74 protein-coding genes and 2 pseudogenes (1 of these 76 running past the window's edge) are annotated in these 115,343 nt (G+C 40.8%); 27 read left to right on the plus strand and 49 right to left on the minus strand.

Translation table 11 applies throughout. The features are described 5' to 3' along the window. Positions 1 to 986 precede the first annotated feature (986 nt). Positions 987 to 1,230, minus strand: a pseudogene (locus J8L98_RS24880) (hypothetical protein); the annotation flags it as partial. Positions 1,231 to 1,909: 679 nt separating this feature from the next. Here J8L98_RS24880 and J8L98_RS14280 point away from each other — a divergent pair. Next, a pseudogene (locus J8L98_RS14280) lies at positions 1,910 to 3,063 on the plus strand (IS110 family transposase). A 453-nt stretch (positions 3,064 to 3,516) separates the two neighbouring features. Here J8L98_RS14280 and J8L98_RS14285 read toward each other — a convergent pair. After that, the gene (locus tag J8L98_RS14285; RefSeq protein WP_210996947.1) at positions 3,517 to 4,149 is read right to left on the minus strand and encodes an NAD(P)H-dependent oxidoreductase; all 633 of its coding nucleotides are present in this window, start codon (positions 4,147 to 4,149) and stop codon (positions 3,517 to 3,519) included. Positions 4,150 to 4,486: 337 nt separating this feature from the next. Here J8L98_RS14285 and J8L98_RS14290 point away from each other — a divergent pair, with 337 nt between their 5' ends. After that, entirely contained in the window at positions 4,487 to 5,437 is a 951-nt protein-coding gene (locus J8L98_RS14290) for an IS110 family transposase (RefSeq protein ID WP_210996948.1), read from the plus strand. Between the two features lie 39 nt (positions 5,438 to 5,476). Here the strand turns inward: J8L98_RS14290 and J8L98_RS14295 are convergent, their stop codons facing one another. From J8L98_RS14295 to J8L98_RS14365, 15 genes are all read right to left on the minus strand, one after another. Then, a complete protein-coding gene (locus J8L98_RS14295; RefSeq protein ID WP_210996949.1) occupies positions 5,477 to 5,764 on the minus strand; it encodes a hypothetical protein in 288 nt (95 codons plus the stop codon). Positions 5,765 to 5,876: 112 nt separating this feature from the next. Continuing rightward, positions 5,877 to 6,722, minus strand: a complete 846-nt coding sequence (locus J8L98_RS14300) for a DUF5677 domain-containing protein (protein WP_210996950.1) — start codon at positions 6,720 to 6,722, stop codon at positions 5,877 to 5,879. A 456-nt stretch (positions 6,723 to 7,178) separates the two neighbouring features. Beyond that, on the minus strand, positions 7,179 to 7,628 hold the full coding sequence (locus tag J8L98_RS14305) for a pyridoxamine 5'-phosphate oxidase family protein (protein WP_210996951.1): 450 nt from the start codon (positions 7,626 to 7,628) through the stop codon (positions 7,179 to 7,181). 233 nt (positions 7,629 to 7,861) lie between these two features. After that, complete coding sequence (locus J8L98_RS14310; RefSeq protein WP_210996952.1) at positions 7,862 to 9,055, minus strand: prohibitin family protein; 1,194 nt, start codon at positions 9,053 to 9,055, stop codon at positions 7,862 to 7,864. Then, positions 9,052 to 10,710 (minus strand): cyclic peptide export ABC transporter, encoded by a 1,659-nt coding sequence (locus tag J8L98_RS14315; RefSeq protein WP_210996953.1) that lies wholly within the window; start codon positions 10,708 to 10,710, stop codon positions 9,052 to 9,054. The genes J8L98_RS14310 and J8L98_RS14315 overlap by 4 nt, the downstream gene beginning before the upstream one ends. A gap of 182 nt (positions 10,711 to 10,892) precedes the next feature. Continuing rightward, complete coding sequence (locus J8L98_RS14320; RefSeq protein WP_192507129.1) at positions 10,893 to 11,066, minus strand: hypothetical protein; 174 nt, start codon at positions 11,064 to 11,066, stop codon at positions 10,893 to 10,895. A 73-nt stretch (positions 11,067 to 11,139) separates the two neighbouring features. After that, on the minus strand, positions 11,140 to 11,694 hold the full coding sequence (locus tag J8L98_RS14325; RefSeq protein WP_192507128.1) for a DUF697 domain-containing protein: 555 nt from the start codon (positions 11,692 to 11,694) through the stop codon (positions 11,140 to 11,142). Between the two features lie 239 nt (positions 11,695 to 11,933). Next, entirely contained in the window at positions 11,934 to 13,301 is a 1,368-nt protein-coding gene (locus J8L98_RS14330) for a serine hydrolase domain-containing protein (RefSeq protein ID WP_192507127.1), read from the minus strand. A gap of 139 nt (positions 13,302 to 13,440) precedes the next feature. Continuing rightward, on the minus strand, positions 13,441 to 14,394 hold the full coding sequence (locus J8L98_RS14335) for a TauD/TfdA family dioxygenase (RefSeq protein ID WP_210996954.1): 954 nt from the start codon (positions 14,392 to 14,394) through the stop codon (positions 13,441 to 13,443). Between the two features lie 55 nt (positions 14,395 to 14,449). Further along, positions 14,450 to 26,845 (minus strand): non-ribosomal peptide synthetase, encoded by a 12,396-nt coding sequence (locus tag J8L98_RS14340; protein WP_210996955.1) that lies wholly within the window; start codon positions 26,843 to 26,845, stop codon positions 14,450 to 14,452. After that, entirely contained in the window at positions 26,845 to 36,912 is a 10,068-nt protein-coding gene (locus J8L98_RS14345) for a non-ribosomal peptide synthetase (RefSeq protein WP_210996956.1), read from the minus strand. The genes J8L98_RS14340 and J8L98_RS14345 overlap by 1 nt, the downstream gene beginning before the upstream one ends. 2 nt (positions 36,913 to 36,914) lie before the next feature. Further along, on the minus strand, positions 36,915 to 47,186 hold the full coding sequence (locus tag J8L98_RS14350; RefSeq protein WP_210996957.1) for a non-ribosomal peptide synthetase/type I polyketide synthase: 10,272 nt from the start codon (positions 47,184 to 47,186) through the stop codon (positions 36,915 to 36,917). A gap of 1,300 nt (positions 47,187 to 48,486) precedes the next feature. Beyond that, positions 48,487 to 49,002, minus strand: a complete 516-nt coding sequence (locus tag J8L98_RS14355) for a hypothetical protein (protein WP_210996958.1) — start codon at positions 49,000 to 49,002, stop codon at positions 48,487 to 48,489. 316 nt (positions 49,003 to 49,318) lie between these two features. Continuing rightward, positions 49,319 to 49,972, minus strand: a complete 654-nt coding sequence (locus tag J8L98_RS14360) for a DUF2987 domain-containing protein (protein WP_210996959.1) — start codon at positions 49,970 to 49,972, stop codon at positions 49,319 to 49,321. Next, positions 49,962 to 50,783: a glucosaminidase domain-containing protein gene (locus tag J8L98_RS14365; protein WP_192507120.1), complete on the minus strand. Its 822-nt coding sequence runs from the start codon at positions 50,781 to 50,783 to the stop codon at positions 49,962 to 49,964. Before J8L98_RS14365 ends, J8L98_RS14360 begins: the two co-directional genes overlap by 11 nt. A 226-nt stretch (positions 50,784 to 51,009) precedes the next feature. Here J8L98_RS14365 and J8L98_RS14370 point away from each other — a divergent pair, with 226 nt between their 5' ends. Next, the gene (locus J8L98_RS14370) at positions 51,010 to 52,299 is read left to right on the plus strand and encodes an anti-phage deoxyguanosine triphosphatase (RefSeq protein ID WP_210996960.1); all 1,290 of its coding nucleotides are present in this window, start codon (positions 51,010 to 51,012) and stop codon (positions 52,297 to 52,299) included. 63 nt (positions 52,300 to 52,362) lie between these two features. On the opposite strand, the gene J8L98_RS14375 is transcribed toward J8L98_RS14370, so the two are convergent. Then, a complete protein-coding gene (locus J8L98_RS14375; protein ID WP_247671015.1) occupies positions 52,363 to 52,797 on the minus strand; it encodes an exonuclease III in 435 nt (144 codons plus the stop codon). A gap of 261 nt (positions 52,798 to 53,058) precedes the next feature. On the opposite strand from J8L98_RS14375, the gene xthA reads away from it, so the two are divergent. Genes xthA through rlmA form a run of 3 tightly spaced genes read left to right on the plus strand, consistent with a single transcriptional unit; the run spans position 53,059 to position 55,304 of the window. Then, complete coding sequence (gene xthA / locus J8L98_RS14380) at positions 53,059 to 53,868, plus strand: exodeoxyribonuclease III (RefSeq protein ID WP_192508527.1); 810 nt, start codon at positions 53,059 to 53,061, stop codon at positions 53,866 to 53,868. Between the two features lie 3 nt (positions 53,869 to 53,871). Then, complete coding sequence (locus J8L98_RS14385) at positions 53,872 to 54,498, plus strand: energy-coupling factor ABC transporter permease (RefSeq protein WP_210996962.1); 627 nt, start codon at positions 53,872 to 53,874, stop codon at positions 54,496 to 54,498. Further along, entirely contained in the window at positions 54,495 to 55,304 is an 810-nt protein-coding gene (rlmA, locus tag J8L98_RS14390; protein ID WP_210996963.1) for a 23S rRNA (guanine(745)-N(1))-methyltransferase, read from the plus strand. Before J8L98_RS14385 ends, rlmA begins: the two co-directional genes overlap by 4 nt. Before the next feature lie 48 nt (positions 55,305 to 55,352). Here rlmA and yfbV read toward each other — a convergent pair whose 3' ends face one another. Then, positions 55,353 to 55,799 (minus strand): terminus macrodomain insulation protein YfbV, encoded by a 447-nt coding sequence (gene yfbV / locus J8L98_RS14395; RefSeq protein ID WP_210997013.1) that lies wholly within the window; start codon positions 55,797 to 55,799, stop codon positions 55,353 to 55,355. Positions 55,800 to 55,952: 153 nt separating this feature from the next. Between yfbV and J8L98_RS14400 the strand changes: the two genes are divergently transcribed. From J8L98_RS14400 to J8L98_RS14430, 7 genes are all read left to right on the plus strand, one after another. Continuing rightward, positions 55,953 to 57,149: an acetate kinase gene (locus J8L98_RS14400; protein WP_210996964.1), complete on the plus strand. Its 1,197-nt coding sequence runs from the start codon at positions 55,953 to 55,955 to the stop codon at positions 57,147 to 57,149. Between the two features lies 1 nt (position 57,150). Then, positions 57,151 to 59,313: a phosphate acetyltransferase gene (gene pta / locus J8L98_RS14405; RefSeq protein ID WP_210996965.1), complete on the plus strand. Its 2,163-nt coding sequence runs from the start codon at positions 57,151 to 57,153 to the stop codon at positions 59,311 to 59,313. 86 nt (positions 59,314 to 59,399) lie between these two features. Further along, positions 59,400 to 59,780, plus strand: a complete 381-nt coding sequence (locus J8L98_RS14410) for an ACT domain-containing protein (protein ID WP_210996966.1) — start codon at positions 59,400 to 59,402, stop codon at positions 59,778 to 59,780. Continuing rightward, positions 59,781 to 60,281, plus strand: a complete 501-nt coding sequence (locus J8L98_RS14415; RefSeq protein WP_210996967.1) for a PTS glucose transporter subunit IIA — start codon at positions 59,781 to 59,783, stop codon at positions 60,279 to 60,281. Between the two features lie 24 nt (positions 60,282 to 60,305). Then, positions 60,306 to 60,650, plus strand: a complete 345-nt coding sequence (locus tag J8L98_RS14420) for an ArsC family reductase (protein WP_210996968.1) — start codon at positions 60,306 to 60,308, stop codon at positions 60,648 to 60,650. Next, positions 60,650 to 61,792 (plus strand): succinyl-diaminopimelate desuccinylase, encoded by a 1,143-nt coding sequence (gene dapE / locus J8L98_RS14425; RefSeq protein WP_210996969.1) that lies wholly within the window; start codon positions 60,650 to 60,652, stop codon positions 61,790 to 61,792. The genes J8L98_RS14420 and dapE overlap by 1 nt, the downstream gene beginning before the upstream one ends. Next, positions 61,792 to 62,472: a M15 family metallopeptidase gene (locus tag J8L98_RS14430; RefSeq protein ID WP_210996970.1), complete on the plus strand. Its 681-nt coding sequence runs from the start codon at positions 61,792 to 61,794 to the stop codon at positions 62,470 to 62,472. Before dapE ends, J8L98_RS14430 begins: the two co-directional genes overlap by 1 nt. Here the strand turns inward: J8L98_RS14430 and J8L98_RS14435 are convergent. The 3 genes from J8L98_RS14435 to J8L98_RS14445 form a co-directional block, all read right to left on the minus strand. Continuing rightward, positions 62,464 to 63,315: a DMT family transporter gene (locus J8L98_RS14435; protein WP_210996971.1), complete on the minus strand. Its 852-nt coding sequence runs from the start codon at positions 63,313 to 63,315 to the stop codon at positions 62,464 to 62,466. The genes J8L98_RS14430 and J8L98_RS14435 overlap by 9 nt on opposite strands. A 121-nt stretch (positions 63,316 to 63,436) precedes the next feature. Beyond that, on the minus strand, positions 63,437 to 64,654 hold the full coding sequence (locus J8L98_RS14440; protein ID WP_210996972.1) for a pyridoxal phosphate-dependent aminotransferase: 1,218 nt from the start codon (positions 64,652 to 64,654) through the stop codon (positions 63,437 to 63,439). Between the two features lie 93 nt (positions 64,655 to 64,747). Then, complete coding sequence (locus J8L98_RS14445) at positions 64,748 to 65,098, minus strand: Hpt domain-containing protein (RefSeq protein WP_192508525.1); 351 nt, start codon at positions 65,096 to 65,098, stop codon at positions 64,748 to 64,750. A 115-nt stretch (positions 65,099 to 65,213) separates the two neighbouring features. Here J8L98_RS14445 and J8L98_RS14450 point away from each other — a divergent pair, with 115 nt between their 5' ends. Together J8L98_RS14450 and J8L98_RS14455 are read left to right on the plus strand one after the other, a co-directional pair. After that, positions 65,214 to 65,807: a tRNA-uridine aminocarboxypropyltransferase gene (locus J8L98_RS14450; RefSeq protein WP_192507107.1), complete on the plus strand. Its 594-nt coding sequence runs from the start codon at positions 65,214 to 65,216 to the stop codon at positions 65,805 to 65,807. After that, positions 65,807 to 66,589 carry a CLCA_X family protein gene (locus J8L98_RS14455; RefSeq protein ID WP_210997014.1) on the plus strand — a complete coding sequence of 261 codons (783 nt, stop codon included), beginning with the start codon at positions 65,807 to 65,809 and terminating at the stop codon, positions 66,587 to 66,589. Before J8L98_RS14450 ends, J8L98_RS14455 begins: the two co-directional genes overlap by 1 nt. Here J8L98_RS14455 and J8L98_RS14460 read toward each other — a convergent pair. From J8L98_RS14460 to J8L98_RS14470, 3 genes are all read right to left on the minus strand, one after another. Next, complete coding sequence (locus tag J8L98_RS14460; RefSeq protein WP_210996973.1) at positions 66,558 to 69,062, minus strand: EAL domain-containing protein; 2,505 nt, start codon at positions 69,060 to 69,062, stop codon at positions 66,558 to 66,560. The genes J8L98_RS14455 and J8L98_RS14460 overlap by 32 nt on opposite strands. A gap of 109 nt (positions 69,063 to 69,171) precedes the next feature. Continuing rightward, positions 69,172 to 69,762: a dCTP deaminase gene (gene dcd, locus J8L98_RS14465; RefSeq protein ID WP_210996974.1), complete on the minus strand. Its 591-nt coding sequence runs from the start codon at positions 69,760 to 69,762 to the stop codon at positions 69,172 to 69,174. A 3-nt stretch (positions 69,763 to 69,765) separates the two neighbouring features. Continuing rightward, positions 69,766 to 70,839: an Mrp/NBP35 family ATP-binding protein gene (locus J8L98_RS14470; protein ID WP_210997015.1), complete on the minus strand. Its 1,074-nt coding sequence runs from the start codon at positions 70,837 to 70,839 to the stop codon at positions 69,766 to 69,768. Between the two features lie 170 nt (positions 70,840 to 71,009). On the opposite strand from J8L98_RS14470, the gene metG reads away from it, so the two are divergent. Next, positions 71,010 to 73,037 (plus strand): methionine--tRNA ligase, encoded by a 2,028-nt coding sequence (gene metG, locus J8L98_RS14475; protein WP_210996975.1) that lies wholly within the window; start codon positions 71,010 to 71,012, stop codon positions 73,035 to 73,037. A 26-nt stretch (positions 73,038 to 73,063) separates the two neighbouring features. Here the strand turns inward: metG and J8L98_RS14480 are convergent, their stop codons facing one another. The 15 genes from J8L98_RS14480 to yceD all read right to left on the minus strand — a co-directional run bounded on the left by J8L98_RS14480 (position 73,064) and on the right by yceD (position 88,403). Continuing rightward, a complete protein-coding gene (locus tag J8L98_RS14480) occupies positions 73,064 to 76,711 on the minus strand; it encodes a two-component regulator propeller domain-containing protein (protein ID WP_210996976.1) in 3,648 nt (1,215 codons plus the stop codon). A 63-nt stretch (positions 76,712 to 76,774) separates the two neighbouring features. Beyond that, positions 76,775 to 78,637, minus strand: a complete 1,863-nt coding sequence (locus J8L98_RS14485; RefSeq protein ID WP_210996977.1) for a metallophosphatase — start codon at positions 78,635 to 78,637, stop codon at positions 76,775 to 76,777. After that, on the minus strand, positions 78,630 to 79,415 hold the full coding sequence (locus J8L98_RS14490; RefSeq protein WP_210996978.1) for a YchF/TatD family DNA exonuclease: 786 nt from the start codon (positions 79,413 to 79,415) through the stop codon (positions 78,630 to 78,632). The genes J8L98_RS14485 and J8L98_RS14490 overlap by 8 nt, the downstream gene beginning before the upstream one ends. 8 nt (positions 79,416 to 79,423) lie before the next feature. Beyond that, positions 79,424 to 79,750 carry a PilZ domain-containing protein gene (locus J8L98_RS14495; RefSeq protein WP_210996979.1) on the minus strand — a complete coding sequence of 109 codons (327 nt, stop codon included), beginning with the start codon at positions 79,748 to 79,750 and terminating at the stop codon, positions 79,424 to 79,426. A gap of 11 nt (positions 79,751 to 79,761) precedes the next feature. Then, positions 79,762 to 80,661, minus strand: coding sequence for a DNA polymerase III subunit (locus J8L98_RS14500; protein WP_210996980.1), 900 nt, complete (start codon positions 80,659 to 80,661; stop codon positions 79,762 to 79,764). Position 80,662: 1 nt separating this feature from the next. Further along, positions 80,663 to 81,292 (minus strand): dTMP kinase, encoded by a 630-nt coding sequence (gene tmk / locus J8L98_RS14505; RefSeq protein WP_210996981.1) that lies wholly within the window; start codon positions 81,290 to 81,292, stop codon positions 80,663 to 80,665. Continuing rightward, entirely contained in the window at positions 81,282 to 82,244 is a 963-nt protein-coding gene (mltG, locus tag J8L98_RS14510; RefSeq protein ID WP_282098777.1) for an endolytic transglycosylase MltG, read from the minus strand. The genes tmk and mltG overlap by 11 nt, the downstream gene beginning before the upstream one ends. A gap of 26 nt (positions 82,245 to 82,270) precedes the next feature. Further along, the gene (pabC, locus tag J8L98_RS14515; RefSeq protein ID WP_210996983.1) at positions 82,271 to 83,053 is read right to left on the minus strand and encodes an aminodeoxychorismate lyase; all 783 of its coding nucleotides are present in this window, start codon (positions 83,051 to 83,053) and stop codon (positions 82,271 to 82,273) included. A 61-nt stretch (positions 83,054 to 83,114) separates the two neighbouring features. Beyond that, the gene (fabF, locus tag J8L98_RS14520) at positions 83,115 to 84,353 is read right to left on the minus strand and encodes a beta-ketoacyl-ACP synthase II (protein ID WP_192507095.1); all 1,239 of its coding nucleotides are present in this window, start codon (positions 84,351 to 84,353) and stop codon (positions 83,115 to 83,117) included. 85 nt (positions 84,354 to 84,438) lie between these two features. Then, a complete protein-coding gene (acpP, locus tag J8L98_RS14525) occupies positions 84,439 to 84,675 on the minus strand; it encodes an acyl carrier protein (protein ID WP_010364517.1) in 237 nt (78 codons plus the stop codon). 218 nt (positions 84,676 to 84,893) lie between these two features. Next, the gene (gene fabG, locus J8L98_RS14530) at positions 84,894 to 85,640 is read right to left on the minus strand and encodes a 3-oxoacyl-ACP reductase FabG (RefSeq protein ID WP_210996984.1); all 747 of its coding nucleotides are present in this window, start codon (positions 85,638 to 85,640) and stop codon (positions 84,894 to 84,896) included. A gap of 13 nt (positions 85,641 to 85,653) precedes the next feature. Next, complete coding sequence (gene fabD, locus J8L98_RS14535; RefSeq protein WP_210996985.1) at positions 85,654 to 86,580, minus strand: ACP S-malonyltransferase; 927 nt, start codon at positions 86,578 to 86,580, stop codon at positions 85,654 to 85,656. 53 nt (positions 86,581 to 86,633) lie between these two features. Further along, a complete protein-coding gene (gene plsX, locus J8L98_RS14540; protein WP_210996986.1) occupies positions 86,634 to 87,686 on the minus strand; it encodes a phosphate acyltransferase PlsX in 1,053 nt (350 codons plus the stop codon). 11 nt (positions 87,687 to 87,697) lie between these two features. Continuing rightward, positions 87,698 to 87,868, minus strand: coding sequence for a 50S ribosomal protein L32 (gene rpmF / locus J8L98_RS14545; protein ID WP_070985127.1), 171 nt, complete (start codon positions 87,866 to 87,868; stop codon positions 87,698 to 87,700). A 10-nt stretch (positions 87,869 to 87,878) separates the two neighbouring features. After that, positions 87,879 to 88,403, minus strand: a complete 525-nt coding sequence (yceD, locus tag J8L98_RS14550) for a 23S rRNA accumulation protein YceD (RefSeq protein ID WP_192507091.1) — start codon at positions 88,401 to 88,403, stop codon at positions 87,879 to 87,881. Between the two features lie 119 nt (positions 88,404 to 88,522). Between yceD and J8L98_RS14555 the strand changes: the two genes are divergently transcribed. Then, entirely contained in the window at positions 88,523 to 89,122 is a 600-nt protein-coding gene (locus J8L98_RS14555) for a Maf family protein (protein ID WP_210996987.1), read from the plus strand. Here the strand turns inward: J8L98_RS14555 and J8L98_RS14560 are convergent. Then, positions 89,099 to 89,743: an HAD-IA family hydrolase gene (locus J8L98_RS14560; protein WP_210996988.1), complete on the minus strand. Its 645-nt coding sequence runs from the start codon at positions 89,741 to 89,743 to the stop codon at positions 89,099 to 89,101. The genes J8L98_RS14555 and J8L98_RS14560 overlap by 24 nt on opposite strands. A gap of 4 nt (positions 89,744 to 89,747) precedes the next feature. Next, entirely contained in the window at positions 89,748 to 90,698 is a 951-nt protein-coding gene (gene rluC / locus J8L98_RS14565; RefSeq protein ID WP_210996989.1) for a 23S rRNA pseudouridine(955/2504/2580) synthase RluC, read from the minus strand. Positions 90,699 to 91,208: 510 nt separating this feature from the next. Here rluC and rne point away from each other — a divergent pair. Then, positions 91,209 to 94,460, plus strand: a complete 3,252-nt coding sequence (gene rne, locus J8L98_RS14570; protein ID WP_210996990.1) for a ribonuclease E — start codon at positions 91,209 to 91,211, stop codon at positions 94,458 to 94,460. A gap of 462 nt (positions 94,461 to 94,922) precedes the next feature. On the opposite strand, the gene J8L98_RS14575 is transcribed toward rne, so the two are convergent. Together J8L98_RS14575 and J8L98_RS14580 are read right to left on the minus strand one after the other, a co-directional pair. After that, complete coding sequence (locus tag J8L98_RS14575; protein WP_210996991.1) at positions 94,923 to 96,284, minus strand: transglycosylase SLT domain-containing protein; 1,362 nt, start codon at positions 96,282 to 96,284, stop codon at positions 94,923 to 94,925. A 74-nt stretch (positions 96,285 to 96,358) separates the two neighbouring features. Beyond that, entirely contained in the window at positions 96,359 to 96,937 is a 579-nt protein-coding gene (locus J8L98_RS14580) for an LPP20 family lipoprotein (protein ID WP_192507085.1), read from the minus strand. A 225-nt stretch (positions 96,938 to 97,162) separates the two neighbouring features. Here J8L98_RS14580 and J8L98_RS14585 point away from each other — a divergent pair, with 225 nt between their 5' ends. The 3 genes from J8L98_RS14585 to J8L98_RS14595 are packed head-to-tail and all read left to right on the plus strand — an operon-like array spanning position 97,163 to position 100,423. Further along, positions 97,163 to 98,830 (plus strand): hypothetical protein, encoded by a 1,668-nt coding sequence (locus J8L98_RS14585; protein ID WP_247682563.1) that lies wholly within the window; start codon positions 97,163 to 97,165, stop codon positions 98,828 to 98,830. A gap of 5 nt (positions 98,831 to 98,835) precedes the next feature. Beyond that, positions 98,836 to 99,450: a penicillin-binding protein activator LpoB gene (locus J8L98_RS14590; protein WP_247682564.1), complete on the plus strand. Its 615-nt coding sequence runs from the start codon at positions 98,836 to 98,838 to the stop codon at positions 99,448 to 99,450. Continuing rightward, a complete protein-coding gene (locus J8L98_RS14595) occupies positions 99,398 to 100,423 on the plus strand; it encodes a hypothetical protein (protein WP_247682565.1) in 1,026 nt (341 codons plus the stop codon). Before J8L98_RS14590 ends, J8L98_RS14595 begins: the two co-directional genes overlap by 53 nt. Positions 100,424 to 100,479: 56 nt before the next feature. Here J8L98_RS14595 and yejK read toward each other — a convergent pair whose 3' ends face one another. Further along, complete coding sequence (yejK, locus tag J8L98_RS14600) at positions 100,480 to 101,493, minus strand: nucleoid-associated protein YejK (protein ID WP_192507082.1); 1,014 nt, start codon at positions 101,491 to 101,493, stop codon at positions 100,480 to 100,482. 65 nt (positions 101,494 to 101,558) lie between these two features. On the opposite strand from yejK, the gene J8L98_RS14605 reads away from it, so the two are divergent. The 6 genes from J8L98_RS14605 (at position 101,559) to ygjK (ending at position 108,950) form a co-directional block, all read left to right on the plus strand. After that, positions 101,559 to 101,771 carry a DUF1414 domain-containing protein gene (locus tag J8L98_RS14605; protein ID WP_192507081.1) on the plus strand — a complete coding sequence of 71 codons (213 nt, stop codon included), beginning with the start codon at positions 101,559 to 101,561 and terminating at the stop codon, positions 101,769 to 101,771. Positions 101,772 to 101,775: 4 nt separating this feature from the next. Continuing rightward, complete coding sequence (locus tag J8L98_RS14610) at positions 101,776 to 103,269, plus strand: DUF3413 domain-containing protein (protein WP_210996993.1); 1,494 nt, start codon at positions 101,776 to 101,778, stop codon at positions 103,267 to 103,269. A 62-nt stretch (positions 103,270 to 103,331) separates the two neighbouring features. Further along, on the plus strand, positions 103,332 to 103,805 hold the full coding sequence (locus J8L98_RS14615; protein WP_192507079.1) for a DUF4124 domain-containing protein: 474 nt from the start codon (positions 103,332 to 103,334) through the stop codon (positions 103,803 to 103,805). Between the two features lie 77 nt (positions 103,806 to 103,882). Then, positions 103,883 to 105,631 (plus strand): bifunctional isocitrate dehydrogenase kinase/phosphatase, encoded by a 1,749-nt coding sequence (gene aceK / locus J8L98_RS14620; RefSeq protein WP_210996994.1) that lies wholly within the window; start codon positions 103,883 to 103,885, stop codon positions 105,629 to 105,631. Continuing rightward, complete coding sequence (locus J8L98_RS14625) at positions 105,618 to 106,556, plus strand: LysR family transcriptional regulator (protein ID WP_192507077.1); 939 nt, start codon at positions 105,618 to 105,620, stop codon at positions 106,554 to 106,556. The genes aceK and J8L98_RS14625 overlap by 14 nt, the downstream gene beginning before the upstream one ends. 114 nt (positions 106,557 to 106,670) lie before the next feature. Then, entirely contained in the window at positions 106,671 to 108,950 is a 2,280-nt protein-coding gene (ygjK, locus tag J8L98_RS14630; protein ID WP_210996995.1) for an alpha-glucosidase, read from the plus strand. A gap of 156 nt (positions 108,951 to 109,106) precedes the next feature. Here the strand turns inward: ygjK and hrpB are convergent, their stop codons facing one another. From hrpB to metH, 4 genes are all read right to left on the minus strand, one after another. Beyond that, a complete protein-coding gene (hrpB, locus tag J8L98_RS14635; RefSeq protein WP_210996996.1) occupies positions 109,107 to 111,533 on the minus strand; it encodes an ATP-dependent helicase HrpB in 2,427 nt (808 codons plus the stop codon). 108 nt (positions 111,534 to 111,641) lie between these two features. Next, on the minus strand, positions 111,642 to 113,486 hold the full coding sequence (locus J8L98_RS14640; RefSeq protein WP_210996997.1) for a GGDEF domain-containing protein: 1,845 nt from the start codon (positions 113,484 to 113,486) through the stop codon (positions 111,642 to 111,644). Beyond that, positions 113,483 to 114,364 (minus strand): hypothetical protein, encoded by an 882-nt coding sequence (locus tag J8L98_RS14645; RefSeq protein ID WP_210996998.1) that lies wholly within the window; start codon positions 114,362 to 114,364, stop codon positions 113,483 to 113,485. The genes J8L98_RS14640 and J8L98_RS14645 overlap by 4 nt, the downstream gene beginning before the upstream one ends. A 221-nt stretch (positions 114,365 to 114,585) precedes the next feature. After that, positions 114,586 to 115,343, minus strand: the 3' portion of a protein-coding gene (gene metH, locus J8L98_RS14650) for a methionine synthase (protein ID WP_210996999.1). The gene runs 1,873 nt beyond the window's last position; the window shows 758 of its 2,631 coding nt (coding positions 1,874-2,631); its start codon lies off the right edge, out of view; the stop codon is at positions 114,586 to 114,588.

Genomic DNA, 115,343 nt, shown 5'->3' on the forward strand with positions numbered 1-115,343 from the left:
CCATCGAGGAATTGCCTACCTTTCATACTAAATTTGAAAGATAGGCGATGAATGAAAAACAGTCAATTTTGGATGGGTGTCAGTTTAAATTGGTTCCGTGAGTTTAAATTGGTTCCTTAGCTATAATTGGTGAAGCACGAACCAAACTTTATTAGCCCATGCGTTAATACATTTGTTATATTTTGATTTTAAATACAAAATACCTGAATAATAAAGCTTGAATCAACGCTATAAAAGCCAACAGCCAAGGACCTTTAGTGAAATAACTAATACAAAGAAAGGAACTAGGTATAAATGCATAATAAAAGTAGCTTGTGCTTTTAAACTTGCAAACAAGGTAATGAATAGGAAAGCCTATCAATAACCAACCGATGAGTGAAATTAGCAAAAACACACCGAAGTAAAGCAAAAATGAAACTAACAAACCAAAGAAATCGGATAGCTCAAAGTCACTTGGCTCATAGGAATCAGTTAAAAAAGCGATAGGAATTAATAAGCTCGAGGTGACCAAGCTTTTAAATAGCGCACTATCCCAGTTACCCAAATTCAAATATTTCTCCTGAAAGCCTGACGAGCACGTAGAATTACTCGTTTTTAATTTATTTTATTGATGCCTCAACTTTAGCTGAGCTCCTATTTTGATTCAATTGTTTAGTGACTTTCTAGTTTGATCTTCATTATTTTTGAGCGACTTTTTTGAAGCCGTTTCTATTGCTTTATTTTGACGAAAAAGGCCCTTGTAGATTCAAGTGATCATCGCAACACCCTTTTCAATCATGTGTGATGATGTTTTAAATTTCAATGTTTTCCGAAATCTTTCATTTAATTATGTTGCAACAGCATTAAGCTTTTCTTGTGAATGAGTGAACAAATCTGTTTTTCTTGAAAAGTAAAAATAAAAGTAACAAAGGGCAAGCACATAACTATACGCTCACCATTACAACACAATTATGTAAGAAATTTGTGCCTGTCCTTTTTGAACTTGTTTGCTTATTTACTTTCACAACAAGATGGTAATGGTTGCTCATAATCGCATACGCCGCTATTTCTATTGCGAATACACTACTGAGTAACTTCATTCTCTCAACCAACCATTCCCTTCTGTAGTCAAAGTTCTTTCCTGAATGCTTATCTTCCCCACATAAAAAAGCACGGCGTACACACCGTGCTATTAAATTGGTAATAAGGCGTTACAGACAAATCAATTAAAGCATTCCTTGCTCTTGTCATTTTAATCACTCAAACAAACTGGATGTATAAACAGTAGTTAAACCACCCAATTATGCAAGAAATTTGTGACTATCCTTTTTTACTTCTGCTTTTTTACTTCATTGTTAGGTTTTCAGTACAACGAGTTTTTATAACCAGATGTATATCCATGTTCTGTATCTAAATCATTCGGCCATTTTTTAGTAAGAATACTATTTAAACTATCTGATATTGAAGCCCACTTTTCGGTATCTTTATACACTTGAACTCTTATCATTAAAGGCATTGGAATATGTTCAGGTGAACCACCAACTGTCCAAATCCTTTTGTCTGCATTTATCCACAAGCCATCTTTTGAACATAAGGAGACATTAAACATATTTAACGAATCGTTTCGCCTAATATCCTCAAAGAAACGGAGATCATTTTCGTTTGCAAAGTTTTTTAATGTAAGTCTTAACTCTTCCCAATCATATTTTTTGAGAAATCTCCGCCGTAGCATTCTTCAATATAGCCTTCAGGTGTTTTACGCCCTTCACCACAACTACATAGCAAAATTAGAAATAAAATTAGTATGCTGACTCTCATGAAAACCTAGACATAATGACTCCCACACGGTGCTAGCCTCCGCATTTTCGTGGGTTAGCTTAAAGCCAGAGCCATAATTAGTTTGTCAAATAACTAAATAGCAGAGGCTAGCATGACTAAACATAACATACTTTTCATTGGCTTAGATACTCATAAAGAGTTTAATGAAGTGGCTTATATTGAAGAGCAACGCGGCGCTCAACCTATCCATCACGGCCGAATTCCTTCTTCTAAAGTCACTATTAAAAAGCTTATCAGGCAATTTGAATCTAAATACCCTAATGCAACTCTGCACTTCGTTTATGAGGCTGGCCCTTGTGGTTACTGGATTTACCGTTTAATTACTTCTCTTGGGCATTGCTGTTACGTGGTTGCATCCTCTTTAATACCTAAAAAGCCGGGTGAACGTGTTAAAACTGACAAACGTGATGCACTAAAACTCGCAAAGCTTCTTAAATCTGAAGACTTAATCCCTATTTATGTCCCCGAGCCTGAAGATGAAGCTATTCGTGATTTGTCTCGTGCTCGAGAAGTCGCCATAAAGGATTTAAAAGATGCCAAATACCAACTAAAAGCGCTGTTACTTCATAATAATATTAACTATGCAGGCACAGCAAACTGGTCTCTCAAATACTTACGTTGGCTCACCGAACTGGTATTGCCACACCCTGCACAACAAATCGTTTTACAAGAGTTTATTCAAACTATAAACGAGCGAACTGCACGATTGGACCGACTCGACAACGAACTGTCTCATCATGTTTATCAATGGCGTTATTACCCCGTTGTGAAAGCCATTCAAGCCATGCACGGCGTTCGCTTGCTTGTCGCCGCTAGCGTTGTGGCTGAGCTTGGCGATTTAACCCGCTTGACCATCCGCGTAAACTCATGAGTTACCTTGGCCTTGTACCAAGTGAACACTCAAGCGGTGGTAAAAGGCATATTGGCGCAATTACTAAATGTGGGAATGGTCGTGCAAGACGGTTATTAGTCGAAGGCGCTCATAGTTATCGCCATGCTGCCAACATATCGACTGAACTACAAAAACGACAAGAAGGCTTGCCAAAGCGAATTGTTGATATCGCATGGAAAGCACAATTAAGACTCTGCAAACGTTATAAAAAGCTTATAAATAAAGGCAAGCATTACAACCTTGTTGTCACTGCTATTGCCAGAGAAATGATTGCGTATATCTGGGCAATTGCAAAAGAAGTGGTATTGATACCCGTTAATCCAAGATTACGTTTAGCACGAGTACCAGCTTAAAATGAACGAATTAGAGTTAATGCATTGGGTTAAGCATCGGGTGTGGCACAACCACCGACGGCGTTGCCTACATGGATGTAGGTAAGGGGCGTAAGCAGGAGCGGAAGCTTTAGGATGGCAATGCTGCAAACACAGCATTGAACCACGAACATAGACTGAAGACAGGTGCCACGTCGAACTAAGTAAGGTCTGCTCTGCTCACGAAAGTGAGTAACCAACGAATATCAGCATGAAAACCGACGAAATTACTTGTTTCATCCTATGTATTAACTCGCTCTAATTCGAGTTGAGAGATTATGGCTTAAAGTTAAGCAGGGATCAGTGTGTTTAACTTGACAGTGGGAGTCATACCAACGCCCCAATAAGGGGCTGATAATAGCTTGCTAAAATGTGAAGCGAAGCTGAACCTAACCAACTGTTTTTGTTCCGTTTGAAGTGCTTGTTATAAGTATTTTATTGACCGTAAGGATGCTCTTTTGATAGTACTACTAATTCATCTCTGACAGAAGCTAATTGGTTGGAATAGATAACTAAACTCTTTAAGCCAACCAATAAACGTGATTGCACCTGCGAATATCTATTTTCAAGTGTCGGTGTCCACGTTTGTTTTAGAAAATCATCTACGTTTTGAATGATTGCATGTAACGGTAACCAAGTGAGGTGACTGTTTTTTCCAGCATACCCTTTTAATAATGAAATAGGGTTACTGCCACCGCTAGAGGCTGAAACACCAATAGCAAATGCTGGTTTGTGACCTAAAGGCAAACCATTAGCGGAGCCGTTAGCAGACAAAAGTAATAAATTGACAAGTGCTGGTGGGATCATTCCTCCCCATTCAGGAACAATAAACACTACGGCATCACAGGAATACAATTGCCCTACCACTTCATCTTTGTTATTAGCTAATGAAATTAAATCATCTCTCCCAGTACCATAATGATCTAATAAAAAAGGATATCTAGATAAATCTAATATCGATGACTTAACGCCTTCCATGTCATTTAATATATTAGTTTGTAAAAATTTTGAGACATCTAAACTTTTAGAATTACCTCTTTGGCTACTACTTATGAGCAGAATATTCAAATACATCTCCAATACTTATAACGCCCATTTAAGGGACTGATAATAGTTTGCTAAAATGCATAGCGAAGCGAAACCGAGCAAACTGTTAGCAGTCCCGCTTTAAATTCTTGTATGGATAATAAACCCATTAAATTATTCTTTTAAACCGAGTTCGGGTAATGTGAGACCCAGGCTTTAGCTGCAACTAAAGCTCTCTTTTGTGGTAGTTCGATTGAGCGATGGCTCCTCTGTTGAGAGACCGATAACAAGAATGAACGCCACAAAAGACTCCAAGCATCACACTCGAATAGTCTACTGGGTCTCGAACCCGCATTATGCAAGCAAGAGTTAGCTTATTATGAAAACAAATACAGAGCAAAACATTAATGTCGGTGTCGATACCGGTAAATTCAAACTGGATATTTATATTCGCCCCTTAGGCCTCTATTTCACTGTTGATAATGACGAAAAAGGTATCAAAGAAGCCGTTAAAAAAATTAAGTTATATATTCCTAAACGGATTGTAATCGAAGCAACAGGTCGCCTTGAAATGCCCTTTATTATCGCATGTGCAAAGGCCAACTTACCCTTCGTCATTGCCAATCCAATACACATAAAACGCTTTGCTGGCGCCATTGGTCAACGCGCTAAAACTGATAAACTGGATGCACAATTAATCGCACATTATGGTGAAGCAATTAAACCCTCACTCTCCACCCTAAAGCCTGACATAATGCAGGCTATGAGCGATTTGGTTGCCAGACGAAATCAGCTATTAGTCATGCAAACGATGGAGAAAAATCGCCTGCAAATCTTACCAAAAGAACTGATTTCAACCATTAAACCTATTTTAACGGCCTTCAAAAATCAAATTGAGAAAATTGAAAATAAAATTATAAAACTCATTGAATCATGTCCTGAGTATTCAGCCAAAAACACGATCCTGCAAAGTATGAAAGGCATTGGCAAAATTGCTGCTGCATCCATCATCAGTAACTTACCTGAACTTGGCTATATGTCGAACAAAGAAGCTGGTTCTTTATTAGGTGTTGCACCAATGAATCGCGAAAGTGGACGGTATAAAGGGCTCCGTAAAATCCAAGGTGGTCGACATCAAGTGCGCACCGTTTTATACATGGCGATGATGTCAGCTATCCAATCTAACCCGGTTTTTAAATCAACCTATCAGCGATTAGTTGCTGCTGGGAAACCAAAAAAAGTAGCGCTTATTGCGTGTGTCAGGAAGATGATTGTGATCCTAAATTCGATGCTCAGAGACGGGGTTATGTGGGAAGCGCCAAAAACTTAAAATTAGCTATTGACGTCATAGTCTCTTGTTATATGCACCTTACTCCGATACAAAGTTAACAATACCTTTTGCGAAAGTCACACTACCAGAAAATAATATAAATTCCATACCCTTAGCCAATTTACCAATATGAGGTTCATGAGTAAGGAAACTAAGCTCACAATCTATGGTTTCACCCTGCTTGATTTCACGATCTTCTTCGAATGCCACAAGGCAACAATAATTTGAGGCCCCATAATTAATATTTGAACGAAAACCTGAAACATATTTTGCGTTCCAATTCTCATCATTAACTTCTAGAAAATTTATTCTGGCTAGAATATCCATACTCTCAACTTGCAGTGCATATAACGCCGCATTAAGCGGACTAAAATTGTGGGTTATACTGTGGAGCGAAGCGGAACGTAACCCACTGTTTTAGTTCCGTTTAAATGCCTTGTTAAATTTTCCGGCTTGCTCGCCTAGCCTCTTCTGCTAAACCAGACTCCTCTGAAGCGTTATTAAATACCAATTTAGATTCAAGGTATGATTCATTAACTTCAACACCATTTTCTTTAAGACAAAATAATAAAGTGCCTATTGCACCGCTTCCCATTAAATATAAAAAAGACAGTGTATTATATTTTTCTCTATCAAAATCACTTTTATCTTTTGGCCTAGCGCTAGGGTTATATAACCCGTAATGAAATAGTGCTCCATATAGAGTGCCGTGCAGAGCTTCAGACGCATCGCCATAGATCATTAGTACGTGCATTAGTAAATTTTTACCAGATTTTTTGTCCAAAAAATCTGCTCTCTTATCAATACTAAGCTTTGTCCATCTTGGTATTTCTCGACCTTTCGCACTCGTGAACCTATCTACAGCGTCTTTATAATCTTGGGGTAATTCATAAGCATCGTTTGAAAACTCTAGGCTTACTTTTTTTTGCCCCTCTATTTCAATTTTTCTAGAAAGGCTTCTAGCAGCTTTGTTCTTTGTATAATCCACAAATGAATTGTATTCATCGTCTGGCGCATAAAGTAAATAACTTAAATTGATTACTCTTTCTAATAACGCTCTTGAAATAATGTAACATTGATTAACGCGTGAATTAGTCGCTAATAAATCTAAAGAAATTGAATCCTCGATTATTGCGGAAAATAATGGATAAAGTTTTATAGCTCTTTTCGAATTGCTTTCTCTTACGAGCCTTTCACATTTTGCAAGTATATTAATATGATTCTGAAAACATTCTCTCCATAAAAGCATGCCTTCCTCTGTTTCCATATCTTTAAATTTGGACATCACACACCTCAGGAAATTTAACAGCTTTTTAGAAGGACACTGGCCTTATTTTCTAACGCTGAAATCAGGCAAATGTCCCGTTTAATTTCGTCAAAATAATATAAAATGAAAACAAATACAAACGCTTATTTTACGGGCTCACATTAGTCAGGAATAGACCCCCAATAAAACAGGCGTTATTAACATCTTGCTAAACTGTATTACTCAACCACTGTTTATTTGAGCGCCTATATAACCATGGCAAACTCACCCTTTCTCAATGCCCTATTGAATACCACGGTAAACTTACCGCATCTGGATTTAGCTATGAAATCGTTTTTTATAACTCGGGGAAAACGCATATTATCTCTGTTATTTCTATACAGTCGTGCCTCGCTCCCAATACATTCTATCTTTAGGCGTCACGCTCTTTGCATATCTTTGTCTTTGCACCCATTCTCTCTCACATAACACCTTTTAAACACCATACACTTTGCGCGCGCTGGCGATTTGCTGTTGCTCAGTAAGATCTGGCTGTAAGTAATAACTTGGGGCTACAATTGGTTTAACAGTGGTAATCTCAATATAAATGATGCCTTTGACTGGATATTGCTCTCCTGTGATTGGGTATATGTGTGTAAATAATTCCTCAAAATCAGGAGTGCTTTTGCGATGGTAAGTGGCAGTTCCAGTTAATTTAAAGCCCTTTTGTTTTAATACATGTACAAAGCTAACACACACATTGGCGTTACCTTGTATATTTTTAACACTGTTTGGAGAGGCAATATCCGCAATCAATATTGCGGCATTACCATGAGCTAAAAAAACTTCTTTGGGGGAGTTATTTGGCACGCCATCTATATCAACCGTTGCTAACCAGCACAACACACTTTCATTGATAGACGCTTTTACTGCTTCTGTTAGCACGACTCTACTCCTTGGTTAAAAAATCGTTATACCTATTCGTTTGTTATATGCAACCTCAACATCTACGTTAGATCAATATACCCTATCTACGCAGACATGCTAATCGTGTCCCTAAGCACTCAGAAACCACTCATTAAGTACTCATTAAACACAAGAGAATGTTTTAGCACCACCGCTACTAAAATGAGAACCTCAGCAGCGGCTTATTTACTTTCGACTAACCCTGCCATTAATTACTTTTTATTCAGCACCTCTCCTGCTTGGGTCGTCGATAAATGCCCATTGCTAAGGGGTTCACCCGCTTGTAAGTCCTGTTCTTTGTCATCGGTATTTACATATTCTCTTTCGGGCCGTTTTGGCGCGCTTTTGCTATGCGTTTTCTCTTTGCTTTGCCCGTGGGCTGCCTGAGGGCTAATAATGGGCCCTTGCGAACTTTCAGTATTTAAAATGAGGGGCAACCCATCTTTCCCACTGCCAATCACAACCACTTTAGCATTATTTGATTTAGCCAGTTCTACCGTAGCTTCTATGCCCCGCCATCTGAGGTAAGTTTCAGAAATTCCACCACTGACCATTTCTTGGAAATCTTTAATCCCTTTGGCTTCTTTCTTTTTGCGCATGGCTTCTTTATCTGCCACTTCTAGGCGCATTTCATACTCTTCATTTAAATACAGCTGGTTCACTTTAGAAATAATCGCGTTATGTACTTTCTCTGGTATATCAACACGTCTGATCAATACATCGTCTAAATTAATTAACGCATGGCCCCTCATTAAACTTTCAGAGTCTTCCTCTTGCTCTAAAATGGTTTGCTCTTGCAGCTTTAACTCTTTTAATACTTCATTCAGTAGTGCATTTTGCACTTCAGTACGTTGATGCCCATACACTTCTTCTGCGGTATAGCCTGAGACAATCATACGCACCGCAGAGTTCACCTCAGGTAACACTGTTTCGTTTAAATAATCAGGGCCAACCAATTTATGCAAATAGGGAATATGCTCAACCACTGGCCGATATCGCACGGTAATATCTAGGGTGATCCGCAAGCCTTGTGCTGTGATAGCAAATACCGTCTCATGGGCCGTTTGAAAGCGACTAGAGTAAATGGTCAGCGTATCCCATGGCATCACCAACACCGTTCCTTCATCAAACGGTTTGTGCATATATGTACCACCACCTAACCGCTTCCACAACACGCCCACTTCACCCGAGTCTATTTTAATAAACATCACGGGGATCAACACCACCGCTAAAAACATAAAAATGAGGAGTGTGATCCCTGCCCGAAAACGCCACGATAATATTTGCTTACGCACATTGGGTTTATATCGCTTAAGAATACGCATGCCAATATTGGTAACCAATAACGCAACACATAAACCCGCCAGTACGACCAATGTGGTATCAGGTGTAAATACAATATTCATGATAATACCCCGTCAGATTCAACTTCCTGGTGTGCCATTATTTGTCCTTCTACCATTTTTAAATGCACATCGGCCAGATGGAAATATGCATCATCATGGGTGATCGCTATCACAGTATTCCCTCTTGCTTTAAGTCTTGGTAGTACTTGCTCATAGAATTTACGTCTGAATATCGGGTCTTGATCCGCCGCCCATTCATCAAAAATATACACGGGTCTATTTTCTAATATGGTACTTAACAGCGCGAGACGCTTTCTTTGTCCCGACGATAAATCAATGGTACTGAACTCTCCATCTACCACGGCGACCTTGGTATTCATTTCTAAAAATGTCAACCATTCGTCTATTTCTTGCTGTGAGGTATTATGAATCCCATACAGCTGTTTAAATAAGTGAAAATCGGCAAATACAGCGGTAAATAAGCTGCGATATGCCGTTAATGATCGTTCGTTTAATGGCTGCCCATCCAGTATAAGTTGCCCTGCTTGCAGTTCATATAAACCGGTCAGCATTCTAATAAAGGTAGTTTTTCCGCTGCCATTACCTCCGGTAATAAACGTAACTTGTCCGCGTTTTAATTCAAAATCTACTGGGCCAACAAAGAAAGGCCTGTCGCCCGGTGTACGATTATGTTGGTAATACGCCCCCGCAAGGCGTATCTCGTTAAAGGAAGAGATTTGTGCTTGCTCGTCATTTTCACGGCTATACTGCGCTTGCTCCCGTTTAAGTTCCTTTTCTAATGCTAATACATTTTGCCCAGCTTCTGTTGCCGCGGTAAAAATGGGAATACCTCCCACAATACTCGTAATAGGTCCAATTAAAAATAGCGATGCCGTAGTTACTTTTATCACCACATCGGTATATACATTCGAAAATACCGGCACCACAAACACCATTGCCCCAGTGGCTGCAAAAAAGGTAATTTGCGACAATACAAAATCTGTTGCGAATAGCGTTTGCGTGGTGGTTTTTGAGCGTTTTGCCCGCGCTGAGTCCATGGCAAATTCATGCTCTAACTCTTGCGCTCTTGGCACACTCAACTTAACTTCTTTAAACCCCTCAAGTAAATCGGACAAACGCTGGATCAGCTTATTTTCACTTTCAAATGACAGTTGCATATTCTTTTGAATTTCATCCGCGCGCAAGCGGTGAATACTGCCGCCTAATAATATCAGTGCGGTGAGTACCACAAATGCAGTGACAGAATGATAAGCAATATATAAAGAGGTGAAAAATACCAAACTAATTGATTGCCCAATAATTACAAACAACTGCGCTGATTGAGAAATGGTTTGTAACTCTTTGCTTAAGGTATTAAAAATCTTTTCTTTACCAATCTTTTCCAAGGTTGATAATTCGGTATGACGCACGCATTCAAATAGTTCTACTCGCAAACCATCAATGGCTTTCTCAACCATTCTAGCCGCTTTGGTCATTAATCGTTGTTGGGTAAATCCGTATATCGCAATCGTTAAAGAGAACAATACTAAATAATACAAAATATTGTTTTCTTTATGAATATCAGAAATATTCTCTGCCACATTGTTTATTAATGCTAATACCAATGCATTGGCTAACCCTGAAATACAACCAAGTATTGCAAAGGTCCTTCTTTTAACTTTAATGTTTCGACTAATTAAATCGTATAATACCATTTTTATTGTCTTTTAATTGTTATTAATGGCTCGCAAATAACGCGCTATTGGCAATAGAGTAAAGCCAAAGTACCACATACTCCGCATTCCATTTTATATTTTCCGCAAGAAACTAGCAGCATCACCTTTGGCCATATCTAAGTATATAGTTTGCTAGAACTTATATTCCATATATCACGTGCTTATACTTCTTCGTTTTGCTCTGTGCCTTTTTTCTGTGCTAACAGTAACATCAATAAACTCACAAATGGGGTTAATAATAACGAAATTAGAAAAAATCCAACCGGTCCTGCAAAGGTATTCCTTCCCCAATATCCAGACAAAACACATAGTACTAAATACAATGTAACTATCATTTCAAATTCCTGCCATGTTGATAAATAAACCAACAGAAACCTGCTGGTTTATTTAGGATTTAGCTCATTCTACTTAAACTGCAGCTTTGCTAGGTTGAGCATCTACATCATCTTTGTTTTTTCGATACTTTGCTGCAATCTCAGAGATATCACCTTTAATACTGTTAAGATTAAGGTCAATCAATGTACCGCCTGTTTCAAAGTGTCGAATAAACGTCGTGCCCACTGCGTGTGACGATGCAGCCGATACAACAGGCATAAATGCCAGTGAACTTAAAGTACCAATAACCGGTATTGCTTTAAGGAAACTGCTTAGCCCTGCACCACCTAATGACTGTGGAAACGAACCACCAATCACTGCACTAATCGTACCGCGAAGTTTATTGTCACTATAAGATTGACCATAAACTTCGGCAATTTCGCCGATCATTTTGATTTGAATGCCTGTTAACGCAACCAAATCGACCGCAGGGATCGGGATTAGCCCGCTACCAAACGACCATTTACTATATTTATCAACGATTAACTGCGCTACGGCAGCTCGGTTTTCTACCTCAACGAGATTCGCATCTTGTTCTGGCGCCGCTGTACTCGCCTTTTCTTCCTTCGCTGTTTTTGCCGCTGTCATATTATTTCCTCTATGAATTAGATTAAAACAGTTGTTGAACCCACCAAGTTACCGATTTGAGAACACTCTAATCAGTAACCTGCCCTTTTCACTTTTCTCTTTATTGATAAACAAAAAAGTAAACTTGTATGAATTTCCAAAATCCAGATTGGACATCAACCATTCCTTGTACAGGCTTGGTTCCAACGTATTTCAGTCACCCAATTTCTATTTAATATGTATAAACCATTCTCTGCTGGCTATGCGTCATTTAATACGGTTTGGCACGCTTCAGTACGGTGTTTATCACTGTAGAAAATAATATTTCTGATCTCGCCCGCAATACAATCTGATTCAGTCCCTGTTTTCACATAGTTACTAAATACCATCACCGACTGATCTCGTTCAATTAAACGATTAAAGCTGGTCACCCATGAATAGGGGTAACTACCTGAGTACTGTATAAATTTCTCATATTTTCTGAGGTTTGCTTCAGTCGGATCTGCAGGGCAATCAGCAACTTTCCCATACTGGTTCGGGTCGATGTAAGTGACAAACCAACCATAACCGTAGTACTCACACTCTTTGGTGCTCCCCGTATTTGAATACGGAGCAAACGCCGCCAACTTTTGCGCTTCATTTAATATATTATCGGTGTAAAGCGCCTGATCCCATTTGTGCATGTCTTCCACTGTCGAGTACATATCTCCTGCAGAGTACAGTACCAATGGGTTACTATACGGATTCACTAAAATATTTTCATAAGGTGCGGGGCCACCCGTCAAAGGGGGACGACCATTTGCAAGAGGTAGATATTGATTTTGATTTGAGATATAGCCCGTCGTCATATTTTGGTAAATACCAATAGCACTGAACGCACCACTTTCAGTCATATTAACTGGATCTAAAATTTGCTCTTTGACAATATTTCTAAACCAAAACTGTCGGCTAATATCACCTTGGCTACCAGCTGCAAGTTGCTCGATAATATTACCCACTAAATAATAGTTACAGTTGCTGTATTCGTATTTTGAGCCAGGTGTAAATGACGGTTTGTTGTCTTGCTCAGTACACGTACAGAAACGGTTACTAAAGTCTTCCGGGCCATTTAGATTAAGAGTTTGATCATATAAATAAGGACGCCAACCATAATTGTCATAAACTTGCTCGTTATTGCTATAGTTATCAATCCCAGAAGACATGATCAGTAAGTCATGCAAAGATACATCTGCACACTGATTTTTCGGGAACCATGGCAAATAATCACCGACTTTTTCTTCTCGTAAATCTTTGCCTTCTAACATTCTTAATAGCACAGTCGATGCAAATGCTTTGGTATTCGAGCCAATACGATATTTCGACTCCTTGGTGTTAGCTACGTCATATTGAATATTCTGAGGCCCACAATTGGCTTCATATACGGTACTCTCTTCTGATGTAATATAAATAGTGCCGAAAAACACCATTTTATCGCAGTAATCTCTTACCGTTGTTTCAATCATTTCTAATTGGCTGGCAGTAATTTCGGTATTTTTTGCCACGCTCTTTTTTTGCAAACAAGATGCTAAGATTAAGCTTAAAAAGCACAAAATTAATATCTTCGTTTTTGAATACATAAGCCATTTCATTGTTCATATCCTCAAAAATTGCTAAGTGTCTTTGCCAGCAAAATTGCCACTAACAAAGCCCTACACTGTTTTTTCCGCACTCTTTCTATTTATGCATATGTCAAAAAACAGTGACTCGTCTTGGTGTCATTTTCTCTGGTTAAGCCATACCAACTAGTACTTTTCGTGTACCTTGATACGCCTCTCGTCCATGGGTGTACAACATATTATCCAACAATAAAATATCGTTTCGCTGCCACTGATATGAGAACGTCAATTGACGGTACACATCATTGATTTGTGCAATATCTTTTGGGTCAATGTCACTGCCATCGCCATAAAAGGCATTCCGTGGTAAGCGGTCTATGCCAATGCTATTACGCATTGCAGCTGACTCAGGGCCATCTATACTTGAATGGTGAAATAAATGCGCTTGGTTAAACCACACCTTTTCACCTGTTACAGGATGCACAGCCGCTGCAGGTCTGTGCTGACGCGTTTGCAAATGATCATCGCTTTTCCATTCAAATTCGATGTGGTTTTTTCGACAATACTCTTGCACTTCTACTTTGCTATTAGTTTGAAACACTTCCTGCCATGGCAAATCAATGTCGCCATAATTACGTACGTACATCACACCGAGTTGCTCAAACTTTTCTCTAATGTGAGACGGGATGTGTTTATAGACTTCGCGGCTGTCGGCTAACGGGGTGTTACCACCACTGCGCGCAGGTATGACACAAAAGAACCCCATTCGCATAGGCCAGCTATTTGAATACGCATTTTCATTGTGCTGCAGAATAACCTGATCGGCATGATATTCCGTCGTCGTATAAATATTGTTTCTCAACGCCGTACGTGGCGAAGAACGATAGATATACTGGCTCAAAGGTTCACCAAAGATAGTCTCTAATATGGTGCTAAATTGATTGGTACTGACGATGTTTAAGCCTCGTAACAAAGCAAAGCCGTCATTGTTTACCCATTGATTAATTTCACTCACATGTGATTTTACCCACGCCAAACCACTGAGCTTTTCTGCAGATAGATCATGGATCCGTCGATCTGTATTAACGGAGTCTAAATCCATGTCTATTGAGAGTAACTGATCCATTTAATTCCCTTCCTTTTTCGAGGTCGATTTTTAAGATACAACTTATAGTTTACATTTACTGATTGAGCACATATTTACTCTGTATTTGTTCAATCAATACCGTATTGTTAGGCTGTTGCAATATCGATAAGTGATCCCCTGCAGCTTCGTATGCTGTCAGGTTATGGCTCACCGCATACCATCCCATATCTTTCGGAACAGCCTTATTTTCAAATTCATTCGTATCTGTCGCTTTTATGACACTGATAAGCGTCTCCGTCAGCAGTGTGTCTATAGATACATGTGCCCTTAATTGCGCTTTAAATACCCCTTGAAAACGGGCTAACTGCAATGGCGTAAAGTGATAACCCGCATTGGCCAAACGCTTTGACAACCATTGCGTTCTTGGGCATTCATCTAACGATAAATAGTCTGTTTTATCGGCATTGGAAAAGCCCAGCTGAAAAAATTCATCTATATTTTGAAATACAAATTCAGTGGCTTGATGCTCACTTACAGGCTCAATAGGTCGCGTTGGCAAAGGCGTATCTAAAATGAGTAATGACGTAGGCTGCTGAGATACTTCCTGCAGCTGTTTGGCCATTTCATAAATAATGAAACTACCAAATGAATGCCCTACAAAGTGGACGTCCGCGTGAATATCTGCATCTGCTAGTGCACTCAAATAATGTGCCGCTGTGTGTGCAAGCGACCCAACAACATCTGGTTGCTCAGCAATTTCATCTGGCTGTAAGCCATAAATGGGAATGCGGTCATCTAGTTGCTGTACCAATGAAGAGAAGGCCATTAATAAGCCACCAGCACCAGCCACAAGTACAACTGGTGTGTAACCTTGCTCACCTTTTTGTAAACACAATACCGTACTGAGTTGTTTCGGTTTATGACTAAGCTGAAGTTGTTCAATCTCTCTCGCCAGAGCCACAATCGTGCTGTGTCGAAACAACATGTCGACGGGCACATCAACTTGTAATTGGTAGCTTAACTCCCCTACCAAACGCATTGCTAATAGCGAATGACCACCCAATGTAAAGAAGTCGTCCTCAATGCTCACTTGTGTTTGATTCAATAATGCTTTAAATCGTTCAACGAGTAAGGCTTGGATCGGATTAGTAGGCGCGACGCATATTGCGGTGTTAGCCGTATTGAGTTGCTCACTCATCACAACTAACTGATGACGGTCTATTTTGCCATTGTTGTTATGTGGCAGCGCTGCAACGCATTGAAACAATTGCGGCACCATATATTCAGGAAGTTGCTCAGCCAATTGCTGACGAAGATGTGCGATAGAAATGTCGTCATCACACGTTTCAATAAACGCCACCAGCTGCTCGCCTGCATTTTGACTTTGTCGTACCACCACCGCCGCAGCGGTGACTGATTCTATACGTTGCAAGTGACGCTCAATTTCACCCAGCTCGATACGATAACCTCGCACTTTCACCTGACTATCTAAGCGGCCTAAAAAGTAAATATCCTGGTTATTCTGACACCGAACCTTATCCCCAGTTTTATACAATCGAATCCCCGTATTCGGCTCTTCGATAAAGACACTCGCGGTTTTTTGAACATCATTTAAATAGCCTCGCGCTAATGCACACCCGCTAATATATAACTCACCTGCAACATAACTGGGGACTGGCCTCAGATACTTATCTAAAATATGAACATTCAACCCCGAAATAGGCTGGCCAATTGGTATGTGTGTACCGCTAAAGTGTGTAACCTCACACAGTGTGGCAGAAATTGTTGTTTCAGTCGGGCCATATGCATTAATCAACTTGATTTGCGTACCATATTGCTTCTGCCACTGCGTTAACGCACTCAGCTGCATTTGCTCTCCACCGATTGTAATGAGCCTCAGTTGACTATTGAGCGAAACATTCGATGCCGCCAATTGATGCCAATATGCTGTAGGAAGGCTCATTAAGGTCAATTTACTTTGTTGTGCCAAACTGGCCAATGCTGAAGTGTTTAATAGCTGGGTCTGCTCTGCCAGCACCAATGTGGCCCCACTGAGCAAGGTACAAAACACCTCTTCAGCAAATACATCAAAGCTACAACTGGCAAACTGTAAGTAGTTATCTGAGGAGGTTATGCCATAGCTGTGCTGTAAAAATGTCACGTAATTAAGCACACTTTGCTGCTCAACCATCACCCCTTTTGGTACACCAGTTGTACCTGACGTATATATCACATAGCAAATATCTTGAGGGGCAAACTCCTCCAATGAATACGCGTGTGCTTGACTACTTACTAATGGCCCAATGGCATCCAGTGCAATAACCGATGTTTCAGCTATGCAAGTAAGCTCACTCGAATCAATAGCACTTTGGGTCAGCACCATATCTACACTGGCATCTAAGAGCATAAACGTCTTTCGTTGCGCCGGTAAATTTGGCGCAATCGGCAAATACGCAGCCCCCATTTTGAGTATCGCAAGGATGGCAACAATTAAATCAGCACCGGCTGGTAAGCACACCGCAATGATGGGTTGTGCATTACGATTACCGGTGCTATCAAACTGTTTCGTAGATAGATAATTTGCGAGTTGATTAGCCGCCTTATCCAGTGCCTTATACGTCACTGTATATCCTGAGTGAGTTGCATTTTTAACTCGCTCAGCCAATGAACAACGACTCTTAGAACAATCTTCCAGTGCAATCAAATCACCAAAACGTGTTGCAACCTCTGAGAAACATTGCTGAATCGTCATCGGTGTTACAGGTAGGTCTTGAACTGGCCGACTTTCTTTTTCTATATCTTGCTCACTAGGTAATGTCTTTATTGCACTGTCAAAAGAAAACGTCGGGATTGATAATGCACTAGCGGATGAACTAGGCGCGACGCTGTGCTCTATTGCGTCTAAAGGTATTGATTTTAGAGCTTGATCTGGTGATTGCACAAATTCATTTAACAAGTGTGACAACATTGCTAAACAGTGTTCAGCGGTACCTTGGTTGAATAACCCAACTTGATAACACAAGGTTAAAGACAACTGTTCACCCTGCCCTATAACCAAAGTCATTGGGTAATGTGTTTCGTCTTTATGAGCGCTACGGATGACGTTGAAAGGAGCTTGTTCACTATCTGTCAGTGGATCATCCGGAAAGTTCTCAAATACATAAAGTGCGTCAAACATCATCGCGGCATTATCAATCGCACTCCACCCTTGTACCTGAGTCAAAGGTGAATGAGCATAATCTGACAGCGCTAAAGCACTGTGTTTAACGGCAGCTAAATAATGTAATATTGTTTGGTCACCTTGCGTATTGAGCAATACGGGTTGCGTATTAATATACAAGCCAATTCGTTGCTCTATATTTGCCAAGTCACTGGGTCGTCCTGACACAGTTTGGCCAAACAATGCATAGTCTTTATTGCAACACATACTGATCCAGTATGCCCAGGCACCTTGCAGTAAATGATTCAGAGTCAAGCCATGTTGGCGTGAGAATACCTGCATGGTACTGCACAACTGCACAGGTAAAGTGATGCTATGCTCAACGACCGAGCTATTTTTTTCAACCGCGCGTTCAGACGCTAATTCAACTGGGTTTTGTATCAACGCAATATTATTTGCCAATAAGGTCGTTTCATCGGCCTCATACAAATAAGTGTGCCAGAACTGCTGCTCGTCCAATGACGACTTCTGCTCTAAATAGTCAATATAATCTCTATAATTGTCATGCACTTTAGGCGAGGTAAAACCCGCTACACGCGCAGTGTATTGCGCCAGTAACTGAGAAAACAATATGGGTAGAGACCAACCATCCATAATCAGATGGTGGTAAGTCCAAATAAATCCTGTGCGCTTGTTCTCAAACAATACAACTTTTAAGCGCAGACATGGCGCTGCACGTAAATCGATTCCTTGTTGATACTCATCTGCGGCACTTTGCTCTATATATGCCTCATCATTGCATGATTGCAACGAAGGTATTTCAACGTGTAACGGCAATTCACAATCACTGATAACAACTTGCACAGGCCCGATTGGACTACTTACAAAAGCGGTACGCAAAATACTGTGTGACGCAACGACCTGCTCCCATGCGTATACAAACGCTTCAACGTCAAACTCCCCTTCAAGAAGCATACTTGATTGTTCAAGATAAGCATGATTTTGCTGGGCACTGTCACTGTATTGACTGTGAAACCACATACCTTGTTGTAACGCACTCATTGGGTAAATATCAGCAATGTGTTGCGACGGAAATTGGGCAATAATGTCTTGTAAATGTAAATTAGACACATCAGCTAGCAAGCTAAAATCACTCGGCGTATATCTATGTCTAATTAGGTCGTTACCACATGTACCTAAACTTGCAGAGTGTAATTGTTGGTTTATCTCGATACAATAGCTGGCCACGTCAATAAGGCTCTGCTGATAATATGCAACTAAGTTAGCGACAGTTTGCTTGGTTATACGTGTTTTGTCATATTCAAAAGTGAACGATAATTGCTCGTTAACCACCGCTGCTGTGATCTGTAACCCGTAATAAGCATGGTTTTGCTGCGCATGCAGTACCCCCGCTGATTCAGTCGCATCACCAATCACACCCGCAGTGTCAAATACCGCATCCAACTGGCCTAAATAATTAAAAAACACCTGGCTTTTAGTCTTTATTTCTAACGATTCGCGCACTGCTTCATCAGGGTGTGCATACCGCAATGCCCCAAACTGACTGGCCCTTCCTGCAGTAAATGCAAGTTGCTCTTTAACATTACAGATCACATCAGCCAAGTTATTGGTGTTGCTAAATAACCGCAGTGGATACATCGCAGTTAACCACCCCACAGTGCGCGTACTATCAAGGCTATTATTTAATAACTCTCGTCCATGGCCTTCTAATAACACTACCCAATCTTTCGTTTGATAATGTCGCATTGCACACCAGTGCAAAGCAGCTAATAACAAAGATTGTACCCCAGTGTTGTATGGTTGATTTGCCGTTGTCAGCAAGGAGCGAGTCACAGTCTCGGGAATACTGACTTTACAACTGTCAAGTTCAGAGTCGGTCGCTGGTTTTTGTGTGTTAAAGTTTAACAGCTGCGCTGAATTGGCGGCTTCAGTCAATGCTTGCCAATACGCCAAATCTTCTGTTTTATGACCTTGTTCTTCAAAAAATAGACTGATCGCGTGTAAATTTGCTGTACGCGGCGGTAACTGCAGTGGCCTCTCATGCTGCACAGCAATCAAGGCGTGATTAATGTCTTCCAGCAAAACCCGCCACGACACCCCATCAATCAATAAGTGATGCGCTATAATTTGTAAACGATTACGCGATTCACTATCCGGTGTTATAACGTGGCACACTTTAAATAAAGGCTGGCAATCAAAACTGAATGTGCTTTGGTTGTTATCCCGCGTATATGCAAACGCCTGTTGCCAATTATCGCCATGTTTGTGCGCATCAAATTGACTGCATACCGACACAATATCAATCTCCCCAATCACCGACAATTGATAAGCGCCCTGCTGATGATTAACCACTAGCCTTAATCCATCATGGTGTGCCATTACAGACGCTAGCGCTGCGCGTATTTGCTGAACTTCAAACACTTTATCAATGCTTATCAATAACGCTTGGTTCCAATGGTGGCTGTGCGTAAACTGTTGTTCAAAAAACCAACGTTGAATAGGGAGTAATGGTAATTCCCCAACAAATGGCGGGGCTTCTTTGACGAACACTTCTAACGTATTTGAGTGTGCTAAATGCGCTGCCAACAATGCCACAGTGTTGAAGTTAAATATATCTGCGACTGACACTGTGATTTGCAGTGCTCTCGCTCTGCTGGCAATTTGTATGCTAATGATTGAATCACCGCCTGCGGCAAAAAAGTCGTCGCTTGTTTGCAACTGTGCGTTATTCAAAACTTGTCGATATATCTCGAGTAAACGCGCCGACAATGAGTTATTGCCGTGCTGGTGTGTATTCGTATTAGCGTGTTGCTCGAATACCGTCTTAGCAGGACCTTCATAACCTGTTTCGTGTATCGTCGCGTCGTGTGCATTTAGTTGAGAGATGAGTGCTTTATGGTCCACTTTGCCATGTGGTGTTAATGGCAACTCTGACAATATCAAAACCTTATTTGGCACCATATATTCTGGCAATTGAGCACGTAATGAAGCCAAAGCCTGTTGCTCAAAAGCCTGTGTATTTTGAGTATGAGAAACGCCTTGCGCCGTTATAACAAACGCAACTAGTTGTTTAGGTCCTTCATGCACCTGCACCGCAAGTACTACACTTTCGGCTATATCAGGCAATGAGCGCAACTGATGTTCAATTTCAGCCAGCTCAATTCTATAGCCTCGGATCTTAACTTGAGCATCATTTCTACCTATATAGGCAATACGACCATTATTGCGCTGTCGTACCAAGTCGCCTGTCCGGTATGCTCTTACAAGTTCTCCTTCACTATTAAAGACACTAACAAATTTTTCTTGTGTGAGTTTAGGCCTATTTAAATACCCGCGCGCTAGGCCATTTCCCGTGATATACAACTCGCCAATCATGCCTTGTAAAACACGGTGCTGACGTTCATTAAGTATAAGCAGTTCAAAGTTGTCTATCGGCAAACCTATATCTGGTATGGTTGCACTGTTCATTGTCGATTGCTGTACTTCACCCGACGTCGCCACCACAGAGGCCTCTGTCGGACCGTAGTTATTAATGAGCTTGAACGGAAAAGACGCTGTACTCAACGCACTCAATTTGTCTCCGCCAACCAGTAAATACTCTAAGTGAGCCGGTTTAAAGCGACTGTCTGATAGCATAACTTCTGCAATAGGCGTTGCCAAAAAGCTATGACTTACATCATAGTCATTAAGTAACTTAGATAACCCTTGTGGATCATTAAGCGCATTGCGTGCCACCGCGATGGAACATGCTCCCACGCTCAGGTATGGCCATATTTCCCAAGTCGCCGCATCGAAGGCTATATTCGCGGTTTGGGTAGCAATACTGTTGCTGCCCACATCAAATGTGCGATTGTGCCAACGACAGAGATTCGCTAAACCGCTATGAGGGATCATGACCCCTTTAGGCTGACCTGTCGTACCTGAGGTGTATATGATATAGGCTAATTGGTCTGGCAATATCGTTGGCAACTTAATTCGTGCGAGGCTTGCTGCATTTGATTTTGTGACATTGCTCATATGAGTTAACACTTCATCAATACATATCACTTGATTGGCTGTCGTGTCGTTTTGACCTAGCCTTGCTTTAAACTGTTTAGTCGTTATGATCCGCTTCGCCCCGCAATCATTGATAATATAAATGATGCGAGAATCTGGATAATTAGGATCTACGGGAACATAGCACCCACCCGCTTTTAAAACCGCTAATAACGAAATGACAAACTCTGCCCCATTTAACATGCTAACAATAACAGGCTCTTCACTCTGTAACCCATTATTAATTAAATCTTTTGCTAACAATTCAGACTGTTCATGTAAATGTCGGTAACTCAGTGATTGAGCTGACTCGACCTCTATAATTGCCGTATTTTCGGCTGTGCAGCTTGCGCTGGCAATATCGACAATACGTTCAACAATGCTACGCTCGTATGCGTCAACATCACGTTTTCCGCGTAAAGCATGGAGGCCATTCACAGTGCCACTCGATTCTGCATTTAACGTGCGAGTACAGTGCAATTGAATGTCATCTATCAACTGAGTACTGTTATTTAATAATTGTTCTACGAGTTCAGTAAACGCCCCTGCCATTGTGACAATCGTTTGTGACTCAAATAAGGCGTTGTTATAACCCCAATTTAAACGCATTCCCGAGCTAAGCTGCGTACACGCCAGCTCAATGTCGAATTTTATCTGAGGTGCTTGTTCTTGTGTCGCCGCAACTCTCATTCCTTGTAACTTCAGCACCGAATTCACCTCTGGGTTCAGTGAAAATGTAAGCTGAAATACACTATGATGGTTTAGCCCTCTGGCAAGTTTTAAGCCATCAATGATTTGTTCAAATGGCATTACTTGATGTTCGTGTACATCGAGCATAACTTGCTGCTGGTACCGTACTAAATCAGAGAAAGTCATACCAGCCAACAGTTGTGTACGAATTGGCAGTGTATTAATAAAAAACCCAACCAATGGATCTAATTGTGAATGTGAACGGCCCGAAAATGGCGACCCGATAACAACGTCATCGCTGCCACTATATTTAGCAACCAATAAGGAATACGCGGTGTGTAACCACACAAAAGGTGTAACATCAAGCGCTGCACAGCTGTGCATCAATCGTGAAACTTGTGATGGACTCAACATTTCAATATGACTATCGCCTTGCAACTGAGCCTTGGTTGTTCGCGATTTGTCTAACGGTATGTGGTGTAATGGCGGCGCATCTTGTAAATGCGTTAACCAAAACTGTTTTGCGGCGCTCAATTGCAGATTCTGTAACTGTAACCGCTGCCAATGTGCGTAATCGGCATACTGAATGGCTAACGGTTTTTGTAACTTAACCGGTAACGGTGAACCAGTTGTAAACGCAGCATAAAATTGCTCTATTTCCTCAATCAAAATGGCCAAAGAATGTGCATCACCCGCAATATGATGTAGGTTCACCAGTAACTTATATTGATCGTCCTGACGTTTAAATAACCGCAGACGCAATGGTAAGTCTGTATTTAAATTAAATGCTTGTTGTTGATCATCTCGTATGACCTTCAGCCAACGACGTTGCTGCTGTTCATTGTTAAGCGCACAACCATCAATAACCTGCAATGGCAATTCAAACTGTTCATGTATGACCTGTATTGGTAAACCATCAGGCGTTTCTTTAAAAGTGGTTCTCAGTACTTCATGGCGCTGTATAATTGCCTGCCATGCTTGCTTGAAGTGTGTGACATTGAGCTCCCCAAATAGCACAAATGTTGCAGGCATATGATATTGCAAACTACCTTGGCGTATTTTATCAATACTCCACAGACGCTGCTGTGCAAATGACAAACTTAATGGCTTATCACGTGATATTAACGGTATTGAAAGGCACGAAGCGTCAATAACATATTTACTTTTTGCACGCTTTACTAATACTGCTGCGAGATCTTTCACCACAGGAAACTGAAACAAATCTCGCAGAGCAATAGATAGTTTTGCTTGTATGGTCAAATGCGCAACAAGTTGCGTCGCGAGCAAAGAATGTCCACCCAAAGCGAAAAAATGACCATTTCGACCTACTTTTTCGACTGCCAATATCGATTCGAAAGCACTGGCAATCGCCTCTTCTGTACTCGACTCTGGGCTCTCATATTGTTCTGCCGAAGTCTCAAACTTATCCTGTGCGATGAGTGCTTTTTTATCTATTTTTCCATTGAATGTTAGTGGCAATGTCGCCATCGCAATGACATTACTTGGCAGCATAAAATCAGGAAGTGTTGCCCGCAGAAACTGCTGCACTTGCTCGGTAAGCGCATTAAACTCAGCATCATCATTCAACACGACAAATGCAGAGATCCTTGGGTTATCTACCTGCTCTTTGTTCAGTAACACCACGACACTTGCAAGCCATGGGTGCATTCGAAGTTGGTTTTCTATTTCGCCCAACTCAATGCGGTAGCCTCGCACTTTAACTTGGTCATCCGCTCTATCAATGTATGTCAATTCACCCGTTGGTAAATATCGTACTAAATCACCAGTTCTATATAACCTTTGACTGGCCTGTGATGAAAATGGATCAGCAATGAAGCGCGAGTCATTTAGCTCCGGTCTTTGCCAATAGCCACGACAAACACCTGCGCCTCCCACATATAACTCACCGACCGCGCCCATGGGTAATAACTGTTGCTGTTTATCGAGCACATAACATGAGGTTGTTGCAATCGGTCGACCGATGTTACTCACCCCATTTGTTACATCATCTTGCGTCAAACGCTTAAATGTTACGTGCACCGTTGTCTCGGTGATGCCATACATATTAATCAATTGACAGTCAGTAAAACGCGTAGCCCATGGGACCAATTTCACCGGTTGTAACGCTTCACCACCAAAAATAACATATCGTAAGTGACTACCTTCACGGCGACTATTTGCCTCGTCTATGAAGGGGGTTTGCAAAGCATAAAACGCGCTGGGGGTTTGGTTTAGTACCGTGACTTTTTCATCAAACAGTAATTGTGCAAATGCAGGGCTATTTTTGCTTGTCTGCGATTCGACAACAACCAATTGGCCACCAAACAAGAGTGCGCCATACATTTCCCATACTGAAAAATCAAAGCAGAATGAGTGAAAGAGTGTCCATACGTCATGTTCATTAAAATCAAACTGATTCGGTTCAACACATAATAAGCGTACAACGTGGCGGTGCTCTATCTGTACACCTTTTGGTCGCCCGGTAGTGCCAGATGTATAAATCATGTAAGCCAAATCACTGGATTCAATCGCTAATTCAAGATTATGACGTTGGTCAATATCAGCGTACAGTGCTGCATCGTCAATATTAATAGCGACTAAATTGCGTTCATCCTGATTAAACAGCTCTAAACTTGCCGCATCACAGAGTACCCATTTGCTGCCAACATCATCAAGAATGTAATTGATCCTTTCCACTGGATAGTCGGGGTCAATCGGCACATAGGCAGCACCAACTTTAAGCACTGCCAGCAGAGTCACCACCAACTCAGCACGTCGAGTAATACTCACGGGTAACATGTCTTGCGCACGCACCCCTTTTGCACGTAATACCCACGCGAGTTGATTCGCTTGGTCATTTAGTTGCTGATATGTCAGTTCATTTTCACCATGCTTGATTGCTATTTTGTGGGAAAATTGCGCCGCTTTTTGTTCAAAAATATGCACTAAGCTTGCTGCTCTATCCCACTGCGCCAGTACACCACTTTGCTGCACGGCTAAGTCAATTTGCTGTTGCTGGTTAAGTAGTTCCAAACATTTAAAATTGCGCTGTGGACCCTCAACAATGTGCTCTAATAATACTTCAAAGCACGTTGCCCAATGCATTATTGTGTCTATTTCATACAGTGCTTTATCAAACTTCCAGGTGAGTAACAAGCCTTGTGTATTAACCGTTGCATTGAGTTCGATATCACATTTAACTGCTACCTGGTGTGCGCGCTCAGCACTGCGATATTCCTGAATATCAAGCTCTGGTAATTGAAAATCGGCTCTGTTATCCATCTCCAAAGTAAACAAAATCTGAACCAATGGATGGTGACTTAAATCTCGTGGACAGTTAAGTCCTTCAACGACCTTATCAAATGGCGTATCACGATACTCAAAAGCTTGCAATATATGGTCTTTTTGTTGTTGCAGCCAATCGTTAAATGACTGTTCTTTGGATAAATCAGCTCGAATAACTAAGGTGTTTACAAATAAGCCAATTAAGTTTTGTAACTGTGGGTGTTCCCGCCCTCTAACTGGGGTGCCCACGACAACTTGTTCACTCTGATTAATGCGTCCAATAAACAACATGAAACTGCTTAACAGCCACATAAAAGGGGTCACCGATTGCTGCGCTGCATGTGCCTGAATCTTAGATAACAACGGCATGGTTAGCTGTTGCCGATACACTAAACCTTGCTGCTGCTGTATTGCCGGTCTAGGCTTATCTGTCGGTAAAGATTGAATGGGGTCTAGCCCCGCTAAAGTTGTTTGCCAATACGTTAAATGCGTAGCTAGTCGCTGCTCAGATAGCATAGATTTTTGCCAATGAGCATAATCAACATACTGAATGGGAAGCGTTGATAGCGCAGAACTAGATGAGGGATATAGTAAATTACAATATGTACGTTGCAAGTCTTGAACGAGTATTTGTAATGATGCACCATCTGACACAATATGGTGCATATTAAAGGCTAAATAATGCTGAGAACCATCTGAGATTAAAAGGACACGCAGTAATATATCCTTCTCTAAATCAAATTTCTGTGATTGATGATCAGTAATAGAGTCAATGATTTTTTGATGGCGCTGTGCAACAGGAAACTCCGCCGCATTTATCCATTCAAACGGCGTATCAAATGACGTAGAAACCAGATGGTGCGGCTGGCCATTGTGCTCTACTTTTGAGCTGAAGCGGGTCCGTAATATTTCGTGCCGCTCTACTATCTGCTTGATAGACTCACGTAGTAATGGCACCTCTATTTTTCCCTGCAATTCAAACTCGGCGGGCATATAATATTGACGACTACCTTGTAGCTGCTCAATAAACCATAACCCTTGTTGTGCAAAAGTAAGAGGTAATCGCTGCGAACGTGATACGACAGGGATCAGCGCATTATCTGACGAGGCTTCTAACGATTTTCGTTGCTGAAAATACGCAATGATCTGCGCTTTATTGGCTATCACCCGTAACTTCAATGCTTCTGGAAAACCATTCGTTTGCTTAAATGCCAAGCTCCCTTGCTTTTCGTACAGAGTAACCCCCACACTTAAAGCTTCAGCAATAAGGTCTTCAATTACTAATAACTGTCCATTCATTACAAAAACATCTCTTCTGAAGTATCGCTTTCATTATCATTTGGCGCTGTGTTAGTCATCATTTTCTGAATGCTGTACCACTTAGAAAGTGCTTCTATGGTTGGCCGTTCAAACAAAACGCGTACGGGAATGTCTACATCTAAGGTTTCTTTCACCATTGCCATACACTGGGTGGCTAATAATGAATGCCCTCCCAATGCAAAAAAGTTATCTGTTATTCCCATACAATCAGCAGCTAATATCTTGGAAAAAATATCAATTAACGCGCGCTCAAAATCATTATTTGCGGCAATATTCTTACTTTCTACAGTAATTGAAGCACTTAGATTCAACAGCTGCTTAGAATCAACTTTGCCATTGTGGGTTAACGGTATGTGCTCCACGACCATCCATTTATGGGGGATCATATAGGTAGGTAAAAGCGCAGCTAAATGCTCTTTTAAAGCCCCTATGGCATTGTTGGATACGGGCTGAATGCGTTGCTGCTCTGAAAATTGATATTGCAACCCATACTGCTGTGAAATAATGAAGGCTTCAAGTTGTTCTGTCTCAGGGTTTAGCAGTACCTGCGCCTCATCGATATCACCATGACGTATTAATTGGTGAGCTATTTCGTTTAATTCAATACGATAGCCTCGCAGTTTAACTTGCTCATCTACTCTGCCGTAAAATAATAAGTATTCAGGGTGCATTTGTTCATTTATATGCCAACGAACCTTATCCCCAGTGCGGTAAAAGCGCCGTTCGGTGCCCTCAGGCCCCAATGGCAACATGTTAAAGCACTGATTTGTTAGGCTTGGTTGGTTTAAATAGCCTAAAGCGAGATTGTCTCCTGCAATGTATAGTTCACCAATTGCGCCCACTGGGGCCAACTGTTGCTCTGTATCGAGCACCACGAGTCGACTGTTTGCAATGGCGTTTCCAATGGGCACTTGCGTCAACTGCTGTTGTTCAAGCTCGGCTATACTTGCCGCATTACAACGATAAACACTAGTTCCGACGGTTGCTTCTGTTGGCCCATACTCGTTCACCCATTGAATGTTAGGGAAATACTCACTGAGTGATTGCAGTAAAGGTAATGGTAATTTTTCACCACCAATAATCACTTGATGGGCTGTGGGGATGATTGTTTGAGGCAATAAAGCCAATACCCCTTGCAGATGTGCGGGCGTGACTTTAAAAAATCCAGAGTGTTCGCTTTGCAAACGTTGCGACAGTTGGGTCAGCATTTGTGTATCATCAACGAGTATATCTAAACACATTCCCGTCAATAATGGCCCCCAAATTGACGTCACCGTCGCATCGAAAGCCAATGGCGTACTTACCACACTAATAGATTGATCGCCATCTAAGTAGGTATCCAACACATGATCAAGATACATCGATAAATTGCGATGCGTTATCTGCACCCCTTTCGGCATGCCCGTCGTACCCGATGTATAAATAATATAGGCCAGATCATCGATATCATAAGCGACAGGTGCAAGTTCACTCATCTCTTGCTGCCAATTATATTCATTTAACAATAAGCGACATGAGGCACTCGATTGCGTTAGCGTATTAAAATCGATATCTAACTGCGACGTAGTTATTAATAGTTCAGAGCCCGAATCGTCTAATATATACTGACGTCTTGATATTGGCTGCTTGGGATCTATGGGCACATAGGCCCCACCTATTTTGGTTACTGCGAGTATAGCGATAATCATCATACTCGATGCCGGTAAACAAATTGCAATCTTGCTGGCTTTACCGATCCCTTTATTTTGCAAGTACCCAGCGAGCTGATCGGTTTTTTTAACCAGGTCAGCGTAACTCATTACACGCCCATCAATATCTATCAATGCTCTAGACTGGTTAAAATGACCTTCATTCGAGCCCGTTTTGCTATGCCAATGTTTATTCAACCTAGACATGACGTGGCGAGTATGGGGTTCTGGGCTTAATCGCAGGTTATTTTCTACTGCTTCTTGGTCACTTAGTTCTTCAGCCAGTAATCGCTGCCTTGTATCCGCGCTCATTACGGATAATGATCCAATTTGCTGAGATGGTGCTGTGAGTAAAGCAGCAATCATCACCTCAAAGCTGAGAATTAGTTGTTCAATCCGCTGTTTTTTAAATAGTGATGTGTTGTAATTCCATTGAATATGAATACCATCACCTTGCTCAATCGCATTTACCTCTAAATCAAACTTCATTCGTACCGCGTGCGTTGAATGTTGTTCAATATGTAAATGCGGTAATGTAAAATCAGTGACTTCATTATTTTGTAGCGCAAACAAAATTTGAAACAAAGGTTGATGTGCCAAATTACGCTCTGGTTGTAACACTTCGACTAACTGCTCAAAAGGCACATGTTGATGTTTGAATGCATCAACAATAACCTGCTTTTGCTGAGCTAAAAGTTCAGTAAAGCATTGCTTGGACTGGGTCTGGCTTCGAATGACAAGCGTATTCACGAAGAAACCAATTAAATCACTCACTTGAGCCTGATCACGCCCCGCAACTGGCGAGCCAATTAGTACATCTTGAGATTGGCTGTATTTCATAACTAATACTGAAAATACCGTATGAAGCCACATATATAATGTTACACCGTGATCTGCACACTGCTGATGTATGGCTTTCGTTGTCGCGGCATTTAAATGGTGAATAACGCTCGCCCCGACAAGCTGTTGTTCTTGAGGGCGCGTAAAGTCCAAAGGCAACTCATGCACATGTGGTGCACCTTGTAATTGTGAGCACCAATAATCAAGCGATGTGTTCAATGCATTTTCGCTACACACTAAGCGCTGCCAGTATGCATAGTCAGCATACTGCACTGAGAGTGGTTCAGCCAAAGTTTGTGGTAATTGATACTCTTGCTCAGCAGTATGCGTGCGATAATAGGCAATAAACTCTCGTATTAAAATCGCCATAGACCAACCGTCACTGGCAATATGATGCATGTTAAAGTGCACAAGGCTGGTTTGTTCAGTCATTTTTGCCACTACAACACGCAGCATCACATCATCTGCTAAATCAAATGGTGCTGTACTTGCTTCGAATGCAATATGTGCCCACTGTTCGTCTTGTTCTTGCTGACTGAGCGCGGTTAAATCAAGACATTTTAGTGGTACTGAGAATGTTGAGTTAATCTTTTGCTCTGGTGCATCACTGCCATTTTGATTCACAATTATGGTGCGTAGCACTTCATGGCGCGCAATTAAGTCGTGTAATGCACTCGACACCGCTTCTAGATTCAACTTACCATTAAATGTAAAGCTCGCAGGCATATGGTATTGCGCACTGCTTTGCTGCACTTGGTCAATCAACCACAATCTTTGCTGTGCATAAGACAAGGGCAATGCCTGCTGTCTCGACACTTTTACAATCTCTTGAGCGTGTGTAATCTTTTGACAACTCTGCAACGCGTCCGTTAACGCTGCAACAGAAGGTGTTTTAAACAACTGGGGTAAAGTGATATCAAAATGTTTTTGCTCGCGAATTTGTCCAATCAGCCGAATAGCCAAGAGCGAGTGACCGCCTATATCAAAAAAGCTATCTTCTATACCAATATGCTCCAACAGCAACGTTTCACGGAATAGGTTTAATAAATAACTTTGTAGGGGTGTTAAATCTTTATCATTAACAACCGCTTTAGGCTCTAAATCACGTTGCTCAATACCTACTGTTAACGCCGTTTTGTCTACTTTGCCATTTTTTGTAACGGGTATGCCATCGTGCTCAAAAAATAACGACGGGACCATATAATGAGGTAACGTGTTTGCTAACTGTGACTTGAGAAGTCGAGAAACCATAGTATGACCTTGGCACATCACAATATGGGCGTGCAGCACCGCTTGTTCTACATCGACAGTGACCGCGCAATCCGATACTTCATTTAATGCACGTAATGTGTGCTCAATGGCGCAGATGTCTATTCTAAAGCCGCGCAACTTAACTTGTTCATCAATCCGTCCACTGTATCGCAAATAACTGGTTTCTGTTTTTTTATCAGATTGCCAAAATGCAATGTCCCCGGTCCGATAAAAGCGCTGTGTTCTTTTTTTGCCATTGCTTTGCATAAATGTCAGTGTGACAAAACGTTCATCATTAAGCCCAGCTAAATTCACATACCCTTGGCTAACAACAGGCCCACCAATCAACAATTCTCCCGGCATGTTCAATGGAGTCAATTGATTAAATCTATCAACCACTCGCACTATGACATTACTATTTGGTATACCAATAGGCACATCTTTATGCCCCTCATTTACATACTGAGTATACGGCGGCTCCTGAATACCATTGCTGAGCGTTGTTTGTGTATCATCAATGGTATACGTTGTTGAACCAACTGTGGTTTCTGTTGGACCATACTCATTGACCCAACGACAATATGGCAGTTTTTTGCGCAAAGCTGCCAATAAGTCAACTTCAAGCGCTTCACCACCAACCACCAATGTGTGGTTCATTAAAGTGTCACTTTTATCTTTCGATAGGCCAACAATGGCCCTCAAATGCGCGGGGGTTAGTTTGAATAACTTAGCATTCATACTAGAGAATATAACGTCGGTTAACTTAACCAACTGTTCTCCACCTTCAGGTATTATTTCAACGGTTCCACCATGCATTAAAGGCGGAAATAACGCGGTTACCGTAGCGTCAAAAGCCAATGGAGTACTCACAACCGACGACCAGATCACCCCATCTTTCGGTTTATAACAAGTCACAGCATGCTGTAAATATGCACTTAGATTATCATGACTGATCATGACCCCTTTTGGCTTACCTGTAGAGCCTGACGTATAAATGATATAGCATATATCTTCGCCTTTATGACAAGGCTCACCAGCGCGTTCAACCCCCTTTGGTGCTGCCGTATCATAGCCACAGAAATTTGAGTCTAAATCAAAAATATCATCTAACAATAAGAAGTCACTGCCACTGTCAACCAATGTATCGGTATCATCACTGTATGCCAAAATCATCATGAGCTCTGCGTCATCAACGATGTAGTTTAATGTTTGGCTGGGCGTGTTACTGTGAAGGGGAACATAAGTATGGCCTGCTCTCAAAATTGCGAGTATCGCCACAACCATTGCAGGGCCCGATGGTAATAAGATGGCGATGCGGCTTTGTGGTTCAAAGGTCATTTCGAGTAAACAATGTGCTAATTGATTGGCACACTGCTCTATCTTCTCATAAGAATAGGCTCGTCCATCATATAACAGCGCATCATAGTGCGGATACTGTCGTGCCATACTTGAAAAATGCGCTGAAAAAGTCGGTTGTTGTGCCACAGTTAAATCGAGCGATTCGGTGTCATATATAAACTGTGATTGTGCTTGGTCAGTCCATAGTTGTAACTTTGAAAGTGGGGTGTGAATGTCGTCAAGACATTGCTGTAACACATAGCAGTACTGCTCAAAAAACGCCTTAATGCTACACTCATTCCATAGTGCAGTATCGTAAAGCCACTCAATATCGATAGCGTCACCACTGTCAATTACCGATACTTCAAGATCTAATTTCGCACTACGTACGCCACTCTCAACCTGTTCAATTATCAACCCATCAAGTTGTAAAGTTTCATTCACGTCATTATTTGCTCTGAATACCACTTGCATTAATGGATGTATTGATAAACTTCGCTCAATATTCAAGGCATCAACAAGTGCTTCAAATGGTAATTGTTGATGTACCAATGCATCGCTCAATGTCACTTTAGTCATTCGCAGCATATGCGCTAGGTCAGTGTCAGATGATATTTGGCTTCTTAGCACTAAAGTATTAATGAAATTACCAATGATAGGCTCAAACTCGGCGAGTTCACGCCCCGCGACAGGGGTGCCAATTGCAATATCATACTGCTCAGAAATACGGCTAAACCATAATGTAAACACGCTTTTTAATGTTAAAAAGAGTGTTTGTGATGATGCTTTATTAAAGCGTCGCAATTGCTTAGTCAAACCCTTTGGTATTGCACCTTTAAATAGCCCACCTCCGCTAATCACATTATTTGAACGTGCACGATCAGTTGGTAGCGTATGCACTGTTGGTAAACCGTCGAGCTGAGAACGCCAATATTCACAGCTATCTTGCCATTGCTGCGAAGCTTTTTGTGTGCGCTGCCAGTACACATAATCGATATAATGATACGGCAGTGCCGTTTGGGCACAGTGCTCATTACCCACAACCAAATTGTTATAACTTTCTGACAGCTCTTTACACAAAATGGAAATCGACCAACCATCTGACACAATATGATGCATTGTGACAATAAGTTGATAACATTGAGTATCGAACTTAAGTAACGTTGCACGTAACAGTAGATCATCCGTCAAATCAAATGATGTGCTGTAATCATCCGCAATGAACGTCTGAGCCACTTGTTGCTGTGATGGGTTGTCGGAATCACATAAATCAATTTCAGCCAAGGTAAACGCTAATTGTGAATTTAAGCTCTGCGTTGCTTCTGCTGTCGCGCTGCTTTGATAATTAAAATGAAGTATTTTATGACGCGCAATAACTCGCTGAAATGCCTGTTGTAACGCCACTATATTCACGTTACCTTTTAAGGTATAAACACCTTGTAAATTGTACTGTTCACTGTGACCTTGCATTTGATCAACGAACCACAGCCTTTGTTGTGAGAACGACAATGGATGAACGCCTATTAAATCATGATGCTCAAGCGCAACTATCCCTTGTAAACCACTTTTTTCTGGCGTTTGACATAAATATGCTGCCAACTCAGCAACGCTTGAGTATGCAAATAACGCTTTAAGCGAGATATTCACATCTAACTGCTGACGTATCAAGTTCAATAATCGCATCGCTAACAGGGAGTGTCCACCAATAGCGAAAAAGTCATCCGTAACACTGACTTTTTCATGTCCTGTCAATTGAGAAAACAGCGCCACTAAAGTGTGCTCAATATCTGTTTGAGCAGCAACAAACGCACGTTTACTAACTTGAATTGGCTTATTTTGTAATTGCTTGCGATCTATTTTCCCATTTGCCAAATACGGTAATTGTGTTTCAATTTCCCATATTCGGGGGACCATTGGTTCTGGTAATAGCAACTTTAAAGCATTTACAATGTCTTGCTTCATTTTCGCGATATCTAAATCAACGCTCTCATTTGATAAGGTGCAATACCCTACTAGCGTGTCAAGTTCACCCAATTTTCGACACACCACTACAGCGCTGCTTATTATCGGCAGCGCGGTCGCTTTTGCTTCAATATCTAACAGGTCAACTCGATAGCCACTGATTTTTGGTTGATTATCTATGCGGCCTAAATACTCTATATCGCCTTGTGGCGTGAGTTTCACTTTATCGCCAGAGCGATAAAACAACTGTGCTACCCCATTACTTTCATGCTCAACAAAGCTGCCTGCGGTTTGTTCAGGTGCATTGATATAGCCCGTTGATAAACTCCTGCCCCCAATGTATAACTCTCCCGGCATACCCGGTGGTGTTGGCTGTTTTAGCTCATCCAAAATTAACGCTGCAGCATGAGAAAGCGGCTGACCAATTGGATACAAAGTACTCGTACATTGCTCGTTAGACGTAATCTGGTATGTCGTCACACCAATGCATGTTTCTGATGGCCCATAATGGTTTATTATGGAAGACGTTGGGTACACGCCCTGCAGTGTACTCACAAGTTGAGGCGTTAATGGTTCCCCACCTAACACCCAATATGAAATAGCGGGTATATGCTTGATATTCTGCGACATGACAGGCAGTAATTCGCTGGCAATACTCGGCGTTATTTTTAAGAAATTAACGTCTAGTTGATATAATGCGTCCACAATTAAGCTTGGATCAGCACCAATATCGTGACTGGCAAACGCTACGGTGCCCATACCGGCTAACACTGGATATATTCCTGTAAGGCATAAGTCAGTCGCCAACCCTGTGACCACACCAGCACGTATATTTTCATCAAATTGAATGCGCTCGCTGATCCCATTAACATAATGGGAGAGTGCCCCATGAGATATTTCAACGCCTTTGGGTTTACCTGTCGTGCCAGATGTAAATACCACATATGCAGAGTCACAATGTTGTACTTTTGGAAGGGCGAATTCTTTTTCTATATAAGGACTTATAAAGCCCTCAAATGGATGGATGCTGATTTCATGCTCATTCAATAGCTGCATGTCGGCCTCTACTAAGCTCTGCTTATCAACCGTGATCAGATATTGGCTTTTTGACTGACTTAGCATCTCCATGATACGACGTACCGGTGTATCGCGCTCAATCGGCAAATATGCTCTGCCCGCACGCATAATGCCAAACATTGCCAGTACTGAATAAGCAGAACGCGATACAAGTAACCCGATTGGGGCTAATTGTGACGTACTGCGCTGTTCTAACAAGGCTGTCATATGTTGAGCAAAATTAAAGCTGAGGCTGTTTAACTGTGCATAACTAATACAGCTTAATTCTTCTGTATGAACACTCGATTCAACTAACGCCGTTTTGTTTGGGTTACGGTCACTGTGCGCCATTACCTTATGTAATAGTAAATCCACATCGTCTTGTACTACGCTATTACTTGTTGTAAATGTATTCTCAGAACGTAAAATTGAAGGCAGGGCTACCTTCCCGATTGCTTGCTCTGGTGCAGAGCTCAATGCTGTTGTCAGCGCAATAAAATCATCACTCATTCGCGCTATTAACTGCGCGTCAAATAATGCAGTGCAGTAATCAATACTGCCAACTAACCCAGTATCTGACTCTGTGATATTCAGTGTGAAATCAAACTTCGCCGTATTGTTATCCAAAGGCGTCAGATCCGCTGATAACTCCGACGTTTGATGTGATTCAATGGTAATACCGTTATAGTTGAATAATATTTGAAACAAGGCTGAGTGTGCCGATGATTTTGCTAAACCAAGCGCTTCAATAATACTCTCAAGTGCAACATTTTGATTTTCTAACCCTTGCGCCACCGTGGCCTTTGTCGTACTTATCAAAGTATGAAATGATTGTTCTGTACTGAGCTTTTGACGCAGTGCTAACGTATTAACAAAACACCCAACCATTGCTTCAAATTCTGGCTGGTCTCGATTTAATACTGGTACACCCACAGTCACATCATTTTTCTGACTATACCGATGTAATAACACATAAAATACACTCAGTAACCCAACAAACTGTGTGACGCTATGTTGCTGACAGTAGTGCGTAAACGGCGCTATCATTGCTTTGGATATGTCAAAATGATGAGTCGCACCGTGATATGTTTTTTGACTTTTTCTCGGATAGCTGGTTGGTAATTCAAACAACTCAATGTCTTTTAACGAGGTTTGCCAATATTCAAGCTGATTAAGGTATACCGGTGTTTGCTTAAACTGCTTTTCCCAATGTACGTAGTCTAAATACTGTAATTGTGGCTGCTGCAACGAGCCAAGTTCAACCGGGCATTCCGCCAATATATCAACCAGTTGCTGTACTAATATTTGAACCGACCAGCCATCTGCAACAACATGATGCATCGCAATATACAGCCACTGCCCTCGGTTCTGCTGCGTTATCAAGGTCGCTCGAAATAACAGTTCATTTTCTAAATCAAAACAATGCTGCAGTTCATCATCAAGCAGCGCGATAATATCCGCTTTATTTGCATTAACACCGACTTCGATTGTGTCTAAATGAAGTTGTGCCTTTTCATTAATTCGTTGTACGACATTACCATCGACTGTAACAAAGTTACTTTTTAAAACTTGGTGACGTGTTAGTAAAGTGTTTAGCGCTTGCTCTACATCCGCCGTTAACACTGATGTTGAAAAATGCAGTAACCCGCACATGTTGTACGTCGCTGATAACGGCTCATATTGGTCAATAAACCAAATCCGATACTGAGCGCTTGATAACGGCCCCTGTTTTTGATGATGCTGTTGCATGTAAGCGATCAACGCTTGCTTACATGCTTTGATACGCGCAAGCTGTTCTGCCGGCACAGTGGTAAGTTGCGTCCGCAGCTTTAGGCGGTCTTCTTGCAAGTAAACAAATATACCTTGTTCATCTAACTCAGCTAAAAAAGCGGCAATTTCTGAATTTTCCATCGTTATAGGTCCATCTCTGTCATGGATTCATCATCCAAAGCGGCACTAATATCGCGTCCACTCACAATATCACTCACCATTTTTATATCTGGTGAGCTGTCTGAACATGTCGCCATTGCATTCATCAAATCATCTATTCGCACTGCCAGAAGTGCGATGCTTGAATGGTCAAAAACATCGCCAACAGTGATACGGATCCCGAATTGGGCATTGATTTTCGACACCAACTGCATCGCTAAAACAGAATTGCCACCACACTCAAAAAAACTTTCTTGAGTGCCTAAAATACTTGTATTAAGTAACGTCAAAAAGCAACGGTGAAGCGCTTCTTCAGTGGCGGTATTCGGCTCTACAGGTATTATGTTTCGCTGTTTTATACCCTCTGGTATGGGTAAAGCATTCGAGTCCAATTTTCCATTCGGCGTTAATGGCCACGCCAGCAACCAACACACAGATTCAGGTACCATATAGCTTGGTAAACGCAGGGCGAGTGCTTGGCGTATCTCGCTGTATGCCCATCGTGTTTGCAAGATGCCATCATCAATACAATACGCACATAAACTGGCTTGTTGTTCGGCATTTTGTTTTATGAATACACGCACATTCTTAGTTTCCAAAATTTGCCGTAAATGATGTTCGATATCACCTAGTTCAATTCTATGACCGTGCAGCTTTACTTGCTGATCAAGACGTCCTTGGAGCTCAATTTCACCATTTGGTAAACGTCTTGCTCTGTCCCCCGTCCGATATAAACGCTGAGTACATTGGTCATTAAAACGATGCTCTATAAATCGTTGAGCAGTTAATTGAGGCTGCTTAAAATAGCCATTTGCCAAACCTACACCACCAATACACAGCTCCCCCCATACACCAGTAGGTAGTGGCAACAATGCACCTTGCACATTGTCTGACATGATATACAAGCTGGTATTTGTAATACCGTCTCCGATAGATATGTGCTCGGCATCTGTGATGTGACTCAGTGAAGACCAAATTGTGGTTTCAGTCGGTCCATACATATTCCATAATTCAACGTCATTTTTCAAAAATGCCTTTGCCAACGACTTGCTAAGTGGCTCGCCGCCACACAGCACTTTTAACCCTTTGACACAGTGAGGCTGGTGATCTAACAACAACTGCCAAAGTGTTGGTGTCGCCTGCATTATAGATACAGGGTTTATATTTAGGAGCTCAACAATGGCCGCAGGGTCACTGCATGTTTGCTCACTTGCCAGCAGCACGTGAGCACCTACAAGCATTGGCGTAAAAAGCTCCAGCATTGCAATATCAAATGCAATGGTTGTCACTGATAACAACGTATCTGAACGCGATATTCCAGGCGCTTGTACCATTGCAGACAAAAAGTTAATTAGCGCTAAATGATTTATTTCAACACCTTTTGGCTGACCAGTAGATCCTGAGGTATAAATGACATAGGCAGGCTGTGTTGGCAATAACTCGATATTTAGGTTAGGCGCCTCGCTTGGATTTAAAGTGCTTGATAGTGAGTCAATATCTAACACTGTCATACTATGGCGACTATTTAATACACTGTCGTCGCATAGGCTATCACAAAGTAAGATGCACGCTTGTGCATCATTTAAAATGTAATTTATCCGCGCCTGTGGAAACGCCAAATCTAATGGTAAATATGCCGCACCTGTTTTCAAAACAGCCAATATACTCACCACCAACTCAACACGCCGAGGCAAAGCAATGGCGACTAAACTACCGACGCCAATATCGAGCGCTCGCAAGTGGTGTGCAAGTACGTTTACTCGCCTATTTAATTGCTCATACGTTAAAGTTTGTTCTTCACAACTCAATGCTTGATGCGTCGGGTACTGAGCAACGATTTGCTCAAACTGCTCAATATAGTTAGTTAATGCCGGCTGTGAGCTGTGCGAGTCAACGGGTAGTTGCTGTGCTTTATTGAACTGCTCTTCAAGTAACGTTTTTTGAGCTGATTCAGTTACAAACGAACAAGCTGGTGAGTGCAACGTATCTTGAGTGTTTCCTTTCTCAATGAACGCAACAAAACTTTGTATGAAACCATCAAATAGTTGGGTATCAAATTTGTGTTTATTAAACTCTATGTCTAACGACCATGACTCACCAACTTGGGTAACATTACAATTCAGTTCAAACTGACTATAGGTGGTTACCGAGGGCCCTGTATCAATACTCAGCTCAGCAAAAGCCGGTAATGACGGTACTTTATCCATATTGAACAAGGTAGAGGGTAAATGAATGTCTTCTTTTGTTAACGCAGAATATGGATAATGCTGATGTTCAAAGGCAGTCAGTAGTACAGACTGCACGTGCTTGATCAGCTCACCTAAATGAGTGCACGCCATAACATCAATATTAATTGGCAGAATATTAGTACAGTACCCCACTAACTGGCTATCTAAGATATCAGGCTCAAAAATATCCTCCGAACTTCCAACGATATCTCTGCGAGACAATAACTGTCGGTCTGAACATGGGATCCCTGCTGTGACAACCGATTGTTGCGTCAATTTACTTAACCATAAAAGGTACATTGACAACAAAGTAGCAAATTGCCCACAACCATTGCGTTTAGCAAGCTGCGATACATTCAGCATGGCCTCCTCTGTGAGATGTATACTCCGTGTTTCCACCTCAAAATGCATCTCCTCCTTTGCATCGATGTTTTCAACTAACGCAAACTTAGTTGGCAAGGCGAGCTCACAGCTGGTCGCCAAATGCGTTAACCAAAACGTCCTATCCTCTTCAAATTTTATTGTCTGTTGGTATTGCTTGAGCGCTTGAATATAGGCAAAAAAGTCTAGTTTTGAATTTGCGGGCTCTATCACTTCCTGATTATAATAAGCTGCAATCGCCTTCAAAATAATCTGTAGTGACACTCCGTCATACAGTATGTGATGTGCAACAAGGCTAAAATAACTGCAGCCTCGCTGATCTTCTACCAAATTAAAACGGCATAATACATCATTATCCAAGTCAAACGGGGCGTAACGCAAGGCGCTTAAATTTGCCGTCAGCTGAGCGTCTGTATCAATTGTCACAACCGGCATTAATATTTGATTAAAAGCACCTTTCCTATGACATAACGTATCGCTATCCACACCATAACTTAGCATTGGGTATTGCTTTATCACTTCCCTAATTGAACGCTCTAAACGTCGTTTATTCACTGCACCAGTTAACTTCACCGTCGCTTGTAACTGATAGGCTTTTGCACCTTGCTCAGACCGTAAAGCCAACGCCAGCAATTGCTGCTGAGCATCACTTAAGGGCACAGCGTCATTTTCACTGGCACCACTTATCTGTGATTCTAATGCTAAAGAATCGCCAAAATATCCGGCTTTTTTTATACTGAGTGCGCTGTCTTGTACGACTTGGATAATTGCCTCAACATCAGCATCCGTATGCGCTGCTGATAAGAAGCAATTTCGCCCCTCCCAAATAAACACGCCACGATTGAGCATTTCATAAAAAAACACATCCAAGTTTTGTGTAAATTTAAATCTAAATAGTGATGTAAAGGCTTCAAGGCTAATTGGGATCTGCTCTGCTGTAAAAAACCGATTTAACGTCTCTTTCAAGTACGTGGTTTTTTCATTCACAGCATCGAACAAAGCGGGTCCTTGACGTTTTATTTCGCTCAACACAGCTTTTGCACTCGCCATGGCTAATGGGTGTTTGCAGAAAGTCCCAGCAAAGAACGTTGTGTCTGCTTGGGGGTAAGAAGTATCGCCATATTGCCACACACCACCATCAATACCATCTAAGTACGCGTGGCTACCCGCAACCACACCAATAGGCAGCCCGCCACCAACAATTTTTCCATAAGTTGCCATATCGGCTTGTATATCTAGCAACCCCTGAACTCCACCTGGATGTGCTCGAAACCCAGTGATCATCTCGTCAAAAATCAGCGCAATGCCCAGTTCTTTCGTCAACTCGCGTAATTCTTTTAAAAATGCCCATGGCTGTAATTCAGGATGACGGCTTTGTACAGGCTCGACTAATACGGCTGCAATAGAAGAAGCATGTTTACGAATAGTCTCTAACGCCTTAGGATCTGCATATTCTAAAACCAAATTATCACTAATTGATCCATGACGAACACCCGAACACATTGGCTCAACGTCACTTTCACTCAATGCATGTGCTAATGTGCCATCATAATGTCCATGGTAAGCACCTGAAAACTGAACAACTTTTTCACGTTTAGTCGTATTACGCGCTAAACGAACCGCAGTCATGACCGCTTCAGTACCAGAGTTACAGAAAGTGACACGCTCTAAACCGGTCAAATCATTAATCAATGATGCCACTTCACACGCAAGCGGGCTGGCTAAACCAAGCTGCAAACCCGCCTCAACTTGCTGTAACAACGCCTGTGTTACAAAGTCTGGTTTATGGCCGAATAAATTAACCCCAAAATCCATAGCAATATCAATGTACTCGTTACCATCAATGTCCCATATTCGCGATTTTTCACAGCGCTGAGAAAAAATTGGGTAAAGTAACTCTTTACTTGAAAGTCTAAATCCAGCCGAGGCTCTACTGTCTGCTAAATATGGTCTGTTCTCACTAATTAGTGCTTTAGATTTTGCCGTTTTTTTACAATATTCCTCGCTCAATACCGCAAAATGTTGCTGCATACGTTCAGATTTTAATTGAGAAGTGAGCTGCTTTTTTTGAAAAGATGGCAAGACTGAATTAGCGGTACTTTGATAGTTATGTGCTGGGGGCTGAGGTACTGAATGTGTAACATTACCTTCCTCAACGCTATACTCATACCCAGCGTTTACGCCTTCTAAAGCATCCTCAGAATCATCTTGTCCTAACGGTAATGAGTGACTACGCTCTGTCGTCGTTATTAGCAACTGTAATTGCTGCGCAGTGATCGCCTTGAGACTATCTCGACTATACGCGTTATTAACTTGAGTAGCAGCGTGTAATTGCGCTTGACAAATTTCTTTAACAAGCTCGCCATTTATATGGCCCACAGCACGCGAAGCTACCGTGTTATTTCCGTGCGTAGTGTCTCCAGCACTTACTAGTTGGTCTGTTGCGTGCTCTTCAACATTTGCTGCGATTGGCTGAGTACGGTAATCACTATGTTGTACAATGTAAGTCAATAAACTATCAACTGTGCTTAACTCTTCATAAAACTGACGCACACTAAACTCAAGGCCAAACTCCCTTTCATATAAGCGCACGGCCTGCATGATCATCAATGAATCTACGCCCATTTCGAGCAAAGGTGTATCTGTCTGGATTGCTTCAGCCGGCATCGATAATAAGTTTGCTAATGTAGACAATACAAACTCTCGAATTATGACTTGTCGGTCTTCACTATGCTTGCCTTGAACAGTCACGCCTTTAACATAAGCGTTAACTTCATCTGCATGGCGGTGCCCGTTCGATGCTTTACTTTTACTCTCTTGGGTATTTAAAGGCACGATCCAATGAGCATGTTCATCAAATGGATAAGCAGGTAAACTCTGTCTTGGAACCGATTTTTGAGGGTAAACGCAAGACCAATCAAGCTCCAACCCTAATTCAAATAAGCGACCAATACTTGCTGGAAAGCGCGATACATCTTCCCCCTTGTTATGGAGTACATGCAAACATTCACAATGATGATCTTTAAGGTTTTCTTGAACAAGGGCACTCAATACAGGTTTGGGCCCCACTTCGAGCGTACAAAGTGGTGCAACTTTATCTAATTGATGCAGACACAAATCAAACCGTACAGGTTTAATAATTTGTTGCACCCAATAATCAGGGGTTGTCAGTGCGTCAGTTTCAAACTCACCTGTGACCGAAGACAAATAGGGATACTTAGGTAAAGAGAAAGTAATGCTATTGGCTACTTTTGCAAACTCACTAAGCATAGGTGCCATTAATGGAGAGTGAAAAGCACGTGCAGTGTTTACCTCCCTATATTTAATTTTCTTCTGTTCTAACTGCCTACATGCAAAATCAATCGCGGTATTGTGCCCAGATAACACCACCCCTGACTCTGCATGAAATGCGCAAATGCAAACCTGAGTTGAACAGTCAGCATGGCACTTCGCAACTATTTCTTGTGCCACAATATCAGTACAGCGTATTGATATCATTCGGCCTTCATTAGGCAGCTCTGCCATTAACGATGCTCGAGCAGCAATCAGTTTAACTGCATCTTCGATAGAAAAAACCTCTGCAATACATGCAGCAGCATATTCTCCAACACTATGACTGACCAAATATTTCGGTGTAATACCTAAGCTTAACAATAACTTTGAGAAAGCGTATTCCACGGCAAATAAACAAATTTGTGTCCACTGTGCTTCGTTGAACAATTCAGCTTGTGGATTGCCGTATAACACGTCCAGCAAACTTTCTGCTCGCTGACCCTCTAGCAAATCATTACATTCGTCTATCGCAGCCTTAAATACTGCCTGTGTTGAATACAAAGACTTTGCCATATTTGCATACTGAGCACCCTGCCCTGTAAACAATAAAGCCAACTCGCTGATATTATGAGACCCGCCGTCATGATGCGCACTATAGGTTTTGTTAGCCATGTTCAGGTTTTCAAGTAATTGTGATCGACTTAAACCGTGTACCACCCGCTTATACTCTCTCATATGAGGCTGCATTGCATTGTTATAAACCAATGCATCAAACTCATTAGCGTCTAGTTTAGCTAACACCTCGTTGTAACGATTAAGAGACTGATGCAGTGCCAAAGGCGTTTTTGCTGAAACAGCAAGCAAATAAAACCCTGTTTGCGCCAGTAAATTAACATCAAGGGGATTTTGCTTAGGTGCAGCTTCACAAATTACATGCGCATTGGTTCCCCCAAAACCAAATGAACTTACCCCTGCATAATGTGCTAAATCCTCTTTTGGCCAATGAGTATCAGAAGTATTTGCGACTAAAGGCATTTTTGCCCAAGGAACATGCGTATTAAGTGTATTAATGTGGGGCTGAGCAGGGATTTTTCCATGCTGCATACACAATAGAGTTTTAATGACACCTGCAATCCCGGCGCCTGATTCTAAGTGGCCTATATTGGCTTTAACCGCGCCGACAGTAATGGGAGACGCCATTTGACCCTGAGGTCTATATACTTTGCTTAGCGCTGATAACTCGATAGGATCACCCAATTTAGTACCAGTTCCATGTGCTTCAACATACTGTACATCTTCAGCACAAACAGCTGCGTTGTCTAAAGCGGCTTTAATAACAGTCTGTTGTGATAAGCCATTAGGCGCTGTAATACCATTACTGCGTCCATCTTGATTTACAGCACTGCCTTTTAATATGCCTTGTATTGGATCTTGCGCTCGATATGCCTCTTCCAATGGCTTCAAAAACAAACAACCAACACCTTCACTGCGAACATATCCATCAGCAGCGTCTGAAAATGTTTTACAACGACCATCATCAGCAAGCATTTGTGCGGCTTCACAAGCTTTAGTCACTTCATCACTGAGAATTAAATTCACACCACACACAACCGCTTGAGAGATCTCTCCTCTTTTGATGCTCTGAATTGCTTGATGAAGCGCCACTAACGATGAAGAGCATGCTGTATCAATCGAAATGCTAGGCCCCGTAAAATTATAAAAGTACGATAGCCGATTTGCAGCAATACTCAGTGCTGTCCCAGTACCAAGATAAGCATTTTGTTTATCAAACTGCTGTGACATGGCAAAGTAGTCGTTCTGTGAAATTCCCACATACACGCCTGTATTGCTTCCTGATAAAGCTGAGGGGGAATAGCCACCTGCCTGGATGGCGTGATAACTGACTTGCAGTAGTAAACGATGTTGAGGATCAATATATTTTGCTTCCGTTGGAGAGATACCAAACAAAGCGGCATCAAACTGCGCAATGTCTTCTAAATACCCACCAAACCGACCCGCTTCCAAATTAGGACACAATTGCTGACGCCTTTCGGAAGGTAAAGAAATGGCGTCTCGTTTATCACAAATGAGCTGCCAAAATTCCTCAATATTATTTGCCTGCGGATAGCGACAAGCCATACCTATAACTGCAACATCTCTCTTATCTAAAGCCTGCTCTGTACTTTTACCAATCGGAGTGTTGATATTTTTTACCGTATCATCCATGTCACTCTGATTTATAACGTTTTCAATACCTTTATTCTGTAAAACCACGCTTTGTACTTGCTCAAACTGCCACAAATAGTCACTAAGCTGAGCAATAGTCGGGTATTCATATAACACTGTTGCTTCCAGCTCAATGCCATGCATTTCCATTAACTCGCCAGAGATCCGTACCGCCCTCATAGAATCAACACCCAACGAGTGAAAAGGTGCATTCACGTCTAAAACGGGAGCATTACTTTCGAGCTCTTGACCAACGACCTGCTGCAACAGCTTTTCTATCAATAATTTGCCTGATGCGTTTTGTGAAGAACCTGCCGTTAATGGTGCATGACTTTCAGCCAATTCATGCCCATGAAGGGTTCGATATAAAGGTGAAAATAAGGCTTCTACGTAGTGCCGTTTATTTTCTTGGCGCTGAATTTTGCCACTAGATGTTTTTAAAATACGACCTGGTTTGATTAACACAACTTCATATGGTGTTACACCATGATGTTGTGTTACCGCGGCCATAATGTCAGCGGTTACGCTCTCGGGGTTTAGCTTACGCACCGCAGTACGTTTTACTTGCTGGACTATGATCAAACGCTCTTGCGCTGCTGATTGGTTTGCTTGTTGGTCCGGCGATGACACAATTGAAAATGCAGCCCCTCCGTTGGCATCTAATGCCTCATTTGCATTGCTGACCGTAAGCTCTATATCTTGAGGATAATAATTTTTACCCCGAAAAATAAGCACATCCTTTGATCTACCTGTGACAAATAATTCGTCTTGAAAGATAAACCCTAAATCTCCCGTGCGTAAATACGGGCCATCATTGTCATCTGCAATATGTGCTTGAAATATCTCTTTTGTTAGCGCTTCTTTACCCCAATATCCTTGTGCAACACTTGCACCTTTAACCCAAATTTCCCCTGTGTCACCATCATCACACCGCTCTTTACTCTCTGGGTTTACAATTGCGACGGTATGATTATGCCACGCAATACCACATGAAACCGCGTAATAGGGTTGCTCTTGAGAGATGCTATCAAAGTCAAAAAAGATACCTGATTGAGAGGGCATAGATTCTTGCGTGCTCAACAACCGAGCTTGTCCACCTTTTAACGCTTGACTGGCCAAGCGCAATACCGTTGGCGCGACAGACAATTTACCTCCAGTGGCAAATAACGTCGTTTCAGCCATGCCATAACAAGGTGCAATACTGTCTCTATGTAATCCACACTCTGCAAACTTTTGCGCAAAACGCTCTAAAGTACTTGCTCTTACAGGCTCTGCACCATTTAATGCAGAGCGCCAATGTGATAAATCTAACGATTTTAAATCTGCATCTTTGACAGTATCAACGCATAAATCATATGCAAAGTTTGGGGCGCTCGAGGTCACGGCTTTGGTGTCACTCAACAACTTTAGCCATCGGTAAGGCTTTTGCAAAAAATAAGTGGGGTTCATTAAGGATGCCGGTGCACCAATATATATCGGATGCAAAATACCAAAAATAAGACCCATATCATGGAAATGTGGCAACCAACTGACTATTGGGGTTGAATTATCATGCCCAAATGCAATTTTCATCATTTCTTGGTTATCGATGATATTGCCGTGGCTAACCATCACCCCTTTAGGGTTACCCGTTGACCCCGAGGTATACTGCAAAAATGCTAAATCATCCAATAAAATATCACTAAAACACCATTGCTGCGTTTGTATCTTAGTGGTGCTTTCTGAATCAGTTGTAAATACGGCTAGTTTGGCTAATTGCGCTTCAGAATCAAATAGAGGGCGTGCAATTTCATAAATTTTCTCACTGGTTAAGGCACCTTTCGCACCCGCATCAGTCACTATGCTTCTTAAGCGATCAACATTTTGATTTTTTTTAGGTGGATAAACAGGAACTGCAATAATACCTGCATATAAGCAAGCGAAGAAAGCTTCAACAAATTCAAAGCCTGAGTTAAACAATAAGAGTGCTCGGTCGCCTTTGGAAAAATGTTGCTGAAGGTGTATTGCAACTTGCTTTGCTCTCTCGTCTAGTTCAGAGTAGCTCATTACTCTACATGGCTTACCGTCTTCATAAAAATATTGATATGCAATGTCGCTACCACGTGTATTAGCCAATGCGACTAACCTAGTCACTAAATCTGTATTCATTCCATGCCCATCATTGGTTCTGCGGATCAGTCAGATGTCACATCCTCAGCACGGCAATTGACACAGTAAAGTGCATTAAATCGCGTTACTCAAGGTGTTTCAGCCTATTACCACTTAAAATTGAAAAAATAGAATCAATTAAATATCATCAATAAACATTTATTAAAAACCGTGCATTCTGTGTTTCTAAAATGGCAGGGTTTAGTGAAACATTTATTGCAAATCAAAGGTAAAACTAACCGCTTAAACCACCAGCACTGCTAATTTAACTGCACCTTTCTTACTACATCTTATTGCCTAAAGACATAAACTAACTCTAAAGGTAGACTTTTCATAAAACGTCTTTCGAAATTAGTTTATGCACTCATTTAAATAAACGAGTACTCAAAGAATATGACAAATCTCGCAAAAATAACCTTATAAGTGTGCCAATACAAAACTACTAAAGGTGTCCAACACCATGAACATTTACAAAAATGCTACCACAAACACCTAAAAAATAAAGATAAATAACAAGAAAATTAACAACCTGCAAATATAAATCAAATTATCACAACAATAAACATACTTGTATTTCAAGCTGCTCAACATCGTAAATCTATGAATCAGTATCTTAATAGATAGTACTGAATATAGTTGCATGGGTAAATTACAGTCAATTACATTAACAATATGTAAACTTTAATCTTAGGTAATTCTTGAAAAAAACAGAGTACTTTTTGAAACTAAAATCTTGATTGTTAAAAGCGGTAGCCGACAGGTGAAAATAAAAACATAATTATTTATATCAATTACTTATATTTTATTTTGCCGAATAGTGAAATAAAATACCTTGGCCATTGATTAAGGGTTTTGTTTAGATATCGATATTATTTACATTGAACATGAAATTTATCACATTTTGTGACTCATACTTGTATGCTAATGCAACGGACTATATAAGAAAAAACAACGATACATAGTAGTGGCTATAAAGAAAGTGACCAGGTTTGACGATTAAGCCAAAATAGCTGACATGCTGAACTTTAAAACAGGTAAATTGAACTCGTCAATAAATAAGCCTATACCTCCAGGTTTTTAACTAATTCAATTCACAGCATAACATTAATTTAATGCAGAATAAGGCGAGCTGGGTGCGTACTTGCAGCGAAAAGGCAATGAAGCCAGAGATTCAACCAATGCGTGATAGGATAAATTTATAGCATTATCATTTGTATTTTTCGAATTTCACGAAGTTAGTACATAAGAAGTGGCTAGTAATTACAATTACAAACCACTGCTTTGTTAAGTTGCATTCAACTTACCACTTATATAAGCGGCACTTTTGTTTCGATTTTAAACCGTAATTAGCAACAGTGTATGGTCCAATTTCAGCATCACGAATTGTCTTAAAAGTAAAACTATCCATTGACACATCCATTGTTCCATTGCTATCGAGTGCGTATGTTGTTTGAATTTTACTACTGCCAATTTCAAACATACTTATAAACTCATTACCTGTTAGGAATTGATCAATCACAATCCCGTTATTTTCATCCACAGCATAATGGCCTCTATCAGCATTGATTGTTAATAGATTATAGTTACGTACACTCGCTGATTGCCCTGAGCCATAACTGAGCGTCCACGAAACCTTACCAGTATCTTGTGCCGCAATTTCTAAAGACATTGCAAAGTTATAATAAGACCCGTGTCGAGGAGAAATAAGCTCACATTCCCCCTTGTAAGTGCCTGCCCAGCCATCGGGAATAGTATCCGCCGCGTAAGCCACTGAAGATAAAACTGCACCAGCAAATAGTATTGATAGAGTTTTCATTGATAATCCTTATTTTAATGTTGGTCTCAACAAGGTACCCAATATAGCAACACAATCACATTTTACAAGTATTACTACTTAATATTCCAACACACCGTCGTCTATAGCGCTTTTACCAAAAAGTAGACATAAAAAACGGCACTTAAAGTGCCGTACTAATTCATATGATTAATAGCTAATATCGGTTCAACCTTAGCAAACTATTTCCAACATCGTCACATCACCAAAAAATAGCTGCACATCGTCGACTTTATTCGTTACCTTCATACTCGTAACCTCTATAGCTCGTTAGATATCAGAACTAAGCATAAAAGACCTATTTTGATATCCAAGGTTTCACTGACACAATCGAAGCTGGCGTATCTACTAATGCAGTTTCAATTCCATCCCACGTGGCATCCACTGCAAAATGACATAATGTACGTTCACACTTAATATCTATATTATCTAAAGCCACGGGTTGAGAGAATTCAACTATCACTCCTTTTTGTTCCGGTAGTAAAAAGCGCATTAACTTACTAACAAAAAACCCTGACAGATCAGAAAGTAACGTATCAAATTCATTGTGTAATTGATATAAACTCGCTTTAGTCAATTGCGTGCTATCAAAATGCTCTGCTTCAATTTGAAATTTCAATTGGCATTGATGCTGAGGGTCACGGGGTTCTATAACCAGCACCGCTTTATCTTTGTCTAGCTTTTTATCAAATGGCAACAGTAATTGAGCTTGCTCTGTATACGCCAAAGGCGCTTCGCTATTTTCTGTTATAATTTTCCCACTACCAATTGTACAAGGTGCTAACGTTGTACTGTCTACAACATAGAAGTTTATGCGAGCGAACTCGAACTCACCTTTTTCAATTACTTTCAATCTGTCGTAAAAACCATCATATGACACAACAAACTCTGTGGCCTGTGACATAAACGACATGCTTAATAACACTGCTGCGCAAAACCAATTACTCTTCATCAAAATAAGCCTTATTGTGTCTGATCATATCATTCAGTTCATTTACATATGCTTCTCCACGTTCTGAATATGAAATCAAACCAGCCGTTAAGGCAGTTGCTTCAACTGGTTGTTTATTACTTCTTAATTCGGAACGCTTTACTCTTAGTCCTTGGTAAGCCTCATGTGTATTAATGTTTCTAAAATACGACTTAACGGCAGCTCGAACGGATTGAAATGCAGCAACCTCATGCTCCGCTTCATTGTCTCTACGTCGCGGCACCATGCCACACCCTTTTTTGTAACACCATTGACCAAAGAAGTTTAATCCAATACGTGCAAACCGAGAAGTCCCCCATGCAGATTCATTTGCCGCTTGCATTAACGCCAACTCTTTGGGGATCACATCGACATGAGATAGCGCGACCTTTAAACTCTCTTCGGTATAACGCTCACCCTCCAAACGGTAATAATCATATATTTTATTCAGCTTGTCGGTTTGTGCGCCCGTTAATACTTCATCAAACTGTAACATCATAAGTGCAATTTCAATACTTGCACGCTGCTGCTGTATGGCTTTATTTTCCGCGATAATGTGTGGCTTTATAAAATCAAAAAATTGTTGCTTCTTTTGTCCAACCTCTTTTATCTGCGAAAATTTTGGGAGCCTCACAGTGTGTAACGGTTTTTCGGCAACAATTGGCGGTGTCTCAATCACCACCGGGGTGGTTTCACTTGGTTTTATGATTGGAGCTGGTTTATACAAAAATGGGTAAGCTAACCCCCATAATGACACTATAAAAATGACTACTCTAACTACATTGACTTGCATGTCTTTCCTCATCATTGAGCGTACCAGCCTATATCCATAATTTGGCTGTAAGTTACTGATATAACTTGCTACTATCAGCATATGTGTACGCTATTACTTCGTTCTTTCATTTTAAACTAACGGCGTATTATACTTAAAGTAGCAATTAAACGCGAGTTTATGCGTATTCACCGCATAATCGATATGTACAACGTGCGTTACTATGCCCATTAATCATGGAGTACTTATGCAGTCTGCTTGGCAACATAGACTATCGGAACAACAGAAAAACCGGCCAAACGATAATCGTTCTGCGTGGCAAGTAGACCGTTCACGTATTATTCATGCCGCTGCATTTAGGCGACTACAAGCAAAAACTCAGATAATGAGTATCGGTGTGAACGACTTCTATAGAACTCGACTTACTCACTCATTAGAGGTTGCACAAATAGGCAGTGGTGTACTACGCCATTTACGTATTCAAAACCCTGATTTTGAACATTTCCCTTCGACCAGTTTAATCGAAACACTATGCCTAGCACATGATATTGGCCATCCGCCATTTGGCCACGGTGGCGAAACCGCCCTTAATTACTTAATGCGAGAATACGGTGGGTTTGAGGGTAACGCACAAACTTTAAGGATTGTGTCTAAACTTGAACCCTACAGTAATGGATTTGGGATGAACCTTACTCGGCGTACATTATTAGGGTTTATTAAATATCCCGCCATTATTGATACTTTGTGGTTCAACATACCAAAACACGACACTAATCGACGTTTCATTAAAGCCAAAGATTGGCTCCCAGCTAAAGGCGTATATCGATGTGATTTAGATGTTTTTAATTGGGTTCTCGATCCTTTTTCAGAGGCAGACCGTAGGCTACTGCAAACCAACAGACCTTTTGACAGCCACAAACGCAAAACACAATTTAAGTCTTTAGATTGCGCGATAATGGAGCTGGCAGATGACATTGCTTACGCTGTCCATGACTTGGAAGATGCCATCGCCACGAGTACACTCAGCTTAACTGATTGGCAAAACTACGCATTACCACAACTCAAAGCAGTGCCATCTAAATGGCTCAGTAACAACTTAAATACGCTAACCGAAAGGTTATTCTCTTTTGACGAGTCATTACGAAAAGACGCCATTGGGGAGCTTGTAAACTTATTTATTATTAATAGCCATTTAGTCATACAACATAATGACTTTGAATCGCCATTACTCAAATACAGCGTTGAAATAAATGCTGAATACGCAGCAATTCTGCAAGTATTAAAAACGTTTGTTTTTGAGCGCTTAATTCGAGAACCTAAAATGCAACAAATCGAATTTAGCGGTCAAAATTTACTGATTGACGTATTTGAAGCTTTGGCCAGTGATCCTCTACGCCTACTCCCATATACAACACAAGAATTGTATATGCAGGCAAATTCAAAAGCAGAGAAAATGCGAGTACTCGCTGACTATTTAGCAGGCATGACTGATGAGTACGCTAGAAGGACACATAAGCGGCTATTTAGCAGTGAGTAACATAACAACGCCAGACTCATTGTCTGGCGCTTTTATCAAAACAATTCACGATAATAATCGTATTTAAATTGCCGTATTTTCAAACTTTCTGACGAACTCTCTCACTGGTACATCATTACAACGTAAGCTACGTGCCTTATGACCATATTTTGAAATACTTGATAAACCATTTTTAGCTGCTTTTATGCATAACTCTGTTGCTGATGTTGACGTTTTTGCATAAAGAGCCACTTTTTTTGCATCTGAACGAGTGTCATTGTTCACCTTCTTTGCCACATCACGAATATCTTCACCATTGCACAATACACTGGCCGAAAAACGAGAGATATGAATACCGTGTTGTGATGCTGCAGCCCGTGCAGCACTTAGCCCTTGCTCGGCAGCAACAACACACACTTTTGACGCAACAGAAGCATCGCCCTGAGTATATTGTACTTTCTCAGCCTGAACTGACAAAGTAGTAGAAACCGCAACAACCAAAGAGATAAATTTAAACATAATATACCCAACAAAGATGAATTTGCGCGCATTATATAGCCAAATTACCCTTTGTAAATGATCCATTAAGTCTTAAAAGCTAATTTAATAGACCATTCACATCTTTGTGATTTTTTCTCTCGCCACCTGTAACATTTACATACATTTATACATAAACCGATCAAAAATTAACCTTTGGTTTTTATATCTAGATCATGCCAGTTATGAAATTAAATGATAAACTATCCTTCACCTGACCATAGCGAAATAATCGATCAATATATGAAAGTCATTTCTTTTAACATCAACGGCCTAAGGGCTCGTCTACATCAATTACAAGCCATCATCGATAAACACCAACCTGATGTCATCGGATTGCAGGAAATCAAAGTACATGACGAAGCATTCCCGATTGAAGATGTTGAAGCCATGGGTTACAACGTATACTTCCACGGACAAAAAGCACACTACGGTGTAGCTTTAATGTCGAAAAAGCCAGCTAAAAGTATTCAAAAAGGATTTGCAACTGACTCAGAAGATGCACAAAAGAGAATGATCAGTGGGACATTCGAAAATGCAGCGGGTGAAGAAGTCGTAATAATGAATGGCTACTTTCCGCAAGGGGATAATATTAGTCATGAGACAAAGTTCCCGTATAAACGTCAGTTTTATGCTGATTTAATGACTCATTTGCAAGAATATTGCGACCCAAAAGAACATTTAATTATCATGGGAGACATCAATATTTCTCCCACTGATTTAGACATTGGCATTGGTGAACCGAACAAAAAACGTTGGTTAAAAACAGGTAAGTGCTCCTTCCAACCTGAAGAACGTCAATGGTTAAGTACCTTAATGGATTGGGGGTTAAAAGACACTTTTAGAACCCTAACACCGGACGCCAGTGATCTATATTCCTGGTTTGACTATCGTTCAAAAGGGTTTGTCGATAATAGAGGCTTAAGAATAGACGTCATTTTAGCAACTGAATCATTAATGCCGCACTGTACTATCAGTGCGATTGATTATGAGTTGAGGGGCATTGAAAAACCATCAGATCACGCCCCTATTTGGGCTGATTTCGACTGCTAATACATGCTCGAATATCTCATCGTTACGGCATTATTTCTGCTGAGCATAAATAAAGTAGAGTGTATTGCCCTGTTCAAAAACCCCGCTCGTCAAACCGGGGTTTTTGCATGTGCGGTGATATTTGCCGCATTATGGCAAATCAAAGCAGGTATTTTGCCTTATCTTGACATTCACATTTTGGGCGTTACTGCCGTCACCCTCGTTATGGGCTGGAGATTAGCCTGCTTGAGTGCATTAGTGGGTGCTTGTTTGTTACTGTACTTTACATCTTTATCAGTCAATGATTTTGCGCACTTCCTGCTTTTCACAGCATTACTCCCAATTTATTTAAGCTATGCACTATTTGTATTGTGTTACAATTTCTTGCCTAGACATTTTTTTGTCTACATTTTTGTATGTGCGTTCATATGTGCAGGATTGGTAGCTGCAACTAAGATTTTACTGACTAGCAGCTATTTTTGGTCCCAAGATATATATCCTTGGCAAACACTGTATGACAATTATTTGTTCTTTTCAGTGCTAATGTGGTTTCCCGAAGCCATGCTAAATGGTATGGCCATTACTTTATTAATTACTTATCGCCCTGAATGGGTGAAAACCTTTTATGATCAGGAATATTTAGATAAATGACTTTGATGTATCACTGCCCACTTTGCAGTAAGCCGCTTAAAAAAAACGACCAAAGTTTACAATGTGACAGCCTTCACCAATTCGACTTTGCGAAAGAAGGTTATGTCAATTTATTACCTGTGCAAAATAAAAAATCCAAGCAACCCGGTGATAACTTAGAAATGGTGCAAGCAAGACGTGCATTTTTCGCGACCGATCATTATGATTTTTTGCGTCAAGAAATTGCGCAAAGGGTCATTGCAGCAAACCCAAATACCGTGATCGACTTGGGTTGTGGTGAAGGGTTTTATACCCAAGCTTTTACTCAGCACCTATCTGCAACAGCACAGGTTTATGGTGTTGATATTTCTAAGTCAGCTATAAAATACGCGGCCAAACGCTACAAGAATGTTAATTTCAGTGTTGCATCGATTAAACAAGCACCATTTAAGGCTCAGTCTGCAGATGTTTTGGTCAGTATCTTTGCCCCGGTCTTTTCGGATGAATTACACCGATTGTGTGATAGTAACGGCAAGGTCATTATCGTTAGCCCTGGTCCAAAGCATTTATTTGAATTAAAAAATTGTATTTATGAAGAAGTCAATTTGCACGAAGCCATTGAATGCCCAGCAGGCTTTGAGTATCGCTCACAAACTCTATTAGAAGTCCAGCAAGATATTCCGACCAAAATGATAACGCATTTAATTATGATGACACCTTTTGCATGGAAGTTTAAACCATCTCATTACGAAGCACTTCATAAAAAGTCATCTCACAGGGTCACCTTATCATTCTATATTAGTGAATTTTCTCCGGCTGTTGTTTAACTAAATAGTGTGCGAGTCAATATTTTCTCGCACACCGTATTAATTTTACTAAAACTGTTCTTTTGTAAATGCTTTGTCCATTTTATTAAACATATCTGCCAATAGTTTTGCTAATTCTCTATATTTCGGCTTACTGGAAGCTAGCGGAGTGTCATACCCGTTCGCCACCATTTTATGATAAAGCTCGTTATACCAAGAAGCCAGTGAGGGGTTTAATGATGTTTCAGCTCGTTTACCAAGCCACAACAACCCTTGGACAGGTAACGACAAGAAAAACAATGCAATCGTAATTGCTTGTGGTAGATATTCCATGCCTAACTGACTGGTTTGAAAAAACACCGTAAAAATAGCCAGCATCGGCATCACTGTTAACCCTAATTCAGTGGCTTTTATTACTCTAAACTCAGCAAACATTGGCGCGAGTTCTTTTCGCATAGGCCATTCTTTGGCATATTGGCGTCCAAGCTGCACTTGTGAAATAAGACTTTTTTGCATCATAACTCCTAGGTGCTAACTTTTAAGTAAATAATCAGGTAAAATTATAGTCTTAATAAGTCAATTATACCTTTGTCTAACGTGTAGCTGTAGTGCAACCTCACTATTAGCTTAATACGCGTTTACTGTTCTTGTCAAAAACGGAAAGTCATTATGTCATCTTCGCATGTTCTGGTTCTAAACTGTGGTAGTTCTAGCCTTAAGTTTGCCATTATCGATATCAACTCTGGCGCTGAGGCGTTATCCGGTTTAGCCGAACGCCTCGCTGAACAAGCCCCACTTATTAAGTATAAACACAATGGCAGCAAACAATGCATTGACTTAAACCCAGGTGATGCACACCAAGTTGCTATCAAGCAACTTGTCAAGCTAGTCAAGCAACTCGATTTAGCGCAGAACCTTATCGCTGTTGGTCACCGAGTTGTACACGGTGGTGAACACTTTACGAAATCAGTACTCATCAATGATAACGTGATTGACGCAATCAAACAAACAAGTGTACTCGCCCCCCTACATAACCCAGCAAACTTGCTCGGTATTACCGCAGCACAACATGCTTTTGAAAACCTACCGCAAATCGCGGTATTCGATACCGCTTTCCATCAAACCATGGACAAACACGCATTCTTGTATGCGATACCTTATGCTTTATACACCGAACATGGTATTCGCCGTTATGGGTTTCATGGAACCAGTCATTACTATGTATCGACCCAGGCACATAAAATATTAGGTCTATCTCACGATCAATCTCGCGTTATTAGCGCGCACTTAGGAAATGGTTGTTCAGTAGCAGCCATTAAAAATGGAAAATCTGTAGACACCAGTATGGGCCTTACACCTTTAGAGGGTTTAGTCATGGGCACACGTAGCGGTGACATTGACCCAGGGTTATTTTCATTTTTAGTTAATCAGCTAAATTACACGGCCAGCGCCGTCGATGAACTACTGAACAAGAAAAGCGGCTTATTAGGCATCAGTGAGTTATCAAATGATTGTCGTGCAATTGAAGAAGCCGCTGCGCAGGGACACCCACAAGCAACCCTAGCTCTGGACATTTTTTGTTATCGACTTGCAAAACAAATTGCCGCATTCGTCGTCCCTTTAGGTGGACTTGACGCACTTATTTTTACTGGCGGTATCGGTGAAAATTCAGATGTGATCCGCAGTAAAGTCGTTAATATGCTCGCATTCTTAGGGTTAAATATTGATACAGACAAAAATCTTGCTGCCCGTTTTGGTAATCAAGGCGTTATCACCTCTCAAATTCAACCATGCGCCATTGTGATCCCCACTAATGAAGAGTGGGTTATTGCAACCGATGCTGCAACAATCGCTCAGGAGCAATAATATGGGTCGTCGTATTATGCTCATCCCTATCTCAACTGGTGTTGGTCTAACGTCTATCTCTGTTGGTCTAGTACGTGCACTTGAACAAAAAACTGTTAAAGTCAATTTTTTTAAACCAATTGCACAGCCACGTAAAGACGATGAAGGCCCAGAGAAATCAACGGTCATAGTTCAACAAGGATCAACCATACAACCACCAACTCCATTCGCGCTAAGCTATGCAGAACAAATGATAGGTGATGGTAAAGGGGATGATTTACTTGAAGAAATAGTTGAGCGCTTTGAAAGTGCCATTTCTGATGATGAAGTTGCAATTATCGAAGGCATGGTGCCAACTCGCCTACAACCCTATGCGGGCCGGGTAAACCGTGAGATTGCACAAACGCTGGGGGCTGACATCGTATTTGTGCTCACACCAGGCAATGACAATAACAGCCAACTAGAAGATAGGCTCGAGATTGCGGCGGGTAATTATGGAGGTGTCGACCACAGTCGTGTTTTGGGCTGTATTTTTAATAAAGTAAATGCGCCCCTAGATGAAGAAGGCCGTGCACGTGCCGACCTTGTTGATCAACATAAGCCAGAAGAGTTAGAAAACGAAATAAATAGGCTGGCCTCTCTGCCCATCTTTAGAAAACATCCATTTAAGCTGCTCGCAACCATTCCGTGGGATTTTGATTTGGTTGCACCACGCGTTATTGATTTAAGTAACTATTTAAATGCTGAAATAATGAATGCAGGAGATATGGCGCACAGACGCCTTCGCCGTGTGACATTTTGTGCCCGAACAGTATCAAACATTCTCAATCACTTTACCCCTGGCGCGCTGTTAGTAACGCCAGGTGATCGCTCTGACATTCTGGTTGCAGCTTGTCTATCTGCAATGAATGGTACCAAGTTAGGCGCAATTTTACTGACTGGTGGATTCAAACCTGAACCTCGCATTATGAGTTTATGTGAACAAGCAATGGAAACAGGATTGCCGATCCTTGCAACAGATGCTGATACATGGCGCACTTCATTACTACTGCATAACTTTAATATGGAAGTACCAAGTGATGATGAGCAACGTATTGATAAGGTTAAACAACATAATGCTAACCACATCGATTCAGAGTGGCTAGATAGCCTAGCGCAAGGGGTAGCGAAAACACGAAAACTATCCCCTCCTGCTTTTCGTTATTTATTAACAGATCTTGCTCGTAAAGCAGATAAAACCATTGTCCTACCTGAAGGTAACGAACCAAGGACAATTAAGGCAGCCGCAATTTGTGGTGAACGTGGTATAGCGAAAACTGTTTTATTGGGTGATAGAGAAGAAATTGAGCGTATTGCCTTACAACAAGGCGTTGAACTAAACGAAAATGTTACAATCTGTGAACCTCATAATGAGATAAGCAATTACATTGTGCCTATGGTGGAGTTACGTAAAAATAAAGGGCTAACAGAGGTTGTTGCTGAGGAGCAACTACAAGATAATGTAGTACTCGGTACCATGATGCTTGCACAGTCTCAAGTTGATGGGCTTGTCTCAGGCGCCGTTAATACAACAGCAAACACCATACGTCCGTCATTACAGCTCATTAAAACAGCACCAGGCTCATCTTTAGTGAGTTCTGTCTTTTTCATGTTGTTGCCAGATCAAGTACTCGTCTATGGTGATTGCGCTATTAACCCAGATCCAACCGCTGAGCAATTAGCAGATATCGCGATTCAGTCTGCAGATTCTGCCGCTGCATTTGGCATTGAACCACGTGTTGCTATGATAAGTTATAGCACGGGTACTTCTGGGCATGGTGCTGACGTTGATAAAGTGCGCGAAGCGACCGAACTCGCTCAGCAAAAACGTCCAGATTTAGATATTGATGGGCCGCTACAATATGACGCGGCAATTATGGAGAATGTTGCGAAGAAAAAAGCCCCAAATAGCAAGGTTGCGGGAAAAGCCACTGTATTTGTATTCCCTGATTTAAATACCGGTAACACTACCTATAAAGCAGTACAAAGAAGTGCTGATTTAATCAGTATTGGCCCTATGCTACAAGGGATGCGCAAACCGGTTAATGATTTAAGTCGTGGTGCGTTAGTGGATGATATTGTTTATACAATTGCACTCACAGCTATTCAAGCACAGCAAATCATAGACGCTAGCTCACAAAGCTGAGTTGTTTTAGCCAAGTGTTAAAAAGGTTTTAATTTTTATCGCTTGGCTATACTATTAACTTAATTAGTTTTTATAGAGCTTACGGGATGTCAAAGCAAACCTTACAGTTGCTCAACCAAGACTTTACCATTCATAGCTTAGACTGTGATGATACAATCCCCACAACGGTTTTAAATGCAAGTATTTTTTTTATTGCCAAAACCGATGAAGAGTTATCAATTGTCTGTCCTAGTGATATAAAGCTGCGTAGTTTTTCGGCAGAGAAGCACTGGCGAGCATTAGAAGTTGTTGGCCCATTAGGCTTTTCTCTCACGGGGATCATGGCTGATATTTCTGGGGTACTTGCTAATGCAAATATTTCTATTTTTGCGATGTCCACCTATGATACTGATTTCATTTTAGTTAAAGAGCAGCAAATTGATGTTGCTATTCATGCCTTAAAAAAAGACGGCTATATGGTGCTTTAAATGCAATTCTCCCCTGTCATCGCTTACACTCCTATCAACGCAATACCAAACCCATTCATGCATCTTGCAAGCCCGTTCAGTGGCAAGGTTTTACCTCTGAGCTCACACCCAGAACCTTTATTTGCTCAAGGGATGCTTGGTAGAGGTGTTTGCGTGCAACTGAGTAGCTGTAAAGTAGTGTCACCTGTACACGGAACCATTGAGCAAATTAATCGTCATGGAACAGAGTATATTATTACTGCACAAAATGGCCTAAAAGTACTCGTCAACATACTGATCCCCGCTGAATATTCGAGTACCCAATATCAAACGGCTAATGCATTTGGTAAAACCGATATACAACAAGGAGACATTTTGGCCTATTTTGATATTCCCAACTCGGTGACCCCTACAATGGGCTCTTTGGTGCTCATCAATGCAGAAAAACTTGGACCATGCTATCATCCATTGAAACAAGTGAGTGCGGGACAAGATCCTCTCATCACACTCACTAAAACTTGAACAAATTTCAAATGAGGCCAATTTATGACCATCATGTACGGTATCCCTAACTGCGACACAATAAAAAAAGCTAAAAAATACCTTAATGATAACAATGTTGAATTCACCTTTCACGATTACCGTAAAGATGGCGTATCACCCGAGTTAATTGATCAATTCTTCGCTCACCTCGGATGGGAAAATGTGTTAAATAAGCGCGGTACAACTTATCGAGCATTGACTGATGAGCAAAAACAAGCATTAAATGAATCCTCTGCTAAGCAGCATTTACTCGACTCACCTGCAATGATAAAGCGCCCTATTATCGTACATAATGAAGCATTTCATTTAGGTTTCAAAGCACCGCAATATAATGAGATTTTTAGTTAATGAGTGATACGCGCCTGAGTTCCGTGGTACAGCTCGCGCAAACGCTAATACAGCGTGAGTCGATTACCCCCGAAGATGCCAACTGCCAATCATTAATGAACAAACGTCTGAGCAATATTGGCTTTAACATTGAAGAACACTTCTTTGTAGACACATTGAATACTTGGGCAAGAAAAGGCCAAACATCTCCCCATTTTTGCTTCGCAGGACATACCGACGTAGTCCCTGTAGGTGACGAAAAAGCATGGCACTACCCCCCGTTTTCCGGTGTAGTGAAAGATGGGATGCTCCATGGTCGTGGTGCCGCAGACATGAAAGGCTCCCTTGCTGCCATGATAATCGCGACAGAGCAATTTATAAAAAAATACCCAGATCACAAAGGCTCTATTTCATTTTTAGTTACCTCTGATGAAGAAGGTCCGTTTATTAACGGTACAACCAAAGTTGTGGACTTACTTGAGGCCAGGGGTGAAAAAATTGATATGTGCCTAGTGGGAGAGCCTTCTTCTCGTAATGAACTCGGTGATGTCGTCAAAAATGGCCGACGGGGATCCTTAACTGCTCACCTAACAATTAAAGGAAAACAAGGCCATGTTGCATACCCTCATTTGGCAATAAACCCGATCCATAAAGTCGCTCCTTTTATTAGCCGGTTAACTGAGGAAGTTTGGGATGCTGGAAATGATTATTTCCCTGCCACCAGCTTGCAAATATCCAATATCAAAGGGGGAACCGGAGCTGGTAATGTTATCCCCGCTGATGCATATGTTCAATTTAACTTTCGTTTTAGCACGGAGGTCTCTGCTGACGAACTCAAAACTCGAGTTCATCATTTGTTAAGTCAATTCGAGCTAGACTATGACATTGAATGGATACTAAATGGATTACCATTCTTAACCGAACCAGGGCCTTTACTAGACGTGACCTTAGCTGCAATCAAAGACGTAACGGGTGTTGAGAGTACTCCCGAAACGTCAGGTGGCACATCTGATGGTCGATTTATTGCCCAAACAGGTTGTAAAGTCATTGAGCTAGGACCTATTAACGCAACAATCCATCAAGTGAATGAATGTGTAAGTACAACAGATCTTGATAACTTAGCCCTGATTTATGAACGAATTTTAGAAAAACTACTGACCTAATGATGGATGAACACTTAGCGAGTATCGCCTGTGGGCTCACACAAACTCACTTGTGTGAGTATCAAGGGCAATTATTGCACCGAGATATTATTGATGATTTAGTATGCTTAACCCAGCATGCAAAAGACGCTGGGTTCACACTTTCAATTGCATCGGGCTATCGAAATTTTGAGCGACAGATGCTTATTTGGAATAATAAGTTTCTTGGTAAACGCACAGTTTTAAATAAACAGAATGCTCCAGTGAACCTCACTGGGTTTGACGATTTAGAAAAGTGCCATGCGATCATGCTGTTTTCTGCATTACCTGGGGGGAGTCGGCACCACTTTGGTACAGACCTAGACATCTATGCGATAAACAGCCTTCAAGACAACCAAAAATTACAACTTGAACCTTGGGAGTACGCAAAAGGGGGTCCTTTTTATGACTTTAACTGTTGGTTAGACAGTAACTTAGCAAAGTTTGGGTTTTATCGGCCGTATGCACGCTTTAACGGTGGTGTTGCTGCTGAACCTTGGCATATTAGCCATGTAAAAGTCTCCTCATATATTTCTCAGGCGCAAAATGTAGATAATCTTCAAAGTGCGATACAGCTATTTGACGTTGCAGGGAAACAAACTATTCTAGCAAACATATCACAATTACATTCCCAATATATAAACAATACGTGCTCACCCTAGACGACTTTTTTGTTTCAAGTAAAAGCCAATAGATAATACAATTAATACTGCACATATACATTGGATGACACTGACTGACTCACCTAAAAATAGCACACCAGAGATTAACGTGATCACAGGTACACTTAACTGCATAGTAGCCGCCTTGTCTACCTGCAACCAAAACAGGCTTTGATACCATAAAACATAGCCAACACCTGATGTTATCGCTCCACAGATTATACCGATAACAACACCGTGCCATGAAAATTGAATCGCAGAGATAAACGGAAATATAGCAGGCACAAACACCATGGCTCTAAGAAAGCATCCTGCAGTACTTTGAATGGGGCTCTGCCCTTCTAATTTTAATTTGGTACCATGCAGACTATATGCCCCCCAACCAATGCCACTTAACCCCATCGCCAACACTGCATACCAATTAGGATGTGACACGGAAGGGTTGAGTAAATATGCTAGGCTCAATAATGCAACGCTTAATGCACCCCACTGTAGTAGTGATAATTTTTGCCCCTGAATAATACCCCCTATTACCATAGTGAATGTTACCACCACAAATAATATCAAGGCACCAAAGCCCGCATCTAGCGCTGTATAAGCAAAACTAAAACCAATTAAATAGACTAGCAGCGCAATTGCCCCATACCAGCTTCCGCACTGTGATAATGCTCTATTTTTTTGCTTGGAAAGTAACAGAAATAATATCAGCACAAAAGCACCACTACATAAACGGATCACCGTAAACGTCACTTCATCTAACAAGTCTTCATTAAAAACATAGCGGGCAATTAAAGAGTTAAGTGCAAAACATACGAGGGCTAGTACCAAAATAAAATACTTCATAAAAACAAACTTTTTGCTCAATCCTATTGGTTGTAGTCCATATTATCAGTAAACAAACACTTACCGACGTTTTAGCATAATAAAAAAGCGGGACTTAGCCCGCTTTCATTCCCAACGTAATTTACACTTGCTGGTATCCATCAAAGAAATGCTTAATTCTCTGCATTGCTGGTTCTAATTCATCTTTATGAGGTAGAAAAACCAGTCTAAAGTGATCTGGCTGTGGCCAATTAAATGCGCGCCCAGGGACCAACATAATTTTCTCTTGGCTTAATAAGTCAAGCATCATCTGCTCGTCATTCACAACATTAAATTTAGCCATGTCTATCTTCGGAAAAGCGTACAATGCTCCTTTAGGCTTAACACAGGTGATCCCATCAATTGCATTAAGGCCTTCAGTTACGATATTACGTTGCTCGTAAAGCCTTCCACCTGGTAGAATCAAATTATCAATTGACTGAATGCCACCCAATGCTTGTTGAATAGCAAATTGCGCGGGCACATTTGCGCATAAACGCATAGAAGCCAACATATTAAACCCGGTGATCAAATCAGTCATAGCACTTATTCTACCGCTTAAAACCATCCACCCCATCCGCAAACCGGCGGCTCGGTACGATTTTGCTAAGCCGTTAAATGTGATAACAGGTAAATCATCACACATAGCTCCAATAGACGTATGCTCTAAACCATCGTAAATAATTTTTTCATAAATTTCATCACTCAATAACAGCAACTTATGCTCACGTGCAATATCAATAAGACCTTGTAACAGTGTTCTATCATACACTGCACCAGTGGGGTTATTTGGGTTTATCAATACCAACGCTTTTGTTTTCGTTGTAATTTTGGCTCGAATATCTGCCAAATCAGGAAACCAGTCTTGTTCTTCATCACACAAATAATGGACTGGCGTTCCGCCTGCCAGCTTTACTGACGCTGTCCATAAGGGGTAATCTGGAGCCGGTATTAAAACTTCATCACCGCTATCAAGCAATGCCTGAGTGGTCATTTGAATTAACTCACTCACCCCATTACCAATATATATATTGTCTACATCAATATTCGGTAAGTTTTTTTGCTGGTAATGCTGATAAATTGCTACCCGAGCTGAATATAACCCTTTTGAATCACAATAACCTTGCGCTAAATGTAGGTTTCGGATGATATCTCGATGCATGTCTTCTGGCATATCAAAACCAAATACGGCTGGGTTACCAATATTTAATTTTAAGACCTTTTGACCTTCATCTTCCATTTTTTTCGCTTGATCAAGCACAGGACCACGAATGTCGTAGTACACCCCATTTAATTTATTACTTTTTGTTAGTTTAGACATTTTCATCTCCCTCTCGACCCTAGAATAGCTTACAAAGCATCCTAAAAACTAGAGGGGGAAAACGATTTTTAAGAGGTTTTTCTTAAGATATAATTAAAGAGACGCTTTAGATGACAACCACTGTAACAGCTGAGCTTTTGACCCTGCCACTTGACCGGATAAGCATGCAACATTCTCTTGAACTGACTCATTATCTTCATTTATCAAGCCTTGCTCTATCGCACGCGCAGCATTACTCAAGCTCATCGCTCCAAACTGTGCCGCGTTTGACTTTAAGCTATGTGCGTGACGGATTGCATCTTGATTATTTGCATTCAGCGCCATTCTTAATTCATTTTCGAGTCTTTCAAATTCATCACAACAAAAAATAAGCGTATCTTCAAATTGATCGCCTAAAAGTGATTGCATACCTTCTAAAGCATCTTCATTAATGGTTACATTCATAACAATCCCTTCGCTTTGTTTCATACTTGTAATGCTAGTCAATTCAGACACTATTAGCAAAACAATTCACGATATATGGTACTATTTGTCTAGGTTTTAAATCCACGAGTAACCCATGAAACGCTCACAATGCTCAAACTGTACATACCCGACTACCACTTGTGTTTGCAAATACCTTCAAGACCCAATTAAAAATAGAACCAGAATCATTATTTTGCAACATCCCGATGAAGCCGACCTTGCTAAAAACACGGTTCGCTTATTAAATTTACAATTGGACAATATTGAGATTTTTGTGGGGGAGTCCAATCAAGACTTTGCACAATTACAAACGCAGTTAAATTTGTCATCGTGTGCATTATTATACCCAGGAAAAGAATCCATAGCCGTTGAGGATATTCCCCAATCAGGTATTGAAATTGATACCCTATTAGTTATTGATGGAACATGGAAAAAAACCAATAAAATACTCGCGCTGAACTCATGGCTGCATGCACTCAAGTTTGTCAGTTTCAAGCAGTTACCAAAAAATCAATATTCAATAAGAAAAGCAGAACAATCATACAGCTTATCAACATTGGAAGCAGTTGGCCTTTTTCTTACTTGCCATGAACATGTTAACTCCCAACCATTGCTTAATTTGTTACAGGGTATGATTGAACAGCAAACAAAATATATGCCCCCACACGTAAAAGCACGCTATTCATGATGAGAGTTTCCCGAGTTATGCAAAAGTTTAATCGTCAAGGTCCTGACTATCGCTTTGATGATCAAGTTGATTTTGACGAAGTGCGTGATACTTTTGGGTTGTGCACAATCTCTATTGGCCAATGGGTAACCAAACCTGAACGATTAGCGAGTGCAAATTTAGTCTATGATGCATTTGCAGATTTGGCACAAATCCTTAACATTCCTCCTTATGTTATTGGGTTGCGGGGAACACTCAACTTTTCATTTGGTACAGGTGGTCAACTGGGTGTTCAAGCTCACTATGATAGCGGCTCACGTACATTAGCGTTGGCAAAAAATGCTGGGGCTGGCGCGATCGCACATGAATGGTGGCACGCATTTGACCACTATATCTGCAAGCGCCTCTTTAATAACAGCTCTGCACATGGATTTGCATCAAGCTACTGGTTACATAGCGCAAACATGACGCCTCACCCTTTGAACAATCTATTAAATGACTTTTATAAAGCATGTATGCTAGATCAAAGTGGTGTAAACCCCAGTATATTTTTCGTCCGAGCAGTCGAATTAGATAAGCAATACCAACAACTTTATTTCAGCAAACCACAAGAGCTTACAGCAAGAGCGTTTGAGGCATGTATCGCTTTTAACTCAAAAATACACAACGAATTTTTAGTCAGCGGTGTCAAAAACAGTGAGCTTGCAAGTCTTGGTGGCTTTCCGTGCCCTACTCTTCGAGCTAAATTGTCGCACTCTATATTCCGCTACTTTAACGCGCTAGGTGTTGCTTTACATCAGTAACTCGATTCGCTTTAGTTAGCCAGCCCAAGTAATCACTCATCGCTAACGGCTTTGAAATAAAATACCCTTGACCAAAGTCACACCCATAACCCTGCAGCCGAGTATAGCTAGCTAAGCTTTCTATGCCTTCTGCTACCACTTTTGACCCCAAACTATGTGCCATATCACACGTTGCTTTACATATGGTTTGATTACTTCGAGAAGTTTCAATATTCATAACAAACTGCTTATCTATTTTCAATTCATCAAATCCTAATTGACTTAGATAAGCCAAAGATGAATACCCGGTACCAAAGTCATCTATCGCCACCTTGATCCCTATCCTGCGGTAATCATCAACCACCTCTTTTAAGTTTGCTTCTTTGCCTATTGTGACTGATTCCGTGATCTCTAATATAATTTGCCGTGGATTAAGATTTAACTCATTAATCAACGTGATCAATTGCACTGTGAGTTCTCTTTTTGATAAATCCTTCCCTGATATATTCAACGATAAAACATGGCTAGGGAATTGCTCTACTATTTGCTTTTGGTACCGTAAGCCTTGTTCAATAACCCATTCAGTTACTGAATATATCATCCCTGACGATTCCGCTATCGGAATAAACTCATCTGGAGGTACTTGACCTAAATCTGGATGGCTCCACCTGAGTAACCCTTCACATCCGTGTACCTTACCAGTCGTTAAATTAATTTGAGGCTGCATATATAACGCAAACTCCCCCTTATCCAGCGCCGTTTTCAAAGCCGATGTAACCTTCAGCCTTCGCTCAGAAACAACCGAGTTTGCGACATCAAACAACTGCCAACGCTCACTACTTGCACATTTTGTTGCCAATGCTAGCCTAGCGCGTTGTACTAATTTCTCAGCGCTTTTTGCATGCACCGGAGAATGTGCTACGCCAATTTCTATTTTATCAACGAGCTGGTGCCCTTTCAGCTCAATACCTTCTTCAAATACTGACGATAACAAACACACATATTGTTCAACTTGAGACAACGACAGTTTTCCGACTAGAATCACTGCAAAAACCGACTCATCGAGTCGATAAATGTCCGTATGTTTATCGTTGCGCTTGGTACTGATCGTTGAGTTACCATATGTGTCTAGCTGCAAATTTAATTGCTCAAAGAGGTTTTTTAAATGCCTATCGGCATAGTCCATGCCATAATTTAGGCGAATACTATTAAGCACCAACGGCTTAAACAAAAGCAATGTGTGGTGTTTGTGGCCTGCTGCAAGCTTGCTCAACTCGCGACTTAATGCAAGCCTGTTGGGTAGCCCCGTATCTTTGTCATGAATCGTATAAAATACAAATGCGTCTCTTTGTCTTTTATCACGCAAGTAGATAAGGAACCCCAGTAGAGTGACATGGAAGATAACAGCTAATTTACTGGCGCTCACTAGTGCGCTATTAATAAATATCCCCATTTGCATACTGACCCAGGTAAACGCTAGAATAAACATCGGGAGCCATGCAAGTATGACGACCCATATTTCTCGCGCATGCTCCTTTTTTAGATAACTACACATACCGACCCCAAGCCCCAATGTCGTTAAAACACTCAACGCTTGAACCTGCACTGCAATCGAAGACCCCATTCCAATCGATAACACAGCCATAAATACCAACAAGCCAGTCAGTATTAAAGTCGGCAATTTTAATTGTTTTACATGCTTATCTATTTTAAAAAAGCTATAGTGGAACAACAAACACGCAGCTAAACCTAACACCACAAGCGCACTACAATGATGCGTGACCCACCTTGCGATGCTTTGTGGTAAGTAGTAATAAATACTGCCATTGTTTGCACTGCATTGCAGCGCCAGTAACAATAAATAGCCACCTAAATATGATAAGTACTTTCTAGCGCTAAATATTGCAATCAGTACGATAAACAACGCAACAAAGTAGAGCAAACCTAGCTCTAGACCATACCAAAATAACCGTGCTTGTGCTTGCTCAGAAAAGTCTCTCACGGAGAGTCTTTGATGCTCTATTTTAGTGTTGAAGGGCGCTCTAATTCGAATATAAATCTGTTGCGGTGTGTTAGAAGTCGTATACTTAATATGAGGGTAAATACTTTGTAAACGGGGGAGTACGGCGTTATCTATAGGTAGGTTGACTGCTTGAACAACCCGAGCTCCCTCAACAACATACAGGTCAAGCAGGGTTTCAACAGGTTTATAAATAGTGAAGATTTCTTCTCTAATGACATTACTGTCCTCGGCTGGAATATCCACTTTCAGCCACGTCGAGATTGCTTTTTCTGCAATCGCTTGATTGATATTTACAGCAGAAAACAGTCCTTCCCCATAAATGATCTCATTAATTGTGACTTCATTGCTGGTATCGTTAAACACCTGAGCAGCCTGTAAATAATTGCTAAACAAGTGTGTTATCAATATCAGAGCTATTGCATGTAATGCCTTTTTACATACCCACATACCATCTCCTTGATGTCGAGGCATGCAACAGCCTCGTTCAATCAATATTTAAGTATGTAAACTTTACTCAGTATTGCCAGTTATGAATTAAAATATTCATATATTTTACACTGTCTTCTGAGACGCCTAAAAGCTAGGCTTTATTGTCATCACTAATACGGCTTGCTACCGCGCTATTTTGCCCTTTGTATTTCGCATCTTTTCTCGCATTATATGGCGTTGCGGCTTCACTGCTCATCGTTTCAAAACTCAGTGCACCAATTTTCATATTAGGCCTTAATGCTAAAGGGAGCTTACCTGAGTTATAAAATTCTAATACAATGTTCCCTGACCATCCTGGATCAATTCTATGAGCTGTAACATGAACCATTAAACCCAATCGTGCCAATGAAGATCGTCCGTCTAACCAACCAACAAGGTCCGCTGGCAATGTAACCGACTCAAACGTAATAGCCAATGCCAATTGACCGGGATGCAAAAAAAACGCTTCATTTTCTTCAAGTACAATTTCATCGCTCATGATCGACTCCATTGCAGCATTAAGTTGGTCTTTTGGTCCGCTCAAATCAACATATGGTGCAGCGTGATCTTGAAAAACTCTAAACTTATTCCCCAATCGTAAATCCAGCGTAATACCTGAAATCATTCCGTCTTCAGGAGGTGGGTCAATAATAATGCGCTGTTGTTCTATCGCTTGTTTTATATGCGTATCTGATAATCTCATTGATTAGTCATCCGTTATTACAATATCGACCGTTGAAGTCGCTTGCGTTTGATAATGCAGTATGCTGCTAACAAGTTGAGCGCACGCAGTATAATTGCTTGCTTGATTTGCTGGCAGCGTTGAAATATTTCCACCTAGCTCTGACGTTTCACGAATTGCAACATTCAGTGGCACTTCAGCCAGTAAAGGAACACCATGACGACTCGCTAATTCTGCGCCACCATGCTCACCAAAAATATGATTTTTTTGTCCACAATGAGTACATAAGAAATGGCTCATATTTTCAATCAGACCTAAAATAGGTAAATTAACTTGATTGAACATAGCGATACCTTTTTGCGCATCTGCCAACGCTAAATCTTGTGGTGTAGTAACAATCAGGGCACCGCTTGCTGGCACTTTCTGTGTCATTGTTAATTGTATATCGCCAGTGCCAGGCGGCATATCAACAATTAAATAGTCCAAATTACCCCAATCGGTTTCATTCAGTAACTGATTTAATGCTTGTGATGCCATCGGCCCTCGCCAAACTGTGGCGTTTTCAGCCGGTACTAAAAAACCGATCGATTGAATTTTTATTGCATCTTTTACGATAGGGTTGAGGGTTTTATTATCTTTTGAAGACGGCTTCTCATTTTTCACACCAAAAATAGACGGAATAGAAGGCCCATATATATCCGCATCTAATACACCAACATTCGCCCCCTCTGATACGAGCGCTTGAGCTAAAAATGCCGCGGTTGTAGACTTACCAACCCCGCCTTTCCCTGACGCCACCAAGACGATGTGTTTTATTTTTTTATATTTAAACTGCTCAGGTAAGTGTACATTAATTGTAACCGTGACGCGCTTATCTAAGTGCTCGCTTAAATAAGTAGCTAATGCAGTGTTCGCACTTTGCACTGCAAATGGGACCAACAACGTAATATCTAAGACGTCTGGTTTGTCAGTATAACGCTCCACCCATTCATGCTCAATACCAAGCGGAAATACCCCACTTTTATAGCCTTCAAGTAAAGTAAATAACCGCGATTCATCGGAATTATCTTTCTTAAATAGTTTATTGATGCCAAACATAAAAATAAAACGTACTCGAGTGATGAAAAAGGCTTCGGAATTATGTAACATTCAACCCATTAAAACCAGTCTATTAATGCTTTACATGGCTACCAACTGGCAATTGTAAACTAAAACTTAGAGGGTTGGCTGTTTCTTAAACAGAACCGCTCAAAATTCACGGAACCGTTATGACTAAGAGAAAAATTCTCATCACCAGTGCTTTACCTTATGCCAATGGCCCAACACACTTAGGCCACATGCTTGAGTATATACAAACGGATATTTGGTCACGCTTTCAAAAACTACGTGGTCACGAAGCGTATTATGTATGTGCTGATGACGCACACGGTACTCCTATTATGCTCAATGCCCAAAAGCAAGGGATCTCGCCAGAGGAAATGGTGAAAAATGTCAGCATAGAACGCCAACGAGATTTCGCTGACTTCAATATTGAATTTGATAACTATCACAGTACGCATAGCGATGAAAATAAAGAACTGAGCGAACTGATTTATAACCGCTTAAATGACAAAGGGCATATTAAAAAACGGACAATTTCACAGCTGTTTGATCCTGAGAAAAACATCTTTTTACCTGACCGTTTTGTGACTGGTACATGCCCTACATGTGACGCAACAGAGCAAAATGGTGACAGTTGCGATGCATGTGGTGCGACATATAGCCCAACAGAATTAAAAGAGCCGCGCTCTGCAATGTCTGGCGCTGTCCCTATCTTAAAAGACTCTGAGCACTTTTTCTTCGATTTGCCTGCATTCGAAGGCATGCTAAAAGAATGGTTACATTCTGGTTCAATTCAAACTGAAATGGCTAATAAGCTTGACGAATGGTTTGCTGATGGTCTTCAGCAATGGGATATCAGTCGAGATGCGCCTTACTTTGGTTTCGAGATCCCAGGTGCTCCTGGAAAATACTTTTACGTTTGGTTAGATGCACCAATTGGCTACATGGCGAGCTTTAAAAATCTATGCGATAAAAAAGGCATCAATTTTAATGATTTCTGGTCTGAGAATTCAAATGCCGAGCTTTATCACTTTATTGGCAAGGATATCATCTATTTCCACAGCTTATTTTGGCCTGCTATGTTAGATGCTGCAGAATTCCGGAAACCAACGAATGTATTCGCGCACGGTTTTGTTACAGTCAACGGTGCCAAAATGTCTAAGTCTAAAGGCACATTTATCAAAGCTCGTACCTACCTTGAGCATTTAGACCCTGAATTCTTGCGTTATTACTTTGCAGCAAAACTCAATGGGGGAATCACTGATTTAGACCTAAACTTAGAGGATTTTGCACAACGTGTTAACTCAGACCTAGTTGGTAAAGTTGTTAACATAGCCTCTCGTTGTGCTGGGTTTATAACTAAAAAGTTTGATGGAAAAATCTCTGACACAATACTTGAGCCAGAGCTCATAGCTGAATTCCAATCAGCCGCTAGCGTTATTGCAGAGCATTATGAACAACGTGAGTACAGTAGAGCCATTCGTGAAATAATGGCACTTGCAGACAAAGCAAATCAATTTATAGATGCACAAGCACCATGGGTACTGATCAAAAATGAAGAAACTCATGAACAAGCACACCAAGTGTGCTCTTTGGGTTTAAATTTATTCAAGATCCTAATGACGTATTTAAAGCCAGTATTACCTGCTATGGCTAGTAATGTGGAACAGTTTCTAAATACAGAATTGACATGGGACAGTGCACAAGAAATATTATCTGATCACCCGATCAATAAATTTAAAGCACTAATGCAACGTGTTGATATGGATAAAGTCAATACAATGCTAGATGAGTCAAAGGAAAGTTTGGTTGCGACAACCCAAGCAACAATTGATCCAAGTAGCCCACTTGCGAAAGAACCGATTGCCGAAGAGATTGAATTCAATGACTTTGCCAAGGTTGACCTGCGAGTTGTCAAAATAGCTAAAGCTGAGCACGTTGAAGGCGCTGACAAACTACTCAAACTCACCCTTGATTTAGGGGGAGAAACAAGACAAGTCTTTGCCGGTATCAAGTCGGCGTACGCACCTGAAGATATTGAAGGCAAACTAACAGTGATGGTTGCTAACCTGAAGCCTCGTAAAATGCGCTTTGGGATGTCAGAAGGTATGGTCTTAGCTGCAGGACCAGGTGGTAAAGAAATTTACATATTAAGCCCAGACAACGGTTCAGAACCTGGCATGCGTGTCATGTAAAAATAGCCAAATTGAGAAATGGCCAATTAAGAGGCCATTTCTTTTACACTGTCGATTGGTATTTTTAGCTTCACAGCAATACCTTTTCCTTCTTCTGAGAAACACTTAATTTCCCCTTTTAATAACTGCGTCACTAAATTATAAACAATGTGCATCCCCAGCCCACAGCCACCCTGGCTGCGCTTAGAAGTCACAAAGGGGTCAAAAATGGTTTTTAACATCTCCTCATTCATTCCTACACCGTCATCCGTATAATTGACATACCAACTACTCTCATCCACCGCAACAGTCACTAACACCTCTCCATTACCACGTTTTTCAAAGCCATGCAGTACTGAATTATTGAGTAAGTTAGTTAATATTTGATAAATCGCCCCCGGATAAGTTGTTAATATCACAGTGTCACTTCCTGATACATGGATAGTGATCTCCTTGCCTTTTATCAATGGTTCTAAAGAATGAAATACATCTTCAACATATTCTTTAAGGTTGATTTGACGAGACGTTTCACTAGACTGGTCAACTGCCACTTGCTTAAAGTTACCTATTAAGTTTTGCGCCCTATCTAAGTTCCTCAGAATGAGCTGGTATCCTTGCGTTTGCTCTGCAATCGCTTTAACTAAATCATTTTGTTTCAAAGTTTTATCTGCTAATTTCTTTTCAACTACTTGCAAACACTCTTGATTATATGTCATCGCGGTTAGTGCGACGCCCAAAGGCGTGTTAATCTCATGCGCTACTCCGGCCACAAGCCCACCGAGTGATGCCATTTTTTCACTTTCGATAAGCTCTTGTTGAGTTTGTTTCAGTGTTAACATTGCCTGCTCGAGCATTTGATTCTGTTTATAAAGTTCATTTGTACGCATTTCTACTTTAATTTCAAGTTGCTCATTAAGCAGTTGTAGCGCATTTTGGTGTGTTTTGAGTTCGGTAATATCTTTCAATGCCCCAGCAATTCGAATGGCTTTACCACTTTCGTCTCTATCAACTACTTTTCCCCGATCTAAAACCCATGCCCATTGACCACTTAAGTCTTTTACTCGTATTGCGATTTCATAACTTTCAACGTTTCCACGAATACAAGCTTCGACTTTATCTTCTAATAAAATATTATCTTTTGGGTGAACAAACTGTATAAAATCGTCCAGCTGCATGTGATTCTCGGCTTTCCCATAATCCACTCGAGGTGAAACACAGTGTCTATATATCGTCTGTTGATCTAAATGCCAATCCCACAACTCATCACCACTTGCCCATAGCGACAACTCTAGCCGTTGCCGTAATTCACTCATTTTCTGATTATCGGCCACGACCTGCCTATACCGCTTCTGTCTTATCCTTACTGTCAAGATAATTAACGCAAGTAAGGTCAATACATATAATGTCTTCGCATATATATCCCACCACCATGGCGCATCTATTTTAAGCTCAAAACGATGTATAGGTGACTGCATATTAAAACGATTAATTGTATATGACTCAATAATATAACTCCCTGGATCTAAGCGTAATAAATTGACTTGGCGAACCCCTTTTGCCAGCTTAAGCCATTTATCACTCAATCCAATCACTCGGTAATAGAATTGCTGTTGCTCCGAGCCATAATCTAAACTGGAGTATTGTAACGAGACAATATCTTGATCATATTTCAATAACAATGATTCAGCCAATTCTGGTGCTGTTTTTAAAAGCCCTTCATCACTTGGCGTTAAGCTCTTCCCTAACAGCTCAATATGACTAATCAGCAACGGGCTAGCTGAATTATCTAAACGAAGCTTTTGTGGATAAAATTGATTAAAACCCATCGCACCACCAATAAAAACACGTCCATCAGGTGCCAACCACGCAGCGTTATAATTAAATTCATTGCCTTGAACGCCATCTACCGGAGAGAAGTTATAAATTTCAAAGTTATTGGTGTTGATCTGACTTAACCCCCCACTACTGCCTACCCATAAATGATTTAGATTATCGAATACAAGACCCCAAATTGCGTTATTTGCTAAACCACTTTGCTGAGTAAAAACACGCTCAACAGTAAACTCTTTTGTCACCAATGATAGGCCTGACTCACTGGCAACCCACACCCGACCATACTGGTCTTGTTCAAGCATAAATACTAGATCTGATACTAAGCCTTCTGCTGTTGTCAGATTCTCCAGTTTCCCATCAATATCTCGATACAGTCCGTTGCCAATTGATCCGAACCACAGCTCTCCATTAACCACTGACATTGATGATACATGGCTAGGCGCGTTCTGCTCATTTGTATATAGTGACTTTAGAGTCTCGGATGTCGCATCAAAATACATTGCTCCCATGGTTCTAGAACTAACCAGAACTTTATTTTTAAACAAAAACACATCATTAAAACTCAGTTCTGGCCCATTGCCTATATCAGGTTTTAAATGAAGTAATTTCTTTGTTTTCAAATTAAACGACACCACACCGTTACCCCGAGTAGTGGCCCAAAGGTGATCGTCGTCAAAAAGTATCCGCGTGACAAAGCTTCCGTCAAGTACCTTTAATAATGGATATAGATCATGTGCGCCATTAAACCCCTTACCATCAAATATATGAACACCATTAGATGTTGCTAACCAAATTCGATCATTACGGTCTATGGCAAAATTACGAATATCAGCTGACTTGATTGGCGCACTGGGGTAGTTGTACTCACTGACATGGCCAAATGATTCACTTAACTGGCTAAAAAAGTGCAGACCACGCGTTTCAGTACCAATCCACAGATCTTGGTTTTTGTCCCTCATAACGGTGAGAATATTATTGTCCTGAAGACCTTCATGTTGTCGGTCACGTTTATACCAGTGATTTAACAACTTACCCTGTAAGTCAAGTAGGTATACACCGTTGTCACTGGCAACTAATAATTCGTTGCCAGTGATGGCTAAACTATGAAGTGTGATGTTCTGCACCGCATCAAAATTACGCGACCATAAAACCCGTTGATACAAAGTATCATAACTTATCAGACGGTCTGACTTACTGATCAACATAGCGCGTTGACCTTGGTAAATCATATGCTTAAATTCACCGGAGAGCAGTTGTACTGAAGTTTGTGCCTGTTTATGATAAACCATAAACCCTTCATTGCTCAGGTAGAAATAATTGTCACCCCGTTGCACTACATTTCTTATGTAACTACCTTCTATTTTTAAAGCTTGGGGTACCAACGTCGCTTTATCAACTTCATAAGAAGTATTATCCTCGGTAGAAACAACAACATGCTCACCTTTACAATCAATCCAATTTACTCGGTCAGATCCAATAACCGGAAACTCGCTGGCCAATAAAGACGTAAACCGTCCTTCAACAGTATGATAAACACTTAAACCTGTACTCGTTCCCACCCACACTTTATCATTACTAACACATAATTCAGTAATAAAACCACCAGCCAAGCTTTTTACGTTTTGCTGCTGTGATGCAAATGTTTTAAATTCATGCCCATCAAAACGATTGAGTCCAGCTTGAGTTCCGATCCATATATAACCAAACTGGTCTTGTGCCAGTGCCATAACAGTCACTTGGCTTAACCCTGCTCGGTAGTCATAATGTCGCATGACCTGAGCGGTATCAGTAAATTGTGGGACTGCCCACAATAATTTACAGAATAGGAATAATAGACAACCAAAACAGTGAACGGTTTTCATATACAGCCATATGCAAGACTCGATTTATAAAATATAGCAAACTGTATAAAAACTAGGAGGTTTTTATTCTAAGTCTAAGCAGAATTTACTTTTCGAACCATCGCCATGTAATAGCTCATACTGTGCTAATTTTCCTTGCTCTAACGTAATAAGGCTTATCGCACTATGAGATACTAAATAGGGTTGCTTTTGATCCCCCTCTTGAAGCGGGTGCTTGTTTACTTCCATTTGCCAACGCTTGGTGAAAAAATTAAGAGGACTCCAAGGGCCATAAAAAATTGAATCTAATTTGTCTAAACAAGCAATGAGCTTTTTTGGAAATTCATTTTTAATGCCTGATGCAGTTAATTGCCAAATACGGTTATCATGGCGACCAAATCGGCTTTGCACTGAAAAACAAAAGGAGTAATGTACATCTCCTGATAATATAATTGTTTCTCTTGGAGTGTCTGGCCGTTTAAAAATATCCAATAACTTCCTTGCTGATCCCTCATGGGCCATCCAATTTTCAACATCTACAACAAGAGGTTGACCGCAAAAATTAAAAAGTGCTTGGATCGCTTCAATCGACTTAACACCAAATACTGGCGGGGGTGATACCAGTATCACGGCATCATGATCAAGGAGCATATCTTGCAACTCCATCAACATTTCCCAGTCCATTAAGCCACTGGGTTCTCCGAAATTTTGCTCATTTCGCCAGCGGTGTGTTCGCGTATCCAGCACCACGACTTTCGGGTATGTATTTAAACAAAAGTGCCACCGACCAAATCGCTGTAATGATTTATCTAACGTGTCAAAATGCCAAGTTTCACCTCTAAAGCTGGCTTCAAAAGGTGCTATAAGCGCTTGAGAATCACTCATCGCGTCATTACCTAGACCTTGGAACAACCAATAACTCAACAGTCCGTTGTTAATGATCCTACGGCTCGCATAATTGCTCGCTATTGCTTGCTCCCATTGTGCAGTTAAATTCCAATCATCAGTGACATCGTGATCATCAAACATCATGAGTGTTGACGTATTGGCAAACAACCGTTGCGCCTTTGGCAATTGGGTAATAAAGGTTTGTAGTGCGATCCACTCGTTAGAAAACTTGCTCACCTTGGCCGGATTGTTGCCGTCGTACGTAATTAAACTTCGATCAATCAAAGTCCATGCAATAGGACTAAAAGCGAGCAAATAGTAAGCGATAAACTCTTCAAAATGAATAAGGTGATTACATGCATGCGCACTGGTAAAGTGTGGTTCATCTTTTTTAAAATGATATCCCAAAGACCATTTACTGCACTTTTGCCATGGGGTTTTTGGCAAAAAGTTATGTCGGCTGAATAGTTGTTCTTGTCGCAACTTAGGTAATTGCAACCCATTGTCCGCTTCTTTATACAAGCCAAGTTTATCTATTAACTGACCTATAGCAAGTAGCATTGCTCCCGCTACATCATCGGCATAGATCTGATCGCCAGACATTAACAATAAGCTTGGACCAACTTGCCTGCGCTGTCGATATTGCTGTACTTGATCATCGGCACTGGCTAAGCTATCTGCACTAGGGTGATGGGGGTTACGACATGAGCCATGTAGAATTTGAGTCAGGTTATGCGGAATAACAATTTGTGGTGATGACAACCCAGCATAGCAAAGCGAATCAAGTTGCTGCATAACACCATCAAAGTACAGCATATAATCTAAAGCTACATCGACTGAAAACTCACTTTGGTATGGCCTGATAATCACAGTATGTAAAAAGCAAGACTGACCTAAATTAAGCGTTTTTTGTTCACTCTGTACAGTATAATCAGCCACAGTGAACTCTACCCGTACCGCAACACTAGTAACCAATTGAACACATACTTGATGACGCTCGGCGCGACGAATAATCGGGCCAAGTAACATCAAGGGTAAATTGCTAGTACAATCAGACATTCACTTTTGACGCTAAGTTAAATAAACGATAAAAGTTTTCTGTGGTCGCATCAGCCAATGATTTAAACGGCAAGCCTTTTAAATCCGCAATATAATAGCCCACATCTTGTACATAAGCTGGTTGATTAGTTTTTCCTCGATAAGGAACCGGTGCTAAATAGGGTGAGTCTGTTTCTATCAATAACCTATCTAGAGGCAGTTGCTTAACGACTTCTTTTAGCTCAATTGCATTTTTGAACGTGACAATTCCTGAAATCGAGATGTAAAACCCCATATCAATGGCCTTTTTAGCCATATCCCAATCTTCTGTAAAACAATGTAATACGCCACCACATCGTTCAGCATTATGTGACTTCATAAGAGAAATGGTATCTTCTCTTGCATCTCGAGTATGAATAATAAGTGGTTTGTTTAATTCATTGGCTACTTCAATATGCCCGACAAAACTGTCTTGCTGCACTTTATGTGTGTCTTTTGCGTAATAATAGTCCAGCCCAGTTTCACCCACAGCCACTACACGCTCATGTGATGCTAATGTTCGCAGCAATGCTTTATCCAATTGATCTTTTTGGTCTAAAGGGTGAACGCCACAGGATGCGGAAATATCTTTATAAGGGAGAATAGTTGCTAGCATGTTAGGGAACTGCTCTAAAGTCACGCTCACACACAAAAAGTGCTCTACTTGTTTTGCTCTTGCAGCTTGTAAAATTTCAGGTAAGTCCTGACCTAGCTTGTCAAAGTCAAGTCTATCTAAATGGCAATGGGAATCTACAATCATAACTACTCTTACATGGTGTAGGTGGGTTTATCGGCATTAAGCATCGTACCCAATAACTTAATTATTTTATCGTTAACACGATCTTTGTCGTCAGTAAAACCGATGCCAACACCGGGTGGATTTGAATTTTGCGCACCTTGAGGTGTGATCCATACGATCTTGCCCAAAACTAAGTCATGCTCTAATGCATCAGGTAAGGTTACTCTCATATTGACAGCCTGACCCAATTCATACCGTGTATTTGTTTTAATAAACAAACCACCGTGCTTTAAAGCTGGCATATAACAACGATACAGTTCATCTAAATCTTCAAAATCTACTAATAACTCTTGCACAATGTTACATCCTATTTTATTGCGTTTTGTAACGTATATATTAGCTTAGCTAACCCTAACGATTGATTTAAGCCTAGGATCTGTTGTGTATCTAACATAAAGCGATGCAGAGCTTTTTGCGCTTCATTATAAGCGCTAAAACCCAAACCTTGTTGTAAGCGGTATTTAAGCTGTTGATTGATAAACACGTAAAAAACAGAGTTCAATTGAGTGTGCTCTGTCAAAATCCTTTGTACTTCAGCAAAATTATGACTTTCTTTTAAGTGACTTGCAAATAAGTAGAGTGTTTGAATTTTATCTAGCATACCATCTTGGTGCCACTGTACTAGTTTTAAAGGTTGCAAATAGAACTGCTCTACCCATACAAATTCATGCAGTGGAATATGCTGCTCTGATAACCAGTTTTGTGCACACGACACCTCACTCACAGCCACAGATTGCTGACCACAGCGGCTTAGAACCGTTGCTGGTAATTGACTTTTATCATTGCACGTTAACAAAATATATCGATTTAAATTCGGCTCTTCTAATGTTTTTAACAATGCATTAGCCGCAGAATGCGTCATTTTTTCAGCATCTTTGATAAGGACAACTTTATTGCCACCTTGTAGCGCTGAGTGGTGTATAAAATCACTTAGGGCACGAATGGCATCCACACCAATACTATTTGATTCCGCACTTATTAGCAGTTTATCTGGGTGAGTCTCTGCTGCCAGTAGCCCACAAGCCTTACAGGCATTACAAGGTCTAAAACCCTCTGGTCGCTCACATAATAATGTACTCGCAAGCACTTTAACTAAATCAAATTTGCCAACACCAGGTAAACCAATAAATAATTGTGCATGATGAAAACGCTTTTGCAGGAAACTATCTTGTAATTGCTGCCATAAAACATGTTGCCAAGTATACATACTATGCTTTCACACTAAGATAAAATGTGTCTAATGCAGCAATAATATCTTTATGTACACGCTCTATTGGTTGTTCAGCATTAATAATGACGCAGTGTTCATCAGCGTTTGCAAGCGTTAAATACCGCGCACGCGTTCGCTCGAAAAAACTCATCGCTTCAAGTTCAATTCTATCAAGCTCTCCACGGCCTTTAGCCCGAGCTAACCCGATTTCGGGTCTAATATCTAAATATAGCGTCAAGTCAGGCTTTAATCCTTGTAAAACGATACCAGAAAGTGCAGTTAACGCCTCTTGTGGTAAACCTCTGCCTCCCCCTTGATATGCTTGTGATGACATATCATGGCGATCTCCAACTACCCACTGACCTTTGTTAAGTGCCGGTCTGATAACATTATGCAATAGCTGCATACGGGCTGCATACATCATCATAAGTTCTGTTTCTGCTGCAATGCTTTCTTCATGCTGCTGTTTGACAAGATCACGCAGAGCTTCTGCTAATGGGGTTCCTCCTGGTTCTCGAGTCTGAATAAAGTCAACAGCTTTATCCGCTAAAAACTGCTGGCATGCCTGCATTGCCGTTGACTTACCCGCGCCTTCAAGGCCCTCTATTACGATAAATTTAGCTGTCATTACGTCTCTTTAAAATATACTTTTGCACAGCGCGATTATGCGCTGCTAAATCTTTTGAAAATTGATGCTGTCCATTACCCTTGGCAACAAAATAAAAATAATCCGATGCCTCGGGATGCAAAGCTGCCCGAATAGCATCTTGTGATGGCATTGCAATTGGCGTTGGGGGTAACCCATCTATTCTATAAGTATTATATGGTGTCAATTGACGTAAATCTTGCCGTTTAATATCCCCATCAAATTGCTCTCCCAAGCCGTAAATCACCGTAGGATCGGTCTGCAACCGCATTTTAGCGTGTAATCTATTTATGAAAACCGACGAAATAAGGCCGCGCTCTGGCGCATAACCTGTTTCTTTTTCAATGATTGAAGCCAATATTAATGCCTGATATGGCGTGTTTATTGGCAAATTATTTGCCCGATTATTCCATTCTATATTTAAAACTTCATCCATTTTACTTTTGGCTCTTTGAATGATTGACACCGCACTCGTGCCAGCAGTATAAGCATAAGTTTCTGGGAGTAAATACCCTTCAGCAGATACTTCAAGTGCCAGTAACTCTGTAAGCTTTTCTAATTCAACATCATACTCAATAAAACGACTGGATTTAAGTTTAGCTAGAACACCACGTAGCTGCTCGCCTTCAATGATTGTAAAAAAAAACTGCTGTTGCTGCCCTTCATTAATTTTATTAATTGCAGAAAGCACCGTTAGGCCACGTAAATCGTAAACACCGGCCTTCAATATAACTTTTTCGGGGAATAATTTGGCATAGAGCTTATAAGGTAAGCAGGATTCTAACAACTGTTTGTCTTGCCATGATCGACATAGCTGATTAAACCCTATCCCTTGCTTAACATGATACAAACTTTGTACATTGTTAAGTGGCAATACCTTAAACTTCGATATTTTATATGTCAAAAATATCCCTATAAAGGCGATTAAAGTCATTAGTAACAGCAAAGTTTTTTTCACTTCTATACCTTGTTATTGAGTTTTCTAATGGCTTGGCATGCCATGTCTAAATCATAAACTTTGTTCTCTAATTGAGAAACATGAATACATTCCATTAAACTATTACATACCACAACTACATCCATCTCAAGTAGTTGGTCTAATTTTATTTGTATAGGCTTAATTAAATTCTGTTGAGCTAAGTGTTTTAGATATACCCCTTCAATACCACATTTATCTAGTTGCGGTGTGTAAAACACACCATTTTTGCAAGCTATAATGTTTCCAACAGATGTTTCTATAACGTGGTTGTCTATATCCATCACAAGCACATCATCAACACTAAACTGCATTGCGTCCTGCTTAATCAAAACTTGCTCTAACCGGTTTAACGTTTTTAGACCCGCCAATAATGGCTGATGCCCCAATTGGATATTGCTAATGCCCAAACGTAAGCCACTTTGAGAAAGCTGGTTGTAATGCCCTGGAAATTCACTCACTGATACATATATCGTTGGAAGCACGGATGTTGGTGGAGTATAACCTCGTCCCCCCACACCACGAGTAACGATTATTTTCAAAACTGCGTGTTGATGCTCTGCTGCTACATTTTCGCAATGCTTTGTTAAATATTGCCAGTTAAGCGCCGTAAATCCTAATCTCTCTTGGCATTGCTGTAGTCGCTGTAGATGCAATGACCAAAGTGAAAGTTGTCCTGCTGTGATCTGCACCGTCGTAAAAAAACCGTCTCCATACTGCAGTCCGCGGTCTTTGCAAGAGATCGTATCTGTCGTTACTATATTCATCTAACACCTACAAAAAAGCCTGGCATTGCCAGGCTTTTATTTTTTTCTTACTGACTAGATATTATACCCTTTTAAACAGTAAAGAACCATTTGTGCCACCAAAACCGAAGGAGTTACATAGCGCATACTCTAATTTAGCATCTCGTGCCGTATGGGCGATGTAGTCAAGATCACACCCTTCATCGGGATTATCTAGGTTAATCGTTGGTGATACTTTTTGTTCTTGTAATGACAAAGCGGTAATAATTGACTCAACAGAACCTGCCGCACCAAGCAAGTGCCCCATCATTGATTTAGATGAACCAACCATTACTTTATCTGCAGCTGCACCAAACACAGACTTAACAGCTTGAGTTTCTGCTTTATCACCTGCATTTGTTGATGTACCGTGAGCATTAATATACCCAATTTGATCGGCATTAACTCCTGCATCATTTAGTGCATTAACCATAGCTAATGCTGCACCTGAACCATCTTCTGGCGGTGAAGTCATGTGAAATGCGTCACCACTCATGCCAAACCCAACAAGTTCGGAATAAATTTTTGCACCTCGCGCTTTAGCATGCTCATATTCTTCAAGCACCATAACACCCGCACCATCCGACAACACAAAACCATCACGATCTTTATCCCATGGACGAGATGCTGCTTGTGGATCGTCGTTGCGAGTTGATAATGCTCTTGCGGCGCTAAAACCGCCCATTCCTATCGGTGTTGAGGCTTTCTCTGCACCACCAGCAACCATGGCATCTGCATCGCCATATGCGATCATACGCGCTGCGTGTCCAATATTATGAAGCCCTGTTGTGCACGCTGTTACAATAGAAATATTAGGGCCTCTAAGGCCGTGCATAATTGATAGATGACCAGAAATCATATTAATAATGGTCGACGGCACATAAAATGGTGATAATTTACGTGGACCACTGTTTAATAGCTTAATATGATTCTCTTCTATCAATGTCAGTCCACCGATACCAGAACCAACGGCAACCCCTATACGTGGTGCATTTTCGTCTGTTATCTCTAGACCTGAATCTTTAAAAGCTTGAACTCCCGCAGCGATACCATATTGGATAAATAAATCCATTTTCTTAGCATCTTTCTTTGGCATAAACTGTGTTACATCAAAGTCGTTAACCAACCCTGCAAACTTAGTTCCAAAACTTGAAGTATCAAAATGAGTAATGTTTTCGATGCCACTTCGGCCATCTAATAAGCCCTGCCAGGTTGATGATACATCATTACCTAGCGGCGTAAGCATACCTAAGCCAGTTACTACAACTCGACGTTTAGCCACGGTGTCCTCCAAAAAAGGGATTATTATATTTTACGAGGGGATATAAAGACTAAGGGCAGCGAATGCTGCCCCAGTGATTAGTTACTTACTCTGCGTGAGCTGTAACGTAATCGATCGCTGCTTGAACAGTAGTAATCTTCTCTGCTTCTTCATCAGGGATCTCTGTATCGAACTCTTCTTCTAAAGCCATTACTAGCTCAACAGTGTCTAAAGAGTCTGCACCTAAGTCATCTACGAAAGACGCTTCGTTTTTAACTTCTTCTTCTTTAACACCTAGTTGCTCTATGATGATTTTCGTTACGCGTTCTTGGATGTCGCTCATTCTTCTTTCCTTTATTTAAACGCATTTGCGTTATTTTCAGATTGCGGCGTAGTGTACGGCGCATAATACTGTGATTCAAGGATTTGCTCAGAATTTTTTATCTGGTCAAACCTGTTACTAAATGTTTTGTTCTTTTATCGCTCATTTTAAAAGCAATTTCAAGTCTGTTTGTAACACGATCACAAAAATTTAAATTTATTCTTGCACTCTTCAGTGCCTTAAACCATGTACATTGCGCCATTGACATGAAGTGTCTCACCAGACACATACGCGGCAGCATCTGACGCCAAATAACACACTGCAGCTGCAATTTCTTGTGGTTGACCTAAACGCCCTGCTGGCACATTTGATAATGTCGCAGCTTTTTGCTCATCCGTTAACTCATTAGTCATATCAGTTTGAATAAAACCAGGTGCAACCACATTGACAGTAATACCTCGAGAAGCAACTTCTCGTGCTAGCGATTTGCTAAAACCAATAACACCAGCTTTCGCCGCCGCATAATTTGCTTGGCCTGCATTGCCCATCGTACCAACAACTGACCCAATATTAATGATTCGACCTGACTTTTTCTTCATCATTGGGCGTAATACAGCTTTAGACAAACGATAGACCGAACTCAGGTTAGTATCAATGATATCATTCCACTCATTGTCTTTCATTCGCATTAATAAATTGTCACGCGTAATGCCTGCATTATTTACTAGCACATCAACATCACCTAAGTCAGCTTTAATTGCAGCAATCGTTACCGAGATAGACTCTGCGTCAGTCACATTCAATGCGTACCCTTTACCTTTATCTCCAAGATAAGCACTGATTTTCTCTGCTCCAGCTTCACTTGTCGCTGTTCCAGCAACAAGTGCACCTTGTGCAACAAGCTCAGAAGCAACCGCTTTACCAATCCCACGACTAGCACCTGTTACTAGTACAACTTTCCCTTCCAGTGAAAACAAATTACTCATATTAATTCTCTAATTATTTTGCAGATTCAATAGTAGCAACAGTATTTACTGCGCTACATGCTACTGATTTATCTATACGTTTCGCTAATCCAGTCAATACTTTGCCAGGACCAAACTCATATGCTTGGGTGATACCCAAAGCTGCAAGTTTTTGAAATGTCTCTGTCCATCGAACCGGACTATATAATTGACGAACCAACGCACCTTTAATTTCTTGTTCTGAGCGTGCAATGACAACATCAACGTTGTTGATAACGTCAACTTTAGCGTCAGAGAAAGCCAACTGCTGTAAATCTGCATCGAGTTTATCTGCCGCAGACTGCATTAGCGCACAATGAGAAGGGACACTTACTGAAAGAGGCATCACCCGTCTTGCTCCCGCTTCGTTACACACCGCTGATGCTCTTTCAACAGCCTCTTTATGACCCGCAATCACAACTTGACCTGGCGAATTATAATTTACTGGGGAAACAACTTGCCCTTGTGCACTCTCTTTACAAGCATCCGCTATTATTTGGTCATCTAGACCGATAACAGCCGCCATAGAGCCAACACCGGCAGGCACCGCTTCTTGCATGTACAATCCACGCTTTTCTACCAGTTTTACAGCCTCACCTAAAGAAATCACTTCAGCACACACTAATGCTGAGTACTCACCTAAACTATGCCCAGCCATTACAACTTCGCTTTCTAAGTTGCTCGCACGCCATTCTCGATAAATTGCAACACTCGCCGTAAGTAATGCTGGCTGAGTACGGTGCGTTTGATTTAAGTCGTCTTCAGGACCATTTAAAACAAGATCAGCCAAATCGTATTCTAATGCTTCTGACGCTTCTGAAAATGTTTCTTTGACAATCTCTGATGTGGCAAGTAACTCTGCTAGCATACCGACCGCTTGAGATCCTTGACCTGGGAACAAAAGTGCAATTTTCTGTGACATATGGTGCTCTTAATAATAATAGTTGTGCCATATCGCTCATCACAACTACTTCATTAGTTTTCGAGCGAAGATGACGAATGTTCTGATTTTGCTGCTATTTGTGCAAAAGTGGCTTGGATTTTATCCGGAATACAACGCTCGACTTCGCGCGAAGCTTCTTCAATTGCAGCAAGAAATGCTTTATTCGAAGCATTTCCGTGGCTTTTTACAACAATACCCCGCAATCCTACCAGACTTGCGCCATTATACTGGTCGGGGTTCACGCGTTTATACAGTTTTTTTATGACTGGTTTAAGTACAAATGCTAGCAACCGGTAAAATACATGCTTTTTCAATGATTTTGTAAACTTATACATAATAAGTTTCGCTATTCCTTCACATGTTTTTAAAGCCACATTACCCACAAATCCCTCGCACACAATAACATCGGCCTTACCAGAAAACATATCACTACCTTCACAATAGCCTTGATAATTGATCTGTGGTGTTTCTTTCATTAACTCGGCGGCTTTTTTTATTGTGTCATGGCCTTTTATTTCTTCTGAACCTATATTAAGTAAGCAAACTTTAGGGCTTGGAATATTTTGAGCTTGACCTGCAACAATTGATCCCATTACCCCAAATTGAAATAAAGTATGCGCGTCACAATGTACATTCGCTCCCAAATCTAACAAATACACCGGTTGTTTTTTTTCTGTAGGCACTGCTGAAATTAATGCTGGTCGCTTGATACCTGGTAGCATTTTTAAGACATAATGAGCCATAAAAAATAATGCCCCAGTATTACCTGCACTGACACACGCCTGTGCTTCTCCGGCTTTAACAAGTTCAAGAGCAACTCTCATTGACGACGACTTTTTATTTCGCAGCGCTGATGCAGGCTCACAACTGTTCGTTACAACTTCAGAGCAATGCTTAATAATTAAGCGGGGATGGTTTATCGAGTCGAGACTGGTTAAGCGCTCTCTTATAACACTTTCATTACCGCATAAGAGTAACGTTAAATTGGCATGTTTATTTACTGCAGAAACAGCAGCGGGGATAGATGAACGGGGGCCGTAATCGCCCCCCATCATATCTAACGCTATGGTTAGATGAGTCAGCATAAAGTAATCTCTTAGTTAGAAATTACTTTAACGCCTTTGTAGTAACCATCTGCAGTCACATGGTGACGACGATGAGTCTCGCCTGAAACCTGATCTACAGTTAAAGCTGGTCCACTGATCGCATCGTGTGAACGACGCATACCACGTCTTGCGCGAGACTTTTTGCTTTTTTGTACTGCCATGAGCCTTCTCCTAAGAATCTTTCTTAAGTTGTTTTAAAATGTCAAATGGATTTGGTTTACTTTCTTCTGCATCTACTTCTCCAAAGCTGGCTGGCTTTTCAGAATAAGAGCAGTTAACTTCGTTATGTGTAGGAACTATTGGAATAGCCAAAATCAATTCATCTTCGATTAATGCTCGAAGATTAACTTCTCCATCTTCATCCAGTTCTACTATATCGTAGTTATCAGGAAGTTCGTCCGACTCTGTATCCGCCTTTACAGGTGAATAAGCAAAATCTTGGACCAAATCCAACCCTAGTTCATCATTACAACGCTGACAGACAACTGTTAGATGTGCTTGGATTGAACCATACACAACTGTTAACCCTTGTTCATCATTTTTGCAATGAATCTGTACCGCTATTTCACCGCTTTGATCACGCACAACTTGCTCTAAACGAGAAAGTTCTTCAAGCTGAACAACACCATCATAACTAAGTTGGCGCTGAGCTGCTCTGCTTGGATCAAGAGTGACGGGAATTTTCACCTTTTGCATAGGGGCTGCATCATATAGATTGTTAGTATGTTAGTCAAAATAAATCTCAAACTTTCCTTTGTTTTTCGCCTGATTGCGTCCTATTCTAGCGACATAATTATAACGACGTCAGAGTATTTATGAAAATCCCTCTAATTCTAGCCTCAAGTTCTGAATTTAGGCAGTCTATTTTAAAAAAAATAAATCTCCCTTTTTCTTCTTTCAATCCTGAAATTGATGAAACCGCACTCAATTGTGAAACTCCCGAGCAATTGGTTTTGCGGTTAGCAGAACAAAAAGCACACACGGCTAAAAAGTTCTATTCCCAAGGCCTTGTCATAGGATCCGACCAAGTAGCCGTACATCAAAATCAGGTTTTAGGAAAACCGCATACAAAACCAAATGCCATTGCGCAATTGCGCCAATTTAGTGGCCAGAAAGTGACCTTTCTAACTAGCCTTTGTTTATACAATATTGAACAAAACAAAAGTACTTCCCTGGTTGAACCGTTCCATGTTTATTTTCGCATTTTGAATGATAAACAGATCAGTGCCTACTGTGATGTCGAACAACCTTATCAATGTGCGGGTAGCTTCAAAAGTGAGGGTCTAGGGATCTGCTTATTTGATAAATTGGAAGGAGACGACCCCAATAGCTTAATAGGTCTTCCGCTAATACGGTTGACACAACTATTATTAGCTCAAGGAGTCGATGTATTAACTGCAAATAACCTGTCTTAGTTGTGCGTAACTATCACATATCGTTAACGCTTTTGATGCTGACAATGATAATTTGTCAGCGGCCCCCCAACTCATGGCAACAGCATCCATATTCGCATTGCTTGCCATCGTCATATCTAATAAAGAGTCACCCACCATCAACGCCGAACTTGCATCTATTCCTACTTCATTGAGGATTTGCTTAAGCATATCAGGTGCGGGTTTCGAATGAGCTTCATCCGCAGTTCGACTCGCAATGAAATAATCACACAGTTGTGACTCATCCAAAACTCTATTCAGCCCTTGCCGACTTTTCCCTGTCGCGACAGCTAACAGCAAACCCTGATCACGCAAGTCGCTCAATAATTTTGCAGTTCCCTCAAACATCACAGGTTGTATACTATCACTTGCTTTATAATTCGCTTGATACCCTGTGACCAGCTCGGTCCAATAATTCTCTTGTTCGGGAAACAACGCCGCTATCGCAACATCCAATGACAACCCAATAACCGCTGCGGCTTCATTGGTAGTGGGTTCAGGTAAACCGACCTGCAATGCGGACAATTTAAGACAATGGACAATTTTTGGTATAGAGTCCATCAGAGTGCCATCCCAATCAAAAATTATCAGTTTATACTTCATCAACTTAGCTCCGTAGAACCTTCAAGCAATTTTTTAACGTTTTATCTAGTGGCGCTTCTACTCGTAAGGTTGTCTCAGTTTTAGGATGGAAAAAGCGAATATCATGCGCATGCAAAAATAAACGATTTAAACCGAGTTTACGCATTTTACCGTCAAATACCTGATCACCATATTTGTCATCACACGCAATAGGATGACCTTTACATTGTGTATGAACACGTATTTGATGCGTACGACCAGTCACAGGAGATGCCTGTACCAACGTGCAATCATCAAATCGTTGTAACACTTTAAAACGAGTGTGTGATGCTTTCCCTTCTTCAAGGTCAACTCGAACAACTCGCTCACCTGACTGTAAGGTGTTCTTTCTTAGCGGCTCCGTCACATTTTTCAATTTTGATGCCCATTCACCCGTCACTAACGCCCAGTAATTCTTTTCCATGGTTTTTTCACGCAGCTGCTCATGCAAACTTTTTAGTACCGAGCGTCGTTTAGATATTAACAAACAGCCAGACGTATCTCGGTCTAAACGATGTACCAGCTCCAAGCTCTTTTCATCCGGTCGAAGCGCACGTAAAGCCTCAATTAAGCCATAACTCAAGCCACTGCCTCCATGCACTGCCATACCTGATGGTTTATTTATGACAATCAAATATTTATCTTCATAAATAATTGCATCTTCAAGACCCGCTACTTTATCTAGATTTTTTGGAACGAACTCTTCCCTCTCTGCAACTTTTATAGGAGGAATACGCACTAAATCATCTAGTTGTAACCTATATACGGGCTTAATACGCTTCTTATTAACACGCACCTCGCCTTTTCGCAAAATCTTATAGATAGCACTTTTTGGTACCCCTTTTAAATGCGTCAACAAGAAGTTATCTATCCGCTGACCATCTTGATCTTCGGTAATAGTTACGAAGCTAACTTTTAGAGCCGGTTTTTCTGACATTGCCTAATCACTGATTTGAGTAATAATTTAGTTGCTATCACGAGTATATTAGTGGGATAATTGGTCCGCAATTTTTGCGGATTCGCTTTTTATCGCAAAAATCAACCGTGATGCACATCTTGGGTGCCAGATCATACAGATTGAAGCTTGGATCTCCAACGCTTTTTAGCCCCAATTAAAACACGTGCGTTTAGCCCACTGCGTTGCGCGTAATAGAATGTAGTGTGAAGCTAAGCATGGTTAAGCTTAAAAAAGCAAAAAATAGAAGATATATGTCTGATTGTTTAACACCGAGCCCTTTAGCCCGTGCAAACACCAAACGCAAATAGCGATGCTCACAGGTGCCAGTAACAATGGCGAAGTTAGCCAAATATAAGGCACTGTGAAGCCGGTGATACTGATTGTTCCCATTTCCCCAGTCGGGAGACTGTATTAAATACCTAGGAACACTAAATGTCGGCGAGTGATATCAATCAGGCTTAACTAAAAATTGAAATGTAGAGTAACAATATGAAACGTATGCTAATCAATGCTACGCAGCAAGAAGAAATGCGCGTCGCACTGGTTGACGGCCAACGCCTTTACGATCTAGATATCGAAAGCCCTGGTCACGAACAGAAAAAAGCCAATATATACAAGGGTAAAATTACCCGTATCGAACCATCTCTTGAAGCAGCCTTTGTAGATTATGGCGCCGAGCGTCACGGTTTCCTTCCTTTAAAAGAAATAGCAAAAACGTACTTCCCTTCTGGATACACTTTCAATGGTCGTCCGAACATTAGAGATGTGATTAAAGAAGGCCAAGAGGTTATTGTTCAAGTTGATAAAGAAGAACGAGGCCAAAAAGGTGCTGCACTTACTACATTTATCAGTGTTGCTGGTAGTTATTTGGTACTCATGCCGAATAATCCTCGTGCAGGTGGGATTTCTCGCCGTATCGAAGGTGACGAGCGTATTGAGTTAAAAGAAGCACTAAGCCGACTTGATTTACCTAAAGGTATGGGATTAATCGTTCGTACTGCTGGTGTTGGCAAATCTTTTGAAGAGTTAGAATATGACTTGAAAGCGCTACTTGTACATTGGCAAGCAATTCAAGAAGCCGCGGATAGTGATAAAGCCCCTTTTTTAATACACCAAGAAAGTAACGTTATTTTCCGTGCGATTCGAGATTATTTACGCCGCGACATCGGTGAAATATTAATTGATAAAGCCCGAGTATTTGAAGAAGCAAAGGCGCATATTGAACGCTTTCGCCCTGACTTTATGAGTCGTGTGAAGTTATATCAAAATGATGTACCTTTGTTCACTCATTATCAAATTGAAAGTCAGATTGAATCAGCCTTTCAGCGCGAAGTGCGCTTACCATCAGGTGGCTCAATTGTAATTGACCCAACTGAAGCGCTAACTTCTATTGATATTAACTCTTCAAAAGCAACTAAAGGTGGCGATATTGAAGAGACAGCACTCAATACTAATTTAGAAGCAGCTGATGAAATTGCTCGCCAATTACGATTGCGCGATTTAGGCGGTTTAATCGTTATCGACTTTATCGATATGACACCGCCTCGTCACCAGCGCGAAGTGGAAAATCGTCTAAAAGATGCCGTTAGACCTGATCGTGCTCGAGTACAGATTGGCAAAATATCTCGTTTCGGTTTACTTGAAATGTCTCGGCAACGTTTACGCCCAAGCTTAGGTGAAGCGAGTCAGCATTCATGTCCACGCTGTAATGGTCAAGGCACAATTCGTTCAAATGAATCAATCGCGCTTTCTATTCTTCGTTTAATTGAAGAAGAGGCGATCAAAGAAAATACGGCACAAGTTAATGCGCAAGTTCCTGTTCGTGTTGGGGCTTATTTACTAAATGAAAAACGTAAATCAGTTCACCGTATTGAAAAGCGCCATAACTGTGACGTGGTGATTATACCTAACCAGCATCTAGAAACTCCTCATTACGAAGTCGTTCGGTTACGCAAAGATGAAACTTCTGAAGCCGCTAGCTATGAACAAATGAGTGTGCCTGAACCTGAGACTATTGAAGTAGCACGAACCGTAACAACGGTTAAAGAAGAGCCGGTTCTAAAAGGTGTGGTTATGCCTTCAGCACCTGCACCTCAACCTGTCTCTGAAGCAGTCACAACACCTGCCAACACAAATGAACCATCAGAACCGAGTTTACTTTCTCGTATTGGTACTTGGTTAAAAGGTTTGTTTGAAACTGAAGAAGTTAAGCCTGAACCTACTCCAGAGCTAAAACCTTCGGAAAGAAAGCCGCGTCGAAATAACGACAATCGTCGTCGTAATCAACGTAGACGTAACTCAGGTAAAAAACGTGATGAGCACGTTGAAAGTAATGAAGCAGAACAAACTCAGTCACAACCTGTCAGTAATGATAGTGGTGACAAAAACGAAGGCCGCAATAAAAGGCGTCGTCAAAATAACCGTAAACGCACTGACCACCAGAAACCAAGTAACGAAGGTGATACTGCTACAACTGACGCTACAGAAGCTAAAGAGGTTAAAGCTAAGCCGCCACGTCGCCAACGAAGAAACCTGCGTAAGAAAGTACGTGTTACCGAGGAAAAAGTTGAAAGTGTTGAATTAGACACAATTCAGCAAGCACCTGAGCAACCAACTGTAACCGAAAAACCAACTAAGCGAGTGAAGAAAAAAGACAATGCTGAAGCAACGTCTCCTTCTAATGAAGACAATGCACCGCAGCAAGATATTGTTGAAAAAGCATTACCTCAAGACCAAGCAGTGATTGCAGTTGATGACAATGAGAAAGATGCACCAAGAACCCGCTCTAGGCGCTCTCCTCGCCATTTACGTGCAGCTGGTCAACGCCGCCGTAAACCTGAAGTGGAAAATAGCGAAGAACCTGCGTTTGTTCCTGTTGCAGATCAAGCTGCTGCTGAATATGAAGCACAGTTGAAAGCCAGTGACGACATTGAACAACCCACAGATACTGTTTCAACGCCGGTTGTTGAAACGAAAGTCACTGAAACACAAGTTGTTGAAACACCAGTCACTGAAACACAAGTTGTTGAAACACCAGTCACTGAAACACTAGTTGTTGAAGCACCTGTTACTGAAACACAAGTTGTTGAAACACCAGTCACTGAAACACTAGTTGTTGAAGCACCTGTTACTGAAACACAAGTTGTTGAAGCACCTGTTACTGAAACACAAGTTGTTGAAGCACCTGTTACTGAAACACAAGTTGTTGAAGCATCTGTTACTGAAACACAAGTTGTTGAAGCATCTGTTACTGAAACACAAGTTGTTGAAGCACCTGTTACTGAAACACAAGTTGTTGAAGCTCCTGTTACTGAAACACCAGTTGTTGAAGCTCCTGTTACTGAAGCTCCTGTTACTGAAGCACCAGTTGTTGAAGCACCAGTTGTTGAAGCTCCTGTTACTGAAGCACCAGTTGTTGAAGCACCTGTTACTGAAACACAAGTTGTTGAAGCACCAGTTGTTGCAACTCCGGTAGTTGAAGCACCTGTAGTTGAAGCGACAGCTGTGAACACGCCAGTGCTTGATAACTCTCACGCTACGTCTCGTATCCGCTTTAATCAAAATGCGAGTGCACCGATGAAAAAGGCCAGTAGTGTAGAAGACTCTAGTGTTGTAATAACCCCTTCTGCAATGCCACATGAAGCCCGAGAGTTAGTAGAAAACTCAGGCCTTTCTGCAGGCTCTAAAGCCCCAGCAGGACGAGCTAGTGCTGCTATGGCATCACCTGCTCAAGTTGGCTAAAACATAAAAACTCAATTAAAAGGCCGCTTTTTTGCGGTCTTTTTTATCCTAATACAAATACACTCCTACCTATGTTGATAACGGTAAAGGCCTTAATCAAACCAATAGTTCTGATCTCCTCAAACCTATTAAGCTATCAATAACTTTTACGGAACATCAATACAAACCCTTCAAGAGCATACGCGAACACGCCCTAATAATAGTTTATTAATCTATACAGTTTTATTGCTTAACTCAGCAAAGAAAGCTTGTGACAAGAAGATTGATTGCGATAAGACGGCACCGCTATGAAAAGCGACAGTAATACTTTAAGTCTAGTAAAGGTAGCATAGTAAAGGCAGCGTTAATTTCAGCATGGTTTGTAGATGTCACATAACTTATTTGCCTAGTGTGTGATCAGCCACATATCGCTGCGGCCGATTTAAACTCTGTTCTTTTATCATTTACTAAGTGATACATATTCTATTGAATATAAAGTGCCTCTCTTGATAACACTTTTTCTAGATAATGCTTTGTTTCATCATAGGGTAAGCGACTTTGGAGTGCTTCTAAAACTAACTCAGGAGACATCGAGTTAATTACACGACTCGCCTTCTTTATATTTCGTGAATCATCACTATTAAATACCCTAGCAACATTGCCTGCTCCAGTGTTGTAAGCTGCTATAGTACAGTACTTACGACTTATGGGGTCTTCTATATGTCTTAAATATCGATCATTTAATATATGTAAATATGCAGTACCCGCTTCAATATTATTGTTAGTAACATATAAGTAAGGTTCTGACATAGGCTCATCTATATCATACAAAAACCGATTTACGTCAACGCCTGCACTGGTTGGCACAACTTGCATCAATCCATAGGCTGGAATATGAGACTTAGCCAGTGGGTTAAAGTGACTTTCGGTATGCATCACCGCGAGTACTAAACTACCGTCAATATCAAACCGCTTACTGTGAGCGGTTATTTGATTGAGGTAACTGCTCGCTCGCTGCTTAGCGAGTGTATTTTTTGGCAACTTTATCACAAACTCTGTAACAGAGCTGTCACTGCGCCCAGATGGTAACTCTTTGATACTTTCTTTTAGGTTTTTGAGTCTATTGTTTTGCAATGTCTGTAGGTCAGCTTTTTTCTTCTCAAGTACTTGTTGTGCATTATAGTTTTGGGGGTTAGTCAACGCATTAGGAGATAATACATCATTTTCCCCCGCTAATAGCGCGTCAAACTGCTTTTCAAGCAATTGCTGTTGTTGTTGTGTTTGATTTTGTATTTGCCTCTTTGCATCAAGCAGTGCTTTTGCCCGTACTTTATTATCAATAATATAAGATTCACTTTTTTCAATTGTAGCTTGCTGTTCTTTGACTGATTGTGTTTTAAAGAATTCAGTTAATAATGCACTATTTGATTGTAGAAATCGTTTAAATACAGCCTGTGCATTTTCCTGAGAAACATCAGTATCAGCATGATGCTTAATACCAACCACTAATTGATCTTGCTCGAAATCGACAATTAATCTGGTATTTTCAGCTTGAGAATAATGTACATACCGACTTGTTGTCGAAGTCTGAGCATCACCCCATTGTTTAATCAACTTATCTCTAAAAGCATCAAACTCTGCAAAGTGCTCTTCAACATATTTGTGGTATTCATTAAGGTGCTGTGTCTTAAATTGCTCAAACTCATCCTTGTCTTGCACTGAATGTTGACTTGTTTGCCAACCATTCATAGCCTCATCTAACTCGGCGTATAATTGCGCTTGACTTGCTTGAAGTTGGGTGGGTAGAAGATGAGTGGCAACAACAAATGCGATAAATTTTTTCATTATGCTGTTCTCCAAAATAGATAAAATACAGTATTCGCGTAACAACGTGTTATTACGCGAATACTGAGCCATGATTAGTTTGTCAGCTTAGCAATTTCCTTTTCTAAATCTTGCTCTGCTTTAAATGCTTTAAACTCTTGATATAGAAACTGCTCATCTTTGGCATTTATCTTTGGCTTAGTTTCTTTTATGAGGTCTTTAAAAAGCGTTTTTGTCAGCTCAGGAGATAACGTAGTCAATGCACAGAAATAATCTTTACCACCAATCTCCACAACATCAGCTTTAACAATCCGAGAACCACTGAGTGTTTGTTTAGTTAACTGCTTAGAAACCGAACTAAATGTAGTACCGACTGTTGTCTCTTCATTCGCATCAGTCCTGTTTGCAAAAGTTTTGTCTAAGCCTTCTATACGCGTTTCTATCTGCTGAGAAAGCGCGAGACGTGCATTCGCAACAGCCATTTTTTGGTCTATTGAAATATTACCCGAATATTTAATGCAATCAGCCGCTGCGATCCCATTCTCTACAACAGGGTTCAATACCCACTCTGGTATATTTACACTCGAGCTTGATGCAGCGTCATTTTTAGTTGAACTACACGCAGATAGCATCCCAGCAATAATCAAAGTTGTTAACATTGGTTTCAATTTCATAGTGGTTCCTTTTAGCATTGAGCGGTTTAGAGTTAATCTAGCAAAAATACATCGCATTAACAGTAATAAAGTGTAAAAACGATTTTTAACAATTTATTGCTTTAAATATCATTTCTTTTTATCTAACTTAGGGAAGTTACTGTAATATATTCTCAATTATAATTGAGTGCAAAGGACGCATTTTTGAATTTAAACGTCATAAACACCCTAAAAAAATTAGTACTAATGAGTACTTTAACATGTTTAAGTGCTTGCAACGTCACGCACTTTCAAAAAAACAATGCGATTGCGTTGGCTCAAAAAGGTGAACTTGTCTCAGCAAGAACAACTATAAAACGTAACTATAGTAGTCAAGGCAAGAATAGACTTTTATATCACCTTGAACTTGCCACTTATTTCCAATTAGAAAAAAAATATGCGCAAAGTAATGAACACTTAAGTGAAGCAAAAGACCTACTTGACTCTTTTTACACGAAGAGTATTTCTGAGCAAGCATTGTCGCAATTTAGTGGTCCTACTTATACTACTTTTCATGGTCAAAAATATTACCGTCCATTGCTACATATGATGAAAGCCATGAACTACAATGCACTTGGCACGCTTCAACCTACTCGTAGGCAAGAGATGCTAGACGCGTCACTGATTGAAATGCGACAATTAAACGTTTACTTAGAAGGGTTAACGGAAGAAACAGGTGGTTATCATGCACCAAGTAGTGATGAGTTAACCAACCAAGTTTATGCCATTTTTCAACCTCTCTTTTCACCGAGCGATTTACTCACTAATATTGAATATAAAGATGATGCCTTTGCACATTATTTAAGTGGTCTACTTAATGAACAAAGTGGTGAGTTGGATAGCGCTAGATTACAATATCAACGTGCGGCACTGGCGTATGAAAAAGGGTTTGCAAAACAATACCAATTGCCAAATCAAACCACCGAGCAGGTTTATAAAAATTTAGTAAGAGTCATGAAACAGGCTGGAGGTTATGAAGAAGAGCTCCGTCATATCCAATCGAAAGTCCAACCTGATAACGTTTATGCTGGCAGCCAATTGACCATTTTACAGAACCTTGGTGTGGCGCCAAAGCGTAAACAATTTAACCTCATTCTAAGGGCCGATCACAAATCCAAAGCGTTGGTCATCACACCTATTCCGATGGGCTCACACCGAGAACAACAAATTCAGATGAAATGGTTTCAAATGCTTTTCGCTGACACCAGTTTATTCGACATGATGCAAAACTATGCAATGGGTGACATCTCTGACGTCGCACTTGGACTATTAACAAAGCGTATTCCTCTCGGTGGGTTATGGGACGATGCTAAGAAAGTAGGTCTGATTGATGCTTTAGAATATGGAGGAAGAATTTCAGTTACCTACTTATCCCCTTCAGAAACGAGAGTCCAAGGCTCAGAAGTTTGGGTTAATGGCAAAAAGCAATCAGAGCTAAAAACTTTTTATTCAATTGAATTATTAACGCTGCAGAATGCACTAGAAAATGCTAATACTGAAATCCAATTAGCTTTGACTCGCGAAGTTGTAAAAGCAATAACAGCACAACAATTACTAAATAAAACAGGTTTACAAGAAAACAATGTACTCAGTGGTATTGCCAAGTTAGCAACGTCAGCCGTTAATGCTGTCACGGCTTCTGCGGATACACGGCAATGGCAGTCTTTACCCGCAGAAATAAGAGTGTCTCAAATACCGTTGCCAGTGGGGCAACACCAAGTCACCATCAAAACAGTACTGAATTCTGGACGTGTAATAGAACAAACGGACAATGTTGATGTAAAAGGACCTATGTCCCTGTGGCAAACCAGAACTTTTATTAATTCGCAAAAGCAACCGACATCATCTGCACAATCAATTTTTACTTTGGAATAAATGGTATGAAAACAACACCTAAATTAATCACAATGACCCCTCTTTTTGTTGCTCTATCTCTTGCTTTGGTAGGGTGTAAAAGCACAGAGGTACGTCGCGTAGACTCGAGTCAAGAAGTTGCACTATCTGATAAATGGAATGGCAAAGACTCTCAACTTGTATCTGAAGCAATGGTCAACGACATGCTGAGCTTTCCGTGGGTTAACAATCATCTAGCTAAGGAAGGCACAAGGCCTGCGGTAATTATTCAATCAGTTCGCAATAAATCTCATCAGCATATTGCTGTTGATACTTTTTTAAACGATTTAAAACGCGCAATTTTGCGCTCTGGACAAGCGGATTTTGTTGCCAGCGCAGATTTACGCGGTGAGATTAGAAATGAGCGAAAAGATCAGGAACTTAATTCAAGCTTAGCAACACAAAATGAAATGGGCCAAGAGCAAGGCGCAGACTATGCCCTATCAGGCACTATTAACTCATTTTTAGATGAACAAGGAGGCAGCCGCGTGACTTTCTATCAAGTAGATTTACGTTTAATTGACATGACAACAAACCGGGAGGTATGGAATGGCCAGAAGAAAATTCAAAAAGTTCAAGAGCGCTCACGCTTTGGTTTCTAAAACCAGCGTGGCATTTTGTGTCTCTGTTGCATTACTAAGCGGATGCAAAACCACTCAGAGCAGCTCTGAAAATATAGCCAAACCCACTTGGCTGACGACCACACCTACATCAACATATTTGGTATATGGTGTTGGCAGTGCCAAAAACATAGGCGACACGCGCCAAGCCCAACTTGCTGCGCAAGAAGCTGCTCGTTTGGAGCTTGCAAAACAGTTAAACGTATCAATATCAGGAACCACCACCGTACAACAAACTGCCAATGAAAAGTCGATGCAATTTCATGTTGATGAATTGATAAGCTCTAACGTCCCGACGATTCAGCTGCAAGGAGTGAAGATAGAACAAGAATATCAGTTAAATGATGTTAACTATGCACTTGCTTCATTTAATCGCACTGAAGCCATAATGCAAACTGAACTCAGTATCAATGCGCTCGATACTCAGATAAGTGAATTTAATATACAAGGCACTAGTAAATCAGAGCTGCTAAAAAAAGCGGTTAAAATAAAAACGTTTGCGGCTAAGCGTGGTAAACTGAACGCATATTTACATATGCTCCAAAGCCCTTTCGTCAATATACCGGCCAAAGTAAATAAGCAATTAGAAACAAGCGAGTTCATACTAAATAACCTTAGTTTCAATGTTGTCTCTGATAATATGCAGCACGCAAAAGTAGATGACCTTCTCTCGAGTGCCCTTACTCGTAATGGCATAAAAGTTACACAATCTAATGCTGATTTCGATCTAAGTTTTAGAGTTGAGTGGCAAGAGAAATACCAATCAGGTACTTATTATTCTGTTGCAGAAAGTTATATGGTCGTTATAGAAAATGGGGAAGAAAAAGCACACTTTAATAGCCGTGTTAAAGCAGCCTCTTCTTTCAAAGACACAGCCAAGAGCAATGCAATGACTAAACTCGCCGAGAAATTATCAACACAGCTTGCTAAATTTATTATTTCAGGTCATTCGTAGTCAGCATAACACGTATAAAGGCCACGCTAGTGGCCTTTATTCAAACAACCCTTGATTCATTCACTTTCATCGTAATGGCGTTCAAGCTGATCTTTCAAATTAGGTGGGATCCCTTTTATTGTTAAGGTATCGGTCGCAGCGTTATAAGTCACTCGCTCGCCCAAATGTTTGCGTTCAAACCCTATACTTACACCACCTCCAAGACCAGAAAATTTAACCATACTTGTTACGGTTTTCTTATCTACAGGGAATGACTCTTCTAAGGCATAATCTTGATCTTTATAAAAATCATCAAATTGTGTATCGCCTGATTTAGACAATGTATCTGATAACGTTTCAATATTGGCATCTTCTCCTGATGCGATACAATCATTACAATAATCAAATACTTCTTTTCGCAACGTGTCTTTTTCTTGCTTATCAAACTGCTGTTCACTCAAATAGTCTTCTACCGCTTCTAGCATGACTTGAGATTGTTGCTTCGGATCTATTCCCTCTTCACAGCCCAAAAAGTCCAAAAAGAAGTCCGCTACTTTACGACCCGCTCGACCTTTTATAAACGAAATATATCGCGCGTCATCTGGTTGAGTGTCCCATGCTGATAAATCAATTTTTGCGGCCAGTTGCATACGGGAAATATCTAAATGTCGAGATGATGACAAATCGAGTTCCGATGTTATCGAATAATGGTCCTTAATATTAATTAGGGCGATTAATATATAATCGGTTGCAACGTATTGATAATGGCAAAAAACTAAATAACCTGTCTCATTAAAAGCATATTTATTCAACTCTTCTTTTAATACCTCAGTCGCCTGCTCCGTCATGTGCCAAAATCCAAGTTCATCATTTCGATAACTTTGCATAGCAGCCGACACCTGACTGTTTTTATCTCCACTAAACGCGCAATACCCTTTACCCGGCTTTCCGTTGTAAGCGTGATGTAACTGTTCGATAAACACATTTACACGGTCATTAACTTGCATTTCATCATTGCGCAAATGGATTTGTGTATCTTCATCTTTCTTGTCTACATAATGTACAACAAGTTTATTCACCTCAATGCTCATCTTTGTTTTTCACGCCTCTAGTGTTAAAATAAATAAATTATAACACTTTAATATTGAACTTACTGATGCCTATCCAATCAAAATACTCCAACGAGCAAGTTGAAGAAATTGTTGACCAGCTACTAAACGTACTTACTCAGCAACATTCTACTGTTGACTTGAGCCTTATGTGTTTAGGAAATTCTATCACGCATATTCTAAAAGAACATGTGCCTGAAGGAAAAAGACAAGCTGTTGCCAATAACTTTGCAAAAGCATTACAGCAATCGGTAAAATAACTGAATGAATTTATCCCCTCAAAATCCTTTTTCATCAAAAGCAAGCCAGTTACTCAGTTGGGGGCATTGGTTCACTTTTGCTAATATTGGATTAGTCCTGCTGATCAGCAGTAGTTACCTTTTCGCTGATAAAAGTCCAACGACTTTACTTGGTTGGTTCTACATGTTGATCACTTGGGTTAGCCATACCAGCTTTATAACGTTCAGTGCATTTGTGCTCACGATTTTTCCTTTGAGTATGGTCTTTCCATACCCTCGACATATTAGAGGTATGGCGGCAATTTTAGCGACTCTGGGGATAGCTTTATTGAGCCTTGATGCGTTTGTTTATTATAAACTCGGATATCACCTCAATTTTTCATCATTGTCTGATATTGTCAGCGTTCTATGGAAAACAATCATTGGTCATCCAATTATTGCAACTGTGGCTGCGGGCGGATTTATACTGATTATTTTTGCTCTGGAACTGGTTGCGGGAAATCATGCTTGGCACAATCTTGCAAAATTAAAGCAATATCGATTTCCTCGTTATGCAACTGGTGCACTAGTATCTTGCTTTGCAATGAGTCATACAATTCATATATGGGCTGATGCAAATACGTATTTTGACATTACTAAGCAAGACAATGTTTTACCACTATCTTATCCAACTACAGCTAAAAAATTACTTGCCAGGCATGACTTACTCGATATTGAAAAATATCAGCAAGCAACTGATATACAATTTGATCATAATGACAGCCAATATCAACTCCCCCGTGCGCTGCCTAATTGCCAGCCTAGAAAAGCATCGGTCAACATTGTTTATTTTCAAACACACGCTGAACTGCTTAGTTTCACGAATGACCACGATGAATTAGTTGCCGTTTCACAATTAATTCAGCCGACAAATCACGATGATGCGCGGTTTAATTTGACTTTCGGGCTACCTGCATATTATAGGAACCCGCAAACTCAACACGCTCATCCAAGTTGGGATCCATCAAAACGGTTGATTTTTCCTAAGCACCTAGACGATACAGCAGCTGAAGAGGGAGGAAATGCTTCACTTATCATCATTAATGGTTCTGAAAGTGCCGTAAAATTTGATCCCAAACACCTTTACTTTGCTTTTGCATTAGCAGCACAAAACAGTGATGTTATCAGCACAAGTTCCTATTTTACAAACGTAACCAAACTACAACAGATTGACGGGTTTAAACAATTACAAGACATCACGTATACTCTGCTCGCTTCTCATTTAGAATGCTCAGAGCTTGCCAAAGCCACCATGATTGGTAGGGACTTAATTAATAGTCGTACCAGTGTTGGCGTTAACTTTACCCAAGGTGTACTTGTCGCGTTTAAAAAGGATCGGATCACGCTAATCAAGCATGATGGCAGTTACGAGCATATTTCCGGCACTGATGGATTTGCCATTGAACAAAAGTTAAATGTGCCATTTTTAATCCAAAGTATAAAGACGCTTAAACAGTTTTCTAACCCTCCCCCAACCTGATAACTTGCCATTAACCTGTAAACAGCTATCTTTTTAATATGAAGATAGCTGAAGGATGCACTATGTTTAGGATGATTTTTGTATTATTACTCTTTCTGAGTACCGCTATTCAGGCAAAGACGGTAGTTAACTATTATAAATGCGTAACAAAAAGAGGAACTACATACAGCCAATTTCCTTGCGGTAGTAATGGCACACAACACACCCTAACCCATTCGAATCCCAACAAGTCGACACCGTCTGAACAGCATTTCAAAACCCTAAATCAGCTTGAGAAAAAACAAGTTGTACGTAATTTGAAAAAGTCATTACGTGCTAAACGTTACCAAGTGGCCATATTAAATAGAGATCTTGATAGAGCTACCCGTGATCAGCAAGAGCGTATGCGACATATTATGGATGATAAAAAGCGCAAAGAAACGGTGAAAGACATTAAAAAGAAATTAAAATCTCTCAATAAAAAACACCGAAAGGAAGTAAAAGTTGTTTCGAAACAAATAGCAACACTTGAGAAAAAACTAAAACGGTATGAGTAATATGCTAAGCACTTGACTCCGTCCATATAAATCATGCTACTCTAACGTCAGGTCTGACCACTTAATTGATGAGCTGTATGAAACCCTTTTTAATAGCGCAGATGATATTAGCCGGCTTTACAAAGCACTACCAGCTATTTCAGTCAATTACTTCTGACGCCCCGAGTGCTTTTGCAAGCCAAGACTGGGATAAAATACAATCAATAAGCACCACTCGGATCAGTCATTATGATGAGCGTGTAGACGAAACAATACAGCATCTAAAAAATGCTCTACCCTGTGCTAATTTACACGAAGCATTATGGTATGACATAAAACAGCAGTATCTAAGCTTGTTAACGTTTCACCCACAAGCAGAATTAGCAGAAACCTTTTACAACTCTGTTTTTTGTCGGCTGTTTCATCGTCGTTATTTTAATAACACATTTATTTTTGTTGAAACCACGCTACAGTATGCCCCTGCGCTTCCTATCGAGGCTGAATATCGAAGTTACTTTCCAGTAGTTGATGGATTACGACCCACAATAAAAAGTATCATCGATCACATAGATTTTCAGTGTAGCTTCAGAGATTTAGACCTAGATATTCGCAACTTAATGAAAGCATTTATTAAACAAGCACCTGACACACACCATCAGGGTCACATGATGCGTTTTGATATGCTTTCAAAGCCATTTTACCGCAACAAAGCAGCCTATATCGTAGGCCGTGTTGTGTCTACCAGTGGTGTGCAACCTTTTATAATCGCTGTATTACATCATAGCCAAGGTGGTTTATATATTGACGCACTACTGACCAGCTCATCACAAATGCGCGTTATTTTTGGCTTTGCTCGCGCTTATTTCCTCGTTGAAACACATGCTCCATCGGCGCTAATGCGATTTCTAAATCAGCTCATGCCAAGCAAAACCCCCGCCGAACTGTACAATGCCATCGGCTTTCATAAGCAAGGAAAAACGGAGTTTTACCGAGAATTTTTACATTATTTAGCACAAAGTGAAGATAAGTTCGTCATCGCCCCCGGTACTTTGGGCATGGTAATGATGGTGTTTACGCTCCCGAACTTCCCGTATGTATTTAAAGTCATAAAAGATACCTTCTCAGAGAGTAAACCTTTTGGCAGAGATACCGTACTCAAGCGCTATCAATTAGTTAAAAATCACGACCGTGTTGGCCGTATGGCCGATACCCATGAATACTCCAATGTGGTGATCCCTAAGGAACGCATTTCAGCACCACTTTTAACGCAACTTATGGCAACCATCTCAACCAGTATGCAAGTCGAAGACGACTATGTCGTGATAAAACACTTATATATTGAACGACGTATGACGCCTCTTAATTTGTACCTCAATAACGCCAGTGAGCAACAAGTTCATCACGCAATGATTGATTATGGACAAGCCCTTAAAGAAATGCTCCACGCAAACATTTTCCCTGGCGATATGTTATTGAAAAATTTCGGGGTAACAAAACACATGCGAATTGTTTTTTATGATTATGATGAGGTTCAGTATTTAACCGATATGAATTTTCGAGCTATTCCAAAAACTTCACTAGATGATTTATATTCGGGTATGGATGAGCAATCTATCGCCCCTCAAGACGTATTCCCAGAACAACTATATACATTTGTGCTAACAAACCCTAAACTCAAAGCTATCTTTAAAGATGCTCACCCCGAGTTATTAACCGTTTCCTACTGGTTACAAGCACAGCGAGATGTCATTAATAAAGTAAATAAACAAATCTACCCATATCCTCAACAACAACGATTCGCTCATTTAGAACAAACAAAAATAAAGGAACGTCGTGAACATAAGTAAAATAGATCTTAACTTACTAGTATATTTAGACACGTTACTACGAGAGTGTAATGTTACACGGGCTGCCAACCAACTCAGCATTACGCAACCTGCAATGAGTAATGGGCTAAAGCGCCTTCGAACATTGTTTAACGACCCTATTTTAGTTCGTACTAGTGAAGGTATGGTGCCAACTGAAAGAGCATTAGAGTTACAACCCGTGGTACGCGGAATCCTGATGACTTTAGAAGAAACACTCGCGCCAAACCGAGAGTTTGAAGCTGGGCAAAGCAAACGCGTTTTTCGCATCATGGCCAGTGATTATGCGGCAAGTACTTTGGCACCAAAATTACTGAATAAGCTCCATGAAGAAGCCCCAGAAACCACATTAGATATTTTAACGCCTAGCGATGTCACTTTTCACGATGTTGAAAACGGTAAAGTCGATATGGCAATCAATCGCTTTGAAAACTTACCTCAATCATTCCATCATAAACGGATCTGGAAGGATAGCTTTTGTTGTTTAGTTAAATCAGATAACCCTATCATCGAACAGTTTAGTCTCGATGCTTATTTAAAAGCACGCCATATATGGGTAAGTAAAACGGGATTTGGGGTTGGTGTGGGGATGGACCCAGAAGATGTTCAAAAGCTTGGCTGGGTAGATGAAGCCCTTGCCCATTTTGGTAAGCATCGAAATATTGCTACGTTCACACGAAATTACCATGTCGCGATTCATTTGGCTAAAGAGCAAAACCTAGTAGCAACTTTGCCATCTAAAGCAGCCAATATTTATAGAGATGATCCTGGGTTAGCCATATTAGAAGCGCCCTTTCCAATTCCACCATTTGAACTAGATATGATCTGGAGCCCGTTACTGCACCGAGATGCCAGTCATGTATGGTTAAGACAAAAAATTGCCGAAGTGGCTAACGCGCTTAAATAATCTATCACCTCTTGTAAGTTGCTCATAATTTGCGCATATGAGCCCTACACCTAAATTAAAAATCGACTATAAATACCACTCATTATTGGATACAATATCCGAAAAAGGATATTTATGCGCGTTATACTCTGTCTCTTTTTCTATTTACTGGCTGTTTATCCCAAAAATGCCATCGCATTTGAAAATGTCATAAATCGTCAAGGTGAGCCCAATTATATGCACCCTACGGATGACTATGGCCATAGCCCATACAACCCGCTATTTGATGCCGGAGCTTGGCATGGTCACTTATTGCCTATTAACGATAATGAGCTTGGCGGCTTCACTGGCCACGCCTTAATTACAGAAGAGTACCTACACTATATCGCCAAGCGCTTTGATAAACTAAGTATTTATAAAAATGACACCCGAGTTCCTTTGCAGGGCAAAGTATCTAGTCACCCTGGTGCTTTAGTACAAACCTTGTCAAACAAGCGCGAAAATATTGAGGTCACTTTGACACTCAGGTTTGTTGGCCCTCGCACTTCAATGGTCAAAACCGAGATCAAAACACGCACTCCTTTAACCTTGCACTTTGAAGGGCAGCTGTTGGCCGCATACGACCAAGAAAATACCGTGAGTGCCCAATTTCCAACATATCAGCCAAAGCTCGAGTCGGATGATAATACAATTATCATCCGATTTGGAAAAGTAAGATCTAAATGGGACCTGCTTACCTCAGGTACATCCGCTTATGTCACACAAAAAACCATTGCGACCACCACCCGTTTATCTCCTATTGGCTTTAACAGCACAGCCAATATAGCAAGCGACACAACATTTTATACTACCTATAGCCACGTCTTAAATACTGATGAAGAACAGCAAATTCAGCAATTTAACCAACAGCTTTTTGCTGACCCAGAATCCTATTTAATAAAAAGTAAACTACGCTGGCAAAGCTATCTCAAAATAGCTGATAATTTCCCCGTCGACAAACAGCGCCTTATGACTAAAAGTATTGAAACCTTAATTGGTAATTGGCGTTCAGCCGCGGGGGCTCTCTCATTTGATACTGTGACTCCATCCGTTACCGCTCGTTGGTTTTCAGGCAACCTTACATGGCCTTGGGACTCATGGAAGCAAGCTTATGCAATGAGTCAATTCGCACCTGATATTGCTAAGTCAAATATCAACGCGGTATTTGAATATCAAATCACAGAGAATGATCCAATCAGAAGCAATGATGTAGGCTTTATCCCCGATCTCATTACATACAATAAAAGTGCTGAACGTGGCGGTGATGGAGGCAATTGGAACGAGAGGAATACCAAACCAAGCTTAGCTTCATGGGCCGTGTATAAGACCTATCAACACACCAAGGATAAACAGTGGCTTACCAGCCTTTACCCAAAGTTAAAAGCCTATAGATCATGGTGGTTAAACAATCGTGATCATAATAAAAATGGCATTCCTGAATATGGTGCCACACTCGATGTGGCGCATACACATAAAGTTCATGGTTTTAAATTCAAATTTAATGAGCGCACCTTTTACGGATTAGATTTATACAATTCATTACTCAAAGCCAATATCAGACTCACGTCACCCGCGCAAACCGCCGCATCGTGGGAATCAGGTAGAGATCATGCCGCCAATTTTGGCTACATCAACTCGGTACAATTAAATAAATATATAAAACAAGGCGGAAGCATATCAGACTGGCAGGTAAAATTTGCCGAAAATTACAATACGCAAGGGCTGCTTACTGGGTACTCTTTACTACAAGAGTCAGTTGACCAAGCCAGCTATATGGTCTCTGACGCACGTTATTTAGCAAAAATTGCCCGTCTATTAAATCAACCTGACGAGGCAGTCACATTTGAGAAAAGTGCCGCAATAATAAGCCGATACGTTAATCGATGCATGTTTGACACTCAGTCTGGATTTTACTATGACATTTCAATTGAAGCCAAACCATTAGCCAATGGCTGTGCAGGCTATGCGCTCACCAAGCGAGGAAAAGGCCCTGAAGGTTGGTCGCCACTATTCAACCAAATAGCCACCGACGATATGGCGAAACAAGTTAGAGCTGTAATGCTCAATCCACAAGAGTTTAATACCTATATTCCATTGGGCACCGCGGCACTGACTAACCCCGCTTTTGGTCCGAACATTTACTGGCGAGGAAGAGTGTGGTTAGATCAACTCTATTTTGGGGTGAAAGGACTCACTCATTATGGCTACAAGGAAGATGCAAGAACATTAATAAATCGGTTTATTGAGCACGCTGATGGTTTACAGCAAGATGGCCCCATTAGAGAAAACTACCACCCTTTAAACGGCAAACAACAAGGTGCGCCCAATTTCTCATGGAGTGCGGCACACCTATACATGTTACTCAGTGAATTTTGACACGAGCATAGTATCTATGAATATTTAGATACTTTATGTTTATATTGGCATAAAACCAAAGAGCTAACAGAACCTATTCAAATTTAATTTACTCCATAATAACGCGCCTTAAATTTCAAGCTCAATGATCCATGTTAAAAAGAGTCGAAGGGTATATTACATCCGACTCTTTACTCTATTGGTTGCCTGAGCGTTTTCGGGATCATCCGGCCAAAAATGCTTAGGGTATCTGCCCTTCATCTCTTTTTGTACGTCTTTATAACTCGATTGCCAAAAGTGTCTTAAATCTTGGGTTAACTGCAGAGGCCTGCGTGCTGGTGACAATAACTCCATCAGCAAAGGCAATTGGCCATTACACAACTTTGGCGTCTCAACTAAACCATATACTTCCTGCATACGCACTGATAACTTTGCCGGCCCGTCAATTTGATAATCGATGGTAATATTGGAGCCACTCGGTACAGTGATTTTTTTTGGCAGTAGCACATCTAGCCGTTGCTGTTGTTGCCAATCTAACTTACTCAAAATCGCTTCTTTTAGGGCAAATTTTTTCAGCTGAGGTAATTGCTTAATATCACTCAAATAGGGTGCAAGCCACGTAGCAATATTATCAAGCAAGCTCTGTTCATCGAGCTCTACGAATTCCAATGGGCTATATCGTTGCGCTAAGGTCATACGGGTTAATAGCGGTAACACTGTGTCATAATCTTGAAATAACTTTAATCCATACTTTTCGACAAGCATGAGCCAAGCTTGAGTGCGCGCAGCCACATCAATTTTTTGACTACTTGGGGTTGCTTCAATAACCAAGTTGCCAATGAGCGTGCGGTCTTCATGTAAAAACCGTTCTTTCTTTTCATCAAACTCACACACGCTCTGTTTTGTGAATAAATGAGGTAATGCCTGTAAGAGTTGCTCAATAGATACATCTGTGGCATTAAATATTCTTTGCCCTTTATGACCACCTAACGATGCAATAGCAATATAATCACTGCCTAACCAATGACTTCCATGGCTATTAACGCCAGCGCCATTAGCCAATACAAAACCTTGTCCTCGCCTTTTTGCTAACCTATCAGGGAATGCTAATGCAATGGTTATATCCAAGTGCTCAGTCGCCAACGCGCGCGGTTTAGTTAATCTCAGTCGTTTTAACCACGGCATTAACTGCTGACTAAAAAGCTTAGTCGGCCTTTCAAACTGTGCTTGTAAGGCAACCCTAAGTTCAGGGCTACTCGTTACTCGACTTTCTATCAAGGCCACAAGGTAACATGCTAACGTACTAATTCCTGAATATTCAGTTTCCAATTGCTGTGCTTTTACTAGCATGTGGGCTAACCGCGGCTCTGTACCAAATTGATGAATTTTCTGGCCTAGCGTGGTGAGTTTCTCATTGTTGTCGAGAATTTCCAGCATTTTTAATAACTGAGTAGCCTGCTGAATTTGTATCTCACTAGGATGGTCAAGTAATGGTAAAGCACGAATGTCACTGCCCCAGACTTTAGCCTCTAATAGTAAACCACTTATGTCTGAGCTTAAAATTTCGGGCGTGTCATGTCTCTCTCTACGTTCAAATTGGTCGTGGCTTCCCAAACGATACACAACCCCAGCTTCGATTCGCCCTGCCCGTCCAGCTCGTTGCACCGCTGATGATCTTGATATGGAGGCCGTTACCAGTTCTGTCACACCGCTTTTTAAATTAAACTGGGCAACTTTACGCTTTCCACTGTCAATAACGACTCTGATACCTTCAATGGTTAAAGATGTTTCCGCCACATTCGTTGTTAAAACCACTTTTCGATAACCCGCTTTGGCTGGGGCGATCGCCGCCTGCTGAAGGCGTTTATCTTGATTACCATATAACGGAGCCACCTCAGTATCGGACAATTCGTAACCTGCTAAAGATTGAGCCACGTGCGTAATCTCTTTTTGCCCTGGTAAAAAGACCAACACACTCCCGTCTTGCTCTTGCAACGCTTGACGAATAAGGGGGCCAATCGCATCTAACCATCGCGTCTCATTTGCCAACGAGGTATAAATCGTATCAACAGGAAAACTGCGGCCTTCACATACAACAATAGGACATTCTAAAAATGTTTGATATCGGTGTGTGTCTAGCGTCGCTGACATTACCAATAGTTTTAAATCCTCACGAAATGCGGCTTGCGTTTCCAAAGCTAAGGCCAGTGCAGTATCGGCCGCCATTGAACGCTCGTGAAACTCGTCAAAAATGACAAGGTCAACCCCTGTCAATTCCGGGTCGTTTTGCAGCCGTCTTGTCAGTACACCCTCAGTGACTATTTCTAATCTCGTATCAGCAGAAACCTTCACTTCATTTCTTATTCGTAACCCTATACTAGCCCCAATTGATTCTTGCTGTTGACTGGCTAAAAAACTAGCGATATTTCTCGCTGCTAGCCTTCTTGGTTCCAGCATAATAATATGCTTGAAGTGCCCATCTCTGACCATTTTTAATGGCAGCCAAGTTGATTTACCAGCCCCTGGTGGCGCTTGTAGCAGCACACTGCTATGTAATTTTAATGTATCAATAAGGGAGTTATAAACTGATTCGATGGGTAACACAACATACTCTGAAAAAACATTTTAGCGCTATATTAACACGTTAAGATAACTAATTAGCACTCTTTAGAAGGCCCAATTGAATGGCCTCGTTATCACCTTAGGTAGAAATCAAACAGGCACTTGCAACCCTTCATAACTACTTGATATAACAATACCCCCCAGCCTGACTTGTTCTTTGTAGTTTTTCAATAAATAGTCAAAATCAATCGGCTCTGAGGCGGAGACAGAGTCTAACCCTATCCATGTGTTTCTATTTACTTCTTTGGCCAAGTATAAGCCACTGTCGGCCAACTCTAATACCTGCTCCCATGATGCTTGCTTAAATTCACCCGTCATTAACGGGTAAGGTGCAAATCCAATTGAACAAGTGCATTGTACAGTTTCACCATTAACAATAAACGGAAAGCGCTCGACCTGTTGTCGTATTCGCTCAACCACCTCTTGTGCATCACGAGTCGACATATCCGGCATAACCAATAAAAACTCCTCTCCGCCCCACCTTACTAATAAGTCACTACTTCGGGTGCACTGTTTCAATATATCAGCAAAGCTTTGCAGCACTAAATCGCCCGCCGCATGACCATAAGTGTCATTAATCCTTTTGAAATGATCTATGTCTATCATACAAAATATAATGTCATGCTTAGGCTTTAGTGCATTTATCTGACTATCAATCGTGCTGAAAAAATAATGTCTATTATTTAGTCCCGTTAAACTATCGGTAAAGCTCAATGCTTGCAGACGTTCATTACGCTCTTTCAATTCTGCTGTGCGTTGTGCTACTTGCGTTTCTAAACGAGTTGTATAACGAATATTTTGCCAGCGCCAATAAACAAACACGATGGCGGCAGCACACAACACCCCAATCAATAACCAACGTTGCTGAGTCAACTTAGAGTTTTCTAATACCTGTCTATGCTGAACAATTTGTTGCGCTTTTAATGTGTTATCTTTTTCCAGTAGGCTCACTTGCTGTTGTTGATGTGCCAACGCATATTGTGCTTCAAGCTGAAGTACTTTGTTGTTCCGTTTTTGTTGGTCAAGTGCACGTTCGGTCAGTGAATAACGTTTTAAATATAAGTGAGCTTGTTGATAATTTCCCACTTGCGCAAAAGCACTGGCCAATAGCCGCTGCAAACTTGACTGTTCTTCTAAGTATCGTGTGTGAAACGTTTGATCAAGCCCAGTCATAGCCAGAGCGATAGCTTCTGTAAACATACCTGCCTGTAAGGTACTTGCTGCCAAAGCAAGTTGGTAATTCAGCTTTGCTTTTGTATCTGCCACCAGCATATATTTGGCAGAAAATTCACTCAGCAGCGTTTGACTCAATAAATAATCACCAAGTTTTAACGCCACTTGCGCTTCGGTCAATAATAACTCTGCTGATAAACGCTTATCTTCTAGAGGAAGTTTTCGTCCTAAATCTAATTCATACTGTGCTTGACGAAAGCTTCCACGCTCAAGATGCGTTCTTGCTTGCCACAATTTAATGTGCACCAACAGCTCATCCCCAGGTTGTAAACTGTTCCCAATTTGTACCACTCGGTTAATATACCGTGCTGCATGATCAAATCGTTCTAAGTCTAACTCTAAGTCGATAACCGCAAGCAGTGTTTTGACCATAATACGAGGGTTATTTAATTGCTCAGCCATATCCAGTGCTTCGTAATGCATTGATAAACTATGTTTATAATCACCAAAGTGCTGACGAATACTGGCTTCAATCAATATCGTATGAATAACTATTTCACGCTGAGCGTAATGCGCTGCTTGACTTCTGATCACCCTTAATTGCGGTAAGGAGCTTAACTCATAACCACTTTTCATCTGAAACTTTAGTTGCTCAAAAGCCGCACTGATTGTTTGTTTTTGTTGGGTAACCGTATCTGCACTATGTGCTTCATAAGCAATGAGCAACATACAGTAGCACCAACAGCCTTTAAGCCAGCTCATTGTATGCCTCGCATTAACATCGCTTCATTTACCATATGCCAAGGCGCTACTTTTTCATTAATAAAGCCTGACTCAGTCAGTGCTTTTCTTAAAATACCGCGCTCTTTTAAAATTGCCAGCCCTTTATTCAAGGCTGCAAATACTCGTTTCCCATCTGGGTGGCGTTTACTGACAACAAAATGGCGTGAATCTGGAAGAAATAGTTTCAATTCATTAATTGGCACATATTCTCGCCCTTCAAAATTTAACACCAATGACTGACTGACACTGAAATTAACTAGCATAGCATCAACAATTTCTGTTTCTACCATTTCCAGCATGGTCTCCCAAGGGCCTATAAAGCTAACAATATTAACGTCTGTATTATTTAACGCGCGCCAGTCAACTTTCCATCGAGGATTGGCCACCACGGTTAACTGATTTAATCGTTCTGCTGGCATGTTATGCAATGCAATATTGCGCTTTGCAACATAAAAACCCGCTTCGTACTCGCCATACTCAACTAGAGGTTCACTCACAAACAAGGAACCTTTGTAATCGAGTAGATCTTCATGCCACGTCGAGCGTGCAAGTACTAAGCTCTCACCGGCGATAAGATCCGAAAACTCTATGATATTAACTGACGGTTTTGGGTTAAAGATCACCTTTCGCTGTTCACCTCCAAGGTGAAGCGCTTGCTGTAAAAGAACCATTTCAATGATCTCAATATGAGACCCTTTTGTTGATGGATGAAAGTCTTCAACGTCTAATACAGAACGACCGTCTAAAAACTCTTCATATCGTAAACTAAAGTTTTCACTACTAATAATATCAACCACCAAAGGTGCTTGGGCCTGAACAAAAAAAGACGAGAATAGGAAAAATAGGCACCACTTCATTTACACTTCCAATAAACAAAAACAAGAAAAAATATTCTAGACACTTAATTATACAAGAATAAATCTTTTTTGGTTAACCTAATAGAAACATTATTTAAGAAGGGGGGGTAATGGATATGATTTATTATTGAATATCAGCTGGGTAGGAGGAGAAATATCAAACTAAAAACAGATAGAATACAGACTGCACATCACACATTGTCATGCGCAGTCAAAAAACTTTATTCGGGTTCATATCCCAAGTTAGGCGATAACCAACGTTCAGCTTCGGTGAGCGACATATTGGTGCGCTGAGCATAGTCTTCCACCTGATCTTTTTGGATACTGGCAACAGCATAATACTTACATTCAGGATGAGAGAAATACCAACCGGATACTGCTGCTCCTGGCCACATTGCATAAGAGCTGGTTAATTGCATACCAATACGTTGTTCAGTATTTAACAACTGCCAAATCTTCTTTTTCTCAGTGTGCTCAGGGCAAGCAGGATAGCCCGGTGCTGGACGTATACCCTGATAATTTTCACGAATTAGTTCCTCATTCGTTAAATTCTCATCAGGTGCATATCCCCAGAACTCTTTACGCACTTGCTCATGCAAATACTCAGCAAACGCTTCAGCCAAACGATCAGCCACCGCTTTTACCATGATCTTATTGTAATCATCTTGTTTGGCATCAAATGCATCTGCCAAATCATCTTCTTCAAGCCCACCTGTAACCGCAAATCCACCGTAATAATCGGCAATACCTTTAGGCGCTATATAATCAGCTAAGCAGTAATTTGGAAAGTCGGTTTTTTCTGTTTGCTGACGCAAGTGACACGACTTAGTAAGTACTTCAGAGCGCGTTTCATCGGTATAAATTTCAATGTCGTCGCCAACACGATTTGCTGGAAATAAGCCAATGACACCCAAAGGGTGTAACGCACCACTTTGCTCATACTCATCAAGCATGGCATTGGCATCTTTAAACAAGCTCT

It is taken from the genome of Pseudoalteromonas sp. MMG013 (genome assembly GCF_018100885.1).
Classification (GTDB): domain Bacteria; phylum Pseudomonadota; class Gammaproteobacteria; order Enterobacterales; family Alteromonadaceae; genus Pseudoalteromonas; species Pseudoalteromonas aurantia.

Bases quoted from the DNA above. Each gene is read 5' to 3' on its own strand.
- J8L98_RS14430 (WP_210996970.1), top strand. From the start codon at position 61,792: ATGATGGATGAACACTTAGCGAGTATCGCCTGTGGGCTCACACAAACT.
- J8L98_RS14470 (WP_210997015.1), bottom strand. From the start codon at position 70,839: ATGTTTGGCATCAATAAACTATTTAAGAAAGATAATTCCGATGAATCG.
- J8L98_RS14340 (WP_210996955.1), bottom strand. From the start codon at position 26,845: ATGAATGGACAGTTATTAGTAATTGAAGACCTTATTGCTGAAGCTTTA.
- plsX (WP_210996986.1), bottom strand. From the start codon at position 87,686: ATGCTGACTCATCTAACCATAGCGTTAGATATGATGGGGGGCGATTAC.
- J8L98_RS14555 (WP_210996987.1), top strand. From the start codon at position 88,523: ATGAAAATCCCTCTAATTCTAGCCTCAAGTTCTGAATTTAGGCAGTCT.
- acpP (WP_010364517.1), bottom strand. From the start codon at position 84,675: ATGAGCGACATCCAAGAACGCGTAACGAAAATCATCATAGAGCAACTA.
- J8L98_RS14480 (WP_210996976.1), bottom strand. From the start codon at position 76,711: ATGAAAACCGTTCACTGTTTTGGTTGTCTATTATTCCTATTCTGTAAA.
- J8L98_RS14375 (WP_247671015.1), bottom strand. From the start codon at position 52,797: ATGTTTAAATTTATCTCTTTGGTTGTTGCGGTTTCTACTACTTTGTCA.
- J8L98_RS14590 (WP_247682564.1), top strand. From the start codon at position 98,836: ATGAAAACAACACCTAAATTAATCACAATGACCCCTCTTTTTGTTGCT.
- J8L98_RS14450 (WP_192507107.1), top strand. From the start codon at position 65,214: ATGAAACGCTCACAATGCTCAAACTGTACATACCCGACTACCACTTGT.
- pabC (WP_210996983.1), bottom strand. From the start codon at position 83,053: ATGAATATAGTAACGACAGATACGATCTCTTGCAAAGACCGCGGACTG.
- J8L98_RS14560 (WP_210996988.1), bottom strand. From the start codon at position 89,743: ATGAAGTATAAACTGATAATTTTTGATTGGGATGGCACTCTGATGGAC.
- J8L98_RS14385 (WP_210996962.1), top strand. From the start codon at position 53,872: ATGCTCGAATATCTCATCGTTACGGCATTATTTCTGCTGAGCATAAAT.
- fabG (WP_210996984.1), bottom strand. From the start codon at position 85,640: ATGAGTAATTTGTTTTCACTGGAAGGGAAAGTTGTACTAGTAACAGGT.
- J8L98_RS14440 (WP_210996972.1), bottom strand. From the start codon at position 64,654: ATGTCTAAACTAACAAAAAGTAATAAATTAAATGGGGTGTACTACGAC.
- J8L98_RS14645 (WP_210996998.1), bottom strand. From the start codon at position 114,364: ATGAAGTGGTGCCTATTTTTCCTATTCTCGTCTTTTTTTGTTCAGGCC.
- J8L98_RS14455 (WP_210997014.1), top strand. From the start codon at position 65,807: ATGAGAGTTTCCCGAGTTATGCAAAAGTTTAATCGTCAAGGTCCTGAC.
- J8L98_RS14335 (WP_210996954.1), bottom strand. From the start codon at position 14,394: ATGGATCAGTTACTCTCAATAGACATGGATTTAGACTCCGTTAATACA.
- J8L98_RS14500 (WP_210996980.1), bottom strand. From the start codon at position 80,661: ATGTATACTTGGCAACATGTTTTATGGCAGCAATTACAAGATAGTTTC.
- rpmF (WP_070985127.1), bottom strand. From the start codon at position 87,868: ATGGCAGTACAAAAAAGCAAAAAGTCTCGCGCAAGACGTGGTATGCGT.
- pta (WP_210996965.1), top strand. From the start codon at position 57,151: ATGGGTCGTCGTATTATGCTCATCCCTATCTCAACTGGTGTTGGTCTA.
- J8L98_RS14330 (WP_192507127.1), bottom strand. From the start codon at position 13,301: ATGAAATGGCTTATGTATTCAAAAACGAAGATATTAATTTTGTGCTTT.
- J8L98_RS14290 (WP_210996948.1), top strand. From the start codon at position 4,487: ATGAAAACAAATACAGAGCAAAACATTAATGTCGGTGTCGATACCGGT.
- J8L98_RS14640 (WP_210996997.1), bottom strand. From the start codon at position 113,486: ATGAGCTGGCTTAAAGGCTGTTGGTGCTACTGTATGTTGCTCATTGCT.
- J8L98_RS14420 (WP_210996968.1), top strand. From the start codon at position 60,306: ATGACCATCATGTACGGTATCCCTAACTGCGACACAATAAAAAAAGCT.
- aceK (WP_210996994.1), top strand. From the start codon at position 103,883: ATGAAACCCTTTTTAATAGCGCAGATGATATTAGCCGGCTTTACAAAG.
- dcd (WP_210996974.1), bottom strand. From the start codon at position 69,762: ATGAGATTATCAGATACGCATATAAAACAAGCGATAGAACAACAGCGC.
- J8L98_RS14410 (WP_210996966.1), top strand. From the start codon at position 59,400: ATGTCAAAGCAAACCTTACAGTTGCTCAACCAAGACTTTACCATTCAT.
- J8L98_RS14490 (WP_210996978.1), bottom strand. From the start codon at position 79,415: ATGATTGTAGATTCCCATTGCCATTTAGATAGACTTGACTTTGACAAG.
- J8L98_RS14325 (WP_192507128.1), bottom strand. From the start codon at position 11,694: ATGACAGCGGCAAAAACAGCGAAGGAAGAAAAGGCGAGTACAGCGGCG.
- J8L98_RS14400 (WP_210996964.1), top strand. From the start codon at position 55,953: ATGTCATCTTCGCATGTTCTGGTTCTAAACTGTGGTAGTTCTAGCCTT.
- J8L98_RS14435 (WP_210996971.1), bottom strand. From the start codon at position 63,315: ATGAAGTATTTTATTTTGGTACTAGCCCTCGTATGTTTTGCACTTAAC.
- J8L98_RS14580 (WP_192507085.1), bottom strand. From the start codon at position 96,937: ATGAAATTGAAACCAATGTTAACAACTTTGATTATTGCTGGGATGCTA.
- J8L98_RS14370 (WP_210996960.1), top strand. From the start codon at position 51,010: ATGCAGTCTGCTTGGCAACATAGACTATCGGAACAACAGAAAAACCGG.
- yejK (WP_192507082.1), bottom strand. From the start codon at position 101,493: ATGAGCATTGAGGTGAATAAACTTGTTGTACATTATGTAGACAAGAAA.
- J8L98_RS14345 (WP_210996956.1), bottom strand. From the start codon at position 36,912: ATGGAAAATTCAGAAATTGCCGCTTTTTTAGCTGAGTTAGATGAACAA.
- J8L98_RS14415 (WP_210996967.1), top strand. From the start codon at position 59,781: ATGCAATTCTCCCCTGTCATCGCTTACACTCCTATCAACGCAATACCA.
- rlmA (WP_210996963.1), top strand. From the start codon at position 54,495: ATGACTTTGATGTATCACTGCCCACTTTGCAGTAAGCCGCTTAAAAAA.
- metG (WP_210996975.1), top strand. From the start codon at position 71,010: ATGACTAAGAGAAAAATTCTCATCACCAGTGCTTTACCTTATGCCAAT.
- J8L98_RS14585 (WP_247682563.1), top strand. From the start codon at position 97,163: ATGAGTACTTTAACATGTTTAAGTGCTTGCAACGTCACGCACTTTCAA.
- J8L98_RS14355 (WP_210996958.1), bottom strand. From the start codon at position 49,002: ATGAAAACTCTATCAATACTATTTGCTGGTGCAGTTTTATCTTCAGTG.
- J8L98_RS14315 (WP_210996953.1), bottom strand. From the start codon at position 10,710: ATGGTATTATACGATTTAATTAGTCGAAACATTAAAGTTAAAAGAAGG.
- J8L98_RS14360 (WP_210996959.1), bottom strand. From the start codon at position 49,972: ATGAAGAGTAATTGGTTTTGCGCAGCAGTGTTATTAAGCATGTCGTTT.
- xthA (WP_192508527.1), top strand. From the start codon at position 53,059: ATGAAAGTCATTTCTTTTAACATCAACGGCCTAAGGGCTCGTCTACAT.
- J8L98_RS14610 (WP_210996993.1), top strand. From the start codon at position 101,776: ATGAATTTATCCCCTCAAAATCCTTTTTCATCAAAAGCAAGCCAGTTA.
- rne (WP_210996990.1), top strand. From the start codon at position 91,209: ATGAAACGTATGCTAATCAATGCTACGCAGCAAGAAGAAATGCGCGTC.
- J8L98_RS14365 (WP_192507120.1), bottom strand. From the start codon at position 50,783: ATGCAAGTCAATGTAGTTAGAGTAGTCATTTTTATAGTGTCATTATGG.
- J8L98_RS14595 (WP_247682565.1), top strand. From the start codon at position 99,398: ATGGCCAGAAGAAAATTCAAAAAGTTCAAGAGCGCTCACGCTTTGGTT.
- dapE (WP_210996969.1), top strand. From the start codon at position 60,650: ATGAGTGATACGCGCCTGAGTTCCGTGGTACAGCTCGCGCAAACGCTA.
- ygjK (WP_210996995.1), top strand. From the start codon at position 106,671: ATGCGCGTTATACTCTGTCTCTTTTTCTATTTACTGGCTGTTTATCCC.
- tmk (WP_210996981.1), bottom strand. From the start codon at position 81,292: ATGACAGCTAAATTTATCGTAATAGAGGGCCTTGAAGGCGCGGGTAAG.
- mltG (WP_282098777.1), bottom strand. From the start codon at position 82,244: ATGACTTTAATCGCCTTTATAGGGATATTTTTGACATATAAAATATCG.
- J8L98_RS14485 (WP_210996977.1), bottom strand. From the start codon at position 78,637: ATGTCTGATTGTACTAGCAATTTACCCTTGATGTTACTTGGCCCGATT.
- J8L98_RS14300 (WP_210996950.1), bottom strand. From the start codon at position 6,722: ATGTCCAAATTTAAAGATATGGAAACAGAGGAAGGCATGCTTTTATGG.
- J8L98_RS14605 (WP_192507081.1), top strand. From the start codon at position 101,559: ATGCCTATCCAATCAAAATACTCCAACGAGCAAGTTGAAGAAATTGTT.
- J8L98_RS14615 (WP_192507079.1), top strand. From the start codon at position 103,332: ATGTTTAGGATGATTTTTGTATTATTACTCTTTCTGAGTACCGCTATT.
- yfbV (WP_210997013.1), bottom strand. From the start codon at position 55,799: ATGCAAAAAAGTCTTATTTCACAAGTGCAGCTTGGACGCCAATATGCC.
- J8L98_RS14460 (WP_210996973.1), bottom strand. From the start codon at position 69,062: ATGCCTCGACATCAAGGAGATGGTATGTGGGTATGTAAAAAGGCATTA.
- J8L98_RS14310 (WP_210996952.1), bottom strand. From the start codon at position 9,055: ATGAATATTGTATTTACACCTGATACCACATTGGTCGTACTGGCGGGT.
- J8L98_RS14575 (WP_210996991.1), bottom strand. From the start codon at position 96,284: ATGAAAAAATTTATCGCATTTGTTGTTGCCACTCATCTTCTACCCACC.
- yceD (WP_192507091.1), bottom strand. From the start codon at position 88,403: ATGCAAAAGGTGAAAATTCCCGTCACTCTTGATCCAAGCAGAGCAGCT.
- J8L98_RS14350 (WP_210996957.1), bottom strand. From the start codon at position 47,186: ATGAATACAGATTTAGTGACTAGGTTAGTCGCATTGGCTAATACACGT.
- J8L98_RS14320 (WP_192507129.1), bottom strand. From the start codon at position 11,066: ATGATAGTTACATTGTATTTAGTACTATGTGTTTTGTCTGGATATTGG.
- J8L98_RS14445 (WP_192508525.1), bottom strand. From the start codon at position 65,098: ATGAATGTAACCATTAATGAAGATGCTTTAGAAGGTATGCAATCACTT.
- fabD (WP_210996985.1), bottom strand. From the start codon at position 86,580: ATGTCACAGAAAATTGCACTTTTGTTCCCAGGTCAAGGATCTCAAGCG.
- rluC (WP_210996989.1), bottom strand. From the start codon at position 90,698: ATGTCAGAAAAACCGGCTCTAAAAGTTAGCTTCGTAACTATTACCGAA.
- J8L98_RS14295 (WP_210996949.1), bottom strand. From the start codon at position 5,764: ATGGATATTCTAGCCAGAATAAATTTTCTAGAAGTTAATGATGAGAAT.